This is a genomic window from Variovorax paradoxus (assembly GCF_022009635.1).
Lineage (GTDB): Bacteria > Pseudomonadota > Gammaproteobacteria > Burkholderiales > Burkholderiaceae_C > Variovorax.
On the sequence record NZ_CP091716.1, the window covers coordinates 5,981,311 to 6,090,736 of the forward strand.

Annotated in this window: 113 protein-coding genes, 5 tRNA genes and 2 pseudogenes (1 of these 120 cut by a window edge); 66 read left to right on the plus strand and 54 right to left on the minus strand. The window is 67.9% G+C overall.

The genetic code is table 11. From position 1 onward, the window contains the following. Positions 1-83 precede the first annotated feature (83 nt). The 12 genes and pseudogenes from L3V85_RS27815 (at position 84) to L3V85_RS27870 (ending at position 13,515) form a co-directional block, all read left to right on the plus strand. The gene (locus L3V85_RS27815) at positions 84-641 is read left to right on the plus strand and encodes an RNA polymerase sigma factor (RefSeq protein WP_237675883.1); all 558 of its coding nucleotides are present in this window, start codon (positions 84-86) and stop codon (positions 639-641) included. Further along, positions 638-1,687, plus strand: a complete 1,050-nt coding sequence (locus L3V85_RS27820) for a FecR family protein (protein WP_237675884.1) — start codon at positions 638-640, stop codon at positions 1,685-1,687. Before L3V85_RS27815 ends, L3V85_RS27820 begins: the two co-directional genes overlap by 4 nt. Before the next feature lie 73 nt (positions 1,688-1,760). Then, positions 1,761-4,295 carry a TonB-dependent receptor domain-containing protein gene (locus tag L3V85_RS27825; RefSeq protein ID WP_237675885.1) on the plus strand — a complete coding sequence of 845 codons (2,535 nt, stop codon included), beginning with the start codon at positions 1,761-1,763 and terminating at the stop codon, positions 4,293-4,295. Position 4,296: 1 nt separating this feature from the next. Continuing rightward, positions 4,297-5,724 carry an MFS transporter gene (locus tag L3V85_RS27830; protein ID WP_237675886.1) on the plus strand — a complete coding sequence of 476 codons (1,428 nt, stop codon included), beginning with the start codon at positions 4,297-4,299 and terminating at the stop codon, positions 5,722-5,724. A gap of 49 nt (positions 5,725-5,773) precedes the next feature. Then, positions 5,774-7,468 (plus strand): serine hydrolase domain-containing protein, encoded by a 1,695-nt coding sequence (locus tag L3V85_RS27835; protein ID WP_237675887.1) that lies wholly within the window; start codon positions 5,774-5,776, stop codon positions 7,466-7,468. Then, positions 7,465-8,904 (plus strand): annotated as a pseudogene (locus tag L3V85_RS27840) (M81 family metallopeptidase); the annotation flags it as partial. The gene L3V85_RS27835 and the pseudogene L3V85_RS27840, both read left to right, overlap by 4 nt. A gap of 159 nt (positions 8,905-9,063) precedes the next feature. Next, positions 9,064-9,858, plus strand: a pseudogene (locus L3V85_RS27845) (alpha/beta fold hydrolase); the annotation flags it as partial. Continuing rightward, positions 9,855-11,039, plus strand: coding sequence for an alanine racemase (locus L3V85_RS27850; RefSeq protein WP_237675888.1), 1,185 nt, complete (start codon positions 9,855-9,857; stop codon positions 11,037-11,039). The pseudogene L3V85_RS27845 and the gene L3V85_RS27850, both read left to right, overlap by 4 nt. 44 nt (positions 11,040-11,083) lie before the next feature. Further along, complete coding sequence (locus tag L3V85_RS27855; RefSeq protein ID WP_237675889.1) at positions 11,084-11,953, plus strand: MotA/TolQ/ExbB proton channel family protein; 870 nt, start codon at positions 11,084-11,086, stop codon at positions 11,951-11,953. 34 nt (positions 11,954-11,987) lie between these two features. Continuing rightward, positions 11,988-12,416, plus strand: coding sequence for an ExbD/TolR family protein (locus L3V85_RS27860; RefSeq protein ID WP_237675890.1), 429 nt, complete (start codon positions 11,988-11,990; stop codon positions 12,414-12,416). A gap of 14 nt (positions 12,417-12,430) precedes the next feature. Beyond that, positions 12,431-12,865, plus strand: a complete 435-nt coding sequence (locus L3V85_RS27865) for an ExbD/TolR family protein (RefSeq protein ID WP_237675891.1) — start codon at positions 12,431-12,433, stop codon at positions 12,863-12,865. Then, positions 12,862-13,515 (plus strand): energy transducer TonB, encoded by a 654-nt coding sequence (locus L3V85_RS27870; RefSeq protein WP_237680724.1) that lies wholly within the window; start codon positions 12,862-12,864, stop codon positions 13,513-13,515. The genes L3V85_RS27865 and L3V85_RS27870 overlap by 4 nt, the downstream gene beginning before the upstream one ends. Before the next feature lie 19 nt (positions 13,516-13,534). Here L3V85_RS27870 and L3V85_RS27875 read toward each other — a convergent pair whose 3' ends face one another. Beyond that, complete coding sequence (locus L3V85_RS27875; RefSeq protein ID WP_237675892.1) at positions 13,535-13,843, minus strand: hypothetical protein; 309 nt, start codon at positions 13,841-13,843, stop codon at positions 13,535-13,537. A 66-nt stretch (positions 13,844-13,909) separates the two neighbouring features. Beyond that, complete coding sequence (locus tag L3V85_RS27880) at positions 13,910-14,137, minus strand: hypothetical protein (RefSeq protein WP_237675893.1); 228 nt, start codon at positions 14,135-14,137, stop codon at positions 13,910-13,912. Positions 14,138-14,470: 333 nt separating this feature from the next. Between L3V85_RS27880 and L3V85_RS27885 the strand changes: the two genes are divergently transcribed. Then, complete coding sequence (locus L3V85_RS27885; RefSeq protein WP_237675894.1) at positions 14,471-14,947, plus strand: hypothetical protein; 477 nt, start codon at positions 14,471-14,473, stop codon at positions 14,945-14,947. A gap of 2 nt (positions 14,948-14,949) precedes the next feature. After that, entirely contained in the window at positions 14,950-15,243 is a 294-nt protein-coding gene (locus L3V85_RS27890) for a hypothetical protein (RefSeq protein WP_237675895.1), read from the plus strand. On the opposite strand, the gene L3V85_RS27895 is transcribed toward L3V85_RS27890, so the two are convergent. Beyond that, positions 15,231-15,434 carry a winged helix-turn-helix domain-containing protein gene (locus tag L3V85_RS27895; protein ID WP_237675896.1) on the minus strand — a complete coding sequence of 68 codons (204 nt, stop codon included), beginning with the start codon at positions 15,432-15,434 and terminating at the stop codon, positions 15,231-15,233. The genes L3V85_RS27890 and L3V85_RS27895 overlap by 13 nt on opposite strands. Between L3V85_RS27895 and L3V85_RS27900 the strand changes: the two genes are divergently transcribed. The 3 genes from L3V85_RS27900 (at position 15,435) to L3V85_RS27910 (ending at position 16,881) form a co-directional block, all read left to right on the plus strand. Next, positions 15,435-15,758: a TolC family protein gene (locus L3V85_RS27900; RefSeq protein WP_237675897.1), complete on the plus strand. Its 324-nt coding sequence runs from the start codon at positions 15,435-15,437 to the stop codon at positions 15,756-15,758. A gap of 219 nt (positions 15,759-15,977) precedes the next feature. Next, complete coding sequence (locus L3V85_RS27905; protein ID WP_237675898.1) at positions 15,978-16,268, plus strand: hypothetical protein; 291 nt, start codon at positions 15,978-15,980, stop codon at positions 16,266-16,268. A 40-nt stretch (positions 16,269-16,308) separates the two neighbouring features. Beyond that, positions 16,309-16,881 (plus strand): DUF6985 domain-containing protein, encoded by a 573-nt coding sequence (locus L3V85_RS27910; RefSeq protein WP_237675899.1) that lies wholly within the window; start codon positions 16,309-16,311, stop codon positions 16,879-16,881. Positions 16,882-16,939: 58 nt separating this feature from the next. Here L3V85_RS27910 and L3V85_RS27915 read toward each other — a convergent pair. From L3V85_RS27915 to L3V85_RS27940, 6 genes are all read right to left on the minus strand, one after another. Next, a tRNA-Ser gene (locus L3V85_RS27915) sits at positions 16,940-17,027 on the minus strand. Positions 17,028-17,059: 32 nt separating this feature from the next. Next, positions 17,060-18,322 (minus strand): radical SAM family heme chaperone HemW, encoded by a 1,263-nt coding sequence (gene hemW, locus L3V85_RS27920; protein WP_237675900.1) that lies wholly within the window; start codon positions 18,320-18,322, stop codon positions 17,060-17,062. Then, positions 18,322-18,927, minus strand: coding sequence for an RdgB/HAM1 family non-canonical purine NTP pyrophosphatase (rdgB, locus tag L3V85_RS27925; RefSeq protein ID WP_237675901.1), 606 nt, complete (start codon positions 18,925-18,927; stop codon positions 18,322-18,324). Before rdgB ends, hemW begins: the two co-directional genes overlap by 1 nt. Before the next feature lie 59 nt (positions 18,928-18,986). Further along, entirely contained in the window at positions 18,987-19,721 is a 735-nt protein-coding gene (gene rph, locus L3V85_RS27930; RefSeq protein ID WP_237675902.1) for a ribonuclease PH, read from the minus strand. Between the two features lie 43 nt (positions 19,722-19,764). Further along, positions 19,765-20,673, minus strand: a complete 909-nt coding sequence (locus L3V85_RS27935; protein WP_237675903.1) for a PP2C family protein-serine/threonine phosphatase — start codon at positions 20,671-20,673, stop codon at positions 19,765-19,767. Between the two features lie 7 nt (positions 20,674-20,680). Further along, positions 20,681-21,688 carry a serine/threonine protein kinase gene (locus L3V85_RS27940; RefSeq protein ID WP_237675904.1) on the minus strand — a complete coding sequence of 336 codons (1,008 nt, stop codon included), beginning with the start codon at positions 21,686-21,688 and terminating at the stop codon, positions 20,681-20,683. Positions 21,689-21,779: 91 nt separating this feature from the next. On the opposite strand from L3V85_RS27940, the gene L3V85_RS27945 reads away from it, so the two are divergent. From L3V85_RS27945 to L3V85_RS27960, 4 genes are all read left to right on the plus strand, one after another. Continuing rightward, complete coding sequence (locus tag L3V85_RS27945; RefSeq protein WP_237675905.1) at positions 21,780-22,703, plus strand: YicC/YloC family endoribonuclease; 924 nt, start codon at positions 21,780-21,782, stop codon at positions 22,701-22,703. Positions 22,704-22,714: 11 nt separating this feature from the next. Further along, positions 22,715-23,335, plus strand: a complete 621-nt coding sequence (gene gmk / locus L3V85_RS27950) for a guanylate kinase (protein ID WP_130421691.1) — start codon at positions 22,715-22,717, stop codon at positions 23,333-23,335. Positions 23,336-23,374: 39 nt separating this feature from the next. Then, positions 23,375-23,578 carry a DNA-directed RNA polymerase subunit omega gene (gene rpoZ, locus L3V85_RS27955; protein WP_119555556.1) on the plus strand — a complete coding sequence of 68 codons (204 nt, stop codon included), beginning with the start codon at positions 23,375-23,377 and terminating at the stop codon, positions 23,576-23,578. A 93-nt stretch (positions 23,579-23,671) separates the two neighbouring features. Beyond that, a complete protein-coding gene (locus L3V85_RS27960; RefSeq protein WP_237675906.1) occupies positions 23,672-25,927 on the plus strand; it encodes a RelA/SpoT family protein in 2,256 nt (751 codons plus the stop codon). 22 nt (positions 25,928-25,949) lie between these two features. Here L3V85_RS27960 and greB read toward each other — a convergent pair whose 3' ends face one another. The 4 genes from greB to L3V85_RS27980 all read right to left on the minus strand — a co-directional run bounded on the left by greB (position 25,950) and on the right by L3V85_RS27980 (position 27,788). Then, positions 25,950-26,525, minus strand: a complete 576-nt coding sequence (gene greB / locus L3V85_RS27965; protein WP_237675907.1) for a transcription elongation factor GreB — start codon at positions 26,523-26,525, stop codon at positions 25,950-25,952. A 55-nt stretch (positions 26,526-26,580) separates the two neighbouring features. Then, positions 26,581-26,657: transfer RNA gene (locus tag L3V85_RS27970), tRNA-Arg, on the minus strand. Positions 26,658-26,773: 116 nt separating this feature from the next. Then, a tRNA-Arg gene (locus tag L3V85_RS27975) sits at positions 26,774-26,850 on the minus strand. 11 nt (positions 26,851-26,861) lie between these two features. Next, entirely contained in the window at positions 26,862-27,788 is a 927-nt protein-coding gene (locus L3V85_RS27980) for a LysR family transcriptional regulator (RefSeq protein ID WP_237675908.1), read from the minus strand. Positions 27,789-27,863: 75 nt separating this feature from the next. Here L3V85_RS27980 and L3V85_RS27985 point away from each other — a divergent pair, with 75 nt between their 5' ends. From L3V85_RS27985 to L3V85_RS28005, 5 genes are all read left to right on the plus strand, one after another. Further along, the gene (locus tag L3V85_RS27985; protein WP_237675909.1) at positions 27,864-28,733 is read left to right on the plus strand and encodes an HpcH/HpaI aldolase/citrate lyase family protein; all 870 of its coding nucleotides are present in this window, start codon (positions 27,864-27,866) and stop codon (positions 28,731-28,733) included. 64 nt (positions 28,734-28,797) lie between these two features. Next, positions 28,798-29,793 carry a tripartite tricarboxylate transporter substrate binding protein gene (locus L3V85_RS27990; RefSeq protein ID WP_237675910.1) on the plus strand — a complete coding sequence of 332 codons (996 nt, stop codon included), beginning with the start codon at positions 28,798-28,800 and terminating at the stop codon, positions 29,791-29,793. 14 nt (positions 29,794-29,807) lie between these two features. Beyond that, complete coding sequence (locus L3V85_RS27995; RefSeq protein WP_237675911.1) at positions 29,808-31,013, plus strand: CaiB/BaiF CoA transferase family protein; 1,206 nt, start codon at positions 29,808-29,810, stop codon at positions 31,011-31,013. Between the two features lie 3 nt (positions 31,014-31,016). Next, positions 31,017-31,892, plus strand: coding sequence for an amidohydrolase family protein (locus L3V85_RS28000; RefSeq protein WP_237675912.1), 876 nt, complete (start codon positions 31,017-31,019; stop codon positions 31,890-31,892). 23 nt (positions 31,893-31,915) lie between these two features. Beyond that, positions 31,916-32,881, plus strand: coding sequence for a Bug family tripartite tricarboxylate transporter substrate binding protein (locus tag L3V85_RS28005; protein ID WP_237675913.1), 966 nt, complete (start codon positions 31,916-31,918; stop codon positions 32,879-32,881). Positions 32,882-32,896: 15 nt separating this feature from the next. On the opposite strand, the gene L3V85_RS28010 is transcribed toward L3V85_RS28005, so the two are convergent. Further along, complete coding sequence (locus L3V85_RS28010) at positions 32,897-33,832, minus strand: LysR substrate-binding domain-containing protein (protein WP_237675914.1); 936 nt, start codon at positions 33,830-33,832, stop codon at positions 32,897-32,899. Between the two features lie 130 nt (positions 33,833-33,962). Between L3V85_RS28010 and L3V85_RS28015 the strand changes: the two genes are divergently transcribed. The 4 genes from L3V85_RS28015 to hpaI are packed head-to-tail and all read left to right on the plus strand — an operon-like array spanning position 33,963 to position 38,847. Next, a complete protein-coding gene (locus tag L3V85_RS28015) occupies positions 33,963-34,961 on the plus strand; it encodes a Bug family tripartite tricarboxylate transporter substrate binding protein (protein WP_237675915.1) in 999 nt (332 codons plus the stop codon). Positions 34,962-34,985: 24 nt separating this feature from the next. Further along, positions 34,986-36,509: a UxaA family hydrolase gene (locus L3V85_RS28020; RefSeq protein ID WP_237675916.1), complete on the plus strand. Its 1,524-nt coding sequence runs from the start codon at positions 34,986-34,988 to the stop codon at positions 36,507-36,509. 42 nt (positions 36,510-36,551) lie between these two features. Beyond that, entirely contained in the window at positions 36,552-38,021 is a 1,470-nt protein-coding gene (locus tag L3V85_RS28025; RefSeq protein WP_237675917.1) for an NAD-dependent succinate-semialdehyde dehydrogenase, read from the plus strand. A 10-nt stretch (positions 38,022-38,031) separates the two neighbouring features. Continuing rightward, positions 38,032-38,847 (plus strand): 4-hydroxy-2-oxoheptanedioate aldolase, encoded by an 816-nt coding sequence (gene hpaI, locus L3V85_RS28030; protein WP_237675918.1) that lies wholly within the window; start codon positions 38,032-38,034, stop codon positions 38,845-38,847. A 17-nt stretch (positions 38,848-38,864) separates the two neighbouring features. On the opposite strand, the gene L3V85_RS28035 is transcribed toward hpaI, so the two are convergent. Continuing rightward, a complete protein-coding gene (locus L3V85_RS28035) occupies positions 38,865-40,064 on the minus strand; it encodes a PQQ-dependent sugar dehydrogenase (protein ID WP_237675919.1) in 1,200 nt (399 codons plus the stop codon). A gap of 124 nt (positions 40,065-40,188) precedes the next feature. Then, positions 40,189-40,878 (minus strand): HAD family hydrolase, encoded by a 690-nt coding sequence (locus L3V85_RS28040; RefSeq protein ID WP_237675920.1) that lies wholly within the window; start codon positions 40,876-40,878, stop codon positions 40,189-40,191. A gap of 372 nt (positions 40,879-41,250) precedes the next feature. On the opposite strand from L3V85_RS28040, the gene L3V85_RS28045 reads away from it, so the two are divergent. After that, the gene (locus L3V85_RS28045) at positions 41,251-43,110 is read left to right on the plus strand and encodes a diguanylate cyclase (RefSeq protein WP_237675921.1); all 1,860 of its coding nucleotides are present in this window, start codon (positions 41,251-41,253) and stop codon (positions 43,108-43,110) included. A 32-nt stretch (positions 43,111-43,142) separates the two neighbouring features. Here L3V85_RS28045 and L3V85_RS28050 read toward each other — a convergent pair. Both L3V85_RS28050 and hrcA read right to left on the minus strand, forming a co-directional pair. Continuing rightward, positions 43,143-43,219, minus strand: a tRNA-Ile gene (locus L3V85_RS28050). Between the two features lie 32 nt (positions 43,220-43,251). Beyond that, entirely contained in the window at positions 43,252-44,259 is a 1,008-nt protein-coding gene (hrcA, locus tag L3V85_RS28055) for a heat-inducible transcriptional repressor HrcA (protein WP_237675922.1), read from the minus strand. A gap of 31 nt (positions 44,260-44,290) precedes the next feature. Here hrcA and L3V85_RS28060 point away from each other — a divergent pair, with 31 nt between their 5' ends. Genes L3V85_RS28060 through rapZ form a run of 3 tightly spaced genes read left to right on the plus strand, consistent with a single transcriptional unit; the run spans position 44,291 to position 47,761 of the window. Then, positions 44,291-45,202, plus strand: coding sequence for an NAD kinase (locus L3V85_RS28060; protein WP_237675923.1), 912 nt, complete (start codon positions 44,291-44,293; stop codon positions 45,200-45,202). A 1-nt stretch (position 45,203) separates the two neighbouring features. Continuing rightward, positions 45,204-46,886 (plus strand): DNA repair protein RecN, encoded by a 1,683-nt coding sequence (recN, locus tag L3V85_RS28065; protein ID WP_237675924.1) that lies wholly within the window; start codon positions 45,204-45,206, stop codon positions 46,884-46,886. After that, the gene (gene rapZ / locus L3V85_RS28070; RefSeq protein ID WP_237675925.1) at positions 46,883-47,761 is read left to right on the plus strand and encodes an RNase adapter RapZ; all 879 of its coding nucleotides are present in this window, start codon (positions 46,883-46,885) and stop codon (positions 47,759-47,761) included. The genes recN and rapZ overlap by 4 nt, the downstream gene beginning before the upstream one ends. A 6-nt stretch (positions 47,762-47,767) precedes the next feature. Here the strand turns inward: rapZ and mutY are convergent, their stop codons facing one another. From mutY to mutM, 3 genes are all read right to left on the minus strand, one after another. Next, positions 47,768-48,808 (minus strand): A/G-specific adenine glycosylase, encoded by a 1,041-nt coding sequence (mutY, locus tag L3V85_RS28075; protein ID WP_237680667.1) that lies wholly within the window; start codon positions 48,806-48,808, stop codon positions 47,768-47,770. A 34-nt stretch (positions 48,809-48,842) separates the two neighbouring features. Then, positions 48,843-50,804 (minus strand): dynamin family protein, encoded by a 1,962-nt coding sequence (locus L3V85_RS28080; protein ID WP_237675926.1) that lies wholly within the window; start codon positions 50,802-50,804, stop codon positions 48,843-48,845. A gap of 89 nt (positions 50,805-50,893) precedes the next feature. Further along, positions 50,894-51,706: a bifunctional DNA-formamidopyrimidine glycosylase/DNA-(apurinic or apyrimidinic site) lyase gene (gene mutM, locus L3V85_RS28085; RefSeq protein ID WP_237675927.1), complete on the minus strand. Its 813-nt coding sequence runs from the start codon at positions 51,704-51,706 to the stop codon at positions 50,894-50,896. An 81-nt stretch (positions 51,707-51,787) separates the two neighbouring features. Between mutM and L3V85_RS28090 the strand changes: the two genes are divergently transcribed. The 8 genes from L3V85_RS28090 (at position 51,788) to L3V85_RS28125 (ending at position 58,358) form a co-directional block, all read left to right on the plus strand. Then, complete coding sequence (locus L3V85_RS28090) at positions 51,788-53,641, plus strand: tetratricopeptide repeat protein (RefSeq protein WP_237675928.1); 1,854 nt, start codon at positions 51,788-51,790, stop codon at positions 53,639-53,641. Positions 53,642-53,643: 2 nt separating this feature from the next. Next, complete coding sequence (locus L3V85_RS28095; protein ID WP_237675929.1) at positions 53,644-54,180, plus strand: lipoprotein insertase outer membrane protein LolB; 537 nt, start codon at positions 53,644-53,646, stop codon at positions 54,178-54,180. Continuing rightward, positions 54,177-55,073 carry a 4-(cytidine 5'-diphospho)-2-C-methyl-D-erythritol kinase gene (ispE, locus tag L3V85_RS28100; RefSeq protein ID WP_237675930.1) on the plus strand — a complete coding sequence of 299 codons (897 nt, stop codon included), beginning with the start codon at positions 54,177-54,179 and terminating at the stop codon, positions 55,071-55,073. The genes L3V85_RS28095 and ispE overlap by 4 nt, the downstream gene beginning before the upstream one ends. A gap of 70 nt (positions 55,074-55,143) precedes the next feature. Continuing rightward, positions 55,144-55,220, plus strand: a tRNA-Gln gene (locus tag L3V85_RS28105). A 139-nt stretch (positions 55,221-55,359) separates the two neighbouring features. Further along, on the plus strand, positions 55,360-56,334 hold the full coding sequence (locus L3V85_RS28110; RefSeq protein WP_081269883.1) for a ribose-phosphate pyrophosphokinase: 975 nt from the start codon (positions 55,360-55,362) through the stop codon (positions 56,332-56,334). Positions 56,335-56,420: 86 nt separating this feature from the next. Beyond that, positions 56,421-57,101: a 50S ribosomal protein L25/general stress protein Ctc gene (locus L3V85_RS28115; protein ID WP_237675931.1), complete on the plus strand. Its 681-nt coding sequence runs from the start codon at positions 56,421-56,423 to the stop codon at positions 57,099-57,101. A gap of 78 nt (positions 57,102-57,179) precedes the next feature. Beyond that, a complete protein-coding gene (pth, locus tag L3V85_RS28120; RefSeq protein ID WP_106936916.1) occupies positions 57,180-57,812 on the plus strand; it encodes an aminoacyl-tRNA hydrolase in 633 nt (210 codons plus the stop codon). A 36-nt stretch (positions 57,813-57,848) separates the two neighbouring features. Continuing rightward, on the plus strand, positions 57,849-58,358 hold the full coding sequence (locus L3V85_RS28125) for a hypothetical protein (RefSeq protein WP_237675932.1): 510 nt from the start codon (positions 57,849-57,851) through the stop codon (positions 58,356-58,358). On the opposite strand, the gene L3V85_RS28130 is transcribed toward L3V85_RS28125, so the two are convergent. Continuing rightward, positions 58,344-58,622 carry a YfhL family 4Fe-4S dicluster ferredoxin gene (locus L3V85_RS28130; RefSeq protein WP_237675933.1) on the minus strand — a complete coding sequence of 93 codons (279 nt, stop codon included), beginning with the start codon at positions 58,620-58,622 and terminating at the stop codon, positions 58,344-58,346. The two genes, L3V85_RS28125 and L3V85_RS28130, sit on opposite strands and share 15 nt — an antisense overlap. A 103-nt stretch (positions 58,623-58,725) precedes the next feature. On the opposite strand from L3V85_RS28130, the gene L3V85_RS28135 reads away from it, so the two are divergent. From L3V85_RS28135 to L3V85_RS28185, 11 genes are all read left to right on the plus strand, one after another. Further along, positions 58,726-59,676: an ABC transporter permease gene (locus tag L3V85_RS28135; protein ID WP_106936914.1), complete on the plus strand. Its 951-nt coding sequence runs from the start codon at positions 58,726-58,728 to the stop codon at positions 59,674-59,676. Then, complete coding sequence (locus L3V85_RS28140) at positions 59,673-60,548, plus strand: ABC transporter permease (protein ID WP_237675934.1); 876 nt, start codon at positions 59,673-59,675, stop codon at positions 60,546-60,548. Before L3V85_RS28135 ends, L3V85_RS28140 begins: the two co-directional genes overlap by 4 nt. A 5-nt stretch (positions 60,549-60,553) precedes the next feature. After that, on the plus strand, positions 60,554-61,543 hold the full coding sequence (locus L3V85_RS28145; RefSeq protein WP_237675935.1) for an ABC transporter ATP-binding protein: 990 nt from the start codon (positions 60,554-60,556) through the stop codon (positions 61,541-61,543). Continuing rightward, a complete protein-coding gene (locus L3V85_RS28150; RefSeq protein WP_237675936.1) occupies positions 61,540-62,370 on the plus strand; it encodes an ATP-binding cassette domain-containing protein in 831 nt (276 codons plus the stop codon). Before L3V85_RS28145 ends, L3V85_RS28150 begins: the two co-directional genes overlap by 4 nt. A gap of 120 nt (positions 62,371-62,490) precedes the next feature. Then, complete coding sequence (locus tag L3V85_RS28155) at positions 62,491-63,984, plus strand: ABC transporter substrate-binding protein (protein WP_237675937.1); 1,494 nt, start codon at positions 62,491-62,493, stop codon at positions 63,982-63,984. Between the two features lie 213 nt (positions 63,985-64,197). Continuing rightward, on the plus strand, positions 64,198-65,685 hold the full coding sequence (locus tag L3V85_RS28160; RefSeq protein WP_237675938.1) for an ABC transporter substrate-binding protein: 1,488 nt from the start codon (positions 64,198-64,200) through the stop codon (positions 65,683-65,685). Continuing rightward, the gene (locus tag L3V85_RS28165; RefSeq protein WP_237675939.1) at positions 65,676-67,082 is read left to right on the plus strand and encodes an amidase; all 1,407 of its coding nucleotides are present in this window, start codon (positions 65,676-65,678) and stop codon (positions 67,080-67,082) included. The genes L3V85_RS28160 and L3V85_RS28165 overlap by 10 nt, the downstream gene beginning before the upstream one ends. Before the next feature lie 81 nt (positions 67,083-67,163). Further along, positions 67,164-68,759: a hypothetical protein gene (locus L3V85_RS28170; protein ID WP_237675940.1), complete on the plus strand. Its 1,596-nt coding sequence runs from the start codon at positions 67,164-67,166 to the stop codon at positions 68,757-68,759. Between the two features lie 84 nt (positions 68,760-68,843). Further along, positions 68,844-69,374: a helix-turn-helix domain-containing protein gene (locus L3V85_RS28175; RefSeq protein ID WP_414080162.1), complete on the plus strand. Its 531-nt coding sequence runs from the start codon at positions 68,844-68,846 to the stop codon at positions 69,372-69,374. Beyond that, positions 69,371-69,787, plus strand: coding sequence for a VOC family protein (locus tag L3V85_RS28180; RefSeq protein WP_237675942.1), 417 nt, complete (start codon positions 69,371-69,373; stop codon positions 69,785-69,787). Before L3V85_RS28175 ends, L3V85_RS28180 begins: the two co-directional genes overlap by 4 nt. A gap of 79 nt (positions 69,788-69,866) precedes the next feature. After that, positions 69,867-71,057 carry a serine hydrolase domain-containing protein gene (locus L3V85_RS28185; RefSeq protein ID WP_237675943.1) on the plus strand — a complete coding sequence of 397 codons (1,191 nt, stop codon included), beginning with the start codon at positions 69,867-69,869 and terminating at the stop codon, positions 71,055-71,057. A 30-nt stretch (positions 71,058-71,087) separates the two neighbouring features. Here the strand turns inward: L3V85_RS28185 and L3V85_RS28190 are convergent, their stop codons facing one another. Together L3V85_RS28190 and L3V85_RS28195 are read right to left on the minus strand one after the other, a co-directional pair. Then, on the minus strand, positions 71,088-71,498 hold the full coding sequence (locus tag L3V85_RS28190) for an ester cyclase (protein ID WP_237675944.1): 411 nt from the start codon (positions 71,496-71,498) through the stop codon (positions 71,088-71,090). A 32-nt stretch (positions 71,499-71,530) separates the two neighbouring features. Further along, positions 71,531-72,391, minus strand: coding sequence for a LysR family transcriptional regulator (locus tag L3V85_RS28195; protein WP_237675945.1), 861 nt, complete (start codon positions 72,389-72,391; stop codon positions 71,531-71,533). 111 nt (positions 72,392-72,502) lie between these two features. On the opposite strand from L3V85_RS28195, the gene L3V85_RS28200 reads away from it, so the two are divergent. Then, on the plus strand, positions 72,503-72,901 hold the full coding sequence (locus L3V85_RS28200; RefSeq protein WP_237675946.1) for a tautomerase family protein: 399 nt from the start codon (positions 72,503-72,505) through the stop codon (positions 72,899-72,901). A gap of 39 nt (positions 72,902-72,940) precedes the next feature. Further along, on the plus strand, positions 72,941-74,296 hold the full coding sequence (locus L3V85_RS28205) for a tetratricopeptide repeat protein (protein WP_237675947.1): 1,356 nt from the start codon (positions 72,941-72,943) through the stop codon (positions 74,294-74,296). A 17-nt stretch (positions 74,297-74,313) separates the two neighbouring features. Here the strand turns inward: L3V85_RS28205 and L3V85_RS28210 are convergent, their stop codons facing one another. Both L3V85_RS28210 and L3V85_RS28215 read right to left on the minus strand, forming a co-directional pair. Next, entirely contained in the window at positions 74,314-75,012 is a 699-nt protein-coding gene (locus L3V85_RS28210; RefSeq protein WP_237675948.1) for a histidine phosphatase family protein, read from the minus strand. Positions 75,013-75,043: 31 nt separating this feature from the next. Beyond that, positions 75,044-75,685, minus strand: coding sequence for a Yip1 family protein (locus tag L3V85_RS28215; protein ID WP_237675949.1), 642 nt, complete (start codon positions 75,683-75,685; stop codon positions 75,044-75,046). Between the two features lie 114 nt (positions 75,686-75,799). On the opposite strand from L3V85_RS28215, the gene L3V85_RS28220 reads away from it, so the two are divergent. Then, entirely contained in the window at positions 75,800-76,504 is a 705-nt protein-coding gene (locus L3V85_RS28220; protein WP_237675950.1) for an alpha/beta fold hydrolase, read from the plus strand. On the opposite strand, the gene L3V85_RS28225 is transcribed toward L3V85_RS28220, so the two are convergent. Then, positions 76,505-77,407, minus strand: coding sequence for a LysR family transcriptional regulator (locus L3V85_RS28225; protein WP_237675951.1), 903 nt, complete (start codon positions 77,405-77,407; stop codon positions 76,505-76,507). It abuts the gene before it with no gap. A 285-nt stretch (positions 77,408-77,692) separates the two neighbouring features. Here L3V85_RS28225 and L3V85_RS28230 point away from each other — a divergent pair, with 285 nt between their 5' ends. Then, positions 77,693-79,384 carry a methyl-accepting chemotaxis protein gene (locus L3V85_RS28230; protein ID WP_237675952.1) on the plus strand — a complete coding sequence of 564 codons (1,692 nt, stop codon included), beginning with the start codon at positions 77,693-77,695 and terminating at the stop codon, positions 79,382-79,384. 31 nt (positions 79,385-79,415) lie between these two features. On the opposite strand, the gene pxpA is transcribed toward L3V85_RS28230, so the two are convergent. Genes pxpA through L3V85_RS28260 form a run of 6 tightly spaced genes read right to left on the minus strand, consistent with a single transcriptional unit; the run spans position 79,416 to position 83,697 of the window. Beyond that, positions 79,416-80,150 (minus strand): 5-oxoprolinase subunit PxpA, encoded by a 735-nt coding sequence (gene pxpA, locus L3V85_RS28235; RefSeq protein WP_237675953.1) that lies wholly within the window; start codon positions 80,148-80,150, stop codon positions 79,416-79,418. 23 nt (positions 80,151-80,173) lie between these two features. After that, a complete protein-coding gene (locus tag L3V85_RS28240; RefSeq protein ID WP_237675954.1) occupies positions 80,174-81,172 on the minus strand; it encodes a biotin-dependent carboxyltransferase family protein in 999 nt (332 codons plus the stop codon). After that, the gene (gene pxpB, locus L3V85_RS28245) at positions 81,169-81,831 is read right to left on the minus strand and encodes a 5-oxoprolinase subunit PxpB (protein WP_237675955.1); all 663 of its coding nucleotides are present in this window, start codon (positions 81,829-81,831) and stop codon (positions 81,169-81,171) included. The genes L3V85_RS28240 and pxpB overlap by 4 nt, the downstream gene beginning before the upstream one ends. Positions 81,832-81,837: 6 nt before the next feature. Further along, complete coding sequence (coaD, locus tag L3V85_RS28250) at positions 81,838-82,341, minus strand: pantetheine-phosphate adenylyltransferase (protein WP_126025542.1); 504 nt, start codon at positions 82,339-82,341, stop codon at positions 81,838-81,840. 43 nt (positions 82,342-82,384) lie between these two features. Further along, positions 82,385-83,032, minus strand: coding sequence for an RsmD family RNA methyltransferase (locus L3V85_RS28255; protein WP_237675956.1), 648 nt, complete (start codon positions 83,030-83,032; stop codon positions 82,385-82,387). 29 nt (positions 83,033-83,061) lie between these two features. After that, positions 83,062-83,697, minus strand: a complete 636-nt coding sequence (locus L3V85_RS28260) for a LysE/ArgO family amino acid transporter (protein ID WP_237675957.1) — start codon at positions 83,695-83,697, stop codon at positions 83,062-83,064. A 78-nt stretch (positions 83,698-83,775) separates the two neighbouring features. On the opposite strand from L3V85_RS28260, the gene L3V85_RS28265 reads away from it, so the two are divergent. Then, positions 83,776-84,690, plus strand: a complete 915-nt coding sequence (locus L3V85_RS28265; RefSeq protein ID WP_237675958.1) for a LysR family transcriptional regulator ArgP — start codon at positions 83,776-83,778, stop codon at positions 84,688-84,690. An 8-nt stretch (positions 84,691-84,698) separates the two neighbouring features. On the opposite strand, the gene L3V85_RS28270 is transcribed toward L3V85_RS28265, so the two are convergent. Further along, positions 84,699-86,084, minus strand: coding sequence for a M16 family metallopeptidase (locus tag L3V85_RS28270; RefSeq protein ID WP_237675959.1), 1,386 nt, complete (start codon positions 86,082-86,084; stop codon positions 84,699-84,701). Positions 86,085-86,098: 14 nt separating this feature from the next. Continuing rightward, positions 86,099-87,547, minus strand: coding sequence for a M16 family metallopeptidase (locus L3V85_RS28275; RefSeq protein WP_414080163.1), 1,449 nt, complete (start codon positions 87,545-87,547; stop codon positions 86,099-86,101). A 29-nt stretch (positions 87,548-87,576) separates the two neighbouring features. On the opposite strand from L3V85_RS28275, the gene ftsY reads away from it, so the two are divergent. Continuing rightward, a complete protein-coding gene (gene ftsY, locus L3V85_RS28280; RefSeq protein ID WP_237675960.1) occupies positions 87,577-88,842 on the plus strand; it encodes a signal recognition particle-docking protein FtsY in 1,266 nt (421 codons plus the stop codon). A gap of 85 nt (positions 88,843-88,927) precedes the next feature. Here the strand turns inward: ftsY and L3V85_RS28285 are convergent, their stop codons facing one another. The 3 genes from L3V85_RS28285 to L3V85_RS28295 form a co-directional block, all read right to left on the minus strand. Then, entirely contained in the window at positions 88,928-89,932 is a 1,005-nt protein-coding gene (locus L3V85_RS28285; protein WP_237675961.1) for a hypothetical protein, read from the minus strand. Between the two features lie 193 nt (positions 89,933-90,125). Then, positions 90,126-91,877, minus strand: a complete 1,752-nt coding sequence (locus L3V85_RS28290; RefSeq protein ID WP_237680669.1) for a hybrid sensor histidine kinase/response regulator — start codon at positions 91,875-91,877, stop codon at positions 90,126-90,128. 46 nt (positions 91,878-91,923) lie between these two features. Then, positions 91,924-92,643 (minus strand): response regulator transcription factor, encoded by a 720-nt coding sequence (locus L3V85_RS28295; RefSeq protein WP_237675962.1) that lies wholly within the window; start codon positions 92,641-92,643, stop codon positions 91,924-91,926. A gap of 185 nt (positions 92,644-92,828) precedes the next feature. Between L3V85_RS28295 and L3V85_RS28300 the strand changes: the two genes are divergently transcribed. Further along, positions 92,829-93,293 (plus strand): DUF962 domain-containing protein, encoded by a 465-nt coding sequence (locus tag L3V85_RS28300; protein WP_237675963.1) that lies wholly within the window; start codon positions 92,829-92,831, stop codon positions 93,291-93,293. Positions 93,294-93,391: 98 nt separating this feature from the next. Beyond that, positions 93,392-94,333 carry an RNA polymerase sigma factor RpoH gene (rpoH, locus tag L3V85_RS28305; RefSeq protein WP_237675964.1) on the plus strand — a complete coding sequence of 314 codons (942 nt, stop codon included), beginning with the start codon at positions 93,392-93,394 and terminating at the stop codon, positions 94,331-94,333. A 54-nt stretch (positions 94,334-94,387) separates the two neighbouring features. Here rpoH and L3V85_RS28310 read toward each other — a convergent pair whose 3' ends face one another. From L3V85_RS28310 to L3V85_RS28335, 6 genes are read right to left on the minus strand one after another with little or no spacing between them, the layout of a single operon-like run. Continuing rightward, positions 94,388-95,215 carry a DNA alkylation repair protein gene (locus L3V85_RS28310; protein ID WP_237675965.1) on the minus strand — a complete coding sequence of 276 codons (828 nt, stop codon included), beginning with the start codon at positions 95,213-95,215 and terminating at the stop codon, positions 94,388-94,390. 13 nt (positions 95,216-95,228) lie between these two features. Then, positions 95,229-95,846 carry an SCO family protein gene (locus L3V85_RS28315; protein WP_237675966.1) on the minus strand — a complete coding sequence of 206 codons (618 nt, stop codon included), beginning with the start codon at positions 95,844-95,846 and terminating at the stop codon, positions 95,229-95,231. Positions 95,847-95,859: 13 nt separating this feature from the next. Beyond that, positions 95,860-96,765 carry a heme o synthase gene (gene cyoE, locus L3V85_RS28320; protein ID WP_237675967.1) on the minus strand — a complete coding sequence of 302 codons (906 nt, stop codon included), beginning with the start codon at positions 96,763-96,765 and terminating at the stop codon, positions 95,860-95,862. Then, positions 96,762-97,997, minus strand: coding sequence for a COX15/CtaA family protein (locus L3V85_RS28325; protein WP_237675968.1), 1,236 nt, complete (start codon positions 97,995-97,997; stop codon positions 96,762-96,764). Before L3V85_RS28325 ends, cyoE begins: the two co-directional genes overlap by 4 nt. Positions 97,998-98,021: 24 nt before the next feature. Beyond that, on the minus strand, positions 98,022-98,702 hold the full coding sequence (locus L3V85_RS28330; protein WP_237675969.1) for a hypothetical protein: 681 nt from the start codon (positions 98,700-98,702) through the stop codon (positions 98,022-98,024). After that, positions 98,689-99,543 (minus strand): SURF1 family protein, encoded by an 855-nt coding sequence (locus L3V85_RS28335; RefSeq protein WP_237675970.1) that lies wholly within the window; start codon positions 99,541-99,543, stop codon positions 98,689-98,691. The genes L3V85_RS28330 and L3V85_RS28335 overlap by 14 nt, the downstream gene beginning before the upstream one ends. A gap of 27 nt (positions 99,544-99,570) precedes the next feature. Here L3V85_RS28335 and L3V85_RS28340 point away from each other — a divergent pair, with 27 nt between their 5' ends. After that, positions 99,571-99,801, plus strand: a complete 231-nt coding sequence (locus L3V85_RS28340; RefSeq protein WP_093247361.1) for a twin transmembrane helix small protein — start codon at positions 99,571-99,573, stop codon at positions 99,799-99,801. Between the two features lie 77 nt (positions 99,802-99,878). Here the strand turns inward: L3V85_RS28340 and L3V85_RS28345 are convergent, their stop codons facing one another. From L3V85_RS28345 to L3V85_RS28380, 8 genes are all read right to left on the minus strand, one after another. Next, entirely contained in the window at positions 99,879-100,760 is an 882-nt protein-coding gene (locus tag L3V85_RS28345; protein WP_237675971.1) for a cytochrome c oxidase subunit 3, read from the minus strand. A 52-nt stretch (positions 100,761-100,812) separates the two neighbouring features. Beyond that, a complete protein-coding gene (locus L3V85_RS28350) occupies positions 100,813-101,034 on the minus strand; it encodes a DUF2970 domain-containing protein (protein ID WP_237680670.1) in 222 nt (73 codons plus the stop codon). Beyond that, complete coding sequence (locus tag L3V85_RS28355) at positions 101,034-101,660, minus strand: cytochrome c oxidase assembly protein (protein WP_237675972.1); 627 nt, start codon at positions 101,658-101,660, stop codon at positions 101,034-101,036. Before L3V85_RS28355 ends, L3V85_RS28350 begins: the two co-directional genes overlap by 1 nt. A gap of 25 nt (positions 101,661-101,685) precedes the next feature. Further along, on the minus strand, positions 101,686-101,802 hold the full coding sequence (locus L3V85_RS28360) for a cytochrome oxidase small assembly protein (RefSeq protein WP_237675973.1): 117 nt from the start codon (positions 101,800-101,802) through the stop codon (positions 101,686-101,688). Between the two features lie 12 nt (positions 101,803-101,814). Further along, complete coding sequence (gene ctaD, locus L3V85_RS28365) at positions 101,815-103,455, minus strand: cytochrome c oxidase subunit I (protein ID WP_106936886.1); 1,641 nt, start codon at positions 103,453-103,455, stop codon at positions 101,815-101,817. Positions 103,456-103,498: 43 nt separating this feature from the next. Then, the gene (gene coxB, locus L3V85_RS28370; RefSeq protein WP_093247366.1) at positions 103,499-104,677 is read right to left on the minus strand and encodes a cytochrome c oxidase subunit II; all 1,179 of its coding nucleotides are present in this window, start codon (positions 104,675-104,677) and stop codon (positions 103,499-103,501) included. A 60-nt stretch (positions 104,678-104,737) separates the two neighbouring features. After that, complete coding sequence (locus L3V85_RS28375; protein WP_081269930.1) at positions 104,738-105,214, minus strand: DUF2244 domain-containing protein; 477 nt, start codon at positions 105,212-105,214, stop codon at positions 104,738-104,740. 224 nt (positions 105,215-105,438) lie between these two features. Next, positions 105,439-106,353, minus strand: a complete 915-nt coding sequence (locus tag L3V85_RS28380) for a class I SAM-dependent methyltransferase (RefSeq protein WP_237675974.1) — start codon at positions 106,351-106,353, stop codon at positions 105,439-105,441. 22 nt (positions 106,354-106,375) lie between these two features. Here L3V85_RS28380 and L3V85_RS28385 point away from each other — a divergent pair, with 22 nt between their 5' ends. The 3 genes from L3V85_RS28385 (at position 106,376) to L3V85_RS28395 (ending at position 108,024) form a co-directional block, all read left to right on the plus strand. Further along, the gene (locus L3V85_RS28385) at positions 106,376-107,101 is read left to right on the plus strand and encodes a ComF family protein (RefSeq protein ID WP_237675975.1); all 726 of its coding nucleotides are present in this window, start codon (positions 106,376-106,378) and stop codon (positions 107,099-107,101) included. Positions 107,102-107,132: 31 nt separating this feature from the next. Next, the gene (trmL, locus tag L3V85_RS28390; protein ID WP_237675976.1) at positions 107,133-107,594 is read left to right on the plus strand and encodes a tRNA (uridine(34)/cytosine(34)/5-carboxymethylaminomethyluridine(34)-2'-O)-methyltransferase TrmL; all 462 of its coding nucleotides are present in this window, start codon (positions 107,133-107,135) and stop codon (positions 107,592-107,594) included. Positions 107,595-107,730: 136 nt separating this feature from the next. Continuing rightward, positions 107,731-108,024 carry a DUF4148 domain-containing protein gene (locus L3V85_RS28395; RefSeq protein WP_237675977.1) on the plus strand — a complete coding sequence of 98 codons (294 nt, stop codon included), beginning with the start codon at positions 107,731-107,733 and terminating at the stop codon, positions 108,022-108,024. Between the two features lie 16 nt (positions 108,025-108,040). On the opposite strand, the gene L3V85_RS28400 is transcribed toward L3V85_RS28395, so the two are convergent. Both L3V85_RS28400 and L3V85_RS28405 read right to left on the minus strand, forming a co-directional pair. Beyond that, positions 108,041-108,511, minus strand: a complete 471-nt coding sequence (locus L3V85_RS28400) for a MaoC family dehydratase (RefSeq protein WP_187112127.1) — start codon at positions 108,509-108,511, stop codon at positions 108,041-108,043. Positions 108,512-108,583: 72 nt separating this feature from the next. Then, positions 108,584-109,204: a ParA family protein gene (locus L3V85_RS28405; protein WP_237675978.1), complete on the minus strand. Its 621-nt coding sequence runs from the start codon at positions 109,202-109,204 to the stop codon at positions 108,584-108,586. Positions 109,205-109,297: 93 nt separating this feature from the next. On the opposite strand from L3V85_RS28405, the gene L3V85_RS28410 reads away from it, so the two are divergent. After that, positions 109,298-109,426, plus strand: partial view of an NAD(P)H-dependent oxidoreductase gene (locus L3V85_RS28410; RefSeq protein WP_237675979.1) — the 5' end (the start) only. Its footprint extends 597 nt past the window's final position; the window shows 129 of its 726 coding nt (coding positions 1-129); it begins with the start codon at positions 109,298-109,300; its stop codon lies off the right edge, out of view.

Below are 109,426 nucleotides of genomic sequence, written 5' to 3' on the forward strand. Positions count from 1 at the left end.
TCAGTGTCTGTCGCCAATCCCGGCGGCGAGCCGCATCCCCATCCGGCCATTTTTCCAGGAGCGCTTCTTTGGTTCTCAGTGACTTGGACAACTGGTTCGTCAGCGAAGTGCTGCCGATGGAGGCCGCGCTCACGCGTTTCCTTCGTCGCAACTGGCGCGACGAAGCCGAAGTACCCGACCTGCGCCAGGATGTCTATGTGCGCATCTACGAATCCGCCGCCAAAGCCGTGCCCGAGTTGGTGAAGCCCTTTGTCTTCACCACGGCCCGCAACCTGCTGATCGACCGCGCGCGGCGGGCGCAGATCGTGTCGATCGAGATCATTGCCGACCTCGACGCGCTCGACTTCTCGGCCGACGAACTCACGCCCGAGCGCCATGCCGCGGGGCGCGGCGAGCTGCGGCTGCTGCAGACGGCGCTGGACGCCCTGCCGCCCAAGTGCCGCCGCGTGGTGGAGCTGCGCAAGATCGACGGCCTGCCGCAGCGCGACGTGGCCATCCTGCTCGGCATCACCGAGGACACGGTCGAACGGCAGGTGTCGCGGGGTGTTCGCGCCCTGGCGGACGCCATGCTCTCCAGCGGCGTGCAGCTCGACACCAAGGCCTTTGGCCGGGCCCAGAACGAAAAGAGGCTTTCGCCATGACAGAAGCCGAACGCATCGAATCCATCGCCGCCGACTGGCTGGCGCGCCGCGACGGCGGCACCTGGACCGACACCGACCAGCAGCAGCTGGACGCCTGGATCGCCGAGTCGATCGCGCACCGCGTGACGTGGCTGCGGCTGTCCAGCGTGTGGCAGCGCGCCGACCGGCTCAGCGCCCTGCGCGCGCCGGCGGCACCCGCGGCCGTGGCGGCGCCAGGGGTCATTCCGATCCCGCTGCCGGCACCGGCACGGCCGCCCGCCCGCGCACCGGCGCACCGTGCATTGCAGCTGCCGCGCTTTTCCACGCAACGCATCGCCGCCGGCATGCTGATCGCGGCCGCCGGCTGCAGCTGGCTGGGGTGGAAGTACACGCAGGACTGGCGCAGCGAACACTACGCCACCGCCGTGGGCGCGCGCCAGTCGGTCTCGCTGTCCGACGGCTCGGTGCTCACGCTGAACACCGCCACGCACTTGCGCACCGTGGTGAACGCCAACGGACGCAAGGTGTGGCTCGAAGACGGCGAGGCCTACTTCGACATCGCGCACGACAAGGCCCACCCCTTCGTGGTCATCGCCGGCGACCGCCGCATCACCGTGCTGGGCACGCGCTTCGTGGTACGGCGCGAGGGCGATCGGGTGAACGTGGTGGTCGAGGAAGGCCGCGTGCAGATCGCGTCGGCCGGCAACGACCGCGGCGCCGACAAAAACGCGAAGAGCAGCGAGCCCACGGTGCTCGTGCGCAACCAGGCGGCGGTGGCCAGTGCCAACAACGTGCTGGTGATGTCGAAAGCGCCGAAGCAGATCGACGACGAACTGAGCTGGCGCCAGGGCAAGCTCGTGTTCGACCAGACCTCGCTGGGCGACGCGGCCGCGCAGTTCAACCGCTACAACACGCGCAAGCTGGTGATCGCCGATCCCGCGCTCGCGCGCATTCGCATCGGCGGCAGCTTCGACGCCAACAACATGGCCGGGTTCGTGGCCTTGCTGAAACAGGGCTTCGGACTTGCCGTGCAGGAAAGCGGCAACGAAACAAGAATTTCAAACTAGCTTATTACCGGAATGTGACCCGGCATTCGTCTCAGTGGATACCAAAACAAAACCACACTGGAGACAGACACCCATGAACCGAATCGAGCAAGCCGCCGGCCTGCCCTCCAAGAAGAAGCAGAAGAAAAAGCGCGTGCCGGTGGCCCTTCCGGTGGCACTGCGCCATTGGGTCATCGGCGGCACATGCGCATTGATGGGCGGCCTGCCCGTGATGGCGCAGGCACAGGGGCAGGTCCAGGCGCAGCAGGTGTTCGACATCGGCGCCGGCGACCTGAAGACCGCGCTCGACGCCTACATCGCGCAGGGCGGCGTGCAGCTGCTCTACAAGGTCGATGACGTGAAGGGCATGGTCACGCGCGGCGTGAAGGGCGCGCTGGCGCCGCAGGAGGCGCTGTCGCGCATTCTCGAAGGCACGCCGCTGCTCACGCGCCGCGGCGACGACGGCGCCATCGTGATCCATGCCCCCGCGCCGGTGGCGTCGGCCAGGCCATCGACCGACGAGCCACAGTCGCTCGACAGCGTCACCGTCACGGCCACGCGCCGCCGCGAACCGGTGCGCGAAGTGCCGATGCAGGTCAACGTGATGAAGGCCGAGACGCTGGAGCGCGCCGGCGCCAAGAACCTGGCCGACTACGTGGCCGAGCAGCCGGGCGTGACCATGACCAGCAGCGGCAGCGTGGGCGGCATCCTGACGATGCGCGGGCTGACCACCGGCCCGGTGCAGGGCATTGCCACGGTCGGCGTGTATGTCGACGACGTGGCCACGGGGCTGAGCTCGTCCGGCGCGCTCGCCGGCTTCACGCCGCTGGACATGGGCATGCTCGACCTGAACCACATCGAGGTGCTGCGCGGCCCGCAGGGCACGCTGTACGGCGCCGGCGCCATGAGCGGCGTGCTCAAGTACGTGACCAACCAGCCCGACACGATGGAGTTCGCGGGCTCGGTGAAATTCGGCACCTCGTGGACCCAGCGCGGCGGCCCGGGCTTCACGACCGGCGCCGTAATCAACGTGCCGCTCAAGGAAGACGTGGCGGCCGTGCGCTTCGCCGCCTTCACCGACCAGCTCGGCGGGAGCTACAACGCGGTCGGCCCGGCACAGGGCCGCAACATCGACCGCGGCCATACCGACGGCGGCCGGGTGTCGCTGCTGCTCACGCCCACCAAGGAACTGACGGTGCGTCTGACGGGGACCGTGCAGGACGTGACCCGCCAGGGCCTGGGCTTCGAAGACATCGACAAGCGCACCCTTCGCCCGTGGGGCTTCGACCGCACGCGCCAGCTGTCTTCCCGCGAGCCCTACAACAACAAGACGCAGCTGTTCGGCCTGGACGTGGAATACGACTTCGGCTGGGCCCGCCTGAACTCGATCACCTCCGCGCAGGACGTGAAGATCACCAACACCGCCGACATCACCGGCCTCTACGGGCCGACGCTGAGCGCGCTGCGCATACCGGTGGCCTCGATACCGCTGAACAGCGTGGTCGAACAGCACCGCATCAGCCAGGAGTTCCGCCTGACCTCGCGCTCGGGCACCACCTTCGAGTGGCTGGCCGGCCTCTACCTGAACCGCGAACGCGGCAGCAACAACGGCGCGCTCGACGCCAACCTGCTGGGGGGCCTGGGCAGCATCGGCCTGCTGTCGTCGACGCAGTCCTCGCGCTACCGCGAAGTGGCCGCCTACGGCGACGTCACCTGGAACGTGACGCCCGCGTTCTCGCTCACCGGCGGCGTGCGGCTGGCGCGCAACAAGCAGAACTACGACAGCCACCAGAGCGGCCAGCTGGTCGGCCCGGTCACCGCCGACGCCACCGGCACTTCGTCGGAAAGCCCCACCACCTACCTTGCCGCCGCCAAGTACACGCTGTCGGAAACCAGCAACGTGTATTTCCGTGCCGCGAGCGGCTACCGCCCCGGCGGCCCGAACGTGCTGAAGGCCAACACCGACCGCAACATCGTGCAGCCGATGTTCAAGTCCGACTCGCTGTGGAGCTACGAGCTGGGCTACAAGGCCGACTTGCTGGACCGCACGCTGTCGCTGGAAGCCGCGCTCTACGACATCGAGTGGCGCGACGTGCAGCAGCCCACGCGCAACGGCGGCTTCGTGTTCGTCACCAACGCCGGCGCCGCCCGCGTCAAGGGCGGCGAGCTCACGCTCAACTGGAAGCCCAGCAAGGATTGGCGCTTCACCGCCAACGCCGCGCTCATCGATGCGCGCCTGACCGAGGACGCCAAGGGCCTGGACGCCAAGGCGGGCACGCGGCTGCCGCAGACGGCGCGCTTCGCGACCACGCTGGGCGTGACGCGCAACTTCAGCATCGCCGACCACCCGGCCTACTTCGGCGTCAGCGCGCGCTACACCGGCAAGCGCGACGCGGGCTACCCCGGCAGCGCGGTCATTCCGAGCATCAAGATGCCGGCCTACACGCTGGTCGACCTGCAGGCGGGCATCGACTTCCAGCGCTTCAGCCTCTCGGCCTATGTGCGCAACCTGGCGAACAAGCGCGGCATCCTGTCGATCGACACCGGCCTGGTCGCGAACCCGAACCTGGTGCAGGCGGCGCTGGCGCCGTCGCGCACCATCGGCATGACCGTCAACGTGCCGTTCTGAGATGTCGAGCCTCAATCCGCTGGCGGCCTCGTTGCCGCCGGACGCGACGGGCCCCGCAGCACAAGAGACGACAAGAAAAGCACCGTCCAGCGCCTGGTACGCGCTGGCGGTGCTGGTCATCGCGACGGTGCTGGGCTCGATCGACAAGGTCATCCTCACGCTGCTGACGGAGCCGATGCGCATCACGCTGTCGCTCTCCGACACGCAGCTGGGGCTGCTGCAGGGCGCGGGCATCGTGCTGTTCACCGGCATCGCCACGCTGCCCCTGGGCTGGCTCAGCGACCGCTACGACAGGCGCGTGGTGCTGGCCGCCTGCGTGCTGCTGTGGAGCGCCGCCACGGCCATGCGCGGCACCGCCATGGACTACGGCGTGCTGTTCATCGCCTCCATCGGCCTGGGTGTCGGCGAAGCCGGCCTCACGCCCATCACCAACAGCATGATCCCCGACCTGTTCCCGCGCGCGCAGCGGGTTCTGGCCAACGCGGTGTTCGCGCTGTCGGCCATCTTCGGCAGCGCGCTGGGCGCCCTGCTGGGCGGCACCGTGGTGCACCTGACGGACGATCTGCGCCACTGGCTGCCCGCCTCGATGCAGCACCTGGAAGCATGGCGGCTGACCTTCTTCGTGATGGCCAGCGCGGGCATTCCGGTGGCGCTGCTGGTGCTGTCGATCCGCAAGACCCGGCGCGGGGGCGCGCAACCTGTTTCTCCGGCGGCCGGCACCACGCCCGACGCCGCGCTGCCCGCCCCTCTTCAAGCCGATGCGGACGATGCGCACAGCACCGTCAGCTTCCGCGAGCACCTGCGCATGCACTGGCGCACCTTCGCGGGCCTGGTGATCGGCGCGGGCCTGGCGAGCATCGGCATGAGCTCGATCGGCACCTGGCTGCCGATCATGGCGGCGCGCCAGTACGGCATCACGCCGGCGCAGATGGGGCAAGGCATGGGGGTCGCCTTTCTCTGCGGCACGGTGATCGGCGGCCTGCTGGGCGTGGCGGCGATGCGCTACGTGCAGCCCCGCATGGGGCCGGCCGCCGCGCTGCGCATCATCATGCTGGGCAACCTCACGGCCGCGCTGTTGTCGTCGCTGCTGCTCTTCACGCGCTCGGCGACCGATGCATTCACGTTGCTGGCCCTGCTGGTCGTGCCGCTCATCAGCGGCGCGGTGCTGCTGCCCAACGTGCTGCAGGACGCGGCGCCGCCGCACCTGCGCGCCCGCACCATCGCGCTGCTCTCCGTGGCCGGCCTGCCGTTCGGCGTGCTGGGCCCGCTGGTGGTCGGCATGTTGTCGGACGCCCTCAAGTCCGTGCCCAACGGACTGGCCGTGTCCATCGTCGCCACGACGCTGATCGGCGGCGTCATGGGCGCCATGGTGTTGCGCGCCACCGAAGGCCCCTTCGTGCGGCTGATGCGCGCGGCGCGGCCCACCTGACGCCGCCGGATTCCTCCTCGTTCTTCCCAAACCCTCTCGTTGTCCTTCCATGTCACAACAACCCTCGCCTCCCCTGCCTGACACCAGACCCTCGCCCGCCGCCGCGGAAGCGGCCGCGCTGGCCGCCATCGACGCGTTGGTGACGCCCTTCAACCGCAGCGACGCACCCGGCATGGTGATGGGCATCGCGCGCAACGGCCGCCTGCTGTACCGCCGCGCCGTCGGCATGGCCAGCCTGGAAATGGGCGTGGCCAACACGCCGACCACGCGCATGCGCATCGCCTCCACCAGCAAGCACTTCACGGCAATGTCCATCCTGCTGCTGGCGGAAGACGGCCTGCTCGACGTGGACGACGCGGTGCAGAAGCACCTGCCCGAGATGCCACAACTGAGCGCCAACGGCCCCACGCTGCGTCACCTGCTGACCCACACGAGCGGCTGGCGCGGCCATGACGAACTGTGGGCCATCGCGCACGGCCTCACGTTCACGCCGCCCGGCCCGGGGCTGCCCGCGATGGCGCGCCAGAGCGAGCTGAACTTCGAGCCCGGCACGCACATGGTCTACAGCAACGGCGGCTACTTCCTGCTGGCGAAGATCGTCGAGCGCGTGAGCGGACAGAGCTTCGACGACTTCCTGAAGGCGCGCCTGTTCGGGCCGCTGGGCATGCCCGACACCGCGTCGGTCGTGACCGATCTCGACGTGGTTCCCGGCCTGGCCGGCCTCTACATTCCGTCGCCGCGCGGCGGATGGCAGCGCGGCCTGTACCCGTGCGAACTCGACGGCGGCGGCTCGCTGGTCTCGACGGTGGACGACATGCTGCGCTGGCTCGCGCACATGCGCAGCAGCGAGAAGACCGTGGGCAGCGCAAAGAGCTGGGCCCTGCTGTCCGAACCCACCACGCTGTCTTCGGGCTCCAAGGTGACCTACGGCTTCGGGCTGGCGCGCCACCCCTACCGCGGGGTCGAGATCGTCCATCACGCGGGTGCGGTGCTCGGCGCCCAGTCGCAGATGCTCAGCGTGCCCAGCCACGGGCTGGACATCATCGTCATGGTGAACGGCGCCGCGATAGCCCCGTCGCCGCTGGCGCTCAAGGTGGTCGAGCTGCTGCTGGGCGACGCGCTCCAGCCGCCTGAAGTACGGCCACAGGCCAGTGCCTTCCCCGCGCTGGTCGGCCAGAACTACCACGCGCCGTCCACCGGCAGCGTGATGGGCTTTTCCGACGTTGCGGGCCGGCTGTGCATGTCGTGGCAGGCCGGCGAGGCGAAGCCGATGCACCAGGGCGAAGGCAAGCTGTGGCTCGGCCTGCAGGACCTGCCGGTCAACGACCTCATGCTGGATGCCAGCGACATCGATCCGCAGCGCGCGCCCGACACGCTGGTGCTGCACGAAGGCGGCCAGCCGTGCCGCTTCGAGCGCATGAGCGAGACGGCGCCCGATGTGGCCTCGCTGGCCGAAGCGCTGTGCGGCGACTACACCAGCCCCGACCTCGACGCCACCGCGCAGATGGCGCTGGCGGGCGGCACGCTGCTGCTCACGGTGCGGGGCCGCCACGGCCAGCATGCCTGCGCGGTGACGCCCCTTTCGGCCGACTTGATGACGCTGGTCTCGACCGACCCGGTGCTGAGCCAGATGGGCAAGTCGGTCCTCAACGTGGAGCGCAAGGAGGGCCGCGTCGTGGGACTGCGGCTGAGCACCCTGCGCACCCGAAACATCCACCTTGTACGCCAGGAGCCACGCGCATGAAGTTCTTCACCACACTCTTCGCCACCGAGACCAACACCTTCGTCTCCGCCCCCACCGGGATGGGCAGCTTCGAGGAATACGGCATCTTCCGCGGCGACTCCAGCACGCGCGACGCATCCGGCTACGGCATGTTCGCGGTGGAAGTGCGCAAGCAGCTGGCCGCCGAAGGCCACGAGCTGGTCGAGAGCCTGCTGGCCTTCGCACAGCCGCTGGGGCGCACCGTGCGCTCGGTGTACGAGAGCCTGCGCGACGAGATCCTTGCCGACCTGCGCGACGCCGGCCCGGTGGACGGCGTGATCCTGGTGCTGCACGGCGCCATGGTGGCCGACGGCTGGGACGACTGCGAAGGCGACCTGATCTCGCGCGTGCGCGCCATCGTCGGTCCGAAGGTGACCATCGGCGTGTCGCTCGACCTGCACTGCCACTTCACGCAGCAGATGCTGACCGAGTCGGACGTGATCATCTGCTACAAGGAATATCCGCACACCGACGCGGTGGACCGCCTGCAGGAGCTGGTGCGCATCGTGGTGGACACCGCGCAGGGCCGCGTGCAGCCGGTCACGGCCGTGCACGACTGCCGCATGGTGGGCAAGTGGCACACCACGCGCGAGCCCATGGCCGGCTTCGTGCGCCGCATGCAAGCCTGCGAGAAGCTGCCCGGCGTGCTGTCGGTGTCGCTGGGCCATGGCTTCCCGTGGGCCGACGTGCCGGAATCCGGCGCCAAGCTGTGGGTGGTGACGGACAACGACCCCGCGCTGGCCGCGAAGCTGGCCGATGAACTGGGCCGCGAGTTCTGGGACCTGCGCCACCAGACCGGCGTGCCTTCGCTCTCCATCGACGAGACGCTGGAGCGGGCCATGGCCACGCAAGGCGGCCCGGTGGTCATCGCCGACACGGCCGACAACGCCGGCGGCGGCGCCACCAGCGACAGCACCTTCATGCTGCGCGCGATGATCGAGCGCGGCATCGCCGACGTGGCCTTCGGCGGCGTCTGGGACCTGGGCGCGGTGCAGCTGTGCCGCGACGCGGGCGTCGGCGCCAGCTTCGAGCTGCGGCTGGGCGGCAAGTGCGGCCCGGCCTCGGGCGACCCCATCGACCTGCACGTGACTGTCAAGGCCGTGCGGGAAGCCCATTCGCAGCGCGGCCTGGCAGCGGGCAACCACACGCCCATGGGCCCCTGCGTGTGGGTGCAGGCGGCTAACGGCGTGGACATCGTGCTCATCAGCAAGCGCAACCAGGTCATCGGGACCGACCTCTTCACCGGCCTGGGCATCGACCTGGCGGCCAAGAAGCTGGTGGTGGTGAAGTCGGCGCAGCACTTCCACGCGGAGTTCGGCCCCATCGCCAAGTCGGTGCTGTACGTGTCGACACCGGCCGCGCTGAGCACCGACTTCGCCAACCTGCCCTACCGCGTGCGCGATCTCGACTACTGGCCGCGCGTGGAAGAACCGAAGCGCGGCGCGCCTGCATTGCCGTTGCCGGCGGACGGACGCGGCATGCCCGCGCCCGGCGAGCTGTACACCGTCGACGGACGCAGGATGCACCTGCAGCGCAGCGGCCCCGCGCCGGCCGATGCGTCGCAGCCCACGCTGGTGCTCGAAGCCGGCGGCGGCTGTGCCTCGCCGATCTACGCGCGCCTGCAGCAGGCGCTGTCGGCCAAGTACCCGGTGATCAGCTACGACCGCGCCGGCATGGGCTGGAGCGAAGCCGACGACGCGCCCTTCGACGGAGAGCGCAACGCGCGGCATCTGCATGCGCTGCTGGCCGCGGCCGGCGTGACCGGCCCGATCGTGCTGATCGGCCATTCGCTCGGCGGCCTGCTCAACCGCATCTACACCGGCCTGTACCCGGAGCAGGTGGCCGGTGTCGTGATGCTCGACGCCAGCCATCCCGAGCAGTTCGAGGCGTTCAAGGGCCTGCCGGCGGAACAGCTGGCGCCGGAGCGCAAGAAGCGCGCCGAGTTTCAGGCCAACGGCGTTGCGCCGCCGGACTTCGCGCCGGTCCAGGCCATCTTTGCCGACATGCCTCATGTGCTGCGCCAGATGGCCGCGAACTACACGCCCGAAACCGTCGACACGATGGTGAAGGAGCACGACGGCCTTCAGCATGTCGCACGGCAGGCCGGCGCATCGCCGGACCTGGGCACGCGTCCGCTCGCGGTGCTGTCGGCCACGGTCATGCAGCAGCTGCCGCCCGGTGCCGAGGAAGGCGCCGAAGTGCAGCGGCGCTGGCCCGAATACCAGGAGGCGCACACGGCGCTGTCGAAGCGCAGCCGCCTGCATCGCATCGAAGGCGCGGAGCACATGACGCTGGTGGTGCTGCCGCCTTTCGTGAGCCGCATTGCGCAAGAGGTCGACTGGGTCATGGCGGAGCTCGGATGCGCACGGTGACGCCGCTCGCACACACGGCGCTCGGCGAGCTGACCACGCCGGCGCTGCTGCTCGACAGCACGGTCCTCGAACGCAACTGCGATGCGATGGCGCAGCGCGCTGCACGCCACGGCGTGGCGCTGCGCCCGCACCTGAAGACTTCCAAGTCGGCCGAGGTGGCGCGCCTGGCCACCCGCGGCCACAGCGGCGCGATCACCGTGTCCACCGTGGCCGAGGCCGACTACTTCGCGCGCTACGGCTTCCTGGACCTGACCTACGCGGTGGGCATCAGCGCCGGCAAGATCGATGCGCTGCATCGCGTGCAGCGCATGCACAACGCCCGCATCACCCTGCTTGCGGATTGCGTCGAAGCGGTGCGGGCGGCGGCCGCGCGTGCGCGCGCCGTCGGCGCGAGCTTCAGCCTGCTGATCGAGGTCGACACCGGCGGCGGCCGCGGCGGCATCGCGCCCGACGATGAGAAAGCACTGATCGCCGTCGCCGCCGAAGTGCAGCGCAGCGAATCGCTGACGCTGGCCGGCGTGCTCACCCACGCCGGCCACAGCTACCACGCGGAGGGGCTGGATTCGATCCGCGCCATTGCGGAAGCCGAGCGCGCCGGCGCGGTGCGTGCCGCCGAGTGCCTGCGCGCGGCGGGCTTCGTGGTGGATGTGGTCAGCGTGGGCGCCACGCCGACCGCCGTGTGCGCCGAGCGGCTGGACGGCGTCACCGAAATGCGCCCCGGCGTCTACACCTTCTTCGATCTCGACCAGGCCGCGCGCGGCATCTGCGGCATCGAGGACATCGCGCTGTCGGTGCTGGCCACCGTGATCGGCCACAACCCGCGTTCGCGCCGCGTGCTCATCGACGCCGGCGCGCTCGCGCTGTCGAAGGACGCATCGGCGGCCGAGTTCCGCGACGGCCTGGGCTTCGGCCTGGTGTGCCGCGCGGACGGCACCACGCCGCTGCCCGGACTGCGCGTGGCCGAGCTGCACCAGGAGCACGGCCTCGTCGCCATCGAAGGCGATGGCGACGACGACCTGCGGGCCATGTTCGAAGCGCTGCCCATCGGCAGCCGCGTGCGCATTCTTCCGCACCACGCCTGCATGACCGCGGCGCCCTACGACCGCTACCACGTGGTGCGCGGCACCGGCGCGAGCGTGCATGCCGTATGGGGCAAGGCCCTTGGCTGGCGCGCAGCCTGACCGGGCGCCCGCACCGCCCCCCGTTTAGTTTTTTGGAGTCACTCATGATGAAGACCTTTTTCGCGAAGCTGATGGCCGCGGCCGCTCCGCTCGCCCTGGCGCTTTCCCTGACCGCCGCGCCCAACGCCGCCCATGCCCAGGCCACGCCGGAATCCGCGCCCGCCACCGCGACGGCGGCGGACCCTTCGGCTGCCGGTGCCACGGCTCCCGCACCCACAGCGCCGGCCGCGGTGCCGGCAGCCGCCGCGACCAAGGTCGACAACCCCTACGGCATCGGCGCGCTCTGGGCGCAGAGCGACCTGGTGGCCAAGGTCGTGCTGGCCATCCTCGCGATCATGTCGATGGGCAGCTGGTACGTGATCGTCACCAAGCTGCTCGAGCAGATGCGCATGGGCCGGCAGGCGAAGGAAGTCGACAACGAGTTCTGGAACGAACGGACCGTGCAGGCCGGCACCGCCAAGCTCGCCGAAGGCAGCCCCTTCCGCTTCATCGCCGATGCGGGCGTGCACGCCACGCGCAAGCATGACGGCCTGCGCGGCAAGGTCGACTTCGCGGACTTCGTGGACCTGTGCATCCATCGCGCCACCGAACGCGTGCAGCGGCGCCTGAGCAACGGCATGTCGCTGCTGGCCACCGTGGGTTCCACCGCTCCTTTCGTCGGCCTGTTCGGCACCGTCTGGGGCATCTACCACGCGCTCACCGCCATCGGCATCGCCGGGCAGGCATCGATCGACAAGGTGGCCGGCCCGGTGGGCGAATCGCTCATCATGACCGCCATCGGCCTGGCCGTGGCCGTGCCCGCAGTGCTGGGCTACAACTGGCTCCTGCGCCGCAACATCTCGGTGATGGACGACGTGCGCGAATTCAGCGGCGAGCTGCATTCGGTGATCCTGGCCGGCAGCGCCCCGGCCTGACCCGCCGCGCCACCGCACGGAACCGGACCACATCATGGCGATGAACATCCCATCCGCCGGCGGCGACGAGGAACAGGCCATCGCGGCCATCAACACCACGCCGCTGGTCGACGTGATGCTGGTGCTGCTGATCATCTTCCTCATCACCATCCCGGTGGTCAATTACTCGGTGCCCGTGGAGGTGCCGAAGCAGCGCAACGAGGTGCGCGAGAGCAAGCCCGACACCGTCGTGCTGTCGGTGGACTCGGCCGGACGCATCTACTGGTACGACACGCCGGTGCGCGACGTGAACCACCTGGCGCAGCGGCTGAAGAAGGTGGCCGCCCTCACCCCGCAGCCCGAGGTGCACATCCGCGGCGACTGGCACTCGGTGTACGAGCCGGTGGGAAAGATCATCTACGCGTGCCAGTCGGCCGGCATCGTCAAGGTCGGCTTCATCACCGAGCCGCCCGCGCGCAACTGAGAACACACACAGCCATGCGAAAAGAAAAGCAGGGGCGCCGCAGCGGCACCCCGACCGACGAGCCCATGATGGACATCAACACCACGCCGCTGATCGACGTGATGCTGGTGCTGCTGATCATGCTGATCATCACCATCCCGATCCAGCTGCACGCGGTGAACCTGAACATGCCCAACGGCAACCCGCCGCCCAGCGACATCAAGCCCGAGGTGCTGCGCGTGGACATCGACGAGCGCAGCACCGTGCTGTGGAACGGCGAGGCCGTGGCCGAGCTGTCCGAAGTCGAGCGGCGCTTCGAGCAGGTCGCCGCGCAACCGGTGCAGCCCGAAGTGCACCTGCGCCCCGACAAGCATGCCCGCTATGACGTGGTGGCCGGCGTGATGGCTTCGGCGCAACGCTCGGGCCTGACCAAGCTGGGCATCATGGGCTCGGAGCAGTTCATCCCATGAGCCGCGCCAACGACTTCGACCCCAAGTCCCGCTTCGGCCCGGTGGGCATCGGCGTGATGGTGCTGTTCCATGTGCTGGTGGGCTACGCGCTTATCTCGGGCCTGGCGCGCAAGACCATCGAGATGATCAAGAAGCCGATGGACGCGACCATCATCGCCGAGGTGAAGGTGCCGCCACCGCCGCCTCCCCCGCCGCCGCCACCGAAGAAGATCGTCCGGCAGGAGACGCCGAAGACGCCGCCACCGCCGCGCCCGGCCTACGTGCCGCCGCCGGCGGTGACTCCGCCGCCGAGCACCGCGCCCGCCATCACCGCGGTGCAGAGCACCGAGCCGGTGGCGCCGCCACCCGCCGCGCCGCCGGCACCGCCCGCCCCGCCGGCACCGCCGCAGGCGGTGTCCACCGACATCGCGGTGGCATGCCCGAGGCAGGTGAAACCCGAGATGCCGCGCAAGGCGCTGGACGAAGGCATCAGCGGTGTCGTCAAGGCCGAGGTACGCATCAAGGGCGGCCGCGTGACGGAGGTGCGCTTTCTCTCCGGGCCCAAGGTCTATCAATCGGCGGTGCGCTCGGCGGTGATGCGCTACGAATGCCAGACCACGGGCGATGCGGAAGTCGTGGCAACGCAGGAGTTCGTCTTCAAGATCGAATGAGGCAGGCGGGCAGGAGACCTCAGCGCCGGTACCAGCCGTAGCTCGGGTGGTACCAGCCCCAGCCACCGTGCACGCGGTAACGCCACGCATACCCCGGCCCCGGCATCGCATAGGTCGGCCTGACATAGACAACGCCTGCCGGAACAACGTAGGCGGGCCGCACGACGACGACTCTCGGACGCACGACATGGGCAGGCCGCACCAGCACCAGCGGCGGCGGACCGACGACCACCGGCTGGGCCCGCGCGGACACGGTGGTCGCCAATGCACCGGCGAATGCAAGAAGGAGCGTGCCGAGCCCCAGCAAGGTCGAAGCACGTGATTTCATAAGAGTTCCTTGATGGCCGTGGGCCAGATGAAAAACGAGAAGACCGGAGCGAAGAAACGGCCCGCTTCAGCGCCAGCCGCGATGCCAGCCGTAGACGGGGTGATGCCAGCCCCAGCCGTAGCGCGGGTGGTATTGCCACACGAAGCCCGGGCCCGGAATGGCATAGGTCGGCCCGATGTAGGCCACCCCCGGGGGAGCGACATAAGCGGGACGCACGACCGCCGGCGCCACCACGCAACCGGACAACACAAGGGCAGACAGGGTCGCGACCACAAACGAAGAACGGACGATCATTGAAAGTCTCCCAAGACCGCTGAATCAGCGTGTGAGTTGAACGCGCCGATCTTTTCGAATCCGTCGCGCGACCCGAAAAATATTTCTCGCGCCGGCGCCGTGGGCTTTTCAAGCGCTCTGGAAGCCTTTCAATTGCCTTTCATGCTCTTCGCTTCGCGAGGTGGGTTTACGGCGCGCGCCACCAGCGGTTGCGTAAATTCAACGCAGCTTTACGGTCCGTTCATCAAATCGCCTGCGCCTGCGGACGAACATGCAGGTTCCGGCAGACACCGATCGATGTCGTTCTTTTCGACCGATCCCGCCGGGCCGCATGACGCAAAGGAAGAAGACGGTATGGCATCCAATGCATTGCAACCCATGGGCCACACGGCCCTTTCCCGATCCCCCGAACCCGCGTCCGAAGCGGCGATTCCCGAGCTGGTGGCGCAGGTGTACGAGTCGGCGCCCACCGACGACCGCCGCCGTCTCGTCGAGACACTGCTGCGCCCGCTGGGCGTGCTCTCGCTGGTGGCGATCGCCAATGGCATCTTCGCGAAGATCCGCTTCCGCAACGCGGGGCAGGACCTGAACGTGCGCATCGACGACCTGCAGAACGTGTACGCCGCCGACATGATGGCGCTGGTCCATCACGCGCAGCAGGTCAGCGTCGAGACCGTGGACAGCCTCGCGCAGCTGCTCGGCAGCTCGGGCGCGCTGGCCGGCTCCGCGGCGGCGGCGCTGCTCATCGGGCTGCTGGTGCAGCGTGCGCGCGCACGGCATGCCGCGCAGCAGGCGCAGCCGGTCGACGACGCCTCCCTGGACCCGCTCTGAACATGCGCGGCAGCCCATCTTCCAAGGCCCGCGCCCACGGCGGGCCACGGCGCTTCCGCCTGGCGGACATCACGGTGCAGGTGCCTTTCGACGCCACGGACGACGACCGCGTCTGCCTGCTGCGCGCCTCGGGCGTGCCGCTGGACGAAGCCGGAGAAATCATGCGCGGCTTCCTGTTCGAACGCACCAGCCATCGGCCCGACTGCTGCACGATCCTGCGCTGGTTCGACGAAGACTCCATCGGCGGCGTGCGCGGCGTGGAGGCGCACGACGAGGCGCTGCCTCACCACTCGTAGCGGTAGCCCACGCCGTAGACCGAGAACAGGATCTCGCGGTCCGGAAAGACCGTGGCGATCTTGCGGCGCAGCTTCTTGATGTGGCTGTCGACGGTGCGGTCCTCGACCACGCGGCCGTCGACATACATCGCGTCGATGAGCTGGGCGCGCGTGAAGATGCGGCCGGGCTGCCGCACCAGGATGCCGAGCAATTGAAATTCGACGGTGCTCAGGTCGAGTTCGCAGCCCAGGTGGAAGACAACCTGGCGGCGCTGCGCATCCTGGAACAACAGTCGCAGGTGCAGCAGCGCGCGGCGGCATCGGCACACGAAGCGGTGGTGCTGACGACCAATCAGTACGAGGCGGGGACTGCTGCGTATACGGCCGTGGTTACGGCGCAGGTTACTGCGCTGACGGATGAGCAGAGTCTGTTGACTACTCAGGGGAGCAGGTTTGCGGCGAGCGTGGCGCTGGTGGCTGCGTTGGGTGGGGGGTGGGATGGGGCGATGGGCAGTCCGGCGAAGGATGCGCACTGAGGCGGCGGCTTGCCGGGCAAGCGTGCACGGCAACTGAAACATCGCCCTGCGGTGGCGTGGATATACTGCGCGCCGTCATGCCGGAGACGGCGTGATCGGGATTGGCGTCCCGAGCAACCCGCTGCGACGCAAGCCGCAGTGTCCCGCACCATCGAGCAAGCCTCGATGCGTCTCGGATGCGGCGGTTTCAATAAACCGCAATCCCCTTGGAGGCCGATCATGGCTGCATCCATTCACGTTCCCTCGTTCCCCGAAACCTCCGCCGAATCGCTCGCGCTGCAGGCATGCGACGAAGTCGACAGCCTGCACGAGCTGCAGAACGCCTATACGGGCCTAGAAAAGCTCATCGCCTCGCAGCATTTGAATGACACGGAGGAAATCTGCACGACCCGCACCGAACTCAGTGCGCTCGTGCGGGTGGTCAACGAGGAACTGCGACGGCGGATCGGGGCGGCGGACCTTACGTTGCAATCGCTTCGGGTCGCGCTGACGGCGCCCGGCGGGCAATAGGATTGCCAGCTTCAACCTTATTCAACAGGCAGGCCGCACCATGAATGCGCAGTCCAAGCTCTCCACAGGCCGCACCGAGCTGCAGCATCCGGTGCTCGGCCAGCTCAAGTGCGTGTACGCCTATGAAGTCGCGCCGATGTGGTACGCCCAGTACGGAATCCGGCTGAGGCCGCTTCCCGTCGCGCAAACCTGGGAGCTGGCGAAGAAGCTGCCTCTCTTCGGCCAGCCCGACGCCCTCACCGTCAGGGTTTCCTCGGCCGACTGGACCAAGGTTCTGGCTGGCACGCATACGGAAGGCGACCTTTCAGAAGGCCAGGTGGATGCATACGAAGCCTTCGTGCGAGGCCTGGTTTCGATCGAAGCGCAGGTAGCGCAAGGCGTCTTCGACCACTACCACCAGTGCCTCGAATGGACCGACTACGGGCATGACGACTTCAAGCCGGTCGCAAGTCCCGAACCGCTGCTGCGTCAATGCCATCAATGGGAACTGCAGATCGGGGTACAGCGAGGCGACAGCTCATCGCGCTTCGAGTTGCTGTGCAGATGCCCCTGGGACGAGGAGCATGGGTTCTGTGCGGAGTTCAGGGGTGGGAAGTTGGTGGCGCTGGATTGATTCGAGCAGCGGTCGGTCGTGCGAAACGAGCCGAGTCGACGTGAAATACAGCTATGACTGGCGGAGAGTGTGAGATTCGAACTCACGGACGCTTTCACGTCGGCAGTTTTCAAGACTGCTGGTTTAAACCACTCACCCAACTCTCCGGAACCTGCGATTTTAAGCCGACGACAGCGCCCTACTCCCCGTCCGGCAGGAACATCGCCTGCAGATCGCTCAGAAAGTCCAGCCCGCGTTCGGTGGGCCACACCCGGAACAGGTCGCGCGCCAGGAGCCCCTTGCGTTCGGCTTCTTCCAAGCCGCGCTGGATGGCGGTCATCGCGAGCCCCGTGCGCTCGCTGAACTGGGGCAGCGTGAAGCCGGCCTTCAGCCTCAGCGCATTGAGCATGAATTCGAACGGCAGGTCGGCCAGCGCCACTTCGTCGCTCTGCGACACGGCTGCACCGGCGCGGGCGTTCTCCATGTACAGCCGCGGCTCGCGGTAGCGCACCTGGCGCACGATGCGGTGCGCAAAGCTCAGCTTGCTGTGCGCGCCAGCGCCTATGCCAAGGTAGTCGCCGAATTCCCAGTAGTTGCGGTTGTGTCCGCAGGCATGGCCTTCGCGCGCATAGGCCGACACTTCATAGCGCGTCATGCCGGCGGCGCTGGTGCGTTCGGTGATGCGGTCGAGCATCTCGTAGGCGATGTCGTCCTCGGGCAGCGTGGGCGGAAACTTGGCGAACCAGGTGTTGGGCTCGATGGTCAGGTGGTACACCGACAGGTGCGGCGGCGCGAGCGACAGGGCTTGCGAAAGGTCGGCGTCCAGGCCCTCGAGCGTCTGGCCCGGCAGGGCGTACATCAGGTCGAGGTTGAAGGTGTCGAAGGCGCTCGCGGCCTCTTCGACTGCCGCAATGGCCTGTGCGCGGTCGTGCACGCGGCCCAGGGCCTTCAGGTGCTCGTCGTTGAAGCTCTGCACGCCCACCGACAGGCGCGTGACGCCCGCTGCGCGGTACGCGCGGAAGCGGTTGCGTTCGAAGGTGCCGGGGTTGGCTTCCAGCGTGATCTCGCAGTCGGGCGCGAGCTTCAGGCGCGCGCGCACATCGCCCAGCAGGCGGTCGATGGCTTGCGGCGAGAACAGGCTCGGCGTGCCGCCGCCGATGAAGATGGTGTGCACGGTACGCCCCCAGATGAGGGGCAGCGCCGCGTCGAGGTCAGCCACGAGCGCGTCGATGTACGCCTGCTCGGGAATGCCGTCGATGTCGGCCTCGCTGGCGGCGCGCCATTCGTGCGAATTGAAGTCGCAATACGGGCACTTGCGCAGGCACCACGGCAGGTGGATGTAGAGCGACAGCGGCGGCAGCGCGCTGAGCTGCAGCGGGCCGGGCCGCATCCAGTGCAGCACGTCGTTGGCCTGCGGCGCGCCGGTGGGCTGCGCCGGCTGGATAGGGAAGACGGTGGCCATTACGCAGGCAGCCAGCGTTCGCGCATCAGGGCCAGCATGGCCTGCGCCGCGCGGCCGCGGTGGCTGTTGGCGTTCTTGATCTCGGGCGTCAGTTGGGCGAAGGTTTTGCCGAAGCTCGGCAGGTACATCACGGGGTCGAAGCCGAAGCCGTTCTCGCCCACGGGCTGGGGCGCAATTTCGCCGACGACGCGGCCCACGGCAATGAGCGGCTCGGGGTCGTCGTGGCTGCGCAGCGCGACCAGCGTGCTGACGAGCGCGGCGCGCCGGTTGACGACGCCGCTCATCTGCTCGAGCAGCGCCTTCACGTTGTTGGCGTCGCCCTTGGCGTAGCCGAACTGGGTGGCGTAGTAGGCGGTGTCGACGCCCGGCAGGCCGCCGAAGGCGTCGACGCACAGGCCGGCGTCGTCGGCGATGGCCGGCAGGCCGGTGGCGGCGCTGGCGTGGCGCGCCTTAGTCAGCGCGTTCTCGACGAAGGTGCGGAAAGGTTCTTCAGCCTCGCCCACGCCCAGCGCCGATTGCGGCACGAGGGTGACGGCCAGTTCCGCGAACAGTTGCTGGAGTTCGGCGAGCTTGCCTGCGTTGTTGGAAGCCAGAACCAGTTTCATAGAAAGTCAAAGTGGCTGTGGCGCCTGCCTTTGCAAGCAGACGCCAATAGCTGGGGTGGTCAGTTGGCGGCGAGCAGCGCCTGCTTCTGCAGGGTCACGAGTTCGCCGATGCCTTTTTCGGCAAGGCCGAGCAGGCTGTTCATTTCGTCGCGGGTGAAGGCCACGCCTTCGGCGGTGCCCTGCACTTCGACGAAGTGGCCGGCGCCGGTCATGACGACGTTCATGTCGGTGTCGCAGGCCGAGTCTTCGGTGTATTCGAGGTCGAGCAGCGGCGTGCCTTCAACGATGCCCACCGAGATGGCGGCCACGTGGCCCTTGATGGGCGACGCAGCCAGGGTGCCGGCGGCGATGAGCTTGTTGACGGCGTCCTGCGCGGCCACGAAGGCGCCGGTGATGGCCGCGGTGCGGGTGCCGCCGTCGGCCTGCAGCACGTCGCAGTCGAGGTGGATGGTGCGCTCGCCCAGGGCGGCCAGGTCGAACACGGCGCGCATCGAGCGGCCGATGAGGCGCTGGATTTCCTGCGTGCGGCCGGTCTGCTTGCCCTTGGCGGCCTCGCGGCTGCTGCGGGTGTGGGTGGCGCGCGGCAGCATGCCGTATTCGGCCGTGACCCAACCTTCGCCGCTGCCCTTCTTGTGCGGCGGCACTTTTTCTTCGACCGAGGCGGTGCACAGCACGCGGGTCTGGCCGAACTCGATCAGCACCGAGCCTTCGGCGTGGATCGTGAAGCCGCGGGTGATGCGCACCGGGCGCAGCTGGTCGGCGGCACGGCCGCCGCTTCGTGTGAAAGCAGTCATTGTTTGAGACTCGAAAGAGGAAAAAAAGGAACGAACGGCGCGCTCAGGTCTTGCGGGCGGCCGAGCGGCGAATGGCTTCGTTGATCTCGGCGATGGAGCGCTCGATGGCGTCTTCGTCGAGGTCGTCGATCTCGTTGTCCGACGGCATGCCGGCCTGGATGGTGGAGGCGAACACGCCGTCCTCGATGGTTTCGGTGGACACGCCGCTGCGGTCGTCGCCCGCGCTGTCGGGCATTTCCCATTCGAGGGCGATGAGGGTGACGTTGTCGCTGTGGGCGCCGCCCTTGCGCAGCGCCATTTCGGCGAGGTCGGGGGCGGCGTCGGACACGGGCTTGCCGGAGGACAGCGTGTGCACGATGAGCGCGTCGTCGAGCACGCCCCACACGCCGTCGGAGCACAGCATGATGCGGTCGCCGCGCTGCAGCTGCAGCGGGCTCGACACGTCGAACAGCGGCGTGGTCGGCGAGCCCAGGCAGGTCAGCAGCAGGTTGCGGTTGACGGGTGTGTCGGCGCCGTGCGGCTTGGGGCGCTCGGCGTGGGAGTGATCGCGCGTGCGGGTCAGCAGGCGGCCGTCGCGCACCACGTACAGGCGCGAGTCGCCGCAGTGCATCCAGGTGGCGGTGGTGCCCTGGAGCACGGCCGCGACCACGGTGGTGCGCGGCGTGTCGAGCATGGCCTTGTGGCTGGCGTAGCGCATGATCTGCTGGTGCGCGGCCATGGCCGATTCGGCCAGGAAGGCCTTCACGTCCTTCACGATCGGGCGGGCTTCGCGCTGGTAGAGCGCGGCGATGGTCTGCAGGGCCAGCTGCGCCGCGACTTCGCCTTCCGGATGGCCGCCCATGCCGTCGGCCAGCACGAACAGGCCCGATTCCCGCGTGTAGCAATAGCCCATGCGGTCTTCGTTCTTGAGACGGCCGCCCTTGCGGCTGACCTGGAAGACGGAAAATTTCATGGTGATGTCATGCGGGGCGCGTGGTGGGCGCGGCGGCCTTGGGCAGGCTCTTCTTGTCGAAGGAGCGGATGTTGTCGATGGACAGCCGCACCTTTTCGCCCACGGTGAGCTTGGTGTAGCGGCGCTCGCCCTCGCGGCTGAGTTCCTTCTGCAGCGCGAAGACCGATTGCGGGCGCGACAGCGGATCGAGCGACATGCACCACTCGACCACCTCGATCAGGTTGTCCGAATACACCCCGCGCAGGCGCGACAGCGACAGGCTGAGGCGGTCTTTCTCGATGCGCCGGGGGGCGTCGTTGGGCGGATAGCCCTGCATGCAGGCGTAGATGCAGGCGCCGATGGCGTAGATGTCGGTCCAGGGGCCCATGGACGAGTCGCGCCGGTACATCTCGGGGGCCGCGAAGCCGGGGGTGTACATGGGGCGGATGAAGATGCCTTCCTTGCTGAGCACTTCGCGCGCGGCGCCGAAGTCGATGAGCACGGCACGGTCGTCGTCGGTCACGAAAATGTTGGCCGGCTTGATGTCCAGATGCAACATCTTGTACTGGTGGACGATGCGCAGCCCGCGCAGGATTTCGTCGAACAGCGACCGGATGGTGGATTCGCGAAAGACCTTCTGCTTCTTCAGGTCGCGCGCCGTGACCACGAAATCCTGAAGGGTCGCGCCCTCCAGGTAGTTCATGACCATGTAGACAGTCTCGTTCTCGCGGAAGAAATTGAGCACGCTGACCACCGACGCATGCGAGATCTGCGCAAGCGAGCGGCCTTCCTCGAAAAAGCTCTTGAGCCCCAGCCGGTAGAGGGACAGCTTCTCGGGCGGCACCTGGGGCGCCAGCTCGTCGGGGCCCCGGGTGGCGAGCGACGACGGCAGGTATTCCTTGATGGCGACCTGCTGTCCGGCGGGGTCGATGGCGAGATAGACGACACCGAAACCACCCGCGGAAAGCCGGCGTACAACGCGGTATCCGCCAATGACCGTATCGGGCAGCAGGGGCGAAGGCTTGACCTTTGACATAATCCGGGAGTTTCGCCCGAAGGCGATGGTGCGGCAAGCGAACGCCGTGCCGACGCCTCGGTGCTTGCAAGCAAAACCACAGTGAGGCGCAATGCCAGTTTACAGCATGACCGGCTACGCCAGCGGCCAAAATGGGTCCGCAGGCAGCCACTCCGAAGCCGAATCACGGCCCTCCGCGGCGGGCCGGCTCGGGGTCGAAATCCGCTCGGTCAACAGCCGCTTCCTCGATCTCACCTTCAAGTTGCCGGAGGAATTGCGCCAGCATGAAACCGCGCTGCGCGAGCTGCTCACGGGCAAGCTCAAGCGTGGCAAGGTCGAGGTGCGCGCGGCCATCGAGAACACCGCCCAGGCGGGCGTCGTCGAGCCCTCCGTCAAGCTGCTCCAGCGGCTCAACGGGGTGCAGGACAGCATCAAGGCCTGGCTGCCCGGCGCCCGTGAGCTGAGCGTGGCCGACGTGCTGCGCCTGGCCGGCGGCGACAGCGCCGCCCGCGGCGACTGGGGCCCCGACCTGCTCGAGGTGACCGGCAAGGCGCTCGACGGCCTGATGTCGGCCCGCCAGCGCGAAGGCGCCCGGCTGGCCAAGATGCTCGAGGCCCACCTGGCCCAGCTGCGCACCCTGGTGCAGCAGGCCGGGCCGCTGGTGCCGCAGCTGGTCGAACAGCAGCGCACCCGCTTCCTGGAGCGCTGGAAGGAGGCCATGGGCCTGACCGAAAGCACCGGCGGCACCCTCCCCGAGGCCGCCCAGGACCGCGCGCTGACCGAGGCCACCGCCTTCGCGATCCGCATCGACGTGGCCGAGGAGCTGACCCGCCTGAACTCGCACCTCGACGAGATCGAGCGCCTGCTCAAGAAGGGCGGCGAAATCGGCAAGCGCCTCGACTTCCTCATTCAGGAACTGCACCGCGAGGCCAACACCCTGGGCTCCAAGTCGGCAGCCCTGGAGCTCACGCGCATAGGCGTGGACATGAAGGTCCTGATCGAGCAGATGCGCGAGCAGGTCCAGAACATCGAATGACGAGCGCAAGCATGGATTACCCCGGCAATATCTTCGTGGTGGCGGCGCCCAGCGGCGCCGGCAAATCGAGCCTGGTCAAGGCACTCATGGAACTCGATTCGGCCGTCCAGCCATCGGTTTCCCACACGACTCGCTCGCCGCGCGGGCAGGAAAAACACGGCCGCGAGTACTTTTTTGCCTCGCCGACCGAGTTCGACGCGCTGATCGCGGCCGACGGCTTCGTGGAATGGGCGCATGTGCACGGACACCGCTACGGCACGTCCAAGAAGGCCATCGAGGAGCGGATCGCCCAGGGGGCCGACGTGATCCTCGAAATCGACTTCCAGGGCGCCCTGCAGATCCGCAAGACCTTCGCCAACGCGGTCATGATCTTCATCCTGCCGCCGAGCTGGGAAGAACTGCGCTCCCGGCTCGAACGGCGCGGCGAAGACAGCGCCTCGGTGATCGAGCTGCGCCTGAAGAACGCCGCCGAAGAGATGGCCCGGGCGGGGGAATTCGACTTCGTTATAATCAACGAGTTATTTGAGCGCGCGCTTTTCGATCTCAAGGCGATCGTCCACGCTCAGCGGCTCCGGTATTCCGCACAGCGCCGTGCGCGTGCCGACACATTCGCCGCACTGAACATCCCCTGATATCCGAGTTCACCGCTCACTGACAGAAAGATTCTCATCATGGCCCGCATCACCGTCGAAGATTGTCTGACCCAGATCCCGAACCGCTTCCAGCTCGTGCTGGCCGCAACGTACCGCGCGCGCATGCTGAGCCAGGGCCACGCCCCCAAGATCGAGAGCAAGAACAAGCCCGCCGTCACTGCCCTGCGCGAAATCGCCGAAGGCAAGATCGGCATCGAAATGCTCAAGAAGGTGCCGGGCTGATCTGACGCAGCCCTGCAACGAAAAGGCACCGCAATGCGGTGCTTTTTTTATGTCCGGACGCGTCCACGGAGCGGTCACGCTAAAGTGGTAGCCATGAGCGCGGTAGCCAAACATCAGTCCCATGCCACCAAGGGCACGCCGAAGCCGAGCCCGGCGGCGCTGAACGCGGCCGCAGCAAGCTTTGCCGCATTGACGGCGCGGCTCGATTACCTGAGCCCCGAAGACACCGAGCTGGTTCGCCGTGCCTACCGCTTCGCCGACGAGGCCCACCTCGGGCAATTGCGCAACAGCGGCGAGCCGTACATCACCCACCCGATCGCAGTGGCGGCGCAATGCGCCGAATGGAAGCTCGACGCGCAGGCCCTGATGGCCGCCCTGCTCCACGACGCCATCGAAGACTGCGGCGTGACCAAGCCCGAGCTGATCGAACGCTTCGGCGCCCCGGTGGCCGAGCTGGTCGACGGGCTCACCAAGCTCGACAAGCTGCAGTTCAACACGCGCGAAGAAAACCAGGCCGAGTCGTTCCGCAAGATGCTGCTGGCCATGGCGCGCGACGTGCGCGTCATCCTCGTCAAGCTGGCCGACCGCACGCACAACATGCGCACGCTGGCCGATGCGCCACGGGAAAAATGGGCACGCATCTCGCGCGAAACGCTCGAGATCTACGCCCCCATCGCGCACCGGCTCGGGCTGAACCAGACCTATCGCGAGCTGCAGGAGCTGTCGTTCCGGCACCTGAAACCATGGCGCTATGCCACGCTTTCCAAGGCGGTGGCCAAGGCCCGCGGCCGACGCCGCGACCTGATTCAAAAAGTACAGAAAGAGGTCGAGACCGCCTTCTCGGCCGCCGGCATGACGCTGCGGATCGCGGGGCGCGAGAAAACGCTCTATTCGATCTACCGCAAGATGGAAGAAAAACACCTGAGCTTCGCCCAGGTGACCGACATCTACGGCTTCCGCCTGATCGTGCCGAACGTGATCGCCTGCTACACCGGCCTGGGCATCCTGCACCAGATGTACAAGCCGCTGCCGGGCAAGTTCAAGGACCACATCGCGATCGCCAAGCTCAACGGCTACCAGTCGCTGCACACCACGCTCGTGGGGCCGGCCGGCGTGAGCGTTGAATTCCAACTGCGGACCGAGGCGATGCACGTGGTGGCCGAATCCGGCGTCGCCGCGCACTGGCTCTACAAGGCCGCCGAGCCGAACGCGGCCAGCAACGACCGCCTGGGCACCAAGTGGCTGCAGTCGCTGCTCGACATTCAGGACGAGACCCGCGACGCCGCCGAGTTCTGGGACCACGTCAAGGTCGACCTGTTCCCCGACGCGGTCTACGTGTTCACGCCCAAGAGCCAGATCATGGCGCTGCCGCGCGGCGCCACGGTGGTCGACTTCGCCTACGCCATTCACAGCAACATCGGCGACCACACCTCGGCCGCCCGAATCAACGGCGACCAGGTGCCGCTGCGCACCGAGCTCAAGAACGGCGACGTGGTCGAGGTGATCACCGCGCCGGTGTCGACGCCCAACCCGGCCTGGCTCGGCTTCGTGCGCACCGGCCGCGCCCGCTCCAAGATCCGCCATTACCTCAAGACGCTGGCGCATGCCGAGTCCGAAGGCCTGGGCGAAAAGCTTCTGGCGCAGGCGCTGCGTGCCGAAGGCCTGAGCAAGCTGCCCGAGGAAGACGACGAGCATCAGGCGCTGTGGGAAAAGCTGCTGCGCTTCACCGGCAACCGCACCCGCGCCGAATTGCTGACCGACGTCGGCCTGGGCAAGCGCATCGCCAGCATCGTCGCCAAGCGGCTCGTGGCCATGCTCTCTGAACTGGGCGAACGCCCTGACGCACTGCTGCTGAGCCGCGAGCGCTTCATCTCGCACGAAACCGTGTCGCAGGGCGCGGTCACGCTGGACGGCAGCGAGAACTCCTCGGTGCGTTTTGCGCTGTGCTGCCGCCCCATTCCCGGCGACCAGATCGTCGGCTACCTCGGGCACGGCGAAGGGCTGGTGGTGCACACCGAAGAATGCGGCGTGGGCCAGCGCCTGCGCCACAAGGACAGCGAACGCTTCTTTGCAGTGGAATGGGCCGACGAGCCCACGCGCGCCTTCGAGACCGGCGTGGTCATCACCGTGCGCAACGACAAGGGCGTGCTGGCGCGAGTCGCCGCCACGCTGGCCGATGCCGAAGCCGACATCACGCACGTCGAAATGGCCGACGAGACGCCGCAGGACTCGACCGACCTGCGCTTCGTGATTGCGGTGCGCGACCGCGCGCATCTCGACACGGTGCTGCGCGCAGCGCGCCGGACCGCGTCGGTGCTGACGGCGTCGAGGACCGTGCCCGTCCCCTGACCGGGCCTTGCTTGCCGCGGCTTCAGGCCGCGGCGGGTCGCGGGGCCGGGTAACTCACCGAAAGAATCTCGACCTCGTGCGCGCCACCCGGCGTCACGAGCTTCACCACGTCGCCCTCGCGCGCCTTGAGCAACGCCCGAGCGATCGGTGAAATCCAGCTGACCTGCGACTTGGCGCTTTCCGCCTCGTCGATGCCGAGGATCGTGACGCTGCGCTCATCGCCCGTTTCGTCCGCATAGCGCACCGTGGCGCCGAAGAAGACCTGGTCGCGGCCATGGTGCACCGACGGGTCGGTGATCTCGGCGATTTCGAGGCGCTTGGTGAGAAAGCGGATGCGGCGATCGATTTCGCGCAGGCGCTTCTTGCCGTAGAGATAGTCGCCGTTCTCGGAGCGATCGCCGTTCTTGGCGGCCCAGTGCACGGTCTCGACGATCTTCGGCCGCTCCTCGTCCATCAGGTGCAGCAGCTCGTCGCGCAAGCGCGCATAGCCGTCGGGGGTGATGTAGTTCTTGCCGCCCGCGGGCAGCGGAGGCGATGCGCCATCGGCGCCGTCGTCGTCTCCATCCGCTTCGGTTTCCTTGGTGAATGCCTTGCTCACGCAGATCCTCCAAATGAAAAAAGCCCGCAACTTTCGTTGCGGGCTTTCCTTGTAGTGGTGCGGCTGGCAGGAATTGAACCCACGACCCCTTGGTTCGTAGCCAAGTACTCTATCCAACTGAGCTACAGCCGCACAGCTTGCAATTATAGCCTGCCTTTTGCGCTCTTTTCTGGGTTTTCCGAAGAGAGCCCAGCGGAGCCAACAAAGAAAAAAGCCCGGAAGACGAATCTTCCGGGCTTTTCAACAGGTGGTGCGGCTGGCAGGAATTGAACCCACGACCCCTTGGTTCGTAGCCAAGTACTCTATCCAACTGAGCTACAGCCGCTAAGCTCTCGATTATAGCCTGCTTTTTGGGGCCGCCCCGGATCCGGTGGTTCTACGTGCAATGCCCTTGCCTCCGCTGACCTGCCCCGCGCTGTCCACGAAGCCCTGGATCAGCCTCAGCCGAGGCGATGCACGCAGCCACAGCACGCCGAAGCGCCGGGGCTCCGAAGGCAGCGGCAACGGAATCTTGACGATACGCTGGCCGTCCAGCAACGGCGATGCGATGTCCGGCACGATCGAAACACCGAGCCCGCGGTCGACCATCATCGCGATCGCCAGCAGCGAGCTGAGTTCGAAGCGCTCCTGCGGCACGATGCCCGCGGCGCGCAGGTAACGGTCGGCCTGCTTGCCCCCGCCAAGATTGCGGTCGTAGCGGATCAGCGGCGATGTCCTCAGCAGTTCGTGCGGATCGCGCCGCGCAAGGCGGCTTGGCGCGAGCAGCACCAGCGGCTCCTCGCGCAGCAATGACCAATCGAAGGTCTTCGGCAGCGCGAAGGTCGGGTGGAGGCACACGGCTGCGTCGAGTTCGCCCTGCAGCAGCGCCTTGTGCAGCGTGGCGGTCGTGCCCGACTGCAGGAACACCTTGACGCCCGGATGCGTCTTCACGAAGTGGGCGAGGATGTCCGGCAGCAGGCTGTGAATGGCCGTATTGATGGTGCCGACCAGCAGCTCGCCGCCGGCCGCATCGCTGCCGAGCAGCGCCTTGATGTCGCTCACCTCCCGAAGCAGGTTGCGCCCGCGCTGCACCAGCTGGTGCCCCGCCTCGGTGGGTTGCACCGTGCGGCCGGCGCGCGCGAGCAACGGTGCGCCAAGCTCTCGCTCCAGTGCGCGGACCTGCTGCGCCACGGCGGCAGGCGTGAGGTCGAGCCGGCGCGCGGCCTCCGACATCGAGCCGGACTCCACCACCAGTAGAAAGCTGTGCAGGTAGGCGGTTTCCATGAAGATAGATTTTCTATGATCTGATCATAGAGAGCATGTGTTTTTCTAATCTCATGGACTGCAGACACTGCGGGCATGAGAAGCAAGCTCTTTGTTCCCGGCACACGCCCCGAGTTGTTCGCCAAGGCGCTCGACAGCGCGGCCGACGGTATTTGTCTCGATCTGGAAGACGCGGTCTCCGAAGCCCGCAAGGACGAAGCACGTGGCTGCGTGCGCCAGTTGCTGGCGGGCGTTGACACCACCGCCAACGGCAAGACCCTGATCGTCCGCGTCAACGCGATGGACACGCCGCACTTCGAGCGCGACGTGGCCGCCGTGGCCCTGCCCGGCGTGCACCTCATCAACCTGCCGAAGCCGGAGAGCGCGGCGCATGTGCGTGCCGCCGCCGAAGCCATCGAGCGCGCCGAGCAGGCCCAGGGCGTGAAGGCGCCCATCGGCCTGCTGCTGAACATCGAAACGCCTTCCGCCCTGCGCATGGCCGCGCAGCTCGCTCTTGCGCATCCCCGCGTGAAGGGGCTCCAGCTGGGCCTCGGCGACCTGTTCGAGCCGCTGGGCATCGCTCGGCGTGCGCCGGAAGCCATCCAGCAGGCGATGTTCGCGGTACGGATTGCCGCAGGCGAAGCGGGCCTTTACGCCTACGACAGCGCATTCGCGGACATCCGCGATGCCGACGGCTTTCGCGCGGAAGCGAAGCTCGCTCGCAACCTCGGTTTCCTCGGCAAGACCTGCATCCATCCGAGCCAGGTCGCCATCGCGAACGAAGTGTTCCGCCCCACCGACGATGAAATCGCGCACGCCTGCAAGGTGGTCGAAGCAGCGCGCGAGGCCGACGCCAAGGGAATCGGCGCCTATGTGGTGGACGGAAAAATGATCGACATCCCCTTCGTGCTTCGCGCACGCGCCATTGTCGAGAGAGCGGGCGAACTCGGGCTGCTGCCCGGCTGACCCCCATCGGCTTCGCACCGAGCGAGGCATGCATACACAAAAGAAACAGGAGACAAGACACACCATGCGCATTCCCCCCATCCTTCGTCCAGCCGCGCTGGCGGCCATTGCATTCGCCGGCGCATGCCTTTCCAGTGGCACGGCGCTCGCACAACAACAGGCGACCTATCCGAGCAAGGCCATCACGATCGTGGTGCCCTACCCGGCCGGCGGCTCGAACGACACCTTCGCGCGCCAAGTCGCCAAGGAACTCGGCGACGAGCTCAAGCAGCCGGTGATCATCGACAACCGGCCCGGCGCGAGCGGCAACACCGGCACCGCGCAGGTAGCGCGCGCCACGCCGGACGGCTACACGCTGGTGGCGGTGTCCTCCAGCATGACGACCAACGCGGCGGTGCAGTCGAAGCTGCCTTTCGATCCGGTGAAGGGCCTCGCGCCAGTGGCCATGTTCGCCAAGGGGCCCTTCATCGTCGCGGTCAACAACGACTTCCCCGCGAAGACGCCCGCAGAGCTGATTGCCGCCATCAAGGCGAAGCCGGGCCAGTACAACTACGCATCCTCTGGCTCCGGCAGCGTCAACCAGTTCGGCACGGAGTTGCTCAAGGCCAAGGTGGGCGACCTGCAGATCGCGCACATCCCGTACAAGGGCATGGGCCCGGCCGTGACCGACCTCATCGGCAACCAGACCCAGCTGCTGATTTCCAGCGGTCCGTCGCTGCTGCCGATGGTGCGGGCGGGCAAGCTGCGCGCCGTCGGCATCACCAGCCTGAAGCCGAGCCCCGTCGCGCCCGATCTCACACCGATGGCCGTCGCCGTGCCCGGCTACGAGTTCGAACTCTGGTGGGGCCTGCTGGCACCCGCAGGCACGCCGGGCGACGTGGTCGCCAAGCTCAACCAGGCCGTCAACCAGATCCTCGCCAGGCCCGCGATCGCGGGCAACTTCCTGCGCGAAGGCGCGATCGCCACGCCGCTCACGCCGGCGCAGTTCGGCACCGTGATCGCCGACGACGTGGAGCGCTGGAAGAAGCTGGCCAAACAACAGAACATCACCGCAGACTGAGAAAGAGAAGATCCATGAGCCTCGCCCCAACCCACGATGCCGGCAACGACGACGCACGCCTGCCCGTGCGCAGCGGCCCCGCGGGCCCGCTGAGCGGCCTGCGCGTGCTCGACCTGAGCGCCTACATCGCGGGCCCGTACGGCTGTTCGCTGCTGGCCGACCAGGGCGCGGAGGTCATCAAGATCGAGCCGCCCACGGGCGACAACCTGCGCAAGTACCCGTCGACGCTGGAAGCCGAGAGCCGCGCCTTCATCGGCGTGAACCGGAGCAAGCTCGGCGTGGTGCTCGACCTGAAGAACCCGGACGACCTTGCCGCGCTCATGGCGCTGGTGGAAACGGCCGACGTGCTGGTGCACAACTTCCGGCCCAGCGTGCCGCCGCGGCTGGGCATCGGCTACGAACAGTTGAAGGCGCTGAACCCGCGGCTGATCTACTGCGCCGTCACCGGCTATGGCGAGACAGGTCCGCTGCGCGAAAAGGCCGGCTACGACCAGGTGCTGCAGACCATGACCGGCATGTGCACGCTGCAAGGCCAGCGCGGCGGCCCGCCCGAGATCCTCTACGGCTCGGTGGTCGACTACTACGCGGCCGCTCTGGTGGCCGCGGGCGTGGCGTCTGCCCTGTACGAGCGCGAGAAGAGCGGCGCGGGCCAGTACGTCGGCGTGTCGCTGCTGCGCTCCGCGCTCACCATGCAGTCGGCGCGCATGGTCTGGGCCGAAGGCGAACCCAAAGACGTGGGGCGCGACATGCGCTCCGGCGGCATCACCGGCCTGCACCCCACGCGCGAAGGCCATCTCTACATCTCCGCCAACACGCCGCATTTCTGGCAGGCGTTGTGCGCCAAGGTCGGGCTGCCGGAGCTTGCGGTCGACGAGCGCTACGACTCGGTTCGCAAGCGCGCGCAGCACTCCGCCGAGATCGTTCCGCGGCTGCGCGCGGCGCTGGCCGAACGCAGCGCGCTCGAATGGGAGGAATGCTTCGGCGAAGACGTGCCCTGCGCCGCCGCGCGCACGGTGGAAGACATGTTCGACAACCCGCAGGTGCTGGCCGAAGACATGGTGGCGGAATTCGCGCATCCCACGCTCGGCACTTACCGCGGCTTCACGCGGCCCGTGCAGTTCGGCCGCACGCCGGGGCCGGAGCCCTTTGCGGCGCCGACGCTGGGCCAGCACACGGGCACCGTGCTGGCCTCTCGCGGCAAGGGAACAGGCCAGGGCTGAGCCATGCGCCTCGAAAGTGTCTGCCCCAACAGCGGCGGCACGCAGCGGCCCATGAGCAGTACGCCGGAGGGCGCCTGCGATGCGCACATGCATGTCTACGACCGCCGCTTCGCGCTGCATGCGCCACCCGATGCGATGGTCGACGATGCCACCGCCGACGACTACCGCCTGCTGCAGCAACGTATCGGCACGCAACGCACCGTCGTCGTGCAACCGCGCATCCACGGCACGGACAACAGCGTGACGCTCGCAGCCATCCGCGCGCTCGGTGCCACGCGCACGCGGGGCGTGGCCGTGGTGCACCCGGAGGTGAGCGACGACGAGCTCGCGCGGCTGCACGCGGGCGGCATTCGCGGCATCCGCTTCACGCTCTACACGCCGACGCACGCGGCCACCGACTTCTCCATGGTCGAGCCGCTCGCGCATCGCGTGCACACGCTCGGCTGGCATGTGCAGCTGCACTGGAGCGCCGACCAGATCGCCGAGCACGCGGCCCTGCTCGACCGGCTGCCCTGCACCATCGTCCTCGACCACCTCGCGCGGCTCGCGCTGCCGAATGCGCAGGCGCACCCCGCCTTCGCGGTCGTCAGCCGGCTGCTGGGCAACCGCCGCACCTGGATCAAGCTGTCCGGCGCCTACCTCGATTCGAAGCTGGGTGCCGAAGGCAGCTACGCCGACACCACCCCCATCGCCCAGGCCTGGGTGAAGCAAGCACCCGAACGCCTGGTGTGGGGCAGCGACTGGCCCCACCCCACCGAACGCGACGCCAAGCCCGACGACGCGCGGCTGTTCGACCTGCTGCACCAATGGGTGCCCGACGAAACCACGCGCCATCGCGTGCTGGTCGACAACCCGGCGCAGCTCTACGACTTTTCCTGAACCACAAGCATCGAGACATTGGCATGAAGAACACAAGACGCGTCCTGAAGACGATCGCGGCCATCGCCGCCTGCGCGCCCCTGCTGGGCTGGGCCGCATGGCCCGACAAGCCGATCCGCATGGTCGTTCCCTATGCGGCGGGCGGCGGCGCGGACAACACCGCGCGGATCGTCGCGCAGCAACTGAGCGCGGCGCTGGGCCAGCAGATCGTCATCGACAACAGGCCCGGCGCGGGCGGCGTGATCGGCGCCGACAACGTGGCCAAGGCGGCTGCCGACGGCTACACCGTGCTGTACGACGCTTCTGCGTTCTCGGTGAATCCTTCGCTGCGCAAGCTGCCCTTCGACGCGGCCAAGGATTTCATTCCGGTGTCGCTGGTGGCCACCGCGCCGCAGATCCTGGTGGTGCCGGAGAACGCGCCCTACAAGACCGTCGCCGAGTTCCTGGACTTCGCGCGCAAGAACCCCGGCAAGCTGAGCTTCGCGTCGGCAGGCGGCGGCACCGGCTCGCACCTGGCGGGCGAGGCACTGAACGAACAGGCCAAGGTCAACCTGATGCACGTGCCCTACAAGGGCGGCGCACCGGCGCTCACCGACCTCATGGGCGGGCAGGTGTCGGCGTACTTCGGCAACGTGGCGTCCACCCTCAGCTACGTGAAGTCGGGCAAGCTGCGCGCCCTGGCCGTGAGTTCCACCAAGCGCGTGCCGGCCCTGCCCGACACGCCGACGCTCGGCGAGTCGGGCCTGCCGGGCTACAACGTGGTCGAGTGGAACGGCGTGTTCCTGCCCAAGGGCACGCCGGCCGACATCGTGCAGAAGCTAGGCAAGGCCGTGCAGGCGGCGATCAACGACCCCACTGTGCATCAGAAGCTGCTGCAGCTCGGCCTGGAACCCGCGGGCACCACGCCGGAGGCATTCGCCAGGTTCGTGCAGGACGAGATAGGCCGGGTGAGCGCGCTGGTACGGGCGCGCAACATCCGGGTCGACTGAGCGGGCGCCCTGCATCTACCGCCTGGAGCCGGCCACGCGCCGCAGGCATTCGATGAGCTGCTCGGTGCTCGGCGTGCGCCGCTCGCCGCGCATCGTGATCAGGCCGACCGGCGGCAGCTCGATCGGCACCTTCAGCGGCAGTATCTTCAGCACGCCCTGCTGCTGGAAGTGCCGCGCCACCGAACGCGCCATGAAGGCCGCGGCGTCGCGCTGCTGCAGGAAGCTCATCTGCGCGAGGAAGGAGGCCGACTCGATGATGTCCACCGGCGGCTGCACGCCGTCGCGAAAGAACATCTGGTCGAGCTTCACGCGCAGCGATGCCCAGGGCGGCGGCATCACGCAGGGCAGCTTCGCCAGATCGGTCCAGCCGGGGCGGCGCTTCGCAAGCAGCGCATGGCCGGGGCGCAACACCACGGCCATCGGTTCGGCATGCAGTGCCTCGGTCTCGAGGTCCGGCGCGGCATAGCCGGGCTCCAGCCGCCCCACGAAAAGATCGAGTTCGCCAAGGCGAAGCTTGGGCAGCAGACGGGTGAGGTCGCCCTCTTCCACCAGCACGGTGGTCTGCGATGAGCGCGCCTTCAGCATTTCCACCGCACGCGCCATCAGCACCGGCATGGCGACCACCATCGCCCCCACGCTGGTGCGGCCGGCAGCGCCGCTGGCAACGGCGGCGATCTCGTCGCGCGTGCGGTCGTAGTCGGCCAGCACGGAGCGCGCGAAGCGCACCACGCTGTCTCCATAAGGCGTGGGTTCGGTGCCGCGGGTGGAACGGTCGAAGAGCGCCAGGCCGAACATGCGCTCGATTTCCGCGAGCGACTTCGACACCGCCGGCTGCGTGACCGCAAGGAATTCGGCGGCACGCCCCAGGTGCCTGAACTGGTCCAGCGCCACCAGCATCTGCAGATGCCGCAGCTTGAGATTGGAACGAAGGACGCGATCGATCTGGCTCATGGGGTGTCTCCGGTCTTTTTCTCTTCATAACCTGTACGACATGAAGAGAGTCCGCTATTTCATTGGATGGCAATGATTGTCTACGGAAGAATCCGACCCGTTCGCCAAACAAGAAATCCTGGAGACAACGATGAAGATCATTCGCACAGTGGCGCGACGTCAGTTCGTGCTGGGCGGCCTCGGCGCCGCGACGCTTGCAGCCACGCCTCTTCGCGCGCTGGCCGCCTCGGACTATCCCAAGCGCCCTCTCACATTCATCTGCCCATGGCCCGCCGGCGGCACCGCCGACCGGTCGATGCGCATCATCTGCCAGATCGCCGCGCGCGAACTCGGCCAGCCCATCGCGTTGGAGAACCGCGCGGGCGCCTCGGGAATGATCGGCACCAAAGCGCTGGCTTCGGCGCGGCCCGACGGCTACACCATAGGGCAGATACCGATCTCGGTCACGCGCTTCTCGCAGATCGGCACGGTGCAGCTCGACCCCTTGAAAGACCTCACCTACCTCGCGCGCACCTCCGGCCAGACCTTCGGCATCGCCGTGCCTGCGCGCTCGCCGTTCAAGTCGCTGCAGGACATGGTGGCGCAGGCCAAGGCCCGCCCCGGCGTCATCAGCTATGGGCATGCCGGCGTCGGCGGCGCGACCCATGTGGGCATGGAACAGTTCGCGCAGGCCGCGGGCGTGAAGCTCAACGCCATCGCCTACAAGGGCGGATCGGCCGCGCTGCAGGACGTGCTGGGCGAGCAGCTCGACATGCTGGCCGACAGCAGCTCGTGGGCGCCGCATGTCGAAAGCGGCAAACTGCGCCTGCTCGCGACATGGGGAGAATCGCGCACGCCGCGTTTCAAGGACGCGCCTACGCTGAAGGAACTCGGCTACGACGTGGTGGTCGAGGCGCCCAACGGCATCGGCGCACCGCAAGGCCTGCCCGCCGATGTCGAGAAGCGGCTGCGCGATGCGTTCCGCATCGCCGTCAACAGCGAAGACTTCAAGAAGGTGGCCGAGAGCATCGACGCGCCGGTCATGTACCAGGACGGCCCCGACTATCAGAAATACGCGCAGTCCGTGTACCGCCAGGACACGGAGCTGATCCGCAAGCTCAACCTCAAGGAACTGATGGAAAAGGGCTGACGCCCGACGCCAGGCGCCCCCAACATGAACGACAGCCCCCTGCTTCGCCTGCACCCGCACGACAACGTGCTGGTGGCCAAGACCCCCATTGCGCTCGGCGAGACCATCGAGGAATTCGGCGTCCGCGCCCGCGCGCAGATTCCCGCGGGCCACAAGATCGCAGCGTGCGCCATCGCGGCCGGCGAGCAGGTGAAGAAGTACGACACGGTGATCGGCGTGGCCTCGCGCGACCTGCAGCCGGGCGACTACGTGCACAGCCACAACCTCACGCTGGTCGACAGCTACCGCGACCCGGCCTTCTGCCAGGACGTGCGCCCCGTGGCCTACGTGCCCGAGGCCGAGCGGGCCGGCTTCATGGGCTTCGTGCGGGCCGACGGGCAAGTGGGCACGCGCAACTTCATCGGCATCCTGTCGTCGGTCAATTGCTCGTCCACGGTCATCCAGCGCATCGCGGCGCATTTCACCGCCGAGCGCCTCGCGGCGTTTCCCAACGTGGACGGCGTGGCCGCCTTCGCGCAGACCAGCGGCTGCGGCATGTCGTCGCCCAGCGAGCATTTCGACGTGCTGCGCCGCACCCTCGCAGGCTACGCCCGCCATCCGAACCTGGCGGGCGTGCTGATCGTGGGCCTGGGCTGCGAGCGCAACCAGGTCGATGCGCTGGTCGACTCGCAGGGCCTGCAGCAGGGCCGCCTGATGCGCACGCTGGTGATGCAGGAAGTGGGCGGCACGCGCCAGACCATCGAGGCCGGCATTCGCGCGATCGAGGACATGCTGCCCGAGGCCGACGCGGCGCGGCGCACGCCGGTGGGCGCCAACCATCTCAAGATCGGCCTGGAGTGCGGCGGCTCCGACGGCTTCTCCGCCATCACGGCCAACCCTGCCCTGGGCGCGGCCATGGACCTGCTGGTGCGCCACGGCGGCACGGCCATCCTGTCGGAGACGCCCGAGATCCACGGCGTGGAGTTCATGCTGACGCGGCGCGCCATCAGCCCCGAGGTCGGGCAGAAGCTGCTGGACCGGCTGGCCTGGTGGGAGCGCTACGCGGCCGGCCAGAACGCGCAGTTCAACGGCGTGGTCGGCCACGGCAACCAGGCCGGCGGCCTTGCCAACATCTTCGAGAAGTCGCTGGGCTCGGCCATGAAGGGCGGCACCACGCCGCTGCGCGCGGTGTACGAATACGCGGAGCCCATCGACCAGCCGGGCTTCGTCTTCATGGACTCGCCGGGCTACGACCCGGTGGCGGTCACCGGCCAGATCGCGAGCGGCGCGCAGCTGATCTGCTTCACCACGGGCCGCGGCTCGATGTTCGGCAGCAAGCCCGCGCCGACCATCAAGCTCGCGAGCAATACGCCGATGTTCCGGCGCCTGGAAGAAGACATGGACATCAACTGCGGCGTGGTGATCGACGGCGAGCTGACGGTCCCCGAACTGGGCCAGCGCATCTTCGAGCAGATCCTTCGGCATGCCTCCGGCGAGCCCACCAAGAGCGAGACCCTCGGCCTCGGCGACCACGAGTTCGTGCCGTGGCACCTGGGCATCGTGAGCTGATTTCTGACTTCTTCTTTTTTCACGGCGCACGTCGCAACCCCCATGCCCCTGTCTCTTTCGCGCGCAGAGCTGCTGCGCAGCGCCAACTTCATCGACGGCGAGTGGCAAGCCGTGGCGGACCGCAGCTTCGACGTGATCGATCCGGCCACGGGCGAACTGATCGCGCGGGTGCCCGATTCGAACGCCGCGACGGCGCGCGCCGCCACCGATGCAGCGCACGCCGCCTTCCCCGATTGGCGCAAGACGCCGGCCAGACAGCGCGCGCAGATCCTCAAGCGCTGGAACGACCTCGTGCTCGCGCATCAGGACGACCTGGGCCGGCTGATTTCTCGTGAGCAAGGCAAGCCCCTCGCCGAGGGCCGGGGCGAGGTCGCCTATGCGGCCAGCTACATCGAGTGGTTCGCCGAACAGGCCACGCGCGCCAACGGCGATGTGATTCCCGCGCCGCTGCCGGGGCGGCGCATGTTCGCGCTCAGGGAGCCGGTCGGCGTGGTGGCCGCCATCACGCCGTGGAATTTTCCGGCTGCGATGATCGCGCGCAAGATCGCGCCCGCGCTCGCCGCCGGGTGCACGGTGGTCTGCAAGCCGGCCGAAGACACGCCGCTGACTTCGCTGGCGCTGGTCGCCCTCGCCGCCGAGGCCGGCGTGCCGCCGGGCGTGCTCAACATCGTGACCGCGTCGCGCGAGCGCACGCCCGAAGTGGTCGATGCTTGGCTCGACGATCCGCGCGTGCGCAAGATCACTTTCACCGGCTCCACGCCGGTCGGCAAGCACCTGGTACGGCGCTCGGCGGACACGCTCAAGAAACTCTCGCTCGAACTCGGCGGCAATGCGCCCTTCATCGTGTTCGAGGACGCCGACATCGAAGCCGCCGTCGACGGCCTGATGGCCGCCAAGTTCCGCAACGGCGGCCAGACCTGCGTGTGCCCCAATCGCGTGTTCGTGCACGAGGCGGTGCACGAGCGCTTCGCGGCGTTGCTGGTGGCGCGCGTCGCCGCGCTCAAAGTAGGGCCGGCCAGCGACGCGGCTTCGCAGATCGGGCCGATGATCAATGCGCGCGCCGTCGAGAAGATCGAGCGCCACGTTCAGGACGCGGTGGCGCGCGGCGCGCGCGTGCTCACCGGCGGCACGCGGCTGCCCGCGCTGGGCGCAAACTACTTCGCGCCGACCGTGCTTGCCGATGCCGACGCCACCATGGCCTGTGCCTGCGAAGAAACCTTCGGCCCGGTGGCTCCGCTCACGCGCTTCATCGACGAGGCCGAGGTGATCGCACAGGCCAACGACACGCCCTTCGGCCTCGCGGCGTATTTCTACTCGCGCGACGTGCGCCGCATCTGGCGCGTGGCCGATGCGCTGGAGACCGGCATCGTCGGCATCAACGAAGGCGCGCTGGCGGCCGAGGCCGCGCCCTTCGGCGGCGTGAAGGATTCGGGCTACGGACGCGAAGGTTCGGTCCACGGCCTGGACGACTACCTGCACACCAAGTACGTGTGCCAGGGACAACTGGACTGAAGGAGCAAACATGCCCGCCCAAAACGCTTTCAAGGCGGCCCTGGCCGCGCGCCGGCCGCAAGTCGGCCTCTGGCTGTCGATGGCCAACCCGTACATGGCCGAGGTCAGCGCGACCACCGGCTTCCAGTGGCTGCTGATCGACGGCGAGCACGCGCCCAACGACCTGCGCTCCACGCTCGCCGCGCTGCAGGCGGTGGCGCCGCATCCGGTGCAGCCGGTGGTGCGCGCGGTGCAGGGCGACACGGCGCTCATCAAGCAGCTGCTCGACATCGGCGCCCGCAACCTGCTGGTGCCGATGGTCGACACGGCCGAGCAGGCGCGCGCGCTGGTGTCCGCCACGCGCTACCCGCCCCAGGGCATTCGCGGCGTGGGCAGCGCGGTGGGACGCGCATCGCAATGGAGCGCCCGCACCGACTACCTCGACATCGCGGACGACGAAGTCTGCCTGCTGGTGCAGGCCGAGACCACCACGGCGCTCGCCAATCTCGAGCGGATCTGCGAAGTGGAAGGCGTGGACGGCGTCTTCATCGGCCCGGCCGATCTCGCGGCGTCGATAGGCCATCGCGGACGGCCCGGCCACCCCGAAGTGCAGGCCGCGATCGAAGCCGCCATGCGGACCATCGTGGCATCGGGCAAGGCGGCCGGCACGCTCACCTCCGACCCGAAGCTGGCGAAGCGCTACCTGGAGCTGGGCTGCACTTTCGTTGCCGTCGGCGTCGACGTGCTGCTGTACGCGAATGCCGCGCGCAAGCTGGCGGCCGACTTTCTCGGGTCGCCCGCAACGGGTGCGCAGGCCGTGGCACCGGAGTCGCGCGGCGCCTACTGACCGTCAGGCCTATCAGCTCAGAGCAGCGCGTCGCCCCGCGACACGCGCACCACGCGAGCGCGCTCGCCGTCCGTCAGCAGGTAGAGCCCGCCGTCGGGGCCCTGCCTGATGTCGCGGATGCGTTCGCCGAGCTCGGAGAACAGCGCCTCGCGCCGGACCACGATGGGCAACGCGTCGCTGCCCGCCAGTTCGATGCGCCACACGGCCTTGCCCGCCAGGCCGCCGACGAAGACGCTGCCGCGCCACTGCGGGAACTGGTCGCCCGTGTACAGGATGAGATTGCTGGGCGCGATGCCCGGCCGCCCCCAGTGCGTGAGCGGCGCTTCCATGCCGGGCTTGGAAGTGCCTTCGCCCAGCCTGGCGCAGGTCGTGTACTCGCAGCCGAAGGTGACCACGGGCCAGCCGTAGTTGCGCCCCTTGCGCACGATGTTGATTTCGTCGCCGCCCCACGGGCCATGTTCCGCGACCCAGAGCTGGCCGGTGCGCGGATGCACGAATGCGCCCTGCGGATTGCGGTGGCCCAGGCTCCATATCTCGGGGCGCGCGCCCTGCCTGCCCACGAAGGGGTTGTCAGACGGCGTGCTTCCGTCGGTGCGGATGCGCACCGTCTTGCCCTGGTAGTAGGCGAGCGCCTGGGCGCGCATGCGGTCCTGCACCGCGTGCCGGTCGCCGACGGTGACGTAGAGATGGCCGTCGTCGGACACCGCCAGCCGGCCGCCCAGGTTCTCGCTGCTGGCCACCTTGGGGGTCTGGCTGAACAGCACCTTGAACTGGTCGATGCGCCGGGCGTCTTCGCTCAGCCGGGCGCGCGCGACGGTCAGCCCGTTGCGGTGCGCTTCGGCGCCGCGGCCTGCCTTGGTGTAGCTGATGTAGATGAGCCGGTTCGCCTCGAAGGCGGGATCGATCGTGACGTCGAGCAGCCCGCCGTGGTCCCGACGATCGACTTGCGGCAGCCCCGCGACCGGCACCGAGATCCTCTCGCCCTGCGCGTCGACCACGCGCAGCCTGCCGGCGCGCTCGGTCACCAGCAGCCGGCCGTCGGGCAGGAATTCCATGCCCCAGGGAGATTCGAGCCCCGCGGCGAAAGTGCTGGTGTGCGGCGCGTCGGCGGGCCGTGAGGCCGATGCGGGCAGCCAGGGCAGCGCACTCGTCAGCAGCAGGAGCGCGGCGCGCTTCCAGGAAAGGCGGGGCTTGGGCGAGGCGCTGGCGGATGTCATGTCCTTGAACCTTCGGTCGATGGCGGAAGAACGAAAAATCCTAGCCCCGCGGGCGCCGGAACAGAAGGGGCCGCTCATTACCATTTGTCCATGTTCGGACCGCGCCCGCCGCGCGAGCGCGCCGTCAGGCCACGCTATGGCATCCGATGAGCCGGCCCACGCCGCGAAGGTCAGGCTGCACGACGACATCGGCGTCGATTCTTGCCAGCTGCGCCGCCCGGGCAGCGTCGCCGATGCCGACGAACTCCAGCTTCAAGGCCCGCGCGGTGAGCAGGTCCCACACGCCGTCGCCGATGGAGATGACCCGGCCGCCGACAAGAACCCCGTGCTTCGCCCGGGCCTTGTCGATCGCGGCCTGCACGATCTCTTCCCGGGTCTCGTGCTCCGACGCGGTCACCAACAGGTCCACGTCGTAGGGGTGGTCCAGCAACGCCATCTTTTTCAGCGCGCCGTGCCGGAGGCTGCCGGTCGCGAAGGCGGCGATCCAGCCTGCCCGTTCGATCTGCGCCAAAAGCTGCGAGGCGCCGGCCACTTCGCCGCATGCCGCGGCATTGCTGCTGACCGTGTCGAACTCGGTGCGAAAACGCTCTTCCAGCAATGGCAACGGCAGTGAGCCCGCGAAGCCGGACTCGTCCCACGCCTCCCGAAAGATGGCGCTGTCGGAATGGTGCTTGTAGCTGCCCCAGTCGGTCCTGAGCTTCGGAAAGTCGAAGCTGCGAAGCGCCGCCTCGAATGCGCGCTGGTGGATCTCGACTGTCTTCGTCAGCGTGCCGTCGATGTCGAACACGACGATGGGTCTTGCGGTGATGTTCATGCCTGGTTTTTCGGGTGTGCGTGCCGGGGTGCTCAGGAAAACTCTGGGGACAGTTCTGGCACAAGGCGCCGCTTATCCACAGCGGGAGCTGCCGTCTTCGAGTTGTTCTTTTCCACGGACACTTCGAAAACAAAGGTGCACACAGTGACACAGGCATGACAAGTCCTTGTCAGCCAAGGAAAAAACTGCACTATCCACATCGAGGGTTTACCCTTATCTACTACTACTATCTTAAATAAGAGAAATAGATGGGAATCGAGCGCGGCCGGCTGGCGCAACAGCACGCCGCACTTTTCCCCGAAAATCCGCGGCGGCCGCGACACACGCCGTGTCGACAATTCCGCCCTTCCCCCGTCACCTGCTGCGCATCCCATGATGTCCCGCCTTTTCCCATGCGGCACCGCCGACCCGCGACGCGCCTGGCGCCTGCTGGTGGCGGCCGCGCTCGCACTGTTCCTGTCCGCCATCGCCGCTGCCCAGCCGGCCGGCAACGACGCGCAGCGGGGGCCGCTGCAGATACGGCACCAGCCGAACGGGCTGCCGGCCGTGCAGCAATTGCAGGTGTTCGAGGACAAGACGCGGTCGCTCGACATCGAGCAGGTGCGCACGCCGCCGCAGGAAGCACGATTCGCCTTTCCGGACGATCCGCTGCGCGGCAAGGAATCCGACCGCGTGCTGTGGTTCAAGCTGCAGATGCGGCTGGCCGACCCCGCCGACGCCGCGCGCGAATGGCTCATGCTGGTGCCCACCGTCTCGACGCACGACCTGCGCTTCTACGGTCCCTACGACGAAGACGGCCGCGCGCTGGCCGCCCCCGTCACCACCGGCATGCGCTACCCCTGGGCGAGCCGCCCGGCCGCTTCCGAGCAGATGGCCTGGCGCTTCCGGCTGCCCGGCCCGGGCACATATACGGTTTACTTCCGGGTCGAGTCGACATTCGCGCGCATCTACGACGTCTCGGTCTGGGACCCGGCCGATTACCTGCAGTCGACGCAGGACAAGCGCATGTTCGACGGCGTGAGCTACGGCGTGCTGATCGGCCTGATGGTGTATGGCCTGGTCCTGTTCAAGGTGTTCGGCGAGGGGCTGTACGGCTTCTACATGCTGTCTTGCGCCTGCGGCGTGCTGGCTCTTGCCAGCATCAACGGCCACGCCCTGCGCTACCCCTTCGCGCACTGGCCCGCCGCGGCCGGTTTCGCCTACACCGCGGGGCCGGCGCTGTGGGCCATCTGCAAGCTGCAGTTCGGCCGGCGGCTGCTGCGGCTGCGCCACTTCGCGCCGCCGCTGGACTGGCTGGTGCAGGCCTTCACGGTCGCGCTCGCGCTGGCCATTCCGTATGCGAACTGGGGCGCCCACCCGCTGATGACGTTCAGGCTGGTGCAGATCTCGGTGGTGGCATCGACTGTGGTGATGGTGATCGGCGCACTGATCGCGATGCGGCGGCGCTACTGGCCGGCGGTGCTCTACTTTTTCGGCGTGGCGCTGTTGCTGGCCGGCATCGGCGCGATCGTGGTCGCGAGCTGGGGCTGGATCGAGTGGGCACCGAACCAGATGAACGTGTCGCAGGGCGCGTTGGTGGCCGAGCTGATCGTGTTCGCCGTGGCCATGGGTTCGCGGCTGCAGCTCGTGCTGCGCTCCGAGCAGGCGCTAACCGCGCGCACGCAGCAGTTGGTGGAGGCCCTGGGCACCGACGCGCTCACAGGCGCCGCCAGCCGCGCCGGCTTCGAGAGCCGCGGAGAGGAATGGCTGCACCAGGGCCAGCCGTTCGCGCTGATGCTGCTGGACCTGGACGGATTCAAGGGCGTGAACGACGCGCACGGCCACGCGGCCGGCGACCAGGTGCTGATCGCCATCGCGCAGCGGCTTCGCCAGCAACTGCGCAAGGACGACGTGGTGGCCAGGCTGGGCGGCGACGAATTCGCGGTGCTGGTGCTCGGCGCGCCTTCACGCGAGGTGCTGAGCCTCATGGCCCGGCGCATGATCGAGGCGGGCTCGCAGCCGGTCGAATACGAGGGCCGCAGCGTGACGGTGGGCATGAGCCTGGGCATTGCCTGCCGTCCGGGCGACGGCGACACCCTGGCCCGGCTGCTGCGCGCGGCGGACCGGGCGATGTACCACGTCAAGCAGCATGACGCCGGGCCGTCGTTCATGTTTGCGTCGGATCTTGCCGCCGCCGCTGCTGCTGCGAGCGCGGGGGGAACGCAGCAAAACCATCAGGCGCTGTCTGCTTGATGGCGGAGTTTTCTGCGTTACTGAGATTGCGGTGGTAGGCCGTGAGTGGCTTGAACACTCGACCAACGGATTATGAGTCCGCTGCTCTAACCAACTGAGCTAACGGCCCACGCGGCACGATTCTATTCGCGCCGAGGCGCCTTATTTGCGATGGCTCAACGCATTGCTCACGAGACGCGACGTGATGTCGACGATCTGGATCATGCGTTCGTAGGGCATGCGGGTCGGCCCGATCACGCCCAGCGTGCCCACGACCTGCCCGTCGACCTCGTAGTTGGCGCTGACGATGGACAGTTCTTCGAACGGCACCACCTGGCTTTCGCCGCCGATGAAGATGCGCACGCCCTCCGCCTTGCTCGACACGTCCAGCAGCCGCATCAGCTGCGCCTTCTGCTCGAAAAGCTCGAAAGCGCGGCGCAGTTGGCCCATGTCGCTGGAAAAATCGGTCACGGCGAGCAGGTTGCGCTCGCCGGAAATCACGACTTCGTCTTCCTGCGCCTCCGTGAGCACCTCGGAGCTGACCTGAACGGCGGCCTGCATCAGCGCCGCGATTTCGCCGCGCAGCTTCTCGACTTCGGACTGCAGGCGGTCGCGCACCTGCTCGATCGTGAGGCCCGCGTAGTTCGCATTGATGTAGTTGGAGGCCTCGACCAGTTGCGACTGCGAGTAGTCGGCCTCCGGAAAGATCACCCGGTTCTGCACGTCGCCGTCGGGCGACACGATGATCACCAGCAGGCGCCGGTCGGACAGCCGCAAGAACTCGATCTGCTTGAACACCGAGGCCCGGCGCGGCGCCATCACCACGCCCACGAACTGCGACAGGTTCGACAGCAGGTGCGCCGCGTTGGCGATCACCTTCTGCGGCTGGTCGGGCGCGAGCGCCGGCGGGCTCATCTGCTCGCGCTGGGCGGTGAGCATGGTGTCGACGAAAAGCCGGTAGCCGCGGTGCGTGGGAATACGCCCGGCCGAGGTGTGCGGACTGGCGATCAGCCCCAGCGCCTCGAGGTCGGACATCACGTTGCGGATGGTCGCGGGCGACAAATCCAGCCCGGAAGAACGCGAGAGCGTGCGGGAGCCGACGGGTTGCCCGTCGGCGATGTAGCGCTCGACGAGCGTCTTGAGCAGCAACTTGGCACGGTCGTCCAGCATTGCAAGATTTTAGTGTTGTAATTTGTGAGATATGACCTCTCGCTTCCGTCACGTCGCCCTCATAGGCAAATACCAGGCATCCGGCGCCCGTGCGCAGGCGGACGCGCGCGACGGCGTGATGGAAGGCATCGGCGCCTTCCTCGAATCCCAGGGTTGCAAGGTGTTTGTCGAGCGCTCGACCTGCGAGGACGATGCCGCCGACGCCCCCGCCCACCCGCGCTACGAAGCCCTGTCGGTCGAGGAAATCGGCCAGCGCTGCGACCTCGGCCTGGTGGTCGGCGGCGACGGCACGATGCTCGGCATCGGACGGCAGCTCGCCAGCTACGGCATTCCGCTGATCGGCATCAACCGCGGCCGGCTCGGCTTCATCACCGACATCCCGATCGACAACTACCAGGCCACGCTGATCCCGATGCTGGCCGGCGAATACGAGGAAGACCACCGCAGCCTGATGCACGCGCAGGTCATGCGCGACGGCGCCTCGGTGTTCGACGCGCTGGCCATGAACGACGTGGTCGTCAACCGCGGCGCCACTTCCGGCATGGTCGAGCTGCGCGTATCGGTCGGCCGGCATTTCGTGGCCAACCAGCGCGCCGACGGCCTGATCATCGCCACGCCCACGGGCTCGACCGCCTACGCGCTGTCGGCCGGCGGGCCGCTGCTCCACCCGGCGGTGCCGGGCTGGGTGCTGGTGCCGATCGCGCCGCACACGCTGTCCAACCGCCCGGTGCTGCTGCCCGATGCCGACGAGATCGTCATCGAGCTGGTGGGCGGGCGCGACGCCAGCGCCAATTTCGACATGCAGTCGCTGGCCTCGCTCGTGATCGGCGACCGCGTGGTGGTGCGCCGCTCCGAATTCCGCGTGCGCTTCCTGCATCCGCGCGGCTGGAGCTATTTCGACACGCTGCGCAAGAAACTTCATTGGAACGAAGGGGGCTCCTGAAATGGCGCTGCGACGCATCGCACTGCGCGACTTCGTGATCGTGCGATCACTCGAACTCGACCTGTCCGGCGGCTTCACGGTGTTGACCGGTGAAACCGGCGCGGGCAAATCCATCCTGATCGACGCGCTGCAGCTGGCGCTGGGCAACCGGGCCGACGCCGGCGCGGTGCGCGAAGGCGCCGAGCGGCTCGACGTGAGCGCCGAATTCGATGCCGACCCGGCTCTCGCCACCTGGCTCGACGAAGGCGGCTTCGAAGCCGGCGACGCGCTGCTGCTGCGCCGCACCGTCGACCTGCAGGGCCGCAGCCGCGGCTGGATCAACGGCAGCCCGGCCACGGCCACGCAACTGCGCGAACTCGGCGACCGCCTGCTCGACATCCACGGCCAGCACGCCTGGCAGAGCCTGACCCGGCCCGATGCCGTTCGCGGCCTGCTCGATGCCTATGCGGGAGTGCGCACCGACGCGCTCGACGCCGCCTGGCAGGGCTGGCGGCAGGCGCTCTCGGCGCTCGAACATGCGCGCTCGGCGCAGGATTCGCTGCAGCGCGAACGCGAGCGGCTGCAATGGCAGATTTCCGAGGTCGCCAAGCTCGCGCCGGGCGCGGACGAGTGGGAAGAACTCTCGACCAACCACTCTCGCATCTCCAACGCGCAGGCGCTGATCGACGCGGCGCAGGGCGCCAGCCAGGCGCTGGAAGACGAAGACAACGGCGCGCTTTCCGCGCTCTCGCGCGCGGCCGCGCTGCTGAAGAACTGCGAGCACATCGAGCCCGAGTTCCGCAACCTCGGCGAAGTGCTCGCCTCCTGCGTGGCCCAGGCTTCCGACGCGGCCCATTCGCTGCACGGCTACCTGCGCGACGCCGAGGCCGATCCGCAAAGCCTGGCCGAGCTGGACGAACGCATGGGCCTGTGGATGTCGCTCGCGCGCCGCTACAAGCGCACGCCCGCCGAGCTGCCGGCGCTGCTGGCCGGCTGGCAGTCGGAGCTGCAGGCGCTCGACGCGCAAAGCGATCTCGACGGCCTGGAGCGCGCCGAGCAGAGCGCGCAGCAGGCCTACATGAAGGAAGCCAAGGCGCTGGGCAAGTCGCGCAAGCAGGCGGCGCCGCGCCTCGCGCAGGCCGTCACCGAGGCGATGCAGGGCCTGGGCATGAAGGGCGGGCGCTTCGAAGTCGATCTGCAGCCGCTGGCGCAGCCCGGCCGCGCCGGCCTGGAAGAAATAGCGTTCCTCGTGGCCGGCCACACCGGCAGCACGCCGCGCGCCATCGGCAAGGTGGCGTCGGGCGGCGAGCTGTCGCGCATCGCGCTGGCCATCGCCGTGACGACCAGCCAGCTCGGGGCCGCGCAGACACTGATCTTCGACGAGGTGGATGCCGGCGTCGGCGGCGCCGTCGCCGAGACGGTCGGCCGCCTCATGAAGCAGCTCGGCCGCGACCGCCAGGTGCTGGCCGTCACCCATCTGCCGCAGGTGGCCGCCTGCGCCGACCACCATCTCGTGGTGGCCAAGCGCCAGACCGCGGCCGCCGGCAAGGAAGGCCCGCGCACCGAAAGCGGCGTGTCGCGCCTCGATGAAGACAACCGCGCCAAGGAAATCGCCCGCATGCTGGGCGGCGAGAAGGTTTCGCAGACCTCGCTCGCGCACGCACGGGAGATGCTGGGCCACAAGACATCGGCGACCGCGCCATGAACCTCGACCTGGTCCTCATCACGGGCATGTCGGGCTCCGGCAAATCGGTGGCCCTGCATGCGCTGGAAGACGCGGGCTACTACTGCGTCGACAACCTGCCCCCCGAGTTGCTGACGGCGTTCATCGCCCTGCAGCACGAACAGCAGACGCCGCGCGTGGCCATTGCCATGGACGTGCGCAGCGGTGTTTCTCTGCCCATCGTTCCGCAGCAGCTCGAGGCACTGCGGCGTGACGGCGAGATCTCGCTGCGCTCGCTGTTCCTCGACGCCACCACCGACGCCCTGCTTCGCCGTTATTCGGAAACCCGTCGCCGCCATCCGCTGTCGCGCCAGGAAGGCCGCACCGACGTGCCCGAGCAGCACCGCGTGCTGGTGCAGGCCATCGAGCTCGAGCGCGAACTGCTGGCCGACCTGCGCGACGGCGCCGACGTGATCGACACCAGCCTGATCCGTCCCGCCCAGTTGCAGAGCTACATCAAGTCGCTGATCTCGGCGCCGCAGAGCGTGCTGACGCTGGTGTTCGAGTCATTCGCCTTCAAGCGCGGCGTGCCGCTGGACGCGGACTACGTGTTCGACGTGCGCATGCTGCCGAATCCGCACTACGTGCCCGCGCTGCGCCCGCTCACTGGCCGCGACGAACCGGTGATCGAATGGTTGCGCGAGCACGACGAGGTGGCGCGCATGTACGACGACATCGAGCAGTTCCTGTCGCACTGGCTCGATGCGCTGGCGCGCGACCACCGCAGCTACGTGACGGTGGCCATCGGCTGCACCGGCGGGCAGCACCGGTCGGTGTTCCTGGTGGAGCAGCTGGCGCGTTTGTTCGGTGCCCGCTGGGGTGCGCTCAAGCGGCACCGCGAGCTCGACGCGAACTGACTTCGGCTACAGGGGCGTCTCGCTGCTTTCCAGCAGCTTGCGCACCGGCGCCGGCAGGCCCAGCCGGCTCCACTCCTGCGCCTCGACCCAGCGCGCGCCCTCGCCGCTCGGCTGGCCGCCTTCGAGCAACAGCGGATGCATGTGCAGGTCTTTATGGGTCAGCACGTGCACGAAGGCCGGCAGGTCTTTCACGCTGCCTTGCGCGGCGGACGGCAGCGCTGCGAGCAGGTCGTCGCGGCTGTCGAACACGGGCAGGCAGTGCAGCCCCGCCCAGATGCCCTTTGCCGGGCGCTTCTCCAGCCACACGCGGCCCTGCGCGTCGCGCGCCAGCAGCAGCCAGAGCGACTGGGCGCTGCGCTTGAGCTTGCGCGTCTTGACGGGGTAGCGCTCCGGCGCGCCTTCGCGCAGGCCCACGCAGGTCTTGTCGACCGGGCAGATCATGCAGCTCGGCTTGCGCGGCAGGCAGACCGTGGCGCCGAGGTCCATGAGCCCCTGCGTGTAGTGCGCGATGGCCTCGCGCTGCTCGGCTGGCGGCAGCAGTTGCGTTGCCAGGTCCCACAGGGCGCGCTCCTGCGCCGACGAAGACATGTCTCCGCCGAAGCCGAGCACCCGCGTCAGCACGCGCTTCACGTTGCCGTCGAGGATCGCGACACGCTCGCCGAAGCAGAAGGCTGCGATCGCCGCTGCCGTGGAGCGGCCGATGCCGGGCAGCGTCACCAGTTCTTCCGCCGTCCTTGGAAACTCGCCGCCGAAGCGCGCGACCACGTCCTGCGCGCAGCGGTGCATGTTGCGCGCGCGGCTGTAGTAGCCCAGGCCGCTCCAGAGGCCGAACACTTCGTCTTCGGTTCCGGCGGCCAGCGCCTTCACATCCGGGAAGCGCTCGAGAAAGCGCGCGAAGTAGCCGAGCACCGTCGACACCTGCGTCTGCTGCAGCATCACCTCCGACAGCCACACGCGGTACGGGTCGCGGGTGTTCTGCCACGGCAACTGGCTGCGGCCGTGGCTGCGCTGCCAGGCCACGATCTGCGCGGCGAAGTCGGGGGGCAATTGCAATGTCGCAGCCGCCTTGGAGGCGGGGGATTCAGGCCGCACGCAGTTCGCCGACGACGGCCGCTGCCTGCGGCTTGCCCTGCTGGCTGATGATCGTGGTGAACTCGCGCAGCCGCAGGTGGAGTTCGGCCAGGTTGCTCTCCTGAGCGGCGAGCTCCATCAGCCGCTCGTCGAGATTGCCCGCCGCGCTCTGGATGCGCTCGATGGCCTCGATGCGCTTGCTGAAGTTGCGTCGGCGCTCCTTGAGCTGCGCATCGATCTGCGCGCTCGCGCCCTTGCTCCAGCGCTCGACCTCGGTCATGGCGGCTTCGTTCACCAGCCGCAGCCGGCTGGCCAGCGCGCGCACGAGCTTGTCGCAGAAATCGGCTTGCGCGAGCTTCAGCAGGTTGCCCACGCCCAGGTAGTGCAGGTGGCTGCGCTCGATCTGGCTCAGCTCCTGCTCGAATCCGGTGAGGTCGGGTTCGGCGGGCGCCTGCAGGGTGAAGCCCTGCTCGGCATTGAGCTGGCGGAAGGTGGCGTGCAGCATCGACTGGATTTCCGCCGTGGTCGCCTGCACTTCGCGCAGGTTGTTGCGCAGCGAATCGAAGGTCTCCGCGTACACCTTGCGCACATTGAGCTTGACGCCGGGGCGCTTGAGCGCGGCCGACAGCCGCACCATGTCGGCCTTGAGCGCGGTGCGGCCGAGCACGGCGTACACCTCGCGCAGCAGCTTGCCCTGCACCGAGCGCAGCGCCAGGATGCGGGTGTTGCTGCCTTCGAACTCGGCATGCTCCTGGTCGATGCGCGCGCGCATATGGCGGATCACCGAGACGTTCTTGCCGCGCAGCCCCTGCAGTTCGAGCGCCTGCTCGGACAGGTCGCGCTGGCGCACCTTCAGGATGCGCTCGGCCTCGACGCGCAGCGCGCTCATGCCGGCATCGACCGCGAGCCGCAGCATGGTCTCGCGCTTGCCGAGCACGCCTTCGCCCAGCAGCGCTTCGAGCGCGGGCAGGCGGCTGGCGTCGAGCAAGGGCACGTCGCGCTGGATCTTGGCCTGCAGGCCCTTTTGCGCGGACACCGGCAGCACCTGCGCCAGCGGCACTTCGAGCAGGCGGGCGGCGCTTTCGCGCTGGCGCTCGATCTGCTGCGCGATCTGCGCGGGCGTGCTCAGCGTGTCCCACATCGTGTCGATCTTGTTGAGCACCACGAAGCGGGTGTTGTTGCCCTCGTCTTCGGTGATGAGGTGCTCGCGCCAGATCGAGAGGTCGGAGCGCGTCACGCCGGTCTCGGCGCCCAGGATGAAAACGACCGCGTGCGCCTGAGGAATCAGGCTCACGGTGAGTTCAGGCTCGGCGCCGATCGCGTTCAGGCCCGGGGTGTCCAGAATGACCAACCCCTGCTCCAGCAGCGGGTGCGGCATGTTGAGCACCGCGTGACGCCAGCGCGGGATTTCGACGCGGCCCTCGGCGTCCTGCACCGGGTTGTCGTCGGGCGTCTCGTCGTCCCAGAAGCCCAGCGTGCGGGCCTCGTCCTTGGCGACCCAGCGCACCTCGGCCACCTTGCCCATGGCCTGCGCCAACTGCTCGGCGTCATTCACGTCGATGGCGATCTCGGTCCAGCGCGTGGGCTTCTCGCGCCAGTGGGCGAGCGAGTGGGGCTCCAGGCGGGTCTCGATGGGCAGCAGCCGCAGCTTGGGCGCAAGCGCCGGGTCGTAGCCCAGCTCGGTCGGGCACATCGTGGTGCGGCCGGCGCTCGCGGGCATGATGCGCCGCCCGTAGCCGGCAAAGAAGATGGCGTTGATCAGCTCCGACTTGCCGCGCGAGAACTCCGCGACGAACGCGACCATGACCTTGCTGGTGCGGATCTGCGTCTCGAGCCCGCGCAGCCGCTCGGCCACCGCCTGGTCGAGCAGCTCGTTCTCGGTCAGCCAGCGGGACAGCCACTGCAGCCGGCGGGCGAAATTGCTTCGCCAGGCGCCGTGCTGATCGAGTTGTTGATTGAAGGAGCGGCTCAAGAGGAAGATGTAAAAAAGAGCTTACAAATATAGCATCGGGAGGCGCGCAACAACCGTTTCCGGAGTATTTCGCTCAATGAGTGCTGCCGCTATTTCTGGCAGTTGGGACAGTAATAGGTGGAGCGCTGCCCCTGGCGCAACAGCCGGATGGGCGTTGCGCAGACCCGACACGGCTCGCCCGCACGGCCATAGACAGTCGCTTCGAGCTGGAAATAGCCGTTCTGGCCGTCGATGTTCGAGAAGTCGCGCAGCGTGCTGCCGCCCTTTTCCACCGCCCTGGCAAGAATCTCTCGCACCGCCGCATGCAGCTTCGCGGCGCGCGGCCGACTGATGCGCGCGGCCGACAGCGTCGGCCGGATGCCGGCCTGGAACAGCGCCTCCGACGCATAGATGTTGCCCACGCCCACCACCACGTCGCCCGCCAGCAGCACCTGTTTGACGGCGGTCTTGCGCTTCTTCAGGCCGGCGTGGAAGACGTCGAGATCGAAATCTTCGCCCAGCGGCTCCATGCCCAGGCCGCCGAGCAGCTTGATGGCCCAGGGGGCGTCTTCGTTTTCCACGTAGACGACGGCACCGAAGCGTCGCGGGTCGTTCAGCCGCAGGGTGCCCAGGTCGGTCACGAGGTCGAAATGGTCGTGCGCGCCGGGCGGCGGCAGCACTGCGTCGAAGCGCAGGCTGCCCGACATGCCCAGGTGCAGCAGCAGGATGCCGCGGTCGAGGTCGATCAGCAGGTATTTGCCGCGCCGGCGCACCTGGAGCACACGGCGCCCGACCAGCGCTTCAGGCAGCACCATCAGCGCCCAGCGCAGGGGTTTTCCGATGCGTACCGCGTCGATGCGCGCGCCGGCAATGCGGTCGGCAATGCCGCGCCGGGTGACTTCGACTTCGGGTAATTCAGGCATGAAAAGTAAATCTCCGGCAAATGCCGACGGCGACGAAGCCCCACGCGGCGCACGTTCAAAAGGCTGGATTATTATGGTCGGATGAACCTTCCGCCCCGCCGACACCGCCTTGCGGCGGCCGCGTCTCTCGTCTTGCTGGCCTGTGCCGTTCACGCGCAAACCAACGATCCGGCAGCCCCCGACAGCCCCGCCCCCGTCATCGAGCGATCCGCACCGCCGAAGCCCGCGGCAAAGCCCCGGGCCGTCGTCGCCAAGGCCGCCACTGCCGCCGAGCCCACGCCGCAGCCGTCGGCACTGACCGCGGACCTGTTCTACGAAATCCTGATGGGCGAGTTGACGACCCGCTCAGGCGACCCCGGCTCCGGCTACGCGCTGGTGCTCGACGCTGCGCGCCGGCTGCGCGACGGCAAGCTGTTCCAGCGCGCGGTCGAGATCGCCCTTCAATCGCGTTCCGGCGACGCGGCGCTGGCCGCGGCCCGTGCCTGGCAAGAAACATTGCCCACCTCGCGCGACGCCCGGCGCATCGAACTGCAGATCCTGATCGCGCTCAACCGCATCAGCGAAACGACCGACCTGCTGCGCGCCGAAGTGGCCGCCACATCGCAGGTCGAACGCCCGCTGCTCATGGCCGTGATCGCCCGCAACTACTCGCGCGCCTCGGACAAGAAGCTGGCCGCCTCGGTGGTCGAGCAGGCCCTGTCGGACGAACTCAAGAACCCGACCACCGGCGCGTTGGCATGGGCCACCGTGGGGCGGCTTCGCCTGAACGCGGGCGATGCCTCCGGCGCGCTGGAAGCCGCGCGCAGGGGCCAGGAACTCGATCCCTCCTCCGACGCCCCGGCCGCGCTGGCACTCGAGATGATCGACCCCGGCCAGCCGCTGGCCGAGCCCATCGTCACCCGCTACCTGAACAACAACCCCAAGGCCACGCCCGACCTGCGCATTGCCTATGCACGCGTGCTGGTCGAGAACCGCCGCTTCCCCGACGCGACCGCGCAACTCCAGGCGCTCACCGCCGCACGGCCCGAGCTGGCCGAACCCTGGCTGCTGCTCGGCAGCCTGCAGATGCAGGCCAAGCAGGATGCCGCCGCCGAGGCCTCGCTCAAGCGCTTCATCGAACTCTCGGGCAACCAGAGCAAGGACGCGGGCGATGTGGTGGACCGTCGCCGCAGCGTGTCGCAGGCGTACTTCGCGCTGTCGCAGCTGGCCGAGCGCCGCAAGGATTTCGCGGCAGCCGAGCGTTGGCTGTCGCGCGTGACCGGCACGGATGAAATCGTCGCCGCGCAAACCCGTCGCGCGGCCCTGCTCGCACGCCAGGGCAAGCTGCCGCAGGCGCGCGAACTCATCCGCTCCCTGCCCGAACGCACAGCCGACGACAAGAAGCAGAAATTCCTCGCCGAAGTACAGCTGCTGCGCGATGCCAAGCAATACCAGGCCGCCTACGACATGCTGGCCCAGGCCTCCGCCGCCGCGCCGGACGACGCCGACCTCGTCTACGACCAGGCCATGGTCGCCGAGCGGCTCAATCGCCTCGACGACATGGAGCGCCTGCTGCGCCGGCTCATCGAGCTCAAGCCCGACAACCAGAATGCGTACAACGCGCTGGGCTACTCGCTGGCCGATCGCAAGATCCGTCTCGACGAGGCACGCACGCTGATCCAGAAGGCAGTGCAGCTGGCGCCGGACGATCCGTTCATCGCTGACAGCCTGGGCTGGGTCGAATTCCGCCTCGGCAACACGAACGAGGCCATCCGCATCCTCGAAGCCGCCTACACCACACGGCCCGATCCCGAGATCGGCGCGCACTTCGGTGAAGTGCTGTGGAGCTCCGGCCAGAAAGACCGCGCGGTCACCATCTGGAAGGAATCCCTGCTGAGCGACTCCGAGAACGAAACGCTGCAGGAAACGCTCAAGCGCCTGCGCGTGAAGCCCTGAACATGAGACTGGCAGGGGCGCTTGCGCCGCAACAGATCGACCACGGGCGACGCGTGCTGCTGGCCGCAGGGGGCGCGGCGCTTCTTCTGGTGGCGGGCTGCGCTCAGCTGTCGGGCGGCGGCGCCTCGGCGCCCAAGACCTCGGACAGCTGGAGCGGCCGGATGTCGCTTCGCATCGAGAGCGAACCGGTGCAGACTTTTGCCGCGCTGTTCGAGCTGCGCGGCTCCGCCGATTCGGGCGATCTCACGCTCACCACCCCCATCGGCAGCACGCTCGCGCAACTGCACTGGTCGCCGGGCGAAGCACTGCTGAAGGACGGCAACAACACGCGGCGCTTCGACTCCGTCGACGCACTGATCGAAGCAGCCACCGGCGCGGCCATTCCGGTGGGCGCGCTGTTCGGCTGGCTCGCGGGCCGCAACGATCCCGTGCCCGGCTGGAAGCCCGACCTGGGGCAGCTCGCCAACGGCCGCCTGGCGGCGGTTCGCGAAGCGCCGAGCCCCCGGGCCGACCTGCGCATCGTGTTCGAGCGGTCATGAAGGCGATCTACGACCTTTCCGCGCCGGCCAAGCTCAACCTCTTCCTTCACATCACCGGCCGGCGCGACGACGGCTACCACCTGTTGCAATCGGTCTTCATGCTGATCGACTGGTGCGACACGCTGCATGTGGAATTGCGCCGCGACGGACAACTGAGCCGCGAAGACCTCACGACCGAATTGCCCGCCGACGACCTGGTCATTCGCGCGGCACGTGCACTGCAGGCGTTCGCCGCACCCGGCCAGGGCGCGCACATCGGCGTGGCCAAGCATGTGCCGGCGCAGGCGGGCATGGGCGGAGGCTCTTCGGACGCTGCCACCTGCCTGCTCGCGCTGAACCGCCTGTGGGGGCTGAACCTGCCTCTCTCGCGACTTGCCCACATCGGGCTGAAGCTCGGTGCGGATGTGCCTTTCTTTCTTGGCGGTCGCAATGCGTGGGTCGAGGGCGTCGGAGAGCAGCTGACACCGGTTACACTCCCTGCCGCACGTTTCGCGGTGGTCAAACCACCCGAAGGACTCGATACCCGATTAATTTTTTCAGCAACAGATCTTGAACGTTCAACTCCTGTTGCTATAATCACAGGCTTTGCTGCAGAGAGCGAATCGCTCGAAGCGACAAACCTGAAAAACTCGGTTCTGGGTGCTTCGGTTTTCGACTTCGGTCACAACGACCTGCAGCCGGTTGCCCAGCGACTTTGCCCCGCGGTCACCGACGCCATCGAATGGCTCGGAGCCCAAGGGTTGAAGGCACGGATGACCGGCTCCGGAAGTTCGGTGTTCGCGAAAATGCCGCAAGCGCCGCAGGAAGCGGAACTGCTGGAAGCCCCAAGGGGCTGGCAGGTTCGTAAATGCAGCAACCTGGAAGTTCATCCACTTTGGGGATGGGCAACCTGAAGATGATCGAACCGTTCATTCGGTTCGATGCGACATATATCGGTTGATGGTGAAAACCATCAACCCGTGTAGGGGAGTCGCCAAGCTGGTTAAGGCACTGGATTTTGATTCCAGCATGCAAAGGTTCGAATCCTTTCTCCCCTGCCAAATTTCAAAGACTGCGGCCAAATGGCCGCAGTCTTCATTTGCAGCCCACCCGCTGCAATAATCGGCGGCCCACCGGTCGCCACGCATCACAAACCTTTTGGCGGCTTCCTAAGCCAACTTGCACTGCCGGGACGCGCTCATGCAGGCTAATCACCCTGATTTCATGGTTTTCACCGGCAACGCCAATCCTGGCCTTGCCGCGGAAATCGCGCACAACCTCGGCACTTCGCTGGGCGCTGCCCGCGTAGGCCGCTTCTCGGACGGTGAAGTCACCGTCGAGATCAACCAGAACGTCCGTGCCCGCGACGTGTTCGTGGTGCAGTCGACCTGCGCCCCGACCAACGAAAACCTGATGGAACTGCTGATCATGGTCGACGCGCTCAAGCGCGCATCGGCCGAACGGATCAGCGCCGTGATTCCCTACTTCGGCTATGCCCGCCAGGACCGCCGCCCGCGCTCGAGCCGCGTGCCGATCTCGGCCAAGGTCGTGGCCAACCTGCTGGAAACCGTCGGCGTCGAGCGCGTGCTCACGATGGACCTGCACGCCGACCAGATCCAGGGCTTCTTCGACATTCCGGTCGACAACATCTACGCCTCGCCGGTGCTGCTCGGCGACCTGCGCGCCAAGAACTACGAAGACCTGATTGTGGTCTCGCCCGACGTCGGCGGCGTGGTCCGTGCCCGCGCGCTGGCCAAGCAACTGAACTGCGACCTCGCCATCATCGACAAGCGCCGCCCGAAGGCCAATGTCAGCGAAGTCATGAACGTGATCGGCGAGATCGACGGCCGCAACTGCGTGATCATGGACGACATGATCGACACCGCCGGCACGCTGGTCAAAGCAGCCGAAGTGCTGAAAGAGCGCGGCGCCAAGAGCGTCTACGCCTACTGCACGCACCCGATCTTCTCGGGCCCGGCCATCGAGCGCATCACGCAGGGTTCGGCCCTCGACGAAGTGGTCGTGACCAACACCATTCCCCTTTCCGACGGCGCCAATGCCTGCGGAAAGATCCGCCAGCTCTCCGTGGCACCGCTGATCGCCGAAACGATCCAGCGCATTGCCAAGGGCGAGTCGGTGATGAGTTTGTTCTCGGATCAGGACAACCTGTTCTGACCGGGGCATGAAGCGGGCCTCCTTCGCGGGAGGCCTTTTTGAACCGGAGTCGCACTGGTCGCGGTGGACTCTCACAGGAGCTAGATATGAAATTCGTCGCTTTTGAGCGCGCAAAGCAGGGCACGGGTGCGAGCCGCCGTCTCCGCATCTCGGGCAAGACCCCCGGCATCGTCTACGGTGGCGACACCCAGCCGCAACTGATCGAGATCGATCACAACGCGCTGTGGCACGCCCTCAAGAAGGAAGCCTTCCATGCGAGCGTGCTCGAGATGGAAATCGGCGGCGCCGTCAGCAAGGTTCTGCTGCGCGACGTGCAATACCACCCGTTCCGTCAGCTGGTGCAGCACGTCGACTTCCAGCGCGTCGATGCCAAGACCCGCATGACCATGAAGGTGCCCGTGCACTTCAAGGGTGAAGAAGAATCCGAAGCCGTCAAGATCGACCTGAACCTGGTCAATCACGTGACGACCGAACTCGAACTGAACTGCCTGCCGAGCGATCTGCCTGAGTTCATCGAAGTCGACCTGTCGGGCCTGAAGAAGAACGGCACCGTCACGCTGAAGGACATCAAGCTGCCCAAGGGCGTGAAGTGGGTCAGCCACGGCAAGGTCAACCCGGTGCTGGCTTCGGCCGTGTCGCCGGCGGCTGAAGAAGTCGACGCTCCCGCCGAAGGCGCTGCCGATGCAGCCGCCGCAGCCGCACCGGCCGGCAAGGGTGGCAAGGCTCCCGCCGCCAAGACCCCCGCCGCAAAGACTGCCAAGAAGTAAGCTTCTTTCACATTCGTTGCTGCAGAAGGCCCGCCTCGTGCGGGCCTTCTGCTTTTTCACGGCAGGATAATCCCGACCATGATCAAGTTGTTCGTCGGCCTCGGAAACCCGGGCCCTGAGTACGAAGCCACGCGGCACAACGCGGGCTTCTGGTGGATCGACGCCCTGGCGCGCGACTGGAAACTCAACCTCGTGCCCGAGCGCGGCTACCACGGCCTCGCGGCGCGCGCCAACATCGGCGGCCAGAGCATCTGGCTGCTGGAGCCGCAGACCTTCATGAACCTGTCGGGCAAGTCGGTGGCGGCGCTCGCGCGCTTCTTCAAGATCGCGCCCGAAGAAATCCTGGTGGTGCACGACGAGCTCGACGTGGTGCCCGGCCAGGCCAAGCTCAAGTTCGGCGGCAGCCATGCCGGCCACAACGGCCTGCGCGACATCCATGCGCAGCTCGGCACGGGCGACTACTGGCGGCTGCGCCTGGGCATCGGCCACCCCGGCGTGAAGTCCGAGGTCGTCAACTGGGTGCTCAAGAAGCCGCTCAAGGAACAACGCGAAGCGATCGAAGACGCCATCGTCCGTACGCTGCATGCCACACCCGCGCTGGTGGCGGGCGAGATGGAAAAAGCGACGTTGCTGATTCACACGAGCAAACCGCCCCGGCCCAAACCGCCGCGGAGGGAGCCCGGCGACGGGGGCACGCCTGCCGCCACCTAGCCGGCCATCGGAGCGCAGGAGGGAGAGAAATAAAAAATGAGTGAGAAGAGAAGAAAAAGAACGACAGCAGCAAGTGCCGCAAAAATCGGCATCGCTATGTTTTCAATAGCAGCCTACCTCTGTTCCACGGGTGCCTTGGCACAAAGCGGAACCACGGCATGGCGCTGCGGCAATGCTTATACCGACCAGCCCTGCGAAGGCGGCAAGGCGGTGCGGGCGAACGACAGCCGCAGTGCGCAAGACCGCCGCGATGCCGATGCGGGCACCCGCAACGCCAGGACCCAGGCCGACCAGATGGAGCGCAGCCGGCTGTCGCTGGAAAAGACAGCCTATGAACGCGACCAGCGGGCGGCCCGCGAGGCCCGCAGCGCGGCCATCGCCGAACGGCGGCTCGCACTGTCAGAACAGAAGGAGCGGGACCGCGCCCGCAAGTCGGCGGCCGAACCGCGCAAGCCCAGCGCGAGCTTCACGGGAACGGTGACCGAACAGAAGACGGCCGGCGACGCGCCGAAGAAGAAAAAGAAGCGGAAGTCAGACGCCGCTTGACGCAGCCGTCGTTACCTTGATCGCCGTGAGACGCTCGTACTTCTGAAGCAGCGTCTCGCGGCTTTCCACGTGCTCGGGATTGACCGGGATGCACGCCACCGGGCAGATCTGCACGCATTGCGGCTCGTCGAAATGGCCGACGCACTCGGTGCACTTGTGCGGGTCGATCTCGTAGAACGCCTCGCCCATGTAGATCGCATCGTTCGGGCACTCGGGCTCGCAGACATCGCAGTTGATGCATTCGTCGGTGATCATGAGGGCCATCCCCCGATTATCGCGGGGTCGCGCGCACAGCCTGTCGCTGAATGACAAAGGCCACATTCACGGCACATTTGTTGCAGGAGTCAGTTATGCTGCGCCCCGCCCCATGAGTCTGTTTCTATTCAAGCGCCTCGCCACGCTGATCGGCACGCTGATCGGCGCCTCGGTCATCGTTTTCCTCGTCCTCGAGATCCTGCCCGGCAACGCCGCGCAGATGCTCATGGGACCCGACGCCTCGCCCGAAGCTGTCGCCGCCCTCGCCACAAAACTCGGCCTCGACCAGCCCGCGTGGACGCGCTATTGGCACTGGATCGGCGGCCTGCTGACCGGAAACCTCGGCGACAGCTACGCCTACAGCTCGCCGGTGCTCGACCTGATCCTCGAGCGCCTGGCGCTCACCATGCCGCTGGCCCTGCTGGCGATGTTCTTCACCACGGTCATCGCACTGCTGGTGGGCGTGACCGCCGCCGCGCGCCACAACAAGCTGGGCGACGTCGGGCTGATGGGCATGGCCCAGGTTGGTATCGCGATTCCCAATTTCTGGTTCGCGATCCTGCTGATCCTCGTGTTCTCGGTGAAGCTGCAGTGGTTCTCCGCCGGCGGCTTCGAGGGCTGGGGCGACGGCTTCTTCTCGGGCATCAAGTCGCTGTTGCTGCCTGCCCTGTCTCTTGCGGTGGTGCAAGCCGCGATCCTCGCGCGCATCACGCGCTCGGCCGTGCTGGAAGTGATGCGCGAAGACTTCGTGCGCACCGCGCGCGCCAAGGGCGTGTCTCAGCGCATGGTGCTGTGGACCCATGTGCTGCGCAACGCCATGATCCCGGTCATCACCGTCATGGGCATGCAGTTCTCCGAGCTGCTGGCCGGCACCATCGTGGTGGAGAACGTGTTCTATCTTCCCGGCCTCGGCCGGCTGATCTTCCAGGCCATCAGCAACCGCGACCTGATCGTGGTGCGCAACTGCGTGATGCTGCTGGCGGCCATGGTCGTCATCGTGAATTTCGTGGTCGACGTGCTCTACGCCGTCATCGACCCGCGCATCAAGGCCAGCGACATATGAGCAGCATCACCGCTCCCAGCGCCGCCGCGCTCAAGGTGCCGGGCTTCTGGCGCCGCGCGCTGCATCACCGCAGCTTCGTGCTCGGCGGCATCCTCACCCTGCTCCTGCTGCTGGCCGCCGCCGTCTCGCTGGTGTGGACGCCGTGGTCGCCCTACGACATGGACATGGCCAACAAGCTCAAGCCGCCGATGGCTTCGCACTGGCTGGGCACCGACACCTACGGGCGCGACGTGGCCTCGCTGCTGCTGGTGGGTGCGCGCGCGTCCATCCTGGTGGGCGTGATCGCGGTGGGCATCGGCCTGGTAGTCGGCACCGCCCTGGGCCTGCTCGCCGCCGCCCGGCGCGGCTGGGTCGAGGAAGCCATCATGCGGCTGACCGACTTCTCGCTCGCCTTCCCCGCGATCCTTTCGGCCATCATGCTGACCGCCGTGTTCGGCGCGGGCATCGTGAATGCCATCGTGGCCATCGGCATCTACAACATCCCGACCTTCGCGCGCATCACGCGCGCGTCGGCCAATGCCATCTGGTCGCGCGAGTACGTGGCCGCCGCGCGCGCCTGCGGCAAGGGCTCGTTCGCCATCACCATGCAGCATGTGCTGCCGAACATCTCGGCCGTGCTGATCGTGCAGATCACCATCCGCTTCGCCATCGCCATCCTCGCGGAGGCCGCGCTCTCCTACCTCGGCCTGGGCACGCAGCCGCCGCAGCCGTCGTGGGGCCGCATGCTCAGCGAAGCGCAGACGATGATGTTCCAGTCGCCCCTGCTCGCGGTGTTCCCCGGCATGGCCATCGCGTTCGCGGTGCTCGGCCTGAACCTGCTGGGCGACGGGCTGCGCGACCTGCTCGATCCACGGCTTGCACGGGCGAGGTAAGCAAGATGCCACTGCTTCAGGTCAAGGACCTGCACATCGAACTGCAGACGCAGCGCGGCCCCGCCGAGGCGGTACGCGGCATCGACTTCACGCTGGAGCGCGGCGAGACGCTGGGCATCGTCGGCGAGTCGGGCTGCGGCAAATCGATCACCGTGATGTCGCTCATGGGCCTCTTGCCATCGACCGCCAAGGTCACGGGCAGCATCCGCTTCGACGGCACCGAACTGGTCGGCCGCGACGAAAAAGACATGTGCCAGATCCGCGGCAACCGCATCGGCATGATCTTCCAGGAGCCGATGACGGCGCTGAACCCGGTGCACACCATCGCACGCCAGGTCGGCGAGCCGCTGCGGCTGCACCGCGGTCTCTCGAAGGCCGATGCGCGCAAGGAAGTGCTCGCGCTGCTCGAACGCGTGGGCATCCCCGACGCGGCTTCACGCCTCGACGCCTATCCGCACCAGTTCTCCGGCGGCCAGAGGCAGCGCATCGGCATCGCGATGGCATTGGCTTGCGGGCCCGATCTGCTGATCGCCGACGAGCCCACCACCGCGCTCGACGTCACCATCCAGAAGCAGATCCTCGAGCTGATCCAGAGTCTCGTGGCCGAGCGCGGCATGGCGCTGATCTTGATCTCGCACGACCTGGGCGTGATCGCCCAGACCGTGTCGAAGATGCTCGTGATGTACGGCGGCAGCGTGGTCGAGAGCGGCCCGACCGAGGCCGTGTTCGCGCGCCGCGCCCACCCCTACACGCAAGGCCTGTTCGCCGCGCGCCCCGCCATCGGCGCGCCGCGCGGCCTGCGCCTGGCCACCATCAAGGGCAGCGTGCCCGAGCTGGTCGACCTGCCCAAGGGCTGCCCGTTCGCGGGCCGCTGCAGCTACACCGTCGATGCGTGCCACACCACGCGGCCGCCGGCGACGATGCTGCCGCACGACCATGCGGTGCGCTGTATCCGCCTCGAAGAGATCGCGACCGAAGTCGCTGCCGCGCCATGAGCGAGAAGACCGCTGCCCCTCCCCTGCTGCAGGTCACCGACCTCGTGCGCCACTATGCGCTGCCGCGCGAAAAGCTGTTCGGCCCGCCACCCACCGTGAAGGCGCTCAACGGCGTGAGCTTCGAAGTGCAGGCCGGCAAGAGCGTGGGCATCGTCGGCGAATCGGGCTCGGGCAAGTCGACCATCGCGCGCCTGGTGATGGCACTGGACACGCCCACCTCCGGCAGCGTTCGCCTCGAAGGCCGGGATCTGCACACGCTGCCCAAGGCCGAACTGCGCACCGCGCGGCGCGACTTCCAGATGGTGTTCCAGGACCCGTACGGTTCGCTCGATCCGCGCCAGACCGTGGCACGCATCGTGGCCGAGCCCCTGGAGGCATTGGCCGAAACCAGCCGCGCCGAGCAGCGCGAGCGCGCATCGGAAGCGCTTGCCGCCGTCGGCCTGCGCACCACCGACATGGACAAGTACCCGCACGAGTTCTCGGGCGGCCAGCGCCAGCGCATCGCCATCGCACGAGCGCTCATCACGCGCCCCAAGCTCATCGTGGCCGACGAGCCCGTGAGCGCGCTCGATGTGTCGGTGCAGGCCCAGGTGCTCAACCTCATGCAGGACCTGCAGCAGCAGTTCGGCATCAGCTACCTGCTCATCAGCCATGACCTCGCGGTGGTCAACCACCTGTGCGACGAAGTCTGCGTGGTGTGGAAAGGCAAGATCGTCGAGCAAGGCCAGCCCAGCGAGCTGTTCCAGCATGCGCAGCATCCCTACACGCGCACGCTGCTCGAAGCCGTGCCGCGCACACCCGCCGGCGGCACGCTGCTGCAGGCCTGAGCGGGCTGACACCGGCGTGTCGCCGGTCGTTCTTAGGATGAGTCGGTCATAAGCATCTGGTTGCGCGAAGGCCGCCACCTCGCGGATGATGCTTGCCCCCTGTTCCGAGGACACCGCTTCATGCTCAAACGACGCACCCTGCTCGCCACCGGCGCCGCAGCCCTGACACCGCTGGCCCTGCCGACCATCGCGCTGGCGCAAAGAAAAAAAGATGCGCTCGTTATCGGCCTCACGCTCGAGCCCACGGGCCTGGACCCCACGGCCAAGGCCGGCGCCGAGATCGCGGAAGTGGTGCTCTACACCGTGTTCGAGACGCTCACCAAGATCAACTCCGACGGCGGCGTCACGCCGCTGCTGGCCGAGAGCTGGGAGGTCTCGCCCGACCTGAAGACCTACACCTTCAAGCTCAGGCGCGGCGTGAAGTTCCAGAACGGCGAGCCCTTCAACGCGCAGAGCGTGAAGTTCTCGTTCGACCGCGCGGCAGCCGCCAACAGCACCAACAAGGACAAGCGCACCTTCACCAACATCGCGACGCAGGTGGTCGACGAGCACACGGTGGTGCTGATCAACAAGGAGATCGAGCCCGACCTGCTCTTCCTGCTGGGCCAGGCCTCCGCCATCCTGGTCGAGCCCAAGAGCGTCGAGACCAATGCCACCAAGCCCGTCGGCACCGGCCCCTACAGGCTCGACAACTGGGCCAAGGGCTCGAGCATCGTGCTCGCCAAGTGGGACGGCTGGCGCGGCGCCGACACGGTGCAGATCCGCAAGGCCACCTTCCGCTTCATCTCCGAGCCGGCCGCGCAGACCGCCGCGCTACTGTCGAACGACATCGACCTGTTCCCGCATGCCTCGGTGTCGCGCAGCCTGTCGCAGTTCCAGAACGACAAGCGCTTCCAGATCGTCTTCAACGCCTCGCTCGGCAAGACCATCCTGGCCATCAACAACAAGCGCAAGCCGCTGGACGACGTGCGCGTGCGCCGCGCCATCTCGGCGGCCATCGACCGCAAGGCCGTGATCGACGCGGCGGTGGACGGCCGCGGCGTGCCCATCGGCAGCCACTACGTGCCGGGCCTGCCCGGCTATGTCGACACCACCGGCGTCAACCCGTACAACATCGAGAAGGCCAAGAAGCTGCTGGCCGAGGCCGGCGTGAAGACGCCGCTGGAGCTCGAACTGGTGCTGCCGCCCCCGCCCTACGCGCGCCAGGGCGGCGAGCTGATCGCAGCGCAGCTCGCCAAGATCGGCATCGTCGCGAAGATCCAGAACGTCGAGTGGGCGCAGTGGATCAGCGGCACCTACGGCAACAAGAACTACGACCTCTCGCTCATCCTGCACGTCGAGCCCTTCGACCTGGTGAACTACACCAAGCCGGAGTACTACTGGGGCTACCAGTCCGCCAGGTTCAACGAGGCGTTCGACAAGGCCCGCAACGCGGCGCGCCCCGCCGACCGCCTGCGCTACCTCGGCGACGCGCAGCGGCTGCTGGCGGAAGACGCGGCCAATGTCTTCCTGTTCCAGCCGCAGTTCATCACCATCGCCGGGCGCAACCTGCGCGGGCTGTGGAAGGACGCGCCGATCTTCGTGAACGACATCGCGGCGCTGTCCTGGGCCTGAGCCCGACCGCCCCCGGCATACGGGAACGTCCCGAGGAAAAACCGCCCCGCGGGCCGCTCCGCGGCGCGCGGGCTGCGAGAGAATGACCGGCTGCGCACGTGGCATCTTTCGTGCTGCGTGTCGTGTCTTTCGCGGCGTCGCGCCTCCCTTCGGGGCATGGCACGCGCCGAAGCAGTCATTCGAACCTGGCTTGTTTTTCCGGAGATCACACGTATGTTGAACCGCCGCACCCTCCTTACCACCGCTGGCGCCACCGTTGCGCTGGCCACCCCGCTCGCCGGCATGGCGCAGGGCAGGAAGGACGCCATCGTGATCGGCATGGCGCTCGAGCCGCCGGGCCTGGACCCCACCAGCGGCGCCGCCGCCGCCATCGCGGAAGTGGTGCAGTACAACATCCTGGAAACGCTCACCAAGATCAACGCCGACGGCAGCGTCACCCCGCTGCTGGCCGACAGCTGGGAAGTCTCGCCCGACCTGAAGACCTACACCTTCAAGCTCAAGCGCGGCGTGAAGTACCAGAACGGCGAGCCTTTCAACGCGGCCGCGGTCAAGTTCTCGTTCGACCGCGCCGGCAGCGAGAAGAGCACCAACAAGGACAAGCGCACCTTCGCCAACCTGAGCACCCAGGTCGTCGACGACTACACCGTGGTGGTCATCAACAAGGAAATCGACCCCGACCTGCCCTTCGTGCTGGGGCAGGCCACGGCCGTGATCGTCGAGCCCAAGAGCGCCGAGGGCAACGCCACCAAGCCGGTCGGCACCGGCCCCTACAAGCTCGACAACTGGGCCAAGGGCTCGTCGATCACGCTGAGCAAGTGGGAGGGCTTCCGCAGCCCGGCCACCGCCAAGATCAACAAGGTCACCTTCCGCTTCATCTCCGACACCGCCGCGCAGGCCGCGGCCGTGCTGTCTGGCGACATCGACGTGTTCCCGCGCATCGGCACGCGCGTGGTGCCGCAGTTCAAGATGAACCCGCAGTTCCAGGTGATCCTGGCCGGCTCGCGCGCCAAGACCATCCTGTCGATCAACAACCGCAAGAAGCCGCTGGACGACGTGCGCGTGCGCCGCGCCATCCTCGCCGCCATCGACCGCAAGGCCGTGATCGAAGGCGCGGCCGACGGCTTCGGCGTGCCCATCGGCAGCCACTACGTGCCGGGCGCGGCGGGCTATGTCGACACCACCGGCATCAACCCCTTCGACATCGAGAAGGCCAAGAAGCTGCTGGCCGAGGCCGGCGTGAAGACGCCGCTCGAACTCAAGATGACGCTGCCGCCGCCACCCTACGCGCGCCAGGGCGGCGAGGTGATCGTGGCCGAGCTGGCCAAGATCGGCATCGTGGTGAAGGTGCAGAACGTCGAATGGGCGCAGTGGCTCAGCGGCACCTACGGCAACAAGGACTACGACCTGTCGATCGTCTCGCACGTCGAGCCCTTCGACCTGGGCAACTACGCCAAGTCGGACTACTACTGGGGCTACCAGTCGAAGGCCTTCGACACGCTGTTCGACAAGATCAAGACCACCGCCAACACGGCGGAGCGCAACAAGCTGCTGGGCGACGCGCAGAAGATGCTGGCCACCGACGCGGCCAACGGCTTCCTGTACCAGCCGCAGTTCCCGACCGTGGCCAAGAAGAACGTCAAGGGCATCTGGAAGGAAAACCCGATCTTCGTGAACGACCTGTCGGCGCTGTCGTGGGGCTGAACGACCTGACCGCGCAGGAGCTTGCCGCGGCCTACCGCGACCGCAAGCTCTCGCCGGTGGAGGTCACGCAGGCTGTCATTGCGCACATGGAGCGCTGGGAGCCGCATCTGCAGGCCACCTGGCTCTTCAGGCCCGAGGCCGCGCTCGAGCAGGCGCGTGCATCGGAGGCGCGCTGGCAGCGCGGCGATGCGTACGGCCCGCTCGACGGTGTGCCGACGACCATCAAGGAGAACATCGCCACGCGCGGCGACCCGATGCCGGCCGGCACCGCGGCGGTCGACCTGCCGCCCGCCGCGGCCGACGCACCGCCGGCCGCGCGCCTGAAGGAAGCGGGCGCGGTGATCGTCAGCAAGACCACCATGCCCGACTACGGCATGTTGTCGTCGGGCCTTTCCAGCTTTCACACGCTGGCACGCAACCCCTGGGACCCGCGGCTCACGCCGGGCGGCTCCAGCGCGGGCGCCGGCGCCGCGGCCGCCGCGGGCTACGGCCCGCTGCACCTGGGCACCGACATCGGCGGCTCGCTGCGCCTGCCGGCCAGCTGGTGCGGCATCTTCACGCTCAAGCCGAGCCTGGGCCGCATCCCGATCGATCCACCCTACATGGGCCGCGCGGCCGGCCCCATGACTCGCACCGTGGGCGACGCCGCGCTGATGATGCAGGCGCTGGCCAGGCCCGATGCGCGCGACAGCATGAGCCTGCCCGCGCAGGACATCGACTGGGCCGCCTTCGACGTGCCGCCCGACCATCTGCGCGGCCTGCGCATCGGGCTGCTGCTCGACGCGGGCTGCGGGCTCGCGGTCGAGCCGGAGATACAGACCGCCGTCGAACACGCGGCGCGGCTGTTCGAGAAGGCCGGCGCGGTCGTCGAGCCCATGCAGCCGTTCATGTCGCAAGCCATGCTCGACGGCATGGACCACCTGTGGCGCATGCGCTCGCTCGTGGACATGAAAGGGCTGCGCGCCGACCAGCGCGCCAAGGTGCTGCCCTACATCCGCGAATGGGCCGAGAGCGCGGCCGAGTTCAGCGGCGAGCATGTGTTCCGCGGCTTCAGCCAGTTCCATGCGACGCGCGTGGCGGCCGTCAGCGCATGCGCGCGCTTCGACTACGTGATCTCGCCCGTCTCGCCCAACATGCCCGCGGCGGCAGAGCTGCCTTCGCCGACCAACGACCCCTTGCGTCCGCTGGAGCACATCGGCTTCACCGTGCCGTTCAACATGTCGGAGCAACCGGCTGCTTCTGTGAACTGCGGGTATTCGGCCTCGGGCCTGCCGATCGGACTGCAGATTGCGGGGCAGCGCTTCGACGATCTGGGCGTGCTTCGCGTTTCGCGCGCCTTCGAGCAGATCCGCGAAGCGCAGCGGCCCTGGCCCGAGCCGCCACACGCAAACAGCTGAAGCCTTCAAGAACCGGCGAACCTGCCGATAAAGAAGATTGCCCGGACATCGGGCGTCTTCTTTTTTCGATAGGAGCCTGGATTGATCGTCACTCCGACCACTGTCAGTCCCCTGGTGACGTCCGGCGCGACGACCGCATGGCGCACCGGCAGCCTGCCGGCGCCCACGGACACCGCGGCAACCGCCACGCCGGCCGTTTCGGTGAGCATCGGGCAATCGGCCACGTCGGCCGATGTGCGGACCTATGCCATGTCCGGCCGCGCGGCCGCGGCACCCACCTGGGAGCAGAACCCCGCCGATGCGATCTCCTCGCTGATGGCGGGCAACTTCGTCTACGCCCCGGCCGGCGCGCGATTCAGCGGGCTGGGCGCCGCGATGCTCAAGCGATTCGGCACGGACGCCGGCGACTTCTCGCAGTCGGTGACGCTGTCGGCCCAGGGCATCGGCGGCTCGACACTGCATGCCGACGCGGAAAACCAGATCAAGCTGTCGATCCGCACGGCCAGCGGCGCCACCGTCGAACTCAGCCTGGGCAGCCAGGACGACGGCATGGCGGTGCAGATCAAGGTCTCCGGCGGCGAACTCACCGAAGCCGAGAGCAAGGCGCTGACCCAGCTTTCGGGCGCTTTCCAGGAAGCCATCGACGGCCTGAGCGCCTTTCCGCCGCGCCTGGCGCTCGGCGGCCTCACCAAGTTCGATCCGGCGGTGCTGTCGTCGATCGACTTCAAGGCCAGCATCAAGGCCGATGGCAAGGGCGCCATCAACACCCTCGAGTTCCATGCCGACGCGAAGTCGCGGTCGGTGAACGCGACGGGCCCGTCGGGCACGGTGAAGGTGGACGTCGACCTCTCGAACCCGACCATCCTCGGAAACTCCACGCAGCAGGCACAGGCCATGACGCGCTACCTGCAGCAGGTCGATGCCGCCGGCAGCCGGGGCCGGGGCGACGCAGTGCTGGTGTCGATGTTCAAGGATGCGTTCTCGCAGATGAACAGCAACTACGGCGTGACGGCACCCGTCGCGGGACGCGAGGCGCCGGGCGTGATCGCGCTGAACGCGGGCGACCACAGCCTGCTGAGCGGCCTGGCCGACTTCAATGCGTCGATGGTGCAGACCCCGAACTCGTCGAACCCGATGCGGCCGGAGGAAGTCGACACCTTCTCGTACAAGCTCTCGCAGAGCACCAGCGTGACGGGCAAGGACCCGCGCAACCGCAACATCCACCAGGACCAGCAGGCGCAACTGAGCGCCAGCTTTCACCGGGCGCTGTCGCCGGGTGTGTCGCTGCTTCTCACGGCGTCGAAGGAATCGCAGTTCTACGAGTACGTGCGGATCGACGACCAGGCCAAGGCGTCCGCCGACATCGCCTACAAGGACGGCGCGCGCACCAGCGCGACGGTCGAGCAGTCCGCGCGCGAATCGACCCGCGTGCAGCGCTACCTCATGGGCAAGCTGGAATCAGACACCACGACCCCGCTCGAGCGCAAGCGCGTGTCGGACGTGCGCCAGTTGCTGGCGACGGTCGAGAAGGCGGACAGGTCGCACGACCCCGAGGATGCCCGCCAGCGCGACCGAGCGCTCGCGGTGGCTGCGTCGCTGGCCGAGCTGCCCGGCAGGCCGGGCTTGCTGCCGCGAGGCAACGGCGAGACGGTATATCGCCCGCAGCCGGCAGCCTGAACCTCCAGGGGCAGGCGTCATGATTCGGCGGACGGCGAAGCCAGCTAAGCTCGCCGTACGCCCCCCATCTCCGGCGCTCTTGCCATGCCCTCCCGCAAAGACTCCCGCGCCCCGCCTCCCGCACAGGCTGAAGGCGTCCCCATGCAGGACCCTCAGCTCCTTCGCCGCCTGCTGCGCGCGAAGGACCGCATCGATGCCGCTTCGCACGAAGCCTGGCCGGTGCAGCGCCTGGCCGCGGTAAGTGGTGTCTCCGAAGCCCACTTCGCGCGCTCCTTCAAGCAGGCCTTCGGCATGCCACCGCACCGCTATCTGCTGACGCGGCGCATCGAGCGCGCGACGGCGCTCCTGGGCGACACCGACCTGTCCATCACCGAGATCGCCTTCGCCACCGGGTGGGAAAGCCTGGGCACCTTCGGGCGCACTTTCCGCGACATCACGGGAGAAAGCCCCAGCACGCTGCGCCCGCGCCTGCAGGCCGCGGCGCGGCAGCTCGAGCACATGCCGGCCTGCGTTCTCAAGGCCGCGCAGCGGCCCGATCTCATCGAAGCAGTTTCGGAGAAGCGCCGCCGCGCGGCGAACGGTACAAAACGGCTTTCAACCAAGGAGACGCGATGAGTCAAGGTATCGGTGTGGTAGGTGTGTACGTGAACGACCAGGACGAGGCGCTGGCGTTCTATGTGGAAAAGCTCGGGTTCCGCGTGCAGGCGGACGTTGGCAACGGGGCCTACCGCTGGCTCACGGTGCAGCACCCGGAGCAGCCGTCGTTCGAGCTGGGCCTGTTCACCCCCGGGCCGCCGGTACACGACGAAGCGACGGCCCAGACGCTGCGCGCCATGGTGGCCAAGGGCGCGATGCCGGCGCTGGTGCTGAATGTGACCGACTGCCGCGCGGCCTATGAGCGGATGCGCAAGCTGGGCGTGGAGTTCACCCAGGAGCCGATGGAGCGCTACGGCAGCGTGGACGCCGGCTTTCGCGACCCGTCGGGCAACGGCTGGAAGATGATCCAGGCGCGAGCGAAAGCGGCTTGAGCGACGGCGTCGAAAGACGCGGGCCGCGGCTGCGAGAAAATCCCATGCTGAGTGCATCACATCAAGAAGGGACGCTCGCATGGGTACTTCAACCGCGGCGGCATCCAGGCCCCGGGGCCGCAGGCCGGGGTTCGTCGCCGCGGTGGCCGTACTGCTCGTGATCGCCGGTGGCTTCGGCTTCACGGCGGCCATCGACATGAAGGACCCGGTGTTCCTCCTGCGGTTTCTGTTCACGCCGAGATCGGAAGTAGAGGCGCTGTACGACACCCGCATGATCGCCGCCTCGTCGCAACCACGCCCGATTCCCGAGCGGTTGCAGCCTCTTGCCAAGACGGTGCCCTGGAAAGGCAACAACACGGACATCGTGAGCGTGCTTCAGGAGACCCGGACCAATGCATTCCTCGTGATGTGCCGTGGCACCCTGGTGAACGAGTGGTACAGCGAGCCTGGCAAGAAGACGGCGCGCGAGTCTTCATGGTCCATCGCCAAGTCCGTCGTGGGCCTGCTCGTCGGGCAGCTGGTCGCCGAAGGCAAGCTGTCCGAGGACACGAAGCTCGTGGCGGTGTTGCCCGAGTTCGCCGCCGGCGGCAAGTTCGACGAGATCACCGTGCGCGACCTGCTCGACATGAAGAGCGGCATCGACGTGACCGAGGACTACTCGGAATACAAGCCCTTCACCGGCGTCGCCGGCATGCAGGTGACGAGCGACCTGCCTCGCTACATGATGAGGAACCGAGCGCTCGCCTTCGCACCTGGAACGCGCTCCGACTACCGCAGCATCGACGCCCAGTACCTGTCGATGATCGTGGCACGGCTGGAAGGCGAGCCGCTGGCGAAGGTGCTCGAACGCCGGCTGTGGCAGCCGCTCGGCGCGCAGGACGAGGCGAGCTGGAACCTCGATCATGCGAACGGCCTCGAGCGCGGCTTCGGCAACCTGAACGCCACGCCGCGCGACTTCGCCAAGCTCGGCCTGCTGGCGCTCGCGGGCGGCAAGCCCGGCGAGCGCGCATTGATCTCGCCCGAATGGATGACCCGCATCACCACCCCGGTGGCCGAGGCGGAACCGGGCTGGATGTACGCGGCACTGTGGTGGCACCCGCCCGGCCATGAAAAGAACCGCGACTACAGCGCGATCGGCGTCTACGGCCAGTATGTCTACGTCAACCCCGGACGCCACACCGTCGTGGTGAAGCTCAGCGACTACGGCTCGCAGCAGGACGAGGCGGAAACGATCGACGTGTTTCGCGCGGTGGCCGAAGGGTGCCACTGAGCCCGGAGCGAGCCCGGTGCGGAGCCGGCCTCAGACCGCCGCGCTGCCGCCCTTCTGGAGTTGCTCCTCGATGGCGCCCTTGTCGAGGATCGACCACACCTCCACGATCTTCGCGTCCCTGAATTCGTAGAACACGTTCTCGGCAAACGAGACGGTTCTTCCGTTCACTGGCAGGCCGAGAAAACTGCCCTTCGGCGCGCAGTCGAACCGCAGCCGGCTGGCCACGCGGGGCGGCTCGGCAACGAGCAGCTCGATGCGAAAGAAGAGATCCGGAATCGCTGCGTAGTCCTGCTCCAGCATTTCGAGATAGCCCGGCAGTCCGAGCGGCCGGCCGTTGTGCTTCACCTCGTCGTGAACGAAGCGGCCCAGGCTCGGCCAGTCCCGTGCATTGAGGCAGGCGATGTAGCTGCGGTAGACGCTGGCGAGGTCAGTCGTCGTCATGGCTGCTGCTCCTTTGCGTGAACGATAGCGTCTCACGCAAGATGCGACGCCAGCAGCTCCCGGGCCTTGGAGACGAACGCGGTCTCCCCTCGCCGTGCCGGCAGGAACTGGAACGCCACCTTCGGCAGCGCCGGCAGCCCGTGCGGCGTGGCGAGCCGCGACACGCCCTCGCTGACGGCGGATTCGTTGAGGCAGGCTACACCCAGCCCCGCAGCGAGCGCCGACTGCAACCCCGCCACGCCCGACGCCACATGCGCGAGCGAGTACGCCACGCGCCGCCGCCGCAACAGCGCGACGGTGAACTGGTGCAGCGAACAGGTGTCGGGCAGCACCAGCAGCCGCACCGGCTCGCCGCGCACGAGCCGCATGCCCGTGGCGCCGAGCCACGCCAGCGACTCGCGCCGGAGCACCGACGCGCGCGGTTCCGGAGCGGAGACACCCGTGATGTTCATCCCCAGGCCCACGTCGAAGTCACCCCGCGCATAGGCGGCGCGCAGCTCGTCGCTTTTCAGGATGCTCACGTGCAGGCGCACGCGCGGGTAGCTTTCGCCGAGCCGGCCCAGCAGGCGCGTCAGGTCGGCGGGGCGGAAGTAGTCGGTGACGGCAAGGCGCAATTCCCCTTGCAGCGTTTCGCCGTGCATGTCGCGAAAGGCCTCGTCGCTGAGCGCCAGGATGCGCTGCGCATAGGCCAGCAGCCGCGTGCCCGCCTCGGTGGGCGACACGCCGGCCTTGCTGCGCGTGAGCAGCGATTGGCCCGCCCTTTCTTCGAGCTTGCGTATCTGCTCGCTGACCGACGACTGCGAAAGAAACACGCGCGGCGCGGCCGCCGTGAGGCTGCCTGCGTCGATCACCGCGGCAAGGGTGCGAAGCTGTTCGAGGTCGAATCCCTGCATGATCAATCCATCCGTTTAACCGATGAATTCCATCATATCTTCCCGCTTTTCCGATGGTCATGCGACTCCCAAAATCACCCCATCGACCACTCATTCATACAGGAGTCCGCCATGCCCCATATCGTCGTCCACCTCTCCGGCGAACCCGACGCCGCTCTCACCCGCAAGACCGTCGACACGGTCGCCGAGCTCACGCAGAGCGTGCTGGGCAAGCAATTGCCGGTCATCGCCATCACGGTGCAGTACATCGCCGCCGACACCTGGTTCATCGGCGGCCAGTCGCTGGTGGCGCTCGGCAAGTCGGCCTTTCACCTGGACATCAGCGTCACCGACGAGACCAACACCAAGGCCGAGAAGGCACGTTACCTGCGCGAGGTGCATGCGGCCATGGCGAAGATCCGGCCCGATCTGCACGAGGTCTCTTACATCCACGTGATCGACGCGCGCGCCGCGGCCTACGGCTACGGCGGCCAGACGCAGGAGTACCGGCACCAGCAGGCCGGCGTCTGAGTCGTTGAAGCATCGCCGGGGGCATGGCACCATGCCGCCATGCCCTCCGGAAAATCCCTCGCCGACAGCCTCGGCACCCCCCTCACCCTCGACGACCCCGCCAGCCTGCCGCTGGTCGACGACTTCGTCATGGGCTTCATCTCGACGGAGGCCCGCGCCGTCAACCTGCTGGCAGCGGCCGATGCCGACGCGAGCCCCATCGTGCAGGCCTACTGCGCCACGCTGCACCTGTTCGCGGAATCGCGCGAGGCAGTGGCCAATGCGCGGCCTTTCCTCGACAAGGCACTGGCCGGCGCCGCACGCGCCACGCCGCGCGAGCGGCGCTACATCGCGGCCATCGAGGCCTGGGCGCGGGGAGAGATCGCCGCCGCCATCGCGCTGCACGCCGAGCAGGCGCGCGAACATCCGCGCGACCTGGTGTCGGTCAAGCTCGGCCAGTACCACTGCTTCAACACCGGCGACTGCCCCGGCATGCTGCGGCTGGCGCTGGCCGTGCTGCCGCATGCGGCGGACGTGCCCTACGTGCACGGCATGGCCGCCTTCGGCTATGAGCAGTGCCACCTGATGCGCGAGGCCGAGGCCAGCGCGCGCCATGCCATCGGCATGTGCCGCAAGGAGCCGTGGGCGCACCATGCGCTAGCGCACGTGATGCTCACCGAAGGCCGGCTCGCCGAGGGGCTGGCCTTCATGAAGAGCGTGAGCGACACCTGGACCGGGCTCAACTCGTTCATGGTCACGCACAACTGGTGGCACGTGGCGCTGTTCCTGATCGACCTGGGCCACGACGCCGAGGCGCTCGCGGTGTACGACCGGCACGCCTGGGGCGTGGTCAAGGACTACTCGCAGGACCAGATCGGCGCCGTGTCGCTGCTGGCCCGGCTGGAGCTTGCGGGCATCGACGTCGGCTCCCGCTGGGACGACGTGGCGGCCTACCTGCTGCAGCGGCAGGCCGATCATGTGCTGCCTTTTCTCGACCTGCAGTACCTCTACGGCCTTGCGCGCGCCGACAGGCCCGAGGCCGATGTGCTGCTGCGCAACATCGAGGCCTTCGCGCCCGGCGCGCCGCCATCGACGCGCGCCGCCTGGCAGCGCGTCTGCGTGCCGGCCGCGCACGGGCTGGTGGCGCATGCACGCGGCGATCTCGCTGCGGCCATCGAGGGGTTGGGCACGGCCCTGCCGCGCATGATCGAGATCGGCGGCAGCCATGCACAGCGCGACCTGTTCGAGCAGCTCTACCTGGCGGCGTTGGTGCGCACGGGCACGGAGGCTTCGCTGACCGGGGCGCAGGCCATCCTGCAGCAGCAGCTCAACGGCCAGCCGGAATCGCTGCGCCTGCGCCGGCAGACGGCCGCCGTCTACGAGCGGCTGGGGCTGGGCCGGCTCCTGAGGGACTGAAGCGCCGGGCGGGGCGCTCAGTCCTTGTTCTTCAGGTGCCGCGTCTGGTCGTAGGTCGGCTGCGGCGGCAGGTCGGCCAGATGCCGCGTGTCGGCCCAGTCGACGATCTCGATCTCTTCGGGCCTCGCGGGGTCGGCGATGCGAATGCGGTTGAAGCCCGCGTTGGGAATCTCGCTGCGGCGCGGTCCGCTCAGGCTCAGGCCGCGCGCGGTGCGCCACACCATGTCGAGCACGCCGCCGTGGGTGACGACGATCAGGTGCTGCCCCTTGTACTCGGCCGCGACGGCTGCCAGCGCCGCGACGATGCGGGTGTGGAATTCGCGCGCCGTTTCGCCCTCGGGCATGGCGTGGTCTTCGCGGAACTCCAGCCATTCTTCCCAGGCGCGCGGGTGCCGGCTCTGGATCTCGTCGGAGCGCAGGCCCTCGGCCACGCCGAAGAACTGCTCGCGCAGGGATGCCGATGTGACCACCGGCAGCGCCAGCTGCTGCGCGCCCGGCGCCGCGGTCTGCTGCGCGCGCATGAGGTCGCTGCTCAGGATGTGCTGCACCGCGGTCTCGCTGGCCAGCCGCAGGCCGAGGCGGCGGGCCTGCTCATGGCCGATGTCGTTGAGCGGAACGTCGGCATGGCCCTGGAAGCGCAGTTCGCGGTTCCAGGCGGTCTCGCCGTGGCGGATGAGGATCAGGTCGGTGGTGGAGTCGGGTTTGGGCGTCGGCATTGCGCCCATTTTCCACGCTGGGCGTGACGGCTCAGGCTTTTGCCGCCACCAGCTGTTGCAAGACCGCCACCGCGTCGGCGGGCGAGGCCGCGCCCAGTCGCATGGGCGACGGCGTGAGCAGCGCCAGCACCCAGCCGATGATGCAGCCGCCGACGATGGCGCACACCACCACCACGGCCGTATACGCCACCGCCTTGTCGGGCGGGCAGCGCATGAGCACCGGCAGACCGGTGTAGAGCAGGTAGATGCCGTAGAGCGCCGCCAGCGCGCCGATGATCGACAGCGACGGCAGCAGGCTGAAGATGCCGCCCACGAAGGCCGCCGTGCTGGCATAGGCCGACAGCTTGAGCGCGCCGATCTGGCTCTTCGTGCCCTCGAACGTGGGCGCCATCGCGTCGATGATGAGCGCGAGCACGAACACCATCACCAGCGAGAGCACATAGCCCACGACCATGTGCGCGAGCCCCGAGACGATCGGCACGCGAAAGCTGATGCCGAAGGCGCCGATGCCGATCAGCGACAGGCCGATGAAGCCCGCCACCGCCGGTATCAGCGCAAGGATCATCACGTAGTTCTTGTAGAGCGATGCGGGGTCGGCAGGCTCGGCATCGATCACCGGCCAGGTTGCCTTGGGCTTGAGCAGGATGGACTGCACGCGTTCGACCAGATTCATTTTTCGGGGTCCTTCGACATGGACCGCAAAGTATGTCGAGCGGAGGCTGCCATGGCTGCTGGCCATGAAGCCTATGACGTTACGCCGGTGGCCATGATCGCGCAGAATCCATCCATGCCAAATCTAGTCCTGCTGCCCGGCCTCGCCTGCGACGAGCGCATCTGGGAAGCCCAAATCCCCGCCCTTCCCCAAGCCTTCAACACCCGCGTGAGCGACGCCCAGCGGCACAACGGCACCATCGAGGGCATGGCCGCCGCCGTGCTGCGCGACAACCACGGGCCGCTGGTGCTGTGCGGCGCATCGATGGGCGGCATGGTCGCGATGGAAGCGGCCCGCCAGGCGCCCGAGCGCATCGCCGGGCTCGCCCTGCTGGGCACCAGCGCACGGCCCGAGACGCCCGAGATGTTCACGCTGCGCGAAGGCGCCATCGAGTACTTCGAGCGCGGCGAGCTGCGCGACGTGATCGAGCCGAACGTCTACTTCGCCTTCCACCCCGCGCAGGCGGCCGACCCGCTGCTGGTGCAGCGCTACCTCGACATCGTGCTGGGCGCGGGCGCGCAGCAGCTCATCAGCCAGAACCGCGCCGTGATGCGCCGGCCCGACGCGCGGCTGCACCTGGGCTCGGTGCGCGCGCCGGTGCTGCTGATGTGCGGCGACGACGACAAGCTCGCACCACCCGAGTGCACCAACGAGATGGCCGCGCTGCTGCCGCAGGCCGAGGTCGTGTGGGTGCCCGCATGCGGCCACATGCTGACGATGGAAAAGCCCGAACTCGTCAACGCCGCACTGAACGACTGGCTGGCGAAGCACTTCGCCTGATCAGCGCCTGGCGGGCTTGCCGCCGAACTTGGCCACGGCGAACTCCACGAACGCCGAAGCCGCTTTCTGGATCTGCTGGCGGCTCGGATACAGCAGCGAGAAGCTGACCGAAGGCTGCCCGTACTCGGGGAGCACGCGCTGCAGCCGCCCCGCGTCCAGTTCGCTGCGGATCAGAACCTCGGGCAGCAGCGCGATGCCGAGTCCCTCGACAGCGGCGTCGCGCAGCAACCCCATCGCACTGGCGCTGAACCGGCTCTGCACCTCCAGGCGAACCTCGCCGGCGGGGCCCACCACGCGCCAGTCGCGCTGGCTCTGGCTGGGTGAGCTGCGCAGCGTGAGGCCGTCGTGCGAAGCCAGGTCTTCGGGATTGCGCGGCGTGCCGCGCAGCGACAGGTAGCCCGCGCTCGCAACCAGGAAGACCGAGGTCGTCGTGAGCAGGATCGCGACCAGGCGTGAGCTCTCGAGCTTGCCGGCCCGGAACGCGATGTCGATGCCGTCGCCGATCACGTCCACCAGCGCGTCCTGCGCAAAGATCTCCAACCGCACCTTGGGGTGCATGGCGCGGAACTCCCCTAACCAGCTGAGGGGAAACCAGTCGAAGAAGTCCGATGGCGTGGCGATCCGCAAGGTGCCGCTCACCACGCCCACGCCGTCCAGCACTTCGCGGGTGACGTCGCCGATGGCGCTGAAGTGCGTTTCGCAGCGCTGCACCAGCAGCCGCCCGGCTTCCGTCAGCACCAGGCGCCGCGTGGAGCGCTGCATGAGCCGCACTCCCAGCTGCTGTTCGATGTTCTTCACCTGTCGGCTCACCGTGCTGGCGGGAACGCCGAGGGCCTTGCCCGCCAGCGCGAAGCTCCCGAGGCGGGCCACCTGCAGAAAAAGAGCCAACTCATTGAGGTCCACGAATGACCGTCTGCCAAAGCTCAACAAGCTCAATTTCGAATTTCCGGATAGAACGACAAGGGCGGACATCATGGGCCGAACAGATTGCGCAACCGGCACGTGAAAACGCCGAAAAACGCACTTTCCCCAGGCATTCACAAACTTTATGGAAGTGTTAATTGCAAAAAAAACCCTAATCCCCACGTCCGCCGTTGCCGATAGAAAACAGGTCGTGCGTTGTACAGAAAAAAGGCGAGCCCGCTTGCAGCGCACCGGAAACTTTCATCGTCAACCTTCTCCACTACCGTGAAAAATCTGAAAATCAGCGCGCGCTTGAGTCTTGTGTTCGGGCTGCTGCTGCTCCTGCTGGCAGCCATCGCCTTCGTGGGCATCAATCGCCTTCACTACCTGGACGCCACCACCACGCGCATCACGTCCAACATCTCGCCCAAGATCGAAGCCGCGCGCGAGATGTCGTATCAGGCGGCCGACGTGACGCGTATGACACGCAACCTGATCCTCGTGAAAGATGAGGCCGTCAGAACCACCAACAGGCAGACGCTGGAGCAGTCGAGGGCCGAGACCGACAGGCAGATGGCCATACTCGACAAGCTGGTGGACAACGACCGCAGCCGCGAGCTGCTGGCGGCCCTGAAGACGCGGCTCGCCGACTACCGCTCCTTCACCAACGCGGTGGCCGACCTGGCCATGGCCAATCGCCCGGAGGAAGCCACGCAGATGCTCTTCGGCGAGCGCAACAAGACCCAGGCCGCGTACCTGGGCGCCCTGCGCGAGATGGTCGAGTTCACGAGCGAGCAGATGAACAAGGCCGCAGACGCGGCCAGCTCGGCCGCCGAGACGGCCATCGACATCATGGTCGCCACGGCGGTGCTGGCCGTCGTCCTGGGCGTCGTGTCGGCATGGCTGATCACGCGCTCGATCACGCACCCGCTCAACCGTGCGGTTGCAGTGGCCGATCGCGTCGCCCAGGGTGACCTCGGCGAGCCGATCGAGGTGCAGTCCACGGACGAGACCGGCCGGATGCTCACGGCCCTTCAGCGCATGCAGGAGAGCCTGGCGCGCACCGTGGGCCAGGTGCGCGGCAACGCGGAAGGCGTGGCCAGCGCCAGCGCGCAGATCTCGCAGGGCAACGAAGACCTGTCTTCGCGCACCGAGGAGCAGGCCAGTTCGCTGGAGCAGACCGCGGCCTCGATGGAAGAGCTGACCTCCACCGTCAAGCAGAACGCGGACAACGCCCGCCAGGCCAACCAGCTGGCCGTGTCGGCCTCCGAAGTGGCGGTCAAGGGCGGCGCCGTGGTGGGCAAGGTGGTCGAGACCATGGCCTCGATCGATGCGTCGTCGCGCAAGATCGTCGAGATCATCGGCGTCATCGACGGCATCGCCTTCCAGACCAACATCCTGGCGCTCAACGCAGCGGTGGAAGCCGCGCGCGCGGGCGAACAGGGCCGCGGCTTCGCCGTGGTGGCCGGCGAGGTGCGCAACCTGGCGCAGCGATCGGCCGCGGCGGCCAAGGAAATCAAGGACCTCATCGGCGATTCGGTCGGCAAGGTGGACGCCGGCACGGCGCTGGTCAGCGAGGCGGGCCGCACGATGGACGACATCGTGGGCAGCGTGCGCCGGGTGACCGACATCATGGGAGAGATCACCGCCGCGAGCCAGGAGCAGACCTCGGGCATCGAGCAGATCAACCAGGCCATTACGCAGATGGACCAGGTCACGCAACAAAATGCGGCGCTGGTGGAAGAAGCAGCAGCCGCGGCGGCCTCGCTGAGGGATCAGGCAGGCAACCTGCTGCAGGCCGTGAGCGTGTTCAAGCTGGAAGACGGCCACCAGAGCGCCGTGCTCGTGGCACCGGTCGTCACGCCCAAGGCCAAGGCGGTGAAGGCGCCGGCGGCCCTTCCTGTGCGCAGCCGCGTGGCAGCCGTCGCGGCGTCGCCCAAGCTGGCGATTGCCGAAGGCGAGTGGGAGCGCTTCTGACGCAGCGGTTCCGGCGCGCCGCGTTCCGGGCTCAGGCTCGGACCGCGATGCCTTCGGCCTGCAGTCGTTCGCGGATGCGGCGCGCAAAGGCCAGCGCGTGCGCGCCGTCGCCGTGCAGGCACACGGTCTGCGCATTGACCGGCACGACGCTGCCGTCGATGGCCGTCACGCGGTGGTCTCGCGCCATCGAGAGCGTCTGCGCGATCGCGCGCTCTTCGCTGTCGATCAGTGCACCGGGCTGGCTGCGCGGCACCAGGCTGCCGTCGGGCATGTAGCCGCGGTCGGCGAACACTTCCTCGACGGGCTCCAGGCCGGCGCGGCGGGCCGCGTCGATCATGCGGCTGCCCGCCAGGCCGAAGAACTTGAGCGTGGGGTCGAAGCGGCGCACCGCCTCGCACAGCGCATCGGCGAGTTCGGGCTCCTTCGCCGCCTGGTTGTAGAGCTGGCCGTGGGCCTTCACGTGCGAGAGCTTGCCGCCCTCGGCCTTGACGATGGCCGCCAGCGCGCCGATCTGGTAGAGCACATTGGCCACGATCTCGTCGGGCGGCAGGTGCATGGTGCTGCGGCCGAAGTTCTCGCGGTCCGGAAAGCTCGGGTGCGCGCCGATGGCCACGCCGTGACGCATGGCCCAGCGCACGCATTGCTGCATGGTCCTGGCGTCACCGGCGTGCCAGCCGCAGGCGATGTTGGCGGAGCTCACGAGCGCGAGCAGTTCTTCGTCGCTGCCGGCGCCTTCGCCGAGGTCCGCGTTGAGGTCGATGTGCATGGGGCGTTTCCTTTGCGGAAAGTCTATGCCCTGCCCGACCAACCTGCAGCGGCCAACCCTTGTGCCACCTGCGCAAGATAGCGCTGCTGCTGCGCCCATGCGGCCAGCGCCTGGGGCTGGTCGACCTGCACCAGCCGCAGATTGCCGTTCAGCGGCGCCTGCGCCAGCTTCCACAGGTCGGCGCGGATCACCACGCCGATGCGCGGATAGCCGCCGGTGGTCTGCGCGTCGCCCATCAAAATGATCGGCTGGCCCGACGGAGGCACCTGCACCGTGCCGGGAATGACACCCGACGACAGCATGTCGCCGCCGCGCTTGCGCTTGAGTTCGGCACCCGCGAGGCGGCTGCCCATGCGGTTGCTCTGCAGCGTGATGCGCCAGCGCTCGCCCCACAGCAGCTCGCGCGCGGGCAGGGTGAACTGTTCGAACTCAGGGCCGGGCAACACGCGCAAGGCGATGGCGCCGTCTGCCTCCATGGGGCCCCAGTCCGGACCACGCAGGCCGAAGGGGCGACGGGCGAGTTGCGATGCGTCGAGCCTTGACATGCCCAACGGCAGGCGGTCGCCCTTGCGCAATGGGCGCCCCTCATGGCCGCCGAAGCCGGCCTTGAGGTCGGTGCTGCGCGAGCCCAGGATCGGCGGCACATCGATGCCGCCCGCCACCGCGAGCCAGCTGCGCAGCCCGGCCTTCTTCGCGCCCGGCGCGTTGGCGCCCGAGAGCTTCAGGGTCTGGCCGGCGGTCACCGGCATGCTCCAGCAGGGCCAGAGCGGCACGCCGTCGAGCGTGGCGGCGAAGTCGTCGCCGGTCAGCGCGATGCGCGTGTCGACCTCGAAGCGCAGCTCACAGCCGCCCATGGTGAATTCGAGGCCAGCGGCGCCGTCCACGTTGCCCACGAGCCGGTTGGCCATGGTGAGCGAGAGCACGTCGAGCGCGCCGCCGGGGCAGATGCCGAGCTGGCGATGGCCGTGCCGCCCCAGGTCTTGCACCGAGGCGAGCACGCCCGGTTTCTGGACGACGATCATGTCCGCACGCTTTCCACGACGAAGCGCACGCGGTCGCCGGGGCGCAGCAGCGTGGGCGGCGTGGCCGCGGGGTCGAACAGTTCGAGCGGGGTGCGCCCGATCAGCTGCCAGCCGCCGGGCGACGCCAGCGGGTAGATGCCGGTCTGCTCGCCGCCGATGCCCACCGAGCGCGCCGGCACCGCGGTGCGCGGCTCGGCCCGGCGCGGCGTGGCGAGTTCGGGTGCCAGACCGCCCATGAAGGCGAAGCCGGGAAGAAAGCCGAGCAGGTAGACGATGTATTCGCCCGCGCTGTGGCGCCGCACCACCTCGGCCGGCGTGAAGCCGGTGTGGGCCGCGACATCGGCCAGGTCGGGCCCGTGCTCGCCGCCATAGGCCACCGGGATCTCGACCAGCCGGCCCAGTGCGGCAGCGGCCGGCAGCTTCGGCCAGGCTTCGAGCACATGGGCGGTGAGCGTATCGAGGTCGATCGCGGTCGGATCGAAGGTCAGCGTGAGATTGTTCATGCCCGGCAGCGTCTCTCCGACGCCGGGCCATTCGCGCGCGCGCTCGGCGAGCGCCCAGATGCGCTGCTGCTGCGCCAGCGTGGCGGGCGCCGGCAGCTCGCACAGGAGCGCTGCATCGCCCAGGAGATGCAGCCGGGGCGGCGGGGTGCCGCTCATCGCGGCTTATTCACGGCCGAGGCTGCGAACCTTGGCGGCGAGCTGCTGCTCCACGTTGGGGGAGACGAACTTGTGGACCTCGCCGCCGAGCATGGCGATCTCGCGCACGAAGGTGCTGGAGATGAACTGGTACTTGTCGCTGGGGGTCAGGAACACGGTCTCGACGTCGGGCATCAGCGAGCGGTTCATGCCCGCGAGCTGGAACTCGTAGTCGAAGTCGGTCACGGCGCGCAGGCCGCGCACCATGGCCTTGCCGCCGCGCGCGACGACGAAGTCGCGCAGCAGGCCCGAGAAGCTCTCGACGCTGACCTGGTCGCTGTAGGGCTTCACCGCCTCGCGGGCCATGTCCATGCGTTCGGACAGCGTGAAGAGCGCCTTCTTGTGGTGGCCCGCCGCGACGGCGACGATCACCTTGGAGAAGAGCTGGGTTGCGCGCCGCACCACGTCCTCGTGACCGAGGGTGATGGGGTCGAAAGTGCCGGGGTAAACCGCGATCACGTTGCTGGCCATGGTTGCTTCTTCCTCATGCTGCCGATGCGGCTTGTTCGGCGGATTATGCAGTCCCCTCCGGGGCCGCCCTCAGGAGGTGGGCATGCACGGCGCCCGCCTTCAGGTAGCGGAAGCCCACGAGGCCGAAGGCGGCGAGTTCCTCGTCGCTCCAGCGGCGCGGCGCCTCGAGGTACACCGAGCCCCCGGCACGCAGCGCTCTCGCGGCGGCGCGCAGGGCCGGTTCGTAGAGCGCGGTGCTGTCGAAGGGCGGATCGAGGAACACGGCATCGAGGCTGCCGGCGGGCGTGCGCTCCAGCGCGGTCAAGCCGTTGCCGCGCTCGATGCGCACGGCTTCGGCCGACAGCTTGGTCTTGGCGGCCTGCAACTGCGCGACCAGCGCGGCGTCCTGCTCGCACAGCAGCACGTTCGCGGCGCCGCGCGAGGCGGCTTCGAGGCCCAGCGCGCCGGTGCCGGCGAAAGCGTCGACGCAGTGCCAGCCCGGCAGCTCGCCGCCGCCGGCACCGGCCAGGCTCGCGAGCCAGTTGAAGAGGGTTTCGCGCACGCGGTCGGGCGTGGGGCGCAGGCCGGGCTTGTCGGCCACGGCGAGGCGGGTGCGCTTCCATTCGCCACCGATGATGCGCACCTCGCTGGGTTTCGACGGGCGCTTGGTTGCGGCGGGACGGGCGGCTGGGGCGGCTTTCTTCTGGGGCATGCGGCGAGCTTAACGCCCGACGCTCTGCCTCAGAGCCCGCTGAAGGCGCGATGGGCCAGCATCGCGGCCAGCAGCAGCATGGTGCCGCCGATGAGCCCGTCGAGCATCTGCCAGGCGCGCGGCCGAGCGAACACCGGCGCGAGCAGGCGCGCACCGAAGCCCAGCGAGGTGAACCACAGCGCGCTGGCGGTGGCCGCGCCCGCCACGAACCAGACCTTCAGCAGCCCCGCGTACTGCGCGCCGGCGCTGCCCACGAGCAGCACGGTGTCGAGGTAGACATGCGGATTCAGCAGCGTGAAGCCGGCCGCCTGCGCGACCACGGCCGCGCGCGACAGCGACGCACCCTGTGCCGTGGCCTGCAGCGCGGCGGGCCGGCGCGAGCGCCACAGCGCCTTCAGGCCATAGGTGCAGAGGAATACGGCGCCGAACGCAGCGAGCGCGGTGGCCAGCATCGGGCGGCCCTTCAGCGCCTGCGCCATGCCGGCCACGCCGGCGCCGATCAACACCGCGTCGCTGGCCGCGCAGAACAACACCACCGCGCCCACGTGTTCGCGCCGCAAGCCCTGGCGCAGCACGTAGGCGTTCTGCGCGCCGATGGCGACGATGAGGACCAGGCTCATGAAGAGCCCGTTGACGAAGGCGGGGGTGACTTGTACGGCTTGCATGGTCCGAGCTTGCGGCCTGACCGTGATTAACTCAAACTAAACTTTCTAACTGCTGTTCAGTTTTACTTCACCGTCACCATGCTTGACTACGCCGCCCTGAATGCTCTCGCAGCCGTCGTGCGCGAGGGCAGCTTCGAACGCGCCGCCCGCGCGCTGCACGTCACGCCGTCAGCGGTGTCGCAGCGCATCAGGCAGCTGGAGGAGCGCACCGGCGGCGCCCTGCTCGTGCGCGGCCAGCCCTGCGTGGCGACGGAAGCCGGGCTGCAACTGTGCCGCCACGTCGAGCGCGTGGGCATGCTGGAGCACGAACTGCGCGACGCCCTGCCCGCGCTGGGCATGGGCAGCGGCGAGGCCGGCGATGAGCGCCTGACGGTGCGCGTGGCCGTCAACGCCGACAGCCTGGCGACCTGGTTCATCGCGGCCGCGGCCGCCTTCACGGCGCAGGCGCAAACGGTGCTGCTCGACCTCACGGTGGACGACCAGGACCACACGGCCGAGCGGCTGCGCAGCGGCGCGGTGCTGGCGGCCGTGACCGCGCTGGCGAAGCCGGTGGCCGGCTGCAACAGCGAGGCGCTGGGCACTGTGCACTACGTGGCCGCCGCCAGCCCGGAATTCGTGCGCGACCATTTCGCCAAGGGCGTGGGCGCGCGCACGCTGGCGAACGCGCCGAGCCTGGTGTTCGACCGCAAGGACCGGCTGCAGGCGCGCTGGGTGCGGCGCATCTGCCATCGCAATGTCGAGACGCCACGGCACTGGGTACCCTCGCCCACCGCCTTCGTCGAGGCGGCCTGCGCTGGAATGGGCTGGGGCATGCATCCGACCAGCATGGTGGCCGAAGCCATCCGTGAAGGCAGGCTGGTGGAACTGGTTCCCGGCTCGACACTGCCGGTGCCGCTCTACTGGCAGCAGGCGCGCGCGGCGTCGCGCCTGCTGGAAAGACTGGGCGCGGCGGTTCGCGCTGCCGCCAGCCAGGGGCCGCACGCCCTGGCCTAGTCGCCCGCCTACTGCTGCGTCTTGGCGGCGGCCGCCTGGGCGGGCTTGCCGCCCACCACCACCGTCACCATGCGCTCCGGCTGCAGCTTGCGCTGGAACGCTGCCTTGATGTCCGCCGCCGTGACCGCATTCATGCGCGCGGTCCAGGTGTCGAGGTAGTCCAGCGGCAGGTCGTGCCATGCGATGTTGGCGACGTTGCCGATCAGCTTGCGGTTGCTGTCGAGCAGCAGCGGGAAGCCGCCGATCACGTTGTCCTTGGCGGCCTTGAGTTCGCTCGCGGTCGGGCCCTCGGCCACGAACTTCGCGAGCACTTCGCGCGACACCTTCACCGCTTCCTCGGCCTGGTCGGGCCGGGTCTGGAAGCCGATGCGGAACGCGCCCGCCTCGAGCCCCGGCGCGAAGCCGCTGTAGATGCTGTAGGTGAGGCCGCGCTTCTCGCGCACCTGGTCGGTCAGGCGCGACACGAAACCGCCGCCGCCCAGCACGTAGTTGCCCAGCGTGAGCGCGAAGTGGTCCGGGTCCTTGCGCGGATAGCCGGGCTGGCCGATGAAGACGTGGGCCTGCGCCGAATCGAACGGAATGCGCTCGTCCTTCGCCGCCGTGAGCGCGGCCACGGGCGCGATGGCCGGCAGGGGCGTGCAGGCCTCGGGGCCGGGCAGGCGCGACAGCAGCGTGTTGGCGAGCGTCTCGGCCTCGGCGCGCGTGACCGCGCCGACGATGCTGAGCTTGGCGCGGCACGGCACCATCAGCTGCTGATAGCGCTGGCGCATGGCGGCGGTGTCGATGCGCGCCAGCGTTTCCTCGGTCACTTCCTGCCCGTAGGGGTGCGTGCCGTACGCCGCCTGCGCGAACGCACGGCCGGCCACGGTCGCGGGCTTGGTGTTGGCTTCCTTGATGGCGGCGTTGATGCGCTCGCGCTCGCGCTGCCACACGTCGTCGGGGAAGGCCGGCTCGCCGATCTCGCGCGAGGCCAGCGTGACAGCCTTCTTCAGCAGCGCCGGGTCGGACAGCGTGCGCAGCGAATAGCTGGTGCGGTCGGTGCCCGCGCTCACGTCGAAGCTGGCGCCCAGGTCGGCCCAGGCTTCGCCGAGGGCGTTCTGGTCGAGCGCCGGCTCGCCGCCCTTGCCCGCGCGCACGCCCTTCTCGACCATCGCGGCCGTGGTGCTGGCCAGGCCGGCCTGCGACGCGGGGTCACGGCGGCTGCCGGCGTCGAAGTCGACCTGCATGTCGACGATCGGCAGCGCATTGGTCGACACGAGATAGATCTTGGCGCCGTTGGCGAGCGTCCAGTGCTGGATCGGCAGCGCGGCGTGCGCGCCGGTCATGCCCGCGAGTGCCGCCGCGCCTGCAAGCACGAGAGCGCGCGCGGTTTTCTTCAGAGTCTTGTTCGTCATGGAATCGGGACCTTTCAGCGCAGCTCGCCAGCGGGCGCCGCGAAGCCGCGGCCGCGCTTGGCCTCGGGCGGCAGGGGCCGCAGCGTGGCGACCGTGAGCTGGTCGTCGCCGAAGTACTTGGCGGCCACGGCCTGCACCTGCGCGGCCGTGACGGACTGCAGCCGGGCGACGATGCGCTCGCTGGCGTCCAGCGGCAGGCCCTGGATCCAGTTGCTGCCGAGTTCGCGCGCCTGCGCCATCACCGAGTCGCGCTTGTAGGTCTCGCTGGCCACCCATTGCGTCTTGACGCGGGCCAGTTCGGCTTCGCCCACGCCGTCCTTGGCGATGCGCGCCACCTGCGCGCGCAAGGCGGCCTCGACCGCCTCGGCGCTCTTGCCGGCGGCCGGCACGCCTTCGAGCACGAAGAGCTGCGGGCCGCGGCCGACGAAGCCCGCGTAGGCGCCAGCCGAGTCGGCGACGCGGTCGGGGCCCTGGGTGAGCGCGCGGTCGAGCCGGGCGCCGGCATAGCCGTCGAGCACGGCGGACAGCACCACCAGCGCCCAGGCGTCGCTGTTCACGTCGTCGATGCTGGCGATCTGCGGCACGCGGTAGGCCAGCGACACGTAGGCCTGCTCGGCGGGGGCCTTGAATTCGAGGCGGCGGATGCCGCGCTGCACCGGCTCCACGCGCGGCTTGCGCACGGGCACGGCACGCGCGGGAATGCGGCCGTAGTATTTCTCGGCCATCGCGCGGACCTGGGCCACGTCGACGTCGCCGGCCACCACCAGCACGGCGTTGGCGGGCACGTACCAGCGCTGGTGGAAGTCGCGCACGTCAGCCGGGGTCATGGCGTCGAGGTCGCTCATCCAGCCAACCACGGGGCGGTGGTAAGGCGACGCGATGAAGACGGCGGCGTTCTGCTGCTCGCCGAGCAGGGCGCGCGGCTGGTCTTCGGTGCGCAGTCGGCGCTCTTCCTTGACGACCTCGATCTCGCGCTTGAATTCGTCGTCGGGCCACTGGTTGTTGGCGAAGCGGTCGGATTCGAGCTTCATCACCTGCTCGAGGCTGCCGACCGGAATCTGCTGGTAGTAGCCGGTGTAGTCGCGGGTGGTGAAGGCGTTTTCCTGGCCGCCGAGGGCCGCCACGCGGCGCGAGAACTCGCCGGGCTTGATGTCCTTGGTGCCCTTGAACATCATGTGTTCGAGCGCATGTGCAACCCCAGAGGTGCCGTCGACTTCATCGAGGGAGCCGACCCGCACCCAGACCATCTGTACCGCCGTGGGCGAGCGCCGGTCGGGCTGCACGATCAGCGTCATGCCGTTGGGCAGCGTGAATTGCTGGGGTCCCGGCGCGGCCGCGGTGGCGGCGGACGAAGCGGCGGGGGCCGGTGTGGACTGAGCCTGCGCAGGCACGGCCCACGGCGCCACGAGCGCCATTGCCAGTACCGCACCAGACGCAGCACGGCGTGGCGGGAGGTGTTTCATAGAATGGGTCGGATTGTAAAAAGCTTCTGATGTTCAGTTTCTTCAAGAAAAAACCGCCTGCCGATGCCCCGGTCGCGCCGGCGCCCCCTCCGGCTGTCGCGCCAGCGCCCGCCCCGGAGCCCGCGCCCACGCGCTCGGTATTCTCGCCTTCGAGCTGGTTCGGCTCGAAGCCAGCGGTGGAGGAAACGCCTGTTGCGCCTGCGCCGGCCGTTGCGCCACCGCCCGCTCCGGCTCCTGCACCGACAGCCCCTGCGCCGGTCGTCGCAGCGCCGGCACCAGCGCCGGCCCCGGTCGTGGCCGCGCCCCCTCCCGCACCGCCGCCTGTCTTCGCTCCCCCGCCAGCCCCGGCGCCCGCTCCCGTTCCCGCCCCGGTCGCCGCGGCACCGGTCGCCCCCGAGCGCAAGAGCTGGCTCGACAAGCTCAAGACCGGCCTGCGCAAGACCGGTACCGGCATCCAGGCCGTCTTCGTCAATGCCCAGATCGACGACGCGCTCTATGAAGAGCTCGAATCCGCCCTGCTGATGGCCGACACCGGCGTCAAGGCGACCGAATACCTGCTCGAAGACCTGCGCGGCCGCGTCAAGCGCCAGATGGCCACCGACGCCGGCCAGGTCAAGGTGCTGCTGGCCGAGGCCGTGGCCGACCTGCTCAAGCCGCTCGAGAAGCCGCTGGTCATCGGCCAGTTCACGCCCACCGTCATCATGGTGGCCGGCGTCAACGGCGCGGGCAAGACCACCTCCATCGGCAAGCTCACCAAGCACCTGGCCAACGAAGGCGCCTCGGTGCTGCTGGCGGCGGCCGACACCTTCCGGGCGGCGGCGCGCGAGCAGCTCTTGGTCTGGGCAGATCGCAACACGGTCGAGATCGTGAGCCAGGAAGGCGGCGACCCCTCGGCCGTGAGCTTCGACGCGGTGAACGCCGGCAAGGCGCGCGGCAAGGACGTGGTGCTGGTCGACACGGCCGGCCGCCTGCCGACGCAGCTGCACCTGATGGACGAGCTCAAGAAGATCAAGCGCATCGTCACCAAGGCCGACGGCACCGCGCCGCACGAGGTGCTGCTGGTGATCGACGGCAACACCGGCCAGAACGCGCTCGCGCAGGTCAAGGCCTTCGACGAGACCCTGGGCCTCACCGGCCTGATCGTCACCAAGCTCGACGGCACGGCCAAGGGCGGCGTGCTGTGCGCCATTGCGCGCGAGCGGCCGATTCCGGTGTACTTCATCGGCGTGGGCGAGAAGCTGGAAGACCTGGAAACCTTCGACGCGCGCGAGTTCGCGCAGGCACTGCTCGGCTGAACCGGCTGCTCCTCCAATAAAAAAACGGCCCTGGCTTGCGCCAGGGCCGTTTCTCTTTTCTTCTTCTCTTCTCCCCCTCGCCGGGTCAGACTCCGAACGGCGATGTCGGCATGCACAGGGCAGGCCCCGTGCAATTGGTGGCCTTGTAGTAGTAGTTGCGCGTCTGCGAGTTCACGATCATCGGCCCGATGAGTGCGAAGCCGTCCGCACCCAGCGTGTTCGACTGCTCGAGTTCCGCCGACAGCGTGTCCTTCGGCACCAGAGCCTGGTAGGTGAAGGTGCTGGACTGCGAAAGGTCCTTGGCGAAGATGTTTCCGAAGCTGTACGGTCCCCGGAAACGGAAGCCGCGAGCGCCTGCCTCTTCGAACTGCGCCAGGGTTGCGCCGACGTCGGATGCGTTGTCCTTCACCTCGTAGGCGAACGTGGAATTGCCGGACGAGCTCTTCTCGAAGACCGCGACCATCGCCGAGCCGAAAACATAGGCCGGTGCGGTATTGAAGTAGCCGTCAGCACCCTGCGCATTGCCACGGGTGATGAACTCGGACCTGCTGGCCGCCGCTGCCTCGGTGCGGTAGGTGTAGGTGGCATCGGTACCGCTTTCCTTGCGGTAGATCATCACCGGCACGTTGTTCACGCTGCTCGCACCGGCCCAGCGGTAGCCTCGCCCGCCCGCCTCGTTGGCCTGGGCCAGGAAGGCACTCGCGTCCGTCGGGGTCGCCTTCGTCTCGTAGACATAGGTGATGCTGCCCGTCTTGTAGTAGACGTTGGCGCCGGCCCCGGACTGGGCGTCCGTCAACGCGCCGAGGAACCTGAAGCCCTTGGTGCCCTCGGTATTGAGGTCGTTCAGGAAGGCACCGCCATCCGCCGGATAGGGCAGTTGCTCGTACAGGAAAGTGCTTGTGGCCGGCGCGGGCGCCGGAGCAGGAGGCTCCGCGGGCGGCGGAGCGGGAGCGGGAGCGGGAGCGGGGGGTGGGGACGGGAGAACGCCGATGGGTGCAAAGCCGTTGCCATCGTTGCCGCCGCCACCGCAAGCCGCCAGGGCAAGCGTCGCCGCGACTGCTGCGGCTATCGCCGCGAGTCTGAACTTCATTGGGGAAAAACCTCCGGGATCCAAATGTTGTGAGCGCACTGGCAAGGGATCGGACAGGAGGCCGAAACGCCAGGGCCCGCCTAAGTTAAAGCGGCGCCACTGCATTCACCAGTGCCAAAAGTCATGACATCTGTCGTCTATGGATCGCATTGGTTATTAAATTAATACCAATAGCCTCCAATTACCAAGAAGGCTAACGAGCCGTCACAACCTCGGCCATCGCCCGCAAAAGGGATTCGGCAGCCACGGGCTTGAACAGCACCGGCACGCGGGACTCGCGCACGCGCTGCAGCCGGTCCGGTGAGGTTTCGCCTGTGACGAGCAGCAACGGCATGGCCGCCCTGCCCTGGGCCGCGCCCTGGCTCAGGCGCAGGCCGGCGTCGAGCCCGTCGGCGCCATCGGCCAGCCGGTAATCGCACAGCAGCAGATCGAACGGCCGACCTTCGGCGGCCGCCTGCTGCAATGCCTCGGCGGCGGCCTCCTCACTGTCGACGGCATGCGCGTCCACCGCATGCGAGCGCAGCAGCCCGACCATGGCTTCCCGGATTTCCTGTTCGTCGTCGAGCAGCAGCACCCGCCCGGGCAGCACGGCCTCGGGCTTGTCGCTTCGCCGTGTCGACAGCGCCCCGGCAGCCGCCACGCGGGCCGGCGCCTTCACCGCGGGCACCACCACGCGAAAGAAAGTGCCCCGGCCCGGCCGCGAATGCATCTGCACCGGATGGCCGAGCAGCCGCGACAGCCGCTGCACGATCGACAGCCCGATGCCCAGCCCCCTGGAACGGTCTCGGCCCGGATTGTTGACCTGATAGAACTCCTCGAAGATCCGGCTCGACTGTTCGGGCGCGATGCCGATGCCGCTGTCGCGCACCTCGATCCACACCGCCTCGCCGCGGTCGCGCGCCGTCACGGTCACGCCGCCGCGCGTGGTGTATTTCAGCGCGTTGTCCATCAGGTTGGACAGCATGCGGTGCAGCAGCTGCGGGTCGCTGTGCACCCACAGGCCGCTGGCGAGCACGCGCAGCTGCAGCTGCTTGTGCTCGGCCCTGGCCGCGAAGGTGTGGTTGAGCGGCAGGAACAGCGCGTCGAGCTGTACCGGCTGCGGCGCCGGCGTGACCACGCCCGCGTCGAGCCGCGAGACGTCGAGCATGGTGTCGAGCGACGCGCCCAGCGCATTCACCGCGCGCATCAGGCGCTCGGCATTGCGGCGCTCGGGGCGGTCGCGCAGTTCGTTTTCCAGCGCGGCGCCGAACAGCGCAATGGCGTGCAGCGGCTGGCGCAGGTCGTGGCTGGCGGTGCCGAGAAAGCGCGTTTTCTCTTCGCTGGCGCGCTCGGTGGCGGCGATCTGCTCGCCGAGCCGCGCGGCAAGCGCCTCGTTCTCGAAGCGCAGCATGAGCGACTCGGTGAGCAGCTTGTGCTGGCCGACGCCCGCGTGCAGCGTCAAAAGCAGGTAGGCCGCGCCGGCCGCCGCCAGGAACAGATGTAGGCCGTCGCCCTGCCAGGCCAGCGCGGTGATCATGCCGAGCGACATCGGCATCGTGTAGCCGAACAGCGCCGGCTTCAGCGGCCAGAGCGACTGCGCCGCGCGCGCGCAGCTGCCGACGATCACGGCCATCAGCAGCGAGGTCATGGGCAGGTTGTCGTGCGGCACGATGAGCCAGGGCACCACCGCGGTGATCATGCTCACCAGCGTGACCATGCGCGAGATCTTGCGCGCCCAGTAGGCGCTTTCGCGCGCGGGCCGCGCGGGCGTCCAGCGCGGCGTGAAGAGCACGTAGATGTCGGCGATCAGCAGCGTGGCGAGCCAGAACAGCAGGCTCGGGTCTTTCAGCTGCGAATAGATGATGGCGCCGAACACCAGCACGAACGCCATGTGCGTCAGCGTCGAGGCGATGTAGGTGCTGTAGACCGAGGCGATGTTCTCGCGCAGCACCCGCTGGCCGAGCATGTAGTCGGCGGAGGGCTCGCTGGGCGCCACGATCGGTGCGCTCAATTCAGTGCAGGGTGCTGATCAGTTGCGCGCGCGAGCGCATGCCGAACAGCAGCAGGATGGTCGAGACGTGGTTCTTCACGGTGCCTTCGCTCAGGTTGGCGAGTTGCGCGATTTCCTTGTTGGCCTTGCCTTCGAGCACCCACTGCAGCACCTGCATCTGGCGCGGGGTCAGTTCTTGCCAGGCGCTGGCATGGGCGAATTCGGCATAGCCGGCGAGCGGCTTGGACGCGGTCGGCGGCGGCGGCTCGGTAGTGCCGGGCGCCGAGGGGTCGAGCAGGCCGCAGGCGCGAATGAAGCTCACGACCTCCTTCAGGTCGGCCGACTTGGGCAGGAAGGCGGCCGCGCCCAGCGCCAGCACACCCTGCGCCAGCGTGCTGTTGCCGGTGCCCGAGAGCACCACGATGCGGGCGTCCGGAAAGCGCTGGCGGAAATCGGCCAGACCGCTCAGGCCGCGCGTGTCGGGCAGCGCCAGATCGAGCAGCACTAGGCCGATGGACGCTTGGTGGGCTTCGTACAGCACCAGGGCGTCAGCCACGTTGCCGGCCTCGAAAACCTCGATGCTGGCGCCGGAGGACGCAGCCTGCGCCTGGACCAGCGCACAGACGCCGAGGCGCAGCAGGTCGTGGTCGTCCACGACGAGGATCGCGGTGGGGGACTGGGCGGGTGCGCCGGCCTCGGCAGGCGGCTGCAAGGGCGTGGGTGAGGTGTCGAGGGAAGCCACGCGTTTGATCTTAGCGGCGCAGCGGCACGGTGAAAGTGCCCAAAGTCATGCCATGCGCCCTCCCGTAGTGCTTTTACGCTACTTTTTTGATAGCAAATACGCATGGCAAGCGCTCTTGCCATCGGGCTTTTCCATGGGCACCATCGAAGTTCCGCCGCATCGAACGGCGCCCACGGAGACCCACAATGACGCATACCGCCGCCGCCCCGCTCGAATCGAGCGACCGCAAGGTCGACCGGCTGCTCGCCCACTACGAGGAGAGCCATCGGAACCCGACCAACGAACTGATCCATTTCGTGGCCATCCCGGCCATCATGCTGAGCATCGTCGGGCTGCTGTTCGCCATTCATCCATGGGTGGCGTATGTGTTCGTGGGGGCCAGCCTTGTCTATTACGCGCTGCTGCGGGCACCGGCCTTCCTGCTGACCATGGCTGTGCTGACGGCCATCGCGCTGGCGCTGGTGCATGCGATGGGCGGCCTTGTATTGCCGGTTTCAGCCGCTATCTTTGTGGTGGCCTGGATCTTTCAGTTCGTGGGCCACAAGCTGGAAGGCAAGAAACCTTCGTTCTTCGAAGACATCCAATATCTCTGGGTCGGCCCGCTGTTCGTTCTGTCGAAGCTGTTTCTAAGGCTAGGCATCCGCTGGTAGCCTCTGGCTATCAGCGCGATAGAAACTCAAGGGAACCCTTGGTTTAGCACTCCCTCTAACCGAGTGCTAATATGGCCAACACAAAGGAGTTTCCCCTGATGACAACGCTGTCTGGAGTCTCTGCCAACCAGCTGGCCGTCGCCAATCCATGGTCGATGGTTCCCCCGCTGGGCAACCTGGATGCCTACATTTCGGCCGCCAACCGCCTGCCGATGCTCACGCTCGAAGAAGAGCAGGGCTTCGCACGCAAGCTGCGCGACCAGAACGACCTCGAATCCGCCGGCGCGCTCGTGCTGTCGCACTTGCGCCTCGTGGTTTCCATCTCCCGCCAATACCTGGGCTACGGGCTGCCGCACGGCGACCTGATCCAGGAAGGCAACGTCGGCCTGATGAAGGCCGTGAAGCGTTTCGACCCCGACCAGGGCGTGCGGCTCGTGAGCTACGCCATGCACTGGATCAAGGCCGAAATCCACGAGTACATCCTGAAGAACTGGCGCATGGTCAAGGTCGCGACGACCAAGGCCCAGCGCAAGCTGTTCTTCAACCTGCGCTCGATGAAGCAGGGCTTCAAGGCCGACTCGGCCGCGGCCGACAACGGCACGCACCGCGAAACGCTGAGCCCCGACGAGGTGTCGCAAATGGCGACCCGGCTCAACGTCAAGCCCGAAGAAGTGCTCGAGATGGAAACCCGCCTGTCGGGCGGCGACGTCATGCTCGATCCGGGCCCGTCGGACGACGGTGAAGAGGCCTTCGGCCCCATCGCCTACCTGGCCGACGCCACCCAGGAGCCGACCGCCCTGCTCGAGTCGCAGCAGCGCGACCGCCTGTCGAGCGACGGCATCGCCACGGCGCTCGAGGCGCTGGACGACCGCAGCCGCCGCATTGTCGAAGAGCGCTGGCTCAAGGTGAACGACGACGGCTCGGGCGGCATGACATTGCACGACCTCGCGGCCGTGTACGGCGTGAGCGCCGAACGCATCCGCCAGATCGAAGTCGCGGCGATGAAGAAGATGAAGAAGGCGCTCGCGGACTACGCGTAAGCCACCAGCCTCTCCTTCCCAGGATGAAGAAAAGCCCGGTCTCCCGGGCTTTTTTCATTTGGAGAGCGTGCGCATCGCCCGCTTGGCGATGTAGCGGGTTTCTGGCGTATCCGACTCGGCCAGCCAGCGCGCGCAGAGTTTGTCGACCCATTCGCCCTGGCTCTTGCTCGCATCGTTGAGCCAGTTGGCCACCGAGTTCTGCACATAGCGGCTCGGATCGGCGCGCAGCGGCTCCAGCAGCGGCAGCGCGCGCCAGGGCTCGGTCTTGAGCGCCTCGATCTGGGCGCACCACACGCCGCGCGGGCGCGTGAGCTCGCTGGCGAAGCGGCGGATGTTGGGGTCGGCATCCAGCACCCAGGGCTGCAGCAGCGCGAGCGCTTCGTCGAGCGAGGCAATCACCGCGTCGCGCACCGCCATCCAGGCGATCTCGCGCACGCCGAAGTGCGGATCGGCGGCAAAGCGGCGCACGGCCTCCAGTTGCCGCGGCAGCGACAGGCCCGAGAGCGTGACCCACTGCGCGGCCCAGCAGCGCGCCACGTCGCTCGAATGCGTGGCCAGCCTGTGGGCGACGGCATCGCGCTCGTCATGCAGCGCCGCGAGGTCATACAGCGCGCGGGCGATGTGCCCGTGCCGCTGCATCGGCTTGAACGCCGCCAGCATCGCGAGAGTGTCGACCAGCCGCTCGCTCTGCGCGTCGAGCCCGATGTGCCCCGCCACGCTGCGCGCCAGCCGCGGCAGCTCCAGCGCCATGAATTCGTTGAGGTTGACGGTTTCGAGCAGCCCGTCGTTGAGAGCGCCCAGCACCTCGGGCGGGATCAGCGCGATGCGGAAGGCGCCCTTGCGCGTCTTCAGGTGCTCGACCGAGCCCACCACGGCTTGCATCTGTCAACCCTGCTCAAGAAGCGATCAGCGTCTTCAGGTCCGACACCATGGCCGGCACGCCCGCGCCGTAGCGTGCGTAGAGCCGCAGGCGCCCCTGCGTGTCGTACACGTAGCTCGCGGCCGAGTGGTCCATCGAATAGCTGGTCGGCGTCTTGCCGTCGACCTTCTTGTAGTAGACCTTGTAGTCCTTCGCGAGCGCGGCCAGTTCGTCGGCGGTCGGGATCAGCGCCACGAAGCTCGGGTCGAACGCGCCCATGTAGGCCTTGAGCACCTCGGCCGTGTCGCGCGCCGGGTCGACGGTGACGAACAGAACCTGCAGCTTGTCGCCGTCCTTGCCCAGCTGCTGCTTGACCTGCGCCATCTCGGTCATGGTGGTCGGGCAGACATCGGGGCACTGGGCGTAGCCGAAGAACATCACGACCGCCTTGCCCTTGAAGTCGGCCATGGTGCGGACCTTGCCGTCGGCGTCCTTCAGCGAGAAGTCCTTTGCGTAGTCGGCGCCGGTGATGTCCACGGCATTGAAGCTCTGCTTCTGCTCGCTGCAGGCGGAAAGCCCCAGGCCCAGGGTCGCGGCGATGCCCACCCAGCCGGCGCTTCCGGCGATCAATCTGAGAGCGTTCCGCTTGTTCATGGAAAAGACGTGGTCAATGGATGTAGTGATCGACGAGCAAGGCCAGGAACAGCACGCTCAGGTGGATCAGCGAGAAGCGAAAGGTCTTTCGCGCCAGGGTGTCGGAGTAGTTGCGCCACAGCGCGAAGGCGTAGCCGGTGAAGCCGACGCTCACGACCACCGCCACCGCCAGGTACAGCCAGCCGCTCATGCCGTAGATGAAGGGCATCAGGCAGGCCGCGAACAGAATGAAGGTGTACAGCAGCACCTGCAGCCGCGTGAACTCGTTGCCGTGCGTCACGGGCAGCATCGGCAGGCCCGCCTTGCGGTAGTCCTCGACGCGGTAGAGCGCCAGCGCCCAGAAGTGCGGCGGCGTCCACAGGAAGATGATGAGGAAAAGAATCAGCGCCTCGGGGCCCACGTCGCCCGTCATCGCAGCCCAGCCCAGCACCGGCGGCATGGCGCCCGAGGCACCGCCGATCACGATGTTCTGCGGCGTCAGCGGCTTGAGGATCACGGTGTAGATCACCGCGTAACCGACGAAGGTGGCGAAGGTCAGCCACATGGTCAGCGGATTGACCGTGAACCACAGCAGCACGGAGCCGGCGGTGCACAGCAGCGCCGAGAAGATCAGCGCCTGCAGGTCGCTGAGTTCGCCGCGCGCGGTGGGGCGCCACGCGGTGCGCTTCATCTTGGCGTCGATGCCCTTTTCGACCAGGCAGTTGAACGCCGCCGCCGCCCCCGCCACCAGCCAGATGCCGATGCAGGCCAGCGCGCCGCGCTGCACGTCGGCCCACGACGGCATGCCCGGCACGGCCAGCACCATGCCGATGAAGGCGCAGAACACGATCAGCTGCACCACGCGCGGCTTTGTCAGCGCGTAGAACTGGCGCAGCACGTTGGCGGTGCTGCCTTGCTGAACGGAAATCGGGGTACTCACGCGGCGGCCTTCCTCTGGTTGTTGTTGTCGTGACCGGTTGCATTGTCACTGGCGCGCGCGAGCCGTGCTTCGGGCACGGCGCGGCGGCTTTCGCACAGCGCCCATGTCAGCACCACGGCCAGCGCCGCGGCGCCACCCGTGTGAAGCACGGCCGCCGCCAGCGGCCAGCCGAGAAGCACGTTGCCCAGGCCGGTGGCCAGTTGCAGCAGCGCAAGACCCGCCAGCCAGCGCGCCTGGGGTTTCAGTGTGTCGATGCGACGCAGGCGCCATGCCAGCACGCCGAGCGCGGCGAAGACGGCGTAAGCCATCAACCGATGCGCATAGTGGATGGCGGTGAGCGCCGAGAAGTCGAGCGGCTGGCCTTCGCCGGTCACGCCGAGGTGGCGCCAGATCTCGAAGCCCTGCGCGAAGTTCATCGGCGGCCACCAGCTGTCCTGGCAGGTCGGGAACTGCGTGCAGGCGAGCACCGCATAGTTGGTGCTGACCCAGCCGCCGAGGGCGATCTGCAGCACGAGCAGCACGGTGGTGGCGATGAGCCCGTTGCGCAGCGCCGGCGATAAGGCGGTGGGCAGCCGCTGAGCGGCGGCCTGGCGGTAATGCACGGCCTGGATGCAGAGCAGCGCCAGCAGCACCACGGCGCCCAACAGGTGCAGCGTGACGATCGCGGGGAACAGCTTCCAGGTCACGGTGAGGGCGCCGAACGCGCCCTGCAGGCACACCCAGACCAGCGTGAATGCCGGCCACCAGGCGCTGAGCGTGGCGTGGTGATCGCCGTCCTTGGACGATGACGACGGCTGCGGCACGCGGCGCTGGCGGCGGCGCACGATCCAGGTCGCGCCCGCGAGCGTGAGGATCAGCACGCCGACGCCCGTCGCCAGGTAGCGGTGAACCATCTCGACCCAGGCCTTGCCGTGCGTGACCGGACCGGTCGGCTGCGCGCTCTGCGCCATCGCGATCTCGTGCCGTGCGCCGTGCGGGCTGGCATTGCCGTAGCAGCCGGGCCAGTCGGGGCAGCCCAAGCCCGAATCGGTGAGCCGGGTGAACGCGCCGAACAGCGTCAGGTCGAAGGTCAGGAACAGCGTGAGCACGGTCAGCGCATGCAGCCGGCGCGCCGGGCCTGCGCCCGCGTTGCGCCGCCAGACCCACAGCAGCGGGCCGAGCGCGATCAGCACGCCCGCGGCCATGAGCCACGCGATCGGCGTGAGGTCGTAGAGCGAGCTCGTCGTGTCCATGCGGTCTTGTCTGTCTGCGGCCGCTCAGCGGTCCGGCTTGTCCCACGACGCCGAGGCGCGCAGCAGGCGGTCGAGGTCGCGCTTGGCGCGGCTGGCGCCCGCGGCGTCCATGCGCGCCGGGAAGCGCATCATCCAGTGGCCCATCGGATCGACCACGTAAAGGTGTTCGGCCAGCGTGTGGCCCGACACGGGAACGAGCCACTTGGCCAGTTCGTCGGCCGGCACGCGCAGCACGGTCGCGCCGTGCAGGCCGTTGTTCAGGCGTTCGGGCACGGGTGCGGCGTCGCTCACCAGCCAGACGCGGTCCATGCGGTCTTTTTCGCGGCCCAGGCTTTCGCGCAGTTGCCGCTGCAGGTAGAGCTGCTGCTCGCACAGCGCGTCGCAGGCGGCGTCGGCCACCGCGACCAGCAACCACTGCCCCTTGAGGGTGGCCAGGTCGACCGGCGCGCCGTTGCGATCGGCGGCGACGAACTTCGGCAGTTCGCGCTGCGGATCGATCAGCTCGCCGTAGACGCTGCGCCCCTCGGGCCGGATCACGTAGTAGGTGAAGTACGAGGCGATGACCGGCGCCGCGCACATCAGCATCACCGCGATCATCTTCCAGCGCCCGACGACCGTGCGCCGGCCTTCCGCGCCGTCGAGGGCCTGGTTCGGCGACGGCATCGAATGGACCGTCAGGCCCAGCGGCTCGTCAGAAGCGGCCATCGCGTGCGCGGCGCCTCGCGCGGCGGAAGGGTGTGATGAATTGGAACCAGACATAGAGGATGACGACGAGGGCCGACAGGCCAAACCACTGGAATGCGTAACCGTAGTGCCTCTCGAGGCCCAGCGCCGGGGCCGGCCAGTCTCGCTGCAGCCCCTCGGAGGCCGGCCCGGTCTGCTGCAGCGACACGTCGGTACGCAGCGGCATCTTGGTCTCGGCGCGGAAAGCCTCCAGGTCGAGATTTTGCCGGATGGGCGAATACCCTTCGACGGCCGGTGCCGGAGCGGCGGCTTCCGGCGTCGCCGCGGTTGCGGGTGCGCCCGCCGGTGCTGCCGGTGCAGGGACGGACGTGCCCAGCTCCAGCAGGTGGCTCGGCGGCGGCTCGATCAGGCCCGTGACCTCGACGATGCCGGCCGGCGTTTCGACAGCGCCGAGCTTCGTGCGGTCGACGAAATTGCGCTGCACCCAGCCGCGCTGGACCATCACCGTCTGCTCGGTGCCCTCCAGCGCGAACGGCGTCAGCACGTAGAAGCCGGGCACGCCGTGCATCTGGCGGTTGTCGAGGTACACGGTCTGCGGCGTCAGCCACAGGCCGCGCAGGCGCACCGGGCGGTGCAGTTCGTCGGAAGGCTGCGCGAGCGCCAGGAACTCCGCCTGCGTGAGCGGCGGCTTCACTTTCTGGGCTTCGATGCTGGCCTGCAATGCCTCTTTCTGCGCGGCGCGCGAGAGCTGCCAGCGGCCCAGCGAAACGGTGGCGGCCAGCGTCAGCACGGCGGCGACGGTGATCAGCCAGAAGCGACCGGGACGGCGCCGGTCTTCGGAGTACAGGGGTTCAGGAGTCACTGGAGGAAGCGGGGCGTGCGGCAGATAATGCGGGTCATGAAATATTTCGTCGCCCTGGTGTTCGTGGGCATCTTCGCGAGCCTCGCGTTTGCCCTGTTCTTCATGCTGAAGGACGGGCGCAACGGGCGCGCCAAGAGCGGCGGCATGGCGCGCGCCCTCACCGTTCGGATCGGGCTGTCGGTGTTTTTGTTCCTCTGCATGCTGCTCGCCTGGAAACTCGGCTACATCCAGCCCACCGGACTCCCGCTCGGCAAGTAGGTGGTGCTCGTTCCACGAGAACCATGAAAAAGGCGCCTTCCGGCGCCTTTTTTCTGGAATGCCGCGAGGTGCTTCGCTCAAAGCCAATAGACCAGCATGTAAAGGCCGAGCCAGACCACGTCGACGAAGTGCCAATACCAGGCCGCGCCTTCGAAGCCGAAGTGGCGCTCCGGCGTGAAGTGGCCCTTGCGCAGGCGCAAGGTGATGAACAGCAGCATCAGCATGCCGATGAACACATGCAGGCCGTGGAAGCCGGTCAGCATGAAGAAGGTCGAGCCGTAGGTGCCGGAGCTGAGCTTGAGGTTCAGTTCGGTGTACAGGTGGTGGTACTCGTAGGCCTGCACGCCCAGGAAGATCAGGCCGAGCAGCACGGTCATCCACATGAAGCGGATGGTCTGCGCGCGGTGGCCGGCACGCAGCGCGTGGTGGGCGATGGTGAGCGTGACGCCCGAGCTCAGCAGCAGCGCGGTGTTGATGGTGGGCAGCCAGAACGGGCCGACCGTCTGGAAGGGCTCGACGATGCCGGCCGGCGAACCGGTGGCGCCGGCGGCGACGCTGGGCCACACGGCCTTGAAGTCGGGCCAGAGGATTGCGTTGTCCAGGCTGCCGAGCGTCGGCAGCGCGTGGGTGCGGGCCCACCACAGCGCGGTGAAGAAGGCGCCGAAGAACATCACTTCGGAGAAGATAAACCAGCTCATGCTCCAGCGGAACGAGAGGTCCACCTTGTGGCCGTACTGCCCGCTTTCGCTCTCGCCGATGGCGGCGCGGAACCACACGAACAGCGTGCCGAGCCAGATCACCATGCCCGCCAGCAGCGACCAGGCGCCCCATGCGTGGCCGTTGATCCATTGCGCGGCGCCCAGGATCACGAAGAACAGGCCGATCGCGGCCGAGACCGGATAGGCCGACGGCCCTGGCACGAAGTAATAGGGCGTGGCGCCGTGGGTGGTTGAACTCATATCAGCTGCTCCTGGCTTTCTTTCTTCTCTCGATTCAGTGGATTCTGCTCGTTCAGGCCGCGGCCACATGGCGCACCAGCAGCACCAGCGCGACCACGAAGACGATCACGGCCGCGAACGCCACCGCAATGATGTGCAGCGGGTTCAGCTTGCGCAGGTCTTCCTGGTAGGCGCTGTTCTTGCGAACGCCGAAGAACGACCACGCCACCGCCTTCACCGTATCCCACAGCGAAGCCTTCGAGTCGTTCGGCCGGTCGGGCGGCTGAGCGGTCATCACGAGCGCGGCTCATTGGGGGCATTCGAAACGGCGGCAACCGGCGCCGCGGGCGTCTTGCCGCCCACCTCGAAGAAGGTGTACGACAGCGTGATGGTCTTCACGTCTTTCGAAATCTTGGGGTCGATCACGAACGCGACGGGCCACTGCTTCTTCTCGCCCGGATCGAGCGTGTACTGGTTGAAGCAGAAGCACTCGAGCTTGTTGAAGTACGGCGCCGCCTGCTGCGGGGCGTAGCTCGGGATGGCCTGCGCGGCCATGCGGCGGTTCTGCACGTTCTGGAACTCGTACATCACCGTGTTGAGCTGGCCCGGGTGCACCTGGATGGTCCGCTCCGCGGGCTTGAAGTCCCAGAGGCCGCCGCGCACGTTGGAGTCGAACTCCACGGTGATTGTGCGGGTCATGTCGACCTGCGTGTTGTCGGGAGCGTTCACGCCCTTGCCGCCGCTGGCACCGCCTGGCACCTGCAGTTCGGAAAGCGCGAGGATGTTGATGCCCGTCATCTCGCAGATCGCGCGGTACATCGGCACCAGTGCATAGCCGAAGGCGAACATGCCGCAGGCCACGACAGCCAGCTTGCCGACCATGCGGACATTGGCGCGGCGGATACGTTGACCGATGCTCATGCTGGTGCTCCCGTTCGTTGGATCGTCAACGGCTGCCGAAGAAGACCATGCGAACGATGAAGCCGATGAAGAAAATCACCGCGATGGAGGCCAGCGTGAGCCCCATGCGCCGGTTGTTCCTTCTCTGTTCTGGCGTCGTCATCGTCGTGGTCGATCAGCCGATCACCTTGGTGGCGGTCGCGTCGAGCTTGGGCGGGTTCTCGAAGGTGTGGAACGGCGCCGGCGACGGCACTTCCCACTCGAGGCCCTCGGCGCCTTCCCATGGCTTCTGCGCAGCCTTCTCGCCCTTGCCGCGCATGGTCGGGAACACGACGAACAGGAAGAAGTACACCTGCGCGAAGCCGAAGAAGAACGCACCGACCGAAGCCACGGCGTTGAAGTCGGCGAACTGCATCGGGTAGTCGGCGTAGCGTCGCGGCATGCCGGCCAGGCCCAGGAAGTGCATCGGGAAGAAGGTCACGTTGAACGAGATCAGCGACCACCAGAAGTGCACCTTGCCGCGCGTTTCGTTGTACATGACGCCGGTCCACTTGGGCACCCAGTAGTAGAAGCCCGAGAACATGGCGAACAGCGAGCCGGCCACCAGCACGTAGTGGAAGTGGGCCACCACGTAATAGGTGTCCTGCAGCTGCGTGTCGATGGGGGCAACGGCCAGGATCAGGCCGGTGAAGCCGCCCATGGTGAACACGAAGATGAAGCCGACCGCGAACAGCATGGGCGTCTCGAAGGTCATCGAGCCCTGCCACATGGTGGCGATCCAGTTGAAGATCTTCACGGCCGTGGGCACCGCGATCAGCATGGTCGCATACATGAAGAACAGCTGGCCCGTGAGCGGCATGCCGGTCGTGAACATGTGGTGCGCCCACACGATGAACGACAGGATGGCGATCGACGAGGTGGCGTACACCATCGAGGCATAGCCGAACAGCTTCTTGCGGGCGAAGGCCGGCACCACCTGGCTGATGATGCCGAAGGCCGGCAAGATCATGATGTAGACCTCGGGGTGGCCGAAGAACCAGAAGATGTGCTGGTACATCACCGGGTCGCCGCCGCCGGCGGGGTTGAAGAAGCTGGTGCCGAAGTGGCGGTCGGTCAGCGTCATGGTGATGGCGCCCGCGAGCACGGGCATCACGGCGATCAGCAGGTAGGCGGTGATGAGCCAGGTCCAGCAGAACATCGGCATTTTCATCAGCGTCATGCCGGGGGCGCGCATGTTGAGGATGGTGACGATGATGTTGATCGAGCCCATGATCGACGAGGCGCCCATGATGTGCATCGCGAAGATGCCGGCGTCCATCGAGGGGCCCATCTGCAGCGTGAGCGGCGCGTAGAGCGTCCAGCCCGCGGCGGGCGCGCCGCCGGGCATGAAGAACGAGCCCACCAGCATCAGCGCCGCCGGGATCAGCAGCCAGAAGCTGAAGTTGTTCATGCGCGCGAACGCCATGTCGGAGGCGCCCACCTGCAGCGGGATCATCCAGTTCGCGAAGCCCACGAAGGCCGGCATGATGGCGCCGAACACCATGATCAGGCCGTGCATGGTGGTGAACTGGTTGAACAGCTCCGGGTTCACCAGCTGCAGGCCGGGCTGGAACAGCTCGGCGCGGATCAGCAGCGCGAGCACGCCGCCCACCATCAGCATCGTGAAGCTGAACAGCAGGTAGAGCGTGCCGATGTCCTTGTGGTTGGTCGCGAACACCCAGCGGCGCCAGCCGGTGGGCGCGTGGTGATCGTGATGCTCGTCGTGCGCGTGGCCGCCGGGGACTGCGTGACCGTGGGGGTCGAGGACTGCACTCATTTCGTTGTTCCTTGCAATTTCTTCGTCGCGGGACGCTTGCGCATCACTTGCCGCGCAGGGCGAGCACTTCGGCCGGCTGCACCAGCTGGCCCGTCTTGTTCGACCAGCTGTTCTTGGTGTACGTGGCCACGGCCGCGAGGTCGGTGTCGCTCAGTTGCTTCCAGGACGGCATGGCGCCGTTGTTCTGGCCGTTGAGCAGCACATGCAGTTGCACCGAGTGGTCGGCGTCGAGCACCTTCGGATCGCCGTCGAGCGCCTTGATCGGGCCCGCGCCCTTGCCGTTGGCCTGGTGGCAGGCCGCGCAGTTGGCGGCATAGACCTTCTCGCCGCGAACCAGCATGTCGGGCAGCGTCCAGACCTTGGTCGGGTCGTCGAGCTTGGCGGCGGCGATCTTGCGCTGGTCGGCCACCCAGGCGGTGTAGTCGGCGGCCGAGACCACTTTCACCTGGATCGGCATGAAGGCGTGTTCCTTGCCGCACAGTTCCTGGCACTGGCCGTAGTAGGTGCCGATGGTCTCGGCGCGGAACCAGGTGTCGCGCACGAAGCCGGGAATGGCGTCCTGCTTGAGGCCCAGCTGCGGCACAGCGAAGGCGTGGATCACGTCGTTGGCGGTGGTAATGATGCGGATCTTCTTGTTGACCGGCACCACCAGCGGGTAGTCGACCTTGAGCAGGTAGTCGTCAGGCATCGCGCCCTTGGCACCGGCGTCGGACATGGCGCGCTGCGAGCTGTCGAGCGTGGAGATGAAGGCCAGGCCCTCGCCTTCGCCGTTCAGGTAGTCGTAGCCCCATTTCCACTGGTAGCCCGTGGTCTTGATCGTGAGGTCGGCGTTGGTGGTGTCCTTCTGGGCCACCAGCACCTTGGTGGCGGGCAGCGCCATGACGATCACGATGAGGAAGGGCACGATGGTCCAGATGACCTCGACCACCACCGACTCATGGAAGTTGGCGGCCTTGTGGCCCACCGACTTGCGGTGCTTCCAGATGGAATAGAACATGACCGCGAACACGGCGACGAAGATGACCGTGCACAGGATCATCATGATCGTGTGGAGCAGATGCTGCTCCTGCGCGATCTTGGTCACGCCGACCGGAAGATTCAACTGGCGCACCGAAGGGCCGCCGGGTAGATCGTTGACTGCGTGCGCCGCGCTGCTGAAAGCCGCGCCGGCCGCCAGCAACAGATTCGCCGGCCTGTACTTATTGCGCCAAATGCTCTTCATCGTGTTCACGTTTCTTCAATTTTTCGACAAACCCAACCGTGCAGCACTGCGCGAGCCCCCTCAGGCGCCACGCAACGCCATGCGAATCTCGCGGGCCAAAGCCGCACGCAACTCCGGGCGTACATAGCGCCCCACCCTGACCGATCGACCCTGCCCCGAGACCTCGATCAGCGAGCGATCGCCGGCCTGGGGTTCGACCCGCACCTGGTGCGGAAGAAATTCAGTGCGCTCGTAGTGCCCGCCGTTCTCGAGCTCGACGACGAGGCGTCCCTCCTGCAGCGCGATCTTTTCGCCATCGGTCGCGTGCCGCGCATAGACCATGAAAGCGAATCCGACAGCGGCCAGTTCGAGCCAGGCGAAAGGCAGAACCAGCGGCGCACCGTGCAGCCAGAACAGGGTGCCGATGCCGAGCGATACCACGCACAGCGAGGCGTAGAGCCAGCCCAGCTGGCTCGGCGTCACCGAGCAGTTCCGCTTCAGGAACCAGTGGATGCTCTGGCCTGAAACGGTGGCAAATCGAAACACGGAATTCGACACGGGCGAGTTCAGCAAATCGGTGCGTCGACGGTCGCCAAACCCTTCGTACAAACAGGATCCGACACCCCTCGATCGCGGGACAATACCCGCGAGTTTCACGCAACGGCGGATTGTAGCGGGTAGATACCTGCGCCAGAGTGCCCTGTGGGACGCCTACGGGTCACTACTAGTAGGCAAGAAACGGCCTGTGCGCCAAGCGTTTTTGCCAGGCCGAAAGCCGGCGATCAGGCGCCTGGGCGACCCCGTTGCAGCATCGATCGCATCTCGCGCAGCGACACCGCGCTTTCGGCCGACAGCGACACGCGCGGCACCGGCTTGAACGCATGGCCGTAGATGACCTCGAAGGTCAGCGCGATGCGCCCGCCGCCCTCCTCGGCCGGCGCGAGATCGGGCAGCGCCTTCTTCAGCGACTGGTGCCAGGCCTTGCCGCGCAGCGCCGGAAAGCGCCCCGGGTGCAGGTTGCGCCCCAGCGTGCGCAGCTCTGCGAGCGCCGCCTCGGGCGTGGCCCAGGTCAGCACGATGCGCTCCATGTCCATCACGGGTTCGGCGAAGCCGGCGTGCACCAGCATGTCGCCCCAGTCGTGCATGTCGGTGTACTCGTGGCCCGCCGCCGGCCAGCCCAGGCGGGCATGCAGCGCGCGCAGTTCGCGCACGGTGTCGGGGCCGAGGCACGAGAACATCAGGAAGCCGTCGGTGGCCACCAGCTTGTGCCAGTGCGCGATGAGTGCCTCGGGGTCGGCCGCCATGTGCAGCGACATATTGGCCCAGAGAAGGTCGACGCCGTCTTCGGGCGGTGCGTCGAAGCGCGCCTTGCCGGCCTGCCAGCGGCGCGCGCTCCACCACGGGGCGGCCAGCGCCTGGCCGGTGGCGGCAGCGAGCACGGGCTCGGGTTCGATGACGAAGGAGGCGGCGTCCTTGTAGCGACGGGCGACCAGTTCATGGGCCTCGAGGCCGCCGCGCAGGGGCGCCCAGTCGGCCCAGCTGCGGGGCTGGGCCTTGATCCATTGCAGCCGGTCTTCCATGCGGCGGCCGATTTCTTCGTGCAGCCAGGGGGAGCCTTCGGCGGGCGCAAGGCGACGCCAGCGGGCGGCCGCCGTGGCATCGATGGTCGGCGGTCGTCTTGAGGGGTCGGTGGCCATGGGGCAGTGAGTATATTGAGCGATGTCCAGCCTGCGCGCCCTGTGGCCTTTCCGGCCTTTCACTTCGCTGCTCGCGCGGTTGCCGAGCCAGTGCGCGGTCTGCCGCGCGTGGCCGTCGCGCCCGGTGTGCGACGCCTGCGTGGCCCGCTTCGCCCCGCCGGCGGCGCGCTGCGGCGGCTGCGCCCTGCCGCTGCCCGAAGGCGTCACCCGCTGCGGCGAGTGCGTGGCACACCCGCCGCCGCTCGATGCCTGTCTTGCCGCCTGCACCTACGCATGGCCGTGGCCTGACGCCATCGCCGCCTTCAAATTTCGCGGAGAAGCAGGCTGGGCCGGCCCCTTCGCCATGCTGATGCGCAGCGCGCCCTGGGTCGAGCCCGCGCTGGAGCAATGCGACCTGGTGCTGCCGATGCCGCTGGCGCCCGGCCGGTTGCGCGAACGCGGCTTCAACCAGGCACATGAACTCGCGCGGCGCCTGTCTTCGGGCAAGACCGACGCGACCCTTCTGCTGCGCACCCGAGAGACACCGGCCCAGAGCGGCCTCGCGCGCGCCGAGCGGCTGCGCAACCTGCGCGGCGCCTTCGCCGTGGAGCCGCTGCGCGCCGAAAGAATCAGGGGCCGGCGCATCGTGCTGGTCGACGACGTGATGACCAGCGGCGCATCGCTGTTCGCGGCCGCCGAACCCCTGCGGCTGGCCGGCGCCGCCCATATCACGGCGGTGGTGCTGGCCCGCACCGACCCGCCGCGCTGAACCCCGTGCCCGGGGCGCCGACAATCGGCGCATGTTCCATATCGTCCTGGTCCACCCCGAGATTCCGCCGAACACCGGCAACGTCATACGGCTCGCCGCCAACACCGGCTGCACGCTGCATCTGGTCGAGCCGCTCGGCTTTTCGATGGACGACCGCCTGCTGCGCCGCGCCGGGCTCGACTATCACGAGTACGCCGAAGTCAAGCGCCACGCCGACTGGCAGGCCCTGCTCGCCGCCGAACAGCCCCCGGCCGACCGGATGTTCGCCCTCACCACCCGCGGCACGCGGGCCGTGCACGATGTGCGCTTCCAGCCCGGCGACTGGCTGGTCTTCGGCTCGGAGACCAGCGGCCTGCCGCCCGCCGTGCGCGACGGTTTCGCCGAGCCGCAGCGCCTGCGGCTGCCGATGCGCGAAGGACAGCGCAGCCTGAACCTCTCAAACGCGGTGGCCGTGACCGTGTTCGAAGCCTGGCGGCAGAACGGCTTCGGCTGACACAAAGACACAAAGTCGCAGGCCCTCATTCCGGCGAAAGTGCATCCGCCGCGGAACGCCCGCCGTATGGAAAGCATGCCGGCCGCAAAGCGACCCGGCATCTGGTCCATCCACCGCATGTCCGAGGAGTCTTGCCATGAACACCCAGTCGATTGCCCTTGCCGCATTTGCCACGCTGGCTTTTGCCGGCGCCGCCCACGCCTTCCAGGGCGAGCAGAACCCGCTGCCGCCGGCGCCCTTCCAGTCGACGCTGTCGCGAGCACAGGTGCAGGCCGATGCGCGCCAACCGTTCAGGGTCACCAATGGCGGCACCGGCGCGCTGCAGGCCCGCAACGGCAGCACCGACCGCAACGCGGTGCGCCAGAGCGCCCTGAGCATCACTCGCCAGGGCGCGGCCACCTACGGCGACGTGACCGACCGCCGGATGTAAGCCTGAAAGGAGAAGGTCAGCGGTAGCGCCGCGCCACCGACTCCGCCACGCAGGCCGGCTTGGCCGCGCCTTCGAGTTCGATGGTGGTTTCCCAGGTCATCTGGAAGCCGTCGTCGGCAATCGGCTCGGAGCTCAGCAGCTTCATGCGCGCGCGCAGCCGTTTACCCACCGGCACCGGCGACATGAAGCGCACCCGGTTCATGCCGTAGTTCACGCCCATGCGCGACTCCACCACGTCGATGGCCGCCTCGAAGAAGCGCGGCAGCAGCGACAGCGTGAGGAAGCCGTGCGCGATCGGCGCGCCGAACGGGCCGGCCTTGGCCCGCTCCACGTCGACATGGATCCACTGGTGGTCGCCCGTCGCCTCGGCGAACAGGTTGACCTGCTCCTGCGTGATGGTGATCCAGTCGCTCACGGCGACTTCCTGGCCGACGCAGGCGGAGAGATCCTGAAGGGTCTGGAATGTCTTTTTGGTCATGCGGGGCATTCTGGAGCCAAGGGCGCGGGGCCGGCTGTCGGGCTCGCGACAACCGGGCTCAGGGAAAACCGGGAGACGACTTCAGGCGTCGAGCCACTGGCAGATCGGCTGCCACTGCTCCAGGTCGCGCTGCACGCGACCCGGCGCGATGTCGAACATCGTGAGCCCGCGCGCCGCCAGTTGCACATAGTTCTGGGTATCACGCAACTCGCCGATCACCGGCACGCCCAGCCCCTGGATGAACTCGTGCAGCCGGTCGGCGGCCAGCGTGCGGGCATTCACCCGCATGCCGACGAGGCCGATCTGCGTTTTCTCGGCGCGGCGCTGTTCCTTGAGCCGGTCGAGAAAGTCGCGCGTCGCGTAGATGTCGAAGATGCTCGGCTGCAGCGGCACGATCACCCGGTCGGCCAGCGCCAGCACTTCCTTGAAGCGCCAGCCGTGCAGGCCGGCCGGCGTGTCCAGCACCGCGTGCGTGGTGCCGCGCGGCGGCCTGACCACGGTGCTGTCGCCGGTGGCCTCCCAGGTGGCGATGGGCCGGGCCTGGGGCGGGCGCAGGCCCAGCCACAGGCGGGAAGACTGCTGGCGGTCCACGTCCCCCAGCATCACGGCATGGCCTCGGCTTGCGAAATAGCCCGCGACATTCGTCGCGATCGTCGACTTGCCGACCCCGCCCTTGGGATTGGCGACCAGAACCACCGGCATAAGGCTTTCCTCCAGAACTGGGACAGCCGGAATGGTAGTCGCTGGCGTGTTTTTGCCCGACGCGCCGGCCCCGACTGAGATATGTTCTCTGCCATGACGACAACAACATCCATGGGAAACACCGCCGCCGGTCCCGGCGGCATCTACGTGCTGGCGGCGCACCCGCACTGGCGCGACTCGCGCGTCAACCGCCGGATGCTGGCCGCCGCCCGCGCCGTACCG

Coding starts and splice junctions, on each gene's coding strand:
- L3V85_RS27820 (WP_237675884.1), top strand. CDS start 638: ATGACAGAAGCCGAACGCATCGAATCCATCGCCGCCGACTGGCTGGCG.
- L3V85_RS28125 (WP_237675932.1), top strand. CDS start 57,849: ATGAGTGAGAAGAGAAGAAAAAGAACGACAGCAGCAAGTGCCGCAAAA.
- pth (WP_106936916.1), top strand. CDS start 57,180: ATGATCAAGTTGTTCGTCGGCCTCGGAAACCCGGGCCCTGAGTACGAA.
- L3V85_RS28005 (WP_237675913.1), top strand. CDS start 31,916: ATGAAGAACACAAGACGCGTCCTGAAGACGATCGCGGCCATCGCCGCC.
- rpoH (WP_237675964.1), top strand. CDS start 93,392: ATGACAACGCTGTCTGGAGTCTCTGCCAACCAGCTGGCCGTCGCCAAT.
- L3V85_RS28160 (WP_237675938.1), top strand. CDS start 64,198: ATGTTGAACCGCCGCACCCTCCTTACCACCGCTGGCGCCACCGTTGCG.
- hemW (WP_237675900.1), bottom strand. CDS start 18,322: ATGGCCACCGTCTTCCCTATCCAGCCGGCGCAGCCCACCGGCGCGCCG.
- L3V85_RS28355 (WP_237675972.1), bottom strand. CDS start 101,660: ATGAGCATCGGTCAACGTATCCGCCGCGCCAATGTCCGCATGGTCGGC.
- L3V85_RS28090 (WP_237675928.1), top strand. CDS start 51,788: ATGAACCTTCCGCCCCGCCGACACCGCCTTGCGGCGGCCGCGTCTCTC.
- L3V85_RS27980 (WP_237675908.1), bottom strand. CDS start 27,788: ATGGAAACCGCCTACCTGCACAGCTTTCTACTGGTGGTGGAGTCCGGC.
- L3V85_RS27890 (WP_237675895.1), top strand. CDS start 14,950: ATGCGCGGCAGCCCATCTTCCAAGGCCCGCGCCCACGGCGGGCCACGG.
- L3V85_RS28190 (WP_237675944.1), bottom strand. CDS start 71,498: ATGACGACGACTGACCTCGCCAGCGTCTACCGCAGCTACATCGCCTGC.
- rpoZ (WP_119555556.1), top strand. CDS start 23,375: ATGGCCCGCATCACCGTCGAAGATTGTCTGACCCAGATCCCGAACCGC.
- ispE (WP_237675930.1), top strand. CDS start 54,177: ATGAAGGCGATCTACGACCTTTCCGCGCCGGCCAAGCTCAACCTCTTC.
- hpaI (WP_237675918.1), top strand. CDS start 38,032: ATGCCCGCCCAAAACGCTTTCAAGGCGGCCCTGGCCGCGCGCCGGCCG.
- rdgB (WP_237675901.1), bottom strand. CDS start 18,927: ATGAAACTGGTTCTGGCTTCCAACAACGCAGGCAAGCTCGCCGAACTC.
- L3V85_RS28195 (WP_237675945.1), bottom strand. CDS start 72,391: ATGCAGGGATTCGACCTCGAACAGCTTCGCACCCTTGCCGCGGTGATC.
- L3V85_RS28040 (WP_237675920.1), bottom strand. CDS start 40,878: ATGAACATCACCGCAAGACCCATCGTCGTGTTCGACATCGACGGCACG.
- L3V85_RS28345 (WP_237675971.1), bottom strand. CDS start 100,760: ATGAGTTCAACCACCCACGGCGCCACGCCCTATTACTTCGTGCCAGGG.
- ctaD (WP_106936886.1), bottom strand. CDS start 103,455: ATGAGTGCAGTCCTCGACCCCCACGGTCACGCAGTCCCCGGCGGCCAC.
- L3V85_RS28215 (WP_237675949.1), bottom strand. CDS start 75,685: ATGAATCTGGTCGAACGCGTGCAGTCCATCCTGCTCAAGCCCAAGGCA.
- L3V85_RS27945 (WP_237675905.1), top strand. CDS start 21,780: ATGCCAGTTTACAGCATGACCGGCTACGCCAGCGGCCAAAATGGGTCC.
- L3V85_RS28405 (WP_237675978.1), bottom strand. CDS start 109,204: ATGCCGGTGGTTCTGGTCGCCAATCCCAAGGGCGGGGTCGGCAAGTCG.
- L3V85_RS27885 (WP_237675894.1), top strand. CDS start 14,471: ATGGCATCCAATGCATTGCAACCCATGGGCCACACGGCCCTTTCCCGA.
- L3V85_RS28270 (WP_237675959.1), bottom strand. CDS start 86,084: ATGACGAACAAGACTCTGAAGAAAACCGCGCGCGCTCTCGTGCTTGCA.
- L3V85_RS27910 (WP_237675899.1), top strand. CDS start 16,309: ATGAATGCGCAGTCCAAGCTCTCCACAGGCCGCACCGAGCTGCAGCAT.
- pxpB (WP_237675955.1), bottom strand. CDS start 81,831: ATGAGCGGCACCCCGCCGCCCCGGCTGCATCTCCTGGGCGATGCAGCG.
- mutM (WP_237675927.1), bottom strand. CDS start 51,706: ATGCCTGAATTACCCGAAGTCGAAGTCACCCGGCGCGGCATTGCCGAC.
- L3V85_RS28015 (WP_237675915.1), top strand. CDS start 33,963: ATGAAGATCATTCGCACAGTGGCGCGACGTCAGTTCGTGCTGGGCGGC.
- L3V85_RS27860 (WP_237675890.1), top strand. CDS start 11,988: ATGGCGATGAACATCCCATCCGCCGGCGGCGACGAGGAACAGGCCATC.
- L3V85_RS28255 (WP_237675956.1), bottom strand. CDS start 83,032: ATGCCCCAGAAGAAAGCCGCCCCAGCCGCCCGTCCCGCCGCAACCAAG.
- L3V85_RS28310 (WP_237675965.1), bottom strand. CDS start 95,215: ATGCAAGCCGTGGTGGGCTCGGTCGAGCACCTGAAGACGCGCAAGGGC.
- L3V85_RS28315 (WP_237675966.1), bottom strand. CDS start 95,846: ATGAACAAGCGGAACGCTCTCAGATTGATCGCCGGAAGCGCCGGCTGG.
- L3V85_RS28330 (WP_237675969.1), bottom strand. CDS start 98,702: ATGGCCGCTTCTGACGAGCCGCTGGGCCTGACGGTCCATTCGATGCCG.
- L3V85_RS28340 (WP_093247361.1), top strand. CDS start 99,571: ATGCGGGTCATGAAATATTTCGTCGCCCTGGTGTTCGTGGGCATCTTC.
- L3V85_RS27940 (WP_237675904.1), bottom strand. CDS start 21,688: ATGTCAAAGGTCAAGCCTTCGCCCCTGCTGCCCGATACGGTCATTGGC.
- L3V85_RS28060 (WP_237675923.1), top strand. CDS start 44,291: ATGACCTCTCGCTTCCGTCACGTCGCCCTCATAGGCAAATACCAGGCA.
- L3V85_RS27995 (WP_237675911.1), top strand. CDS start 29,808: ATGAGCCTCGCCCCAACCCACGATGCCGGCAACGACGACGCACGCCTG.
- coaD (WP_126025542.1), bottom strand. CDS start 82,341: ATGGCCAGCAACGTGATCGCGGTTTACCCCGGCACTTTCGACCCCATC.
- L3V85_RS28140 (WP_237675934.1), top strand. CDS start 59,673: ATGAGCAGCATCACCGCTCCCAGCGCCGCCGCGCTCAAGGTGCCGGGC.
- L3V85_RS28325 (WP_237675968.1), bottom strand. CDS start 97,997: ATGGACACGACGAGCTCGCTCTACGACCTCACGCCGATCGCGTGGCTC.
- L3V85_RS28395 (WP_237675977.1), top strand. CDS start 107,731: ATGAACACCCAGTCGATTGCCCTTGCCGCATTTGCCACGCTGGCTTTT.
- L3V85_RS27830 (WP_237675886.1), top strand. CDS start 4,297: ATGTCGAGCCTCAATCCGCTGGCGGCCTCGTTGCCGCCGGACGCGACG.
- L3V85_RS28000 (WP_237675912.1), top strand. CDS start 31,017: ATGCGCCTCGAAAGTGTCTGCCCCAACAGCGGCGGCACGCAGCGGCCC.
- L3V85_RS28020 (WP_237675916.1), top strand. CDS start 34,986: ATGAACGACAGCCCCCTGCTTCGCCTGCACCCGCACGACAACGTGCTG.
- coxB (WP_093247366.1), bottom strand. CDS start 104,677: ATGAAGAGCATTTGGCGCAATAAGTACAGGCCGGCGAATCTGTTGCTG.
- L3V85_RS28145 (WP_237675935.1), top strand. CDS start 60,554: ATGCCACTGCTTCAGGTCAAGGACCTGCACATCGAACTGCAGACGCAG.
- L3V85_RS27935 (WP_237675903.1), bottom strand. CDS start 20,673: ATGAAATTTTCCGTCTTCCAGGTCAGCCGCAAGGGCGGCCGTCTCAAG.
- L3V85_RS27865 (WP_237675891.1), top strand. CDS start 12,431: ATGCGAAAAGAAAAGCAGGGGCGCCGCAGCGGCACCCCGACCGACGAG.
- L3V85_RS27905 (WP_237675898.1), top strand. CDS start 15,978: ATGGCTGCATCCATTCACGTTCCCTCGTTCCCCGAAACCTCCGCCGAA.
- L3V85_RS28360 (WP_237675973.1), bottom strand. CDS start 101,802: ATGACGACGCCAGAACAGAGAAGGAACAACCGGCGCATGGGGCTCACG.
- L3V85_RS28155 (WP_237675937.1), top strand. CDS start 62,491: ATGCTCAAACGACGCACCCTGCTCGCCACCGGCGCCGCAGCCCTGACA.
- L3V85_RS27990 (WP_237675910.1), top strand. CDS start 28,798: ATGCGCATTCCCCCCATCCTTCGTCCAGCCGCGCTGGCGGCCATTGCA.
- L3V85_RS28115 (WP_237675931.1), top strand. CDS start 56,421: ATGAAATTCGTCGCTTTTGAGCGCGCAAAGCAGGGCACGGGTGCGAGC.
- L3V85_RS27960 (WP_237675906.1), top strand. CDS start 23,672: ATGAGCGCGGTAGCCAAACATCAGTCCCATGCCACCAAGGGCACGCCG.
- trmL (WP_237675976.1), top strand. CDS start 107,133: ATGTTCCATATCGTCCTGGTCCACCCCGAGATTCCGCCGAACACCGGC.
- rph (WP_237675902.1), bottom strand. CDS start 19,721: ATGACTGCTTTCACACGAAGCGGCGGCCGTGCCGCCGACCAGCTGCGC.
- L3V85_RS28010 (WP_237675914.1), bottom strand. CDS start 33,832: ATGAGCCAGATCGATCGCGTCCTTCGTTCCAATCTCAAGCTGCGGCAT.
- L3V85_RS28220 (WP_237675950.1), top strand. CDS start 75,800: ATGCCAAATCTAGTCCTGCTGCCCGGCCTCGCCTGCGACGAGCGCATC.
- L3V85_RS28275 (WP_414080163.1), bottom strand. CDS start 87,547: ATGAAACACCTCCCGCCACGCCGTGCTGCGTCTGGTGCGGTACTGGCA.
- L3V85_RS27985 (WP_237675909.1), top strand. CDS start 27,864: ATGAGAAGCAAGCTCTTTGTTCCCGGCACACGCCCCGAGTTGTTCGCC.
- L3V85_RS28135 (WP_106936914.1), top strand. CDS start 58,726: ATGAGTCTGTTTCTATTCAAGCGCCTCGCCACGCTGATCGGCACGCTG.
- L3V85_RS28205 (WP_237675947.1), top strand. CDS start 72,941: ATGCCCTCCGGAAAATCCCTCGCCGACAGCCTCGGCACCCCCCTCACC.
- L3V85_RS28265 (WP_237675958.1), top strand. CDS start 83,776: ATGCTTGACTACGCCGCCCTGAATGCTCTCGCAGCCGTCGTGCGCGAG.
- L3V85_RS28025 (WP_237675917.1), top strand. CDS start 36,552: ATGCCCCTGTCTCTTTCGCGCGCAGAGCTGCTGCGCAGCGCCAACTTC.
- L3V85_RS28150 (WP_237675936.1), top strand. CDS start 61,540: ATGAGCGAGAAGACCGCTGCCCCTCCCCTGCTGCAGGTCACCGACCTC.
- L3V85_RS28400 (WP_187112127.1), bottom strand. CDS start 108,511: ATGCCCCGCATGACCAAAAAGACATTCCAGACCCTTCAGGATCTCTCC.
- L3V85_RS28350 (WP_237680670.1), bottom strand. CDS start 101,034: ATGACCGCTCAGCCGCCCGACCGGCCGAACGACTCGAAGGCTTCGCTG.
- L3V85_RS28130 (WP_237675933.1), bottom strand. CDS start 58,622: ATGGCCCTCATGATCACCGACGAATGCATCAACTGCGATGTCTGCGAG.
- L3V85_RS28300 (WP_237675963.1), top strand. CDS start 92,829: ATGACGCATACCGCCGCCGCCCCGCTCGAATCGAGCGACCGCAAGGTC.
- L3V85_RS27875 (WP_237675892.1), bottom strand. CDS start 13,843: ATGAAATCACGTGCTTCGACCTTGCTGGGGCTCGGCACGCTCCTTCTT.
- ftsY (WP_237675960.1), top strand. CDS start 87,577: ATGTTCAGTTTCTTCAAGAAAAAACCGCCTGCCGATGCCCCGGTCGCG.
- L3V85_RS28210 (WP_237675948.1), bottom strand. CDS start 75,012: ATGCCGACGCCCAAACCCGACTCCACCACCGACCTGATCCTCATCCGC.
- L3V85_RS28180 (WP_237675942.1), top strand. CDS start 69,371: ATGAGTCAAGGTATCGGTGTGGTAGGTGTGTACGTGAACGACCAGGAC.
- hrcA (WP_237675922.1), bottom strand. CDS start 44,259: ATGCTGGACGACCGTGCCAAGTTGCTGCTCAAGACGCTCGTCGAGCGC.
- L3V85_RS28290 (WP_237680669.1), bottom strand. CDS start 91,877: ATGCTCGGCCAGCGGGTGCTGCGCGAGAACATCGCCTCGGTCTACAGC.
- L3V85_RS28035 (WP_237675919.1), bottom strand. CDS start 40,064: ATGACATCCGCCAGCGCCTCGCCCAAGCCCCGCCTTTCCTGGAAGCGC.
- L3V85_RS28095 (WP_237675929.1), top strand. CDS start 53,644: ATGAGACTGGCAGGGGCGCTTGCGCCGCAACAGATCGACCACGGGCGA.
- recN (WP_237675924.1), top strand. CDS start 45,204: ATGGCGCTGCGACGCATCGCACTGCGCGACTTCGTGATCGTGCGATCA.
- pxpA (WP_237675953.1), bottom strand. CDS start 80,150: ATGCACATCGACCTCAACGCGGACCTCGGCGAAGGCGCCGGCAGCGAC.
- L3V85_RS28175 (WP_414080162.1), top strand. CDS start 68,844: ATGCCCTCCCGCAAAGACTCCCGCGCCCCGCCTCCCGCACAGGCTGAA.
- L3V85_RS27825 (WP_237675885.1), top strand. CDS start 1,761: ATGAACCGAATCGAGCAAGCCGCCGGCCTGCCCTCCAAGAAGAAGCAG.
- L3V85_RS28380 (WP_237675974.1), bottom strand. CDS start 106,353: ATGGCCACCGACCCCTCAAGACGACCGCCGACCATCGATGCCACGGCG.
- L3V85_RS28385 (WP_237675975.1), top strand. CDS start 106,376: ATGTCCAGCCTGCGCGCCCTGTGGCCTTTCCGGCCTTTCACTTCGCTG.
- L3V85_RS28110 (WP_081269883.1), top strand. CDS start 55,360: ATGCAGGCTAATCACCCTGATTTCATGGTTTTCACCGGCAACGCCAAT.
- L3V85_RS27880 (WP_237675893.1), bottom strand. CDS start 14,137: ATGATCGTCCGTTCTTCGTTTGTGGTCGCGACCCTGTCTGCCCTTGTG.
- L3V85_RS27870 (WP_237680724.1), top strand. CDS start 12,862: ATGAGCCGCGCCAACGACTTCGACCCCAAGTCCCGCTTCGGCCCGGTG.
- gmk (WP_130421691.1), top strand. CDS start 22,715: ATGGATTACCCCGGCAATATCTTCGTGGTGGCGGCGCCCAGCGGCGCC.
- L3V85_RS28045 (WP_237675921.1), top strand. CDS start 41,251: ATGATGTCCCGCCTTTTCCCATGCGGCACCGCCGACCCGCGACGCGCC.
- L3V85_RS28185 (WP_237675943.1), top strand. CDS start 69,867: ATGGGTACTTCAACCGCGGCGGCATCCAGGCCCCGGGGCCGCAGGCCG.
- L3V85_RS28240 (WP_237675954.1), bottom strand. CDS start 81,172: ATGATCGTCGTCCAGAAACCGGGCGTGCTCGCCTCGGTGCAAGACCTG.
- L3V85_RS28260 (WP_237675957.1), bottom strand. CDS start 83,697: ATGCAAGCCGTACAAGTCACCCCCGCCTTCGTCAACGGGCTCTTCATG.
- L3V85_RS27835 (WP_237675887.1), top strand. CDS start 5,774: ATGTCACAACAACCCTCGCCTCCCCTGCCTGACACCAGACCCTCGCCC.
- L3V85_RS27855 (WP_237675889.1), top strand. CDS start 11,084: ATGATGAAGACCTTTTTCGCGAAGCTGATGGCCGCGGCCGCTCCGCTC.
- rapZ (WP_237675925.1), top strand. CDS start 46,883: ATGAACCTCGACCTGGTCCTCATCACGGGCATGTCGGGCTCCGGCAAA.
- L3V85_RS28200 (WP_237675946.1), top strand. CDS start 72,503: ATGCCCCATATCGTCGTCCACCTCTCCGGCGAACCCGACGCCGCTCTC.
- L3V85_RS28285 (WP_237675961.1), bottom strand. CDS start 89,932: ATGAAGTTCAGACTCGCGGCGATAGCCGCAGCAGTCGCGGCGACGCTT.